We start from the raw sequence: 115,343 nt of genomic DNA on the forward strand, positions 1-115,343 counted from the left end.
CGAACAACCTAAACCGCGTGCATCGCTTAAAGCGTCGCCTTCTAAAGAAAGGACGTCTCCTAAGACGCCCCAACAACAACCTCTGGAATTGAGCGACAGCGCTGAGGTAGAAAAGATTCGACGCGCTAACCTCCACGTTCTCACGCGTCGCAACGGATCGAAAGTAAGACTTGGCGTGGTCATGGAGATGAGTGGATTCAACATAGCCGATCGGCTACATGGCAAGAAGCGCATGGACAGTGTCGAAGCAAACCGGTTCACGGAGCGACTGGGTTTGCCACCTGGCTGGCTGGACACGCCGCGCTCCGAGGCCGAGATTCCAGAGTCGGTGTCGCATATGCTTACGCCTGCTTCGCGTGGTCGCGTATCCGCCCAACAACACGCGCCGCTTGCGACTGCAACAGACGATGGCGCGCCAGTGAAGAAGCTCGCCAAAGCGAAGGCGAACATGACGCGTTCGCCTGCGGGCGACCTGGGCGGATCGGAAAGCCCCTCGCCTGTTTCCGGGGATGCCGCTGGAGAGCAGGAGACATTGGTCGTCAGCCGGCAAGATCATGTCAATGATTTTTCCGACGACCTTGCCGGTCGCTCAATCGAACAAGGTGATGGCGAGACCCCAGTGGTCACACCGGCAGTCCCTGAGTCGCTCCCCGCCGCCGCAATACCGCAGCGAAACCCGGTACCGCCCCCCTTCGCTTCCGTGACCAGCCTGGACAATCTTCACGGTATCGAACCGGTTGCGGAAGCATTGATCAAGACGCTGGCAGGTAAAGCACGCACGGGTCGACTGGACGAATTGAAAGCGCTGGAACTTTTGCAGCAAGCGGTCCTGTTGTGAGTCGGTGGCAGCGTGCCAGCCCCCTTGTGCCATAACGCATAAAGCGCATCGGGGCGGCCCGGGACCGCTGTGCGAAAAATCGCCCCGTTTCGGGTCGACCATCGACCACGGATCCTGTTGCTGACCGGTCGCGAGCTCCGCAGTATGGCGGATAGTACTGAATTGAATCGGTCCCCGTGGCGACAGGAAACGGTTATCACGGCGACTCACGCATCCCCAACAGCCCCCAATGATGCAGCGGCCGTCGGCCAGAATGACCAGCGCCTGACCGGCTCGGACCCCACGGGAAGTGTACCGTGTGCTGTCCGTGGACCTGCTGATTGGCAGGTCTCATCCCGGCGTGGTAAAAGTATCCTTTCTCGGGTGACCGCTTCGTGTCGCGTTCGCGAATGCGCTCTTCAACATCTACAGGTTTAAAAATGGCAACCGGTACAGTGAAATGGTTTAACGATGCGAAAGGCTTTGGTTTCATCACGCCGGACGAAGGCGGCGAGGACCTGTTTGCCCACTTCTCCGAAATCAAGACGGAAGGCTTCAAGTCATTGCAGGAAAACCAGAAAGTCAGCTTCGAAGTGAAGATGGGACCGAAGGGCAAACAGGCCGCCAATATCAAGCCAGTCTAACTGGCGCGCACATCGTCCTGACAAATGACCCGCCTTGTGCGGGTCAAATTTTTTTGGTTTAGCGTGTCAGGCGTCCGTGCATTGGGTGGTGTTACGGTGCGCCGGTTCGAGCAGGACGGACAAGTCCTGCTCATGGCCAGTCACCCCACCGATAGCATCAATCAGGCGACGAGGGGCACCGACGCACTATCACTGGTTGGTGCCGCCGCTACCAGGTTCTGCGGCGCCCGCTTCGCAGGTGCCTTCCTCGCCACCGATTCTTTCGCCGCAGTTTTCCTGACTGCTGTCTTCTTCGCCGGTGTTGACTTCGTTACTGCCTTGGCTTTCTTCGCGGTGACCGTTTTTCCCGCCACTTTTTTCGTCGTGGCTTTCTTTGCGGTCGCCTTGCCGGACGAGATGGTCTTCGAGCCCGAGGCGCCCTCTTCCGCAGCGACAATCAGAAACTTCGAACGGTCTTTGGCGCCAGCCAACCATGCCGGTGCCGGGCCGCGGCCGCTCCATGTCGCCCCACTCTTTGGATCGCGGTATTTCGGCGCCTGGGGGCCCCTCACGTAGTTGCCCGTCGTCGCTGGTTTCTTTGCCGCAGTGGCCGGTTGTGCAGCACTATCGTCGATCAGAAACTTGGTCCGATCACGTGCGCTCGCGATCCACGTCGGTGCGCGGCCGTGCCCGGTCCAGGTGGCACCCGTCTTCGGATGACGGTACTTTGCCGATGCTGCCGGCTTGGCAACCGTCCTGGCGCCTGGCTTGCGGCCACGCTTCTTACCGCCCGTATGTGCCTCGATGTCGGCAACGGTCAAGCTGTGCTTTTCCATGAGGTCACGAATCTTCGCGATGACGCCGACCGACTGCTTCGCGGCAAGCGCTTCGGCCTGGGCCTGCAACCTGGCGATTTTTGCCTGCAAGTTATCGAGTGTGGTCATTCTTTCCTCTTTCTGTATGTCGTAGTGGCCGAACTATGCCAGCAAGTAAGACGCACGTCGATAGTGGCACGCTACAATTGGAGAGGCTCAGACGCCGAACGGATTAACCCGGGTGCTTCGTCGGCCTTTGTTAAGGCAGGACCAAGGGCTGAGCGACGACGATCGCTGCGCTACGAAAGCCGCTATAGCCGGACCGCTCGCAACCGGCCCCACTCAGCCCCGGCGCCAAACCGCGAACTCAGACACGCGACCTGCCGGGATAACCGCTGCTTTAATCCGCTGGAAAGCGGCGACTGCCGCTCCGCGACTCAGCGCGATTGAGCAGATCAAATCCGCTTCAGACAACGGATTTTCCGCAGATCCTGTGGAAGAAATAGTCGGACGGTACTCACGGATGAAAACGAATGGATGAACGTAAGCGGGACAGCATGATCGCTTATCTCCGCCACCGGATGGAAGAATATGGCATTGCGCCGGACGACCTGGCCTCAGCAATAGCGGGCGATCAGGTGACGCAGAAACCAGCCCGGTATCAAAATGCGACGGGGGATACCTGGACGGGCGACGGGGACATGCCCCAGTGGCTGAAGCAGGCGATTAGCGCAGGACAAAGACTCGAGCATTTTGAGATGACTTCGACGCCGCCGGTACAGGATAGCCAGCGAAAGACGATCGACTGGCGCGACGACCCTTTCGCAGGGAGTCCACTCGCGCGGCAGCACGCTGACTGACGAGTTCACCTTCTCGTGCTGGGCGAACGCTGGCTGCGACAGATGAATTCGATAGGGCGGTCCCCGTTGCCTTCCAGGCTGCCGCAAAAAGCGGTGATAGAAAGGCTGCATCGCGGGCATCCCGACCCGCCCGGATCTGGAGCCTGGAAGGGCGCGACTCCTGGAAATCCTCACCTTTTATCGCCCTGTGTACACGGAAGCATGCCGCCCGGCGCAGCGGCTCAGAAAAGAGCAATGCGGCTCGACGTCGCTCCCGCTGAGTAGCCTTCCCTATTCCGACCATCGCTGCGGGCTTCGGCGAATCGCGCCCGACGACCCCCAAAATTCTGTTGACTTTCCCGCACCGGATGCTGCTTCGAGCGACTACATTTATCTTGTAGGAAGGCGATCTTGCGCATGAAGTGCCCCCTGCCTCCGCATTGCGGTCCGCAGCTCCGAAGCGAGAATGACATGAAGAAAGTGATCTGCGCACTGCTGCTTGCGGCCACGTCTCTCTGCGCGCGTGCTGACACCCCGCCGCTCTACTCCCCGAGCGTGATCGTGTACGACGTCACGCGTGGCGAAGTCCTGCTGGAAAAGAATGCCGACGATATCCGACCCATCGCGTCGCTGACCAAACTGATGACCGCGATGGTCGTACTCGACAAGGCACAGGAGATGGGAGATACCCTGACCATTGACGAGGCCGACATCGACCGGCTCAAGCACTCGGGGTCCCGGATACCCATCGGTACGTCGCTCGAACGCGAGGCGATGCTTCGCCTTGCACTGATGTCGTCCGAAAACCGTGCGGCGTCCGCCCTGTCACGCTCGTTCCCCGGGGCCAACCGGCGTTCATCGAGCAGATGAACCTGAAGGCGCGCGGGCTAAACATGTCCGGCACGCATTTCGAGGATCCGACGGGACTCTCGCCGGACAATGTCTCGACGGCTCGCGATGTTGTCAAACTGGCAATCGAAGCGTCGCACTATCCGATGATCAGTTTATTTACCACGCTGACAGCGTACGAACAGACAATTGGCAACCGGACGCGTTTCTATCACAACACGGATCCCGTCGTCCGCTGGACGGATTGGGACGTTCAGCTCGCAAAAACGGGATACACGCGCGAGGCGGGTCGCTGCATCGTCGTCGATGTCGCGATGCCGAGAGGCCCGGTGATCATTGCGCTGCTTGGCGCACGTTCGGCCCGTGCCCGCTCCGCTGATCTGGCCACGATACGCAACTGGGTGAACGGCGATGAAACGCCCGTAGCCGTACCTCGGCTGTACTACGCCTCGGCGCATTCGCATCACAGCCACCCGGGCGTCGCCAGCCAACCGCATCGCGTAAAGGTGCGATTCGCGTCGACCGGCCCGTCACACCGCCATGCGTCGCGCCGCGTGATCGCCAGTCGAGCCGGTGCATAAGCGCGCCTGATCCGGCAAGACACGCATCGCCGTCGACACCAGAACGTGTTTCTCCTCGAAAGGGCCGTATTGCCAGACTGATCGAACCGCAGATCGCGCGCCTGGAGCCGCTATTCGTCGACGCCACAGTCGCGTCCGGCTCCGGCAGATGTTTGAACGATCTATCATAGTGAAGCATGAGGTCGCCATGACTTGTCCGAACTCAAGCATCGAATGAAGCCACCACGCAACACCGACTCCGTCCCAGGGGAGTGGTACATCGACACAGCGTGCATCAATTGCGGTGCATCGCGTCATGTCGCGCCCGAGCTGATTGTCGAAAAAAACGACAAGAGTGTCTTCGTTCGGCAGCCCATCACGCCGGAAGAGCGACTCGCGGCCTGGCGTGCGGTGTTCGTATGTCCTACGGCATCGGTACGCAGCGAAACGAAGCAGCCTCGCCCGAACGCCGCGATCTTTCCGCAGCAGATCACATCGGGTGTGTGGCGCTGCGGATTCAACGCGCGGTCGTCGTTTGGCGCACATTCGTATTTTGCGGCGCGTCCTGACGGCAATCTGCTGATCGACTCACCGCGCTATGCGACGGAGCTGGTGAAATGGTTTGACGACGCCGGTGGTATTGCGCACATACTTCTGTCGCATCGTGACGACGTCGCAGACGCGGACAAATACGCGCGCCAGTTCGGTGCTCGCGTCTGGATCCACCGGGAGGACAGCTCGGCCGCCCCATATGCTACGGATCTGCTCGACGACCGGTCAGCACCAGGCATCGCGGCCGGTGTGCGCGCAATCCCTCTGCCCGGGCACACTCGGGGTAGCGTCGCATACCTGCTCGAAGATCGCGTGCTGTTCTCCGGTGATTCGCTTGCCTGGAGCCCACGCGAGCGGGACCTCATCGCATTCAGGGGTGCGTGCTGGTATTCATGGACGGAGCTCACCGAATCGCTTGGCACGCTGGCCGCATATCGGTTCGAATGGCTGCTTCCTGGTCACGGTTGGCTCGCACACTTGCCGGCCGAGGAAATGAGTGCGCGCTTGCTCGCGTTGGTTACACGCATGCGAAGTGATTGAAGTCGCCGGGATGCCGTCTTCCGGCGTGACGCGGTTATAACCCGTCGGCATCTAGCCCTGCAATCCAAAGGAGCGAGGTGAGATTGCATTCGCTCTAGCCGGGCAGGTCTGCCATTCTCCTGACCTCGCGGCGCAACTCACTGATCGTCAACTGAATTTGCCAGATTCCAGCGTAGGAAGACTCGAGTTCGACCTCAACTGACGTTCACGTCTCACCTTTAGCAAGGCAGATTCAGGTCGCTCCTCTGCCATTCGCGCCGTAGTGACCGCGAATGTCATCTCTCGTCCGTCGGACGCGAACTTCCGACCTGTTGCTGCCCGTCAGCCCGGCGCCGGCTATGGGCCGCTTTCAAGATGCACCGGTCATAGTCGCGCCTTTGGAACCGGTGATATGGCCGCCCCGCGCCCGTCTTTCGCCGTCGTGTTGTCAACGGCTCGCCCCTTGTCCCCGCGTTGAGCCATTGTTAGTTTTGGCCTGGAGTGACGGGCTGCGAGGCAGACTCGAACGCGTCGATTGCTGGTTGCCGCGGCTGCCCGGATGCCATAGCGGCAAGCCTGTCGTTGGATCGGCTCAGCCATCAGTCAATGCGTCCGTGCCCCACCTTCTAATTAAACATTTCCGGCCGCAGATCGCTTACCTCGATGATCACGTCGGCGGGCAAATTCGCCCGGCGAGCAGCGGCGCGGATGGCGTCTGCGTTGGGCGCCTCATACAGACAATAGGTCTTCTTCTTGTCCGCGCTGAGAAACGAAAAGAGCCACTCGACGCCCTCCTCGTCGTTGATTCTCTTAACAGTTGCAGCACTTTCACCCGTGACCTCGAGTTGTTCCGCAAAATTACGTTCAATCATAAAACGCGGCATGTGATTCTCCTTGAGTAGCGACTGCTCGTTGCGCGTCAAACACTGTACTAACTTTTGCGCCGAGCTTCTGTCGGTGCGCCACCGATGCGCTCCACGAGAGCGAACATCTTGAGTCTTCTGGCTGCGGCGGCCGCCATCGAGAGCAGATCTTGCGCTCGTTCTCTATCTTCTCTGCCATTGCGCGCCGCCAGCATGAGCGCGTATTCGTGCCGGCCATGGGCCAGCCACGGCCACGCCCGTAAGCGCTCATCCATGCGCAGCGCGTAGTCGAAATGCTGTTCGGCGGCTGACCAGTCGCCGAGAGCACTGGCCAGCATGCCAAGAAACCGTGCCGCAGATCCGCAGCACAGCGTAAAGACTGGAACCGTGACGACCTGATCCTGGAACGGCAGGAGAAGGGCATAAATCCGTTCGGCATGTTCGACGTCCCGCAAGCGGGCAGCAACCTCCGCCAGATATGTCAACGTGACAAGCCGCCTGCTGTCCATGGGGATGCTGGACTCCGATTCCGCAAGCCGATCAAGATTGTCGCGGGCCTGCGCTTCGAAGCCGAGATCACTACAGATCAACATGAATCCTGGCCGCCACGTAGCGTCCTCAGAATGCTCGTCGACAAACCGCTTGAAGATCGGCGCTACCTCGGCGAGCCGACCCTGTTCGCGGCGTATCGTGAACATCTGCATGCCGTAGACACCCGTTGCGAGATTCGCGTCAGCGTTCTGCGCCATCTGCAACGAGTCCCGCGTCTTGTGCTCCGCCTCAGCAAAGTCACCGACGAGTATGGCCCGCATCGCCTGCGCCCCCGTAACGCACCACTTGTCGACAAAGTGCTGTCCACGGGCGGCAATCTGCCGATACCGCTCCAGCGCGCTCTCGAAACTGTCCACCTCGCCGATCTCCAGGTAGCCGGCAAGACATCGGGCGCATGCATGACCAATGGTGTGCGCATCGCCGAGAACTTCCGCGATCTGTCTGAGTTCCAGCAATACGCTTTCACGCTCCGGAAATCTGTTCGCAGCCAACGGTAGAGCCGCGACATGCATCAATTCGCAAGCCAATGCGTCGAACACGCTCGGCAGATCGTTCAGGCGTCTGGCAAGATCGACGGCCTCCACGGCAAATTCACTATTCTGTTCGCGGGCACCCGTCATATGAACTGTGCGGAGAAGGCGACTCAACAGTCGGCAACGCTCGACTGACTGCTCGGTACCGATCAGGGTGACCGCCTCTGCCAGCAACGAAAGCGATTCATCGCCGGAGCCTTCGAGGAACGTCTCTGCGGTGTCAAACTCCAACGCTGCCTGCACGAGATACGACGTGAGCTTCTGTTCGCGGGCAATTCGGGCCGCCTCGCGAAAGGTCGCGATCGCCTCGCGCCGCGCCAGTCTGAGCTCTGCCCTGCCCCTCGTCAGCAGCAGACTCAGCAGGTGCATGGCCCGATCCGCCTCACTGCAGGAGCATCGGCTGATCAGTTCAAGTCCGCGCTGGGCATGGGCGATAGCCTCGTCGTAGGCGGCGCCCGCGAGTGCCCGCTCCCCGGCACGCTGCCAATAGCCGAGCGCGCGATCCGGCAGATCGGCCGCAGCGAAGTTCTGAGCGATCAATTCGGGTTGCCGCTCGACGATGTCCGGATAGTGTTCTTCAAGCGCGGCGGCAATTAGCGCGTGGTAGTGGCGGCGGCGCGCCAGCAGCAGGGATTGATATGCAATTTCCTGGATCAATGCATGCCGGAACAGATAGGCGTCGCCACCAGCAGGTTTTCCTGAAGCAGGAGTAATGATTTCGGCCGCGATCAGGCGAACGAGCTTTCGTTGCAGTTCATCCTCCGACCTGGACGCAATCAACCCAAGCAGCTTCGTGTCGAACTCACGTCCCACCGTGGCTGCGATCTGCGCGGTTTCCTTGACGGTTGGCTCCAGCCGGTCGAGCCGCGACAGCAGCGAGCCCTGCAGCGTGTCCGGAATCGCGATCGTCTGCGGCGTGCCTTTCAACTCGTAGCTGCCGCCCGCATCCTCCAACAGATCGCTCTGGAGAACGGTCTTGGTCAGTTCCTCGACGAAGAGCGGCACACCGTCCGTCTTCGAGACGATCTGATCGAGTACGAGATCCGGAAGCCGCTTGCCCCCCGTCAGCCGCTCGACCATCGCAACGCAATCGCGGCGCGATAACCGGTCGAGATTGCGTTGTACGAGATGAGGGTAAGTCCATCCCGGTTCAAACTCAGGCCGCGCCGTGACAAGTACCAGCAGCCGGGACGACACCAGTCGCTCAACCACGAGCCGAACAAACTCGAGAGATGACGGATCGATCCAGTGCGCGTCTTCGACAACGAAAAGTACCGGCTGAACGCGCGTCGACGTTTCGAGTATCGCCACCAGCACGTCCAGCGTCCGACGCTTGAAGGAAGGCGACGATGTCTCAACTGTCGGATGACGCGCTCCTGTGGGAATCCCAAGGAAATTTGTAAGAACCATTAGCGTCTCGTCGGCATCGACTCCGAGTCTCGCGATCCCAGCCTCTAGCCGCTCCATATCCGACGCATCCGAAGCGTCGGGGCCGACGCCGAAAGTGCGCTGTACCCAGCGTTGTACCGGCCAAAAAGGGCTGTTGCGATAGTACGCGGAACAGTGAAGCGAAACGACCACATGTGTATCGTCACTAATGCCGTCGCAGAGCGCCCGCAGTATGCGAGATTTTCCGATTCCCGGCTCGCCGGTCAACAGCACGCAGCGCATTTCCCCATCCACACTCTGCCTCCAGTGCCGCCGGAGCATCTCGAGTTCCGCAGCCCGGCCGATGAGTGGCGTGATCCCTTGGGCGGCCCTGATTTCGAAGCGGTCGATCGTATCCGCTTGCGCCAGCACACGTTGAACCCGGACCGGATCAGCGACCCCTTTCAGCTCACGCCAGCCAAGGTTTTCAAGCTTGAACGATCCTTGGATCAGGCGTTGGGCGGTCGGTCCCACGACTATCGCGTCCGGAGGAGCAAGCGACTGCAGCCTTGCGGCGATGATTGGCGCCTCTCCGACGATCGCGCGGTGATCCAGCGAAGATCCAGCGCCAATCGCTCCGGCTACGACAAGTCCCGTTTCGATCCCGATTCGCGCCTGCAGCCGCACTCCGTACTCTGTTTCGATGACCCCGTTGGCCTCGCGAAGCGCAGCTACGGCGGCAAGGGCGGCGAGTACCGCACGTATGGCATCGTCTTCGTGCGCATTCGGATAGCCGAAATAGACGAGCAGGCCGTCACCGATATAAAGCGCGATATGGCCTTCATGAGCTTCGATCGCGCGTGCACAAGCTTGATGGTAGACCCCTAGCAGACGTCGCATATCCTCTGGATCGAATCGCTCAGCTAGCGCTGTCGAATCGATGAGGTCGATGAACATCACTGTGATTTGCCGCCTCTCGGCCTCGATGGATCCGGTTGCAGGCGGCGAAGACAAGGCTCCGCGTTCCTCCGCCGGTCCAAGCGGATGTGCGTGAGTTTCGGCCAGCGCCGCCAGTCCTTTTGCGAGCCGCTTGCGGTCGCCAAGCGTAAGGCCGAGTTCCTTCAGGTCACCCTCGGAAAGATCGCCGAGCACATCCCAGTCGATCCCTTGCAACGTGAACTTCGCAGCGTGCGCGCCGAGGCCAATCTGCGCTAACCATGTCGTCAGATCATCGGTCATTGCTGCGTCTCTGGAGTACCCATCCAACGTTATCATCGGCGACGTGGCCCAACTTGTCCACGCGGCTTCGCACTCTTTTCGGCGGGTGGCTGGAGAGCCGCGTACGATCGGACTTGTTAAGTAGTTACCGCGAACATTGCCCCGCCTGATCACTGGGTTTTGAGCGCGGTCACCGCCCACCCGATCGCTATGGGAGCGTTCCGGAAAACGATTCCCATCGAAGTCTCGTGGATCGGGCTCGGCGTCTTCCTGTTGCCGACGCTCGTGCTGAGCATGCTCGCTCGCTGGCAGTTGGCCGCATCCATCCGCGAGACCTCCGCGTTGTTGCTCGGCGTCGCAGTGTATTTCGCGTAGATGCTGCTGGGCCACTTCCTCAACCTGCGATTCACCTACCCCGAAGTGACGCCGTACCTTGGCCGGGTGAACAGCGCGCTTCTCACAATGACGCGGGGCGCATCCGGTATCGTCCTCGCGGCATGTGCGGCGCGTTGGCTCCGGCCGGCTACCGTCTAAGGTTTCATCCGGCTCGGACGGCACGTCCAGGCGTGCCCGAGGCGGCGGGAGCACCGGATTACGCTGAGGTGGAGCAGATCGTGCTGCCCACGCCTCTCTGACGGCAGCCCAAGACTGAGTCAAGAGTCCGAAGCAATCCCAGGCATCCTGAAAACACTCACCTTTCGCCGGTAGCTATCCGTCGTCTACAAGGGGGGGCATCCCCCACTTTTGGGTCCATCGAGCGGAACTGTGTTGCGGGAATTTCATTTCAGTGCCTGTTTTAAGGCTTTTTCTTGACATATAGCGCACCTGACGTCATAGAATGCCTGTGCTTACTGCATGAACTGTGGCGAGCACCTCCTAATTCGAAAGTGAGTCATCCACGACTATGGCAAAGACTGCAACGAAGACGGCAACCAAGACCGCAACGAAGGCTGCTCCGAAAGCTGCCAAACCGGCTACCAAGGCTGCACCGGCAAAGGCTGCAAACGGGACGGCGAAAAAGCTGGTCGCTGGCGCACCTGTGAAAGAGACGTTCACAAAGGCTTCCCTCGCCAATCACGTTGCACAATCGGCTAATGTTGAACCAAAGGCCGCGAAGGCGATTCTCGCCGCGCTGGAAGACACCATCCTCGGCTCGGTTCACAAGAAGGGTGCTGGCGAATTCACGCTGTCGGGTCTTCTGAAGATCACGGTTCAGCAAGTGCCCGCGAAGAAGAAGCGCTTCGGCAAGGATCCGTTCACGGGCGAAGAACGCTGGTTCGACGCGAAACCGGCAACGGTTCGCATCAAGGCGCGCGCTTTGAAGAAACTCAAGGACGCGGCTGCATAAACGCGATGGCGTTGGCCTGCCGCTGCACAGGCGGCAACGTGTGCGGGCGCCGATGTCGGCGCCCGTGTTCATTTCCGCCCTCGTATCCCTCACCACGCACGGCGGCAGCTCTACATGTTCGCTACGTCTGGCTCCCGAAGCATCTCATCTATCCGTTCTGACTCAACTGACCATGTGCTCACCGGCCGGTGTGACCAAGGCGCTTTTCGTTGGGCAGCGCATCCAGAAAGCAGATTCTGTCAGTTACTTGCTGGCGGCCGCTTACCGGGTTCTGCAGAACGGCGTTCCACCGTCTCCGCAACAGGCTCGCCGCACTGGTTGCAGAAAGGAAAAAAGGCGAAGTTACGGCCGCCGCAGGCGCAGACTTTGAAAAGATTCAGCCCGCAATGGATGCAGTACGAGGCCTGCTCGCCGCCAAGATGCCACGGCTTGTCGCAGGACGGGCACAGCTTCTTCTGGAACGTACTGAGTGCCTTTTCGTAATCGACGCCGCGTGCGCGTTCGGTCCGACTCTGTTCCAGGTCGGCGCGCTTTCGCTCGACGTACTTCTGGAACGCACGAAGCATGTAGATCCCGGCGAACACGACGAGCGCGATACCCACCAGCACGCGTACATATCCCCCGAAACTGGGCAGGTACGGTACAAGCTCGACGAAGAACGCCGTCAGCGCGAAGAGGCCAAAGCCGTACACGAACGACCAGTATCGGCTTTTGCGAAAGCGAATGAACAGCCATACGCCAACGAGGAGAAGCGGAAGCGTCAACGCAAGGCGCCACCCGAATACGATGAGCTCGTAACGACGGCTCGCCGCCTCGTAGCGCGTGTCGGCTGCCTGCCTGGCAGCCGCGATCTCGATGCGCAACTGCTTCAGGTGCGCGTCGATCGGCCGGGCCTCGTCGGCGAGCGCATTCTGCTGGCGTTGCCAGCCCGCGACACTCGCCTGAAGTTCGTCGAGCTTCTGCGTCCGTGCAAGCAATTCCGGGTCATTGCGGCTATCCCCCGTGACCTGTCTGGTCGCGATCCAGTTCCTGAAACTCTCACGCGCCTCCACGTACAGCTTGCCTGCGCGGTCGTAAGCGATGCGAGTGTTCTGCATCTTGTCATTCAGTGCCTCCCGCTGAAGCTGCAAATCACGCATCTGCGCATCGAGCTGTGAGGTCGCTGCATCGCTGAACTGCGCGGCTTCCGGCGGCCCGCCACGCGGGACGTACATCAGATCGCGGATCACGAGCGAGCCCAACATGTTCAGGAAGATCGCGAAGGCGATCGCGATGATCCAGGAAGCGATTTTCAGCAGACGTGCCGGCCGCGAATATGCCTGGCTGTTGCCCATGTTGAACTCTTTTCTCATCAATGGTGACCCCTACGTCTGTTGTTGAACTCCGGCTTCGGCCGCCCCGACGACTAGCAGCGGGAGGATGGTGCCGTTCTATCGTGGCAGTGTCGCCGGGCTAGGCTCCCGCGAGAGTTTCCCGGTCGTGCAGTGTCGCGGGAAAACCTTCCCCGCCCGCAGTGCCGACCGAGAATATTCGGGATTGCCATCCCGGACATTCTCACCTAACGTGCCGGTGTCGGCGTAAGGCAATATGCCCGAACAGCTACCTGCGATCTCGCGTTTTCATACCACAAGGTTTTCAGGATGCCTCGCTCCAAACACAGTGGACGTTCTAGCAAGCGCCGGGTTATCCCCTCGAAGAATGCCCTCCTCCCGCTCCCACAAGCCAGGATCACCGAAATTTCATTGGGATACCATCTCGCACTCGCAGCGTGTGGCGGGGTCCACGGTAGCTCTGATCTTTTTAACGAGTTGACCCGCGCGACCTACCTGAGCTTCTATCTTGGCGAAATGGGCTACATGCCCGTCGCGCCTGATCTGTACCGCATGGCCGAGGCGGGTCTCGAAGCTGGGATCCGGCGCGGCAACGAAAAAGGGGCGTGGCAACTCGATCCATCGGCGGTGGCGACGCTGGAAGTAGTTCTCCAGGTTCACGATTCGCAGCTTGCGAGCGCCCGTGCAGGAGATCTGATCAAGGCAGAGCAGCGGCTGACTCATTTCATCATGAGCGGCAAGACAGCTTCTCCGTTCGACTAGGCAGGCGACAGGCGCGTCAGGCAATGGTGTCCATCGATGCGATAACAGGCCACATCGTTGGTTATGTCACACATCGGTGTTGTTCGGGTGCGTCCCGGCTTTTGGGCCGATCATGGAATATCAAGCTCCGGGACCTCCCGCGCAGTATCTAACGACTCCGTGAGCACCTTGTTTCGTCCGGCGTGCTTTGCCGCGTACAGCAGATGATCGGCGCGTGCCAGCAACGCCGCGACCCCTTCGCCGGGTCGATACGCAGCTATGCCAGCGCTCGTTGTGACGCGCAGCGTGGCGTCGATCTCATCGAAGCGCGAGGACTCAAGCACGATGCGAGATCGCTCTGCGATCTCGTACGCAAATTTTCCGTCGGTGGCCGGCAACAAAAGCACAAACTCCTCGCCGCCGATCCGTCCCACTACGTCGTTCTCGCGCACCGCGGCGCGCAGGATCGCGCCGAACTGGCGGAGCACCGCATCGCCAGCCGCATGCCCGTAGCGATCGTTGATGGATTTGAAGTTGTCGATATCGAAAGCGATGAGAGCGAGCGGATAGCTTTTCTTATCCGCAATGCTGCGGCCCGCAAGGCGTTCAAACGCACGCCGGTTCAGGGTTTCGGTGAGCGAGTCCAGATCCCGTTCGAGAACGAGCCGGTCTACCACGTCTGACATCGCGGCGGCCAGCAGAACAAGCCCCAGCACAGAGCCCATCAACGCGAGCGATATCTGGAGTAACACCCAGAAAATGGTCTGTGCAAACGGGACGGTTTTATGAGGTAGTGGCTGGATGACCGTGAGCGGCGTCCTGACGAGAAAGCTGGCACCGAAGATCAGCAGCACCCAGAGCAGAACGTGATTAATGGTGCGGCCATTGCAGCGGTTCCGGAAACGGGCGGCGGTGAATAACATCAACAGCCCAGCGCTGAGATTAAGAATGTAGATGCGCACCAGCAGATTCGACGCCACGAAGGAGAAGTAATACATGCCGCCCAGTACGAGCGTGAACATCGTCGCATGCGTCGCGAGCCGGAAGTGAAGCCCTGCCCTGCGCAAGACGCCTTCCGCCAGCAGTTGAATGCTGAGTACATAAAACGTTGCCGATACGAGCGCGTTCAGTTTCCATTCATCCGGCAGGTGACAGATCTGCACTGCTGAGCCGAGTGCAAAAGCGCCAAATGAAGCGGCGAGAAAGCGTAGATAGCGCAGCCGTTTGTCATAGACCCACGCACAGGCAAAACCGAGTGAAAAGACGGTCGTAATACCTGGAATGATCAGCTGGACGAGTTGATTGGGCGTTATGTGAGCGGGCATGTCGCTCCCCTTCTTCACAGCGCTGCCTGGCGTTAAATGGTCGGCCCCGCGAGCAGTAGACTTGCAGAGTACGTTAGTCAGCCGGCGTTACCGCCCCGGCCAGAAACGGTACGGCACCCCGTGTACCGCGAACGCGATTGTACGCCAGGAGCACCAGATGCCCTTCGAGCCAAGCCTGCTCGATGGCATGAGATCCGGGCCGTGTTCGGGCCCCTTGGGAAGCGGCGCGAGTCTTCGTCAACGTCAACCATTACCGGGACCGATCCGTAGCGAGCAGCGTTGGAAATGATTGTCGACTGCCCGATACGACTACCATCCCATCTGCCGCGGAGAGACGCCACACACCTGTAGCGCGAAAATGATCACGTGAAAGGCAAACCATGTTATCGATTCTGCTCGATTGATGGCGACTACCTGGTCACTTGTCAGCATGCACAGGTTGTAGTAAGCGAGGGGCTGGCTGCTTCGGGCCGCGCGTCTGCGCTTCGTTCAGCTCTTTCGGCTTCAATCCGGTCGGCCTCGCGAGCAGGACTTCGTGCAGTCGGTCCCAGACGCCGGCGGCCTGCCGGTCGCGCAGACGGCGCCAGCAATTCATGCCGCTGCCGCAGCCCATCTCGCGCGGCAGCAGGTCCCAGCGCAGAACCGTCTGCAGGATGAACAGGATGCCCGTGAGCAGCGCACGATCGTCGAGCGGCTTGCGCCCCGGATAACGGCTTCGCCTTGGTTTGGGAGGGGGCAGCAACGGTTCGATGAGTGCCCAAAGTTCGTCGTCGAGTTTGGGTTTAGCCATGGCCTTTTCGTCGTCGAAACAATGAAAAGGTTAACAGGATTCATCGAGAGTAAACAGCCGCTTCATTCATTTTGTTAAGGCCTCTAACACTACAGCCGTAGTTATTTTTTCCTATACTAAGTTAGTACTACTACCGTGTATAGGGCTATGAAAGAGATCGCTAAAGCATGGGAACGTGAACTGGATAAATTGCATGAGAGACTGGCTGGCCTGTTCAGGCGCTCCGAACCGCGACAGCGTTCACTAGCCTATCTAAAAGGTTTGCTGGGCACAGTCGAGCGCAAGAACGGATGGCAGCTCGCAGAATGGATCGGCGAAGCCACACCCGACGGGGTGCAGCACCTTCTCGAGCGTGCACAGTGGGATTCTGACGCAGCTCGCAACATCCTTCGTGACTACGTCGTTGAACAACTCGGCGAGCGCGATGCCGTGCTGATGGTGGATGAGACGGGTTTCCTCAAGAAGGGCGAGTATTCTGCTGGTGTGCAGCGCCAGTACAGCGGAACAGCTGGCCGTATCGAGAACAGCCAGATTGGTGTATTCCTGTGCTACGCAGGAGACGGGGGCAGCGCATTTATCGACCGGGAGTTGTACGTCCCGCAAGGCTGGATAGATGATCGCAATCGCTGCCAGGCGGCGGGCGTGCCTGATAACGTGAAATTCGCAACCAAGCCCCAACTCGCGCGCTTGATGCTGGAACGGGCGCTGGATGCTGGAGTGCCCTGCGGCTGGGTTACAGGTGATGAGGTGTATGGCGGTGACCGGCTCTTGCGGTTGTGGTTCGAATCACGCGGGCAAGCGTTCGTGTTGGCAGTCGCGAAGAATGAACCGCTGTGGTGGCAAGGCCCGACCTCGGTGCGTGCCGACAGGATCGCACAAGCGTTGCCGCCACGTGCCTGGCGCCGCCTCTCGGCCGGAATCGGCGCAAAAGGCGAGCGTCTGTATGACTGGGCGGTCACACCGTTATGGCGCCTGCAATTTAGCGCTGAGGAACGTCGGTTTGGCCATTACCTGCTGGTGCGGCGCAGTCTCGACGAGAGCCGCGAACACGCATATTACGTCGTCTACGCACCCCGCACCAAAGTTACCCGTCAGACGCTGGTCAACGTCGCCGGCAGGCGATGGGAAATCGAGGTCGGATTCGAGGCCGCCAAGGGCGAATGCGGCCTCGATCAATATGACGTGCGTCGCTGGCAGGGTTGGTACCGTCACATCACGCTGGCATTGTTAGCGCATGCGGCGCTTGCTGCCCTGAGGGCACAGGCCAAAAAAAACAGTTGAAGGCTCACTGCCATTCAGCGTTCAGGAGATCCGCCGGCTACTCTGTCGACTGATATGGCGAACGCTCCACTCCATCGACCATATGATGTCGTGGTCAATGTGGCGGCGCGGACATCAGTACCGCGCCCAGCAGTGTCATTACCGACGACGCGGTGGCGTGCCTCCGCCATATCTACGGCTGTAGTACTAAGGCCGCGCTCAAAGCTAAGTTACCGGCAATCCTGAATAGAACGTCTTATCAAACAATTGCAGCGCACTTTACTTGAGCGTGTTCCCAGCCACGCAACTGTTCTGTTCGCTGAATTGTTCGTCGCATCTGGTTAGGGTTCCGTAGCAATTAACGTAAGTGCTAGATCAAACACCTCGCTTCGCACCATGTCGAAATCCTCGGTTCCCGGAATGAGCGTATAACGACCAGTCGTCGACTCGTAGGCAGCGGGAGCGTAGTCGTTAAATGAGCCCATTCCGCCATAGACATGGCGAATGGACGATGACAAGTCTGCGAGGCCCCTCGCGGCAACTGGTCCAGCCCGCAACTGGCGAGCCCACACTAAGTCCGACTTGAATTTTCGTGTCCATTGGCATCCTGGATCCAGGACGAGCAAAGCTACAAGCTTTTCCAAGGCTTCAATCAACTGATCGAGCGCGGTGAGTTTGTTCAATTCAACGACTTTATGGGCGTAAATGTTCCGATCGCTCTGGCGTTCGGTATGAATATTTGGATACTGTTTTCGCCACCAGCGCAAACGCCGCCTTGGGTGCCAACTGGACCGTAATAGTAAGTCGTCCCGGCCGGAAACTGTGCAGCGATTACACTGTCGATAGGCGAGGCAGCAGTCTTCGCCCCCGTTACGGGGTCGATCCAATACGGCTTTACCGCATTGTCAATGCGTGCTTGAGCCACGCTCTGGGGCATTTCGAAGTTAAAGAATGAACCACCCGGATTACTTGCGTCGCCTACCTTGAAAAGAACCTGATCTGAAGACTGGATCGTCCCGACGCTATAGCGACCTCCTGCAAAAGTGCCTGCAGCCGAATCCCGTAGCGGTCCCGGATTCATGGCGTCATATGTGTACGCAACGCCCGCCGCGCGCCTTCGACCGCGACAGCGGCTTGGCCAGCGTTTCCAATGTGGTCCAATGCTACGCCCAAAACCACGTTTCCTGCAATCGAGCCTATCGTTGTCGGATTGCCCGTCTGCTGCAATGCTGCCTGCTGAAGCATCAGATCTTCAGCCTGCGGGTTGAAATCGAACAGCGTCGAACCCGGCTGAAGGTTCGCCGGCAGGTTATCGAGCAATGCCTGTGGGCCAAGCGGGTCGAGCGCCGACCCACCCAGCGAACCCGACACATACGATGCCTGGCCGGCTACGGGCGTCGGCAACGGTGCACCGACCGAATGCGGCGTCGTCAGATTCAAGCCGGGCAGATCGTGATGTTTCTACTAACGCGAATCTTTTTCAGGTCGCCATCCTTCCTCGATACGCTGAACAAGCAAAGTGTCGTTCCACGACCCACGTATCGGGAGCATACGTTGTTCCTCATTCAATGCACCAATCATCCAGGATTTGCTTCCATCCCATAGCCACCAAGTCTCAACCTTTCCTGTTGATGGGTCGACGACTCCGGTCCGAAAAATAGGAATTTCTGTCGCATGATCCGGGAGAGGACGATTGGCAACTTTATGCACAATCCCTTGCTTGGCAGCCGCAGCCACCGGGAAAAAAATCCAAAAATTGGTTTTCTGTTCAACCAACATTTCCCAAGCGGGGGATTCATTCAAATATATACCGGGAAGAACCCTGATCAGCGATCCCATCGGAGCAATGTTCCGAGAAAACTGAAAATATGCCTGTCCTTTCGACGTTTCTATCGAAAAAATATCACCGCGCTTCATATCACTTGAACCCTGGATAGTTAACTGACTTCAGTATGGCTGCGCCCCGAGTCAATGATGCAGCATAGACCGGATTTGAGGTGGCAATACTATTAATTTTATTGAGCAAAGACCCACCATTCTTACCTAGGCCATTGTATTCGATCAGCACCTGCTCCACCGCCCTCGAATCGGAACGCGAAATATTTTCGAGCCCCGGAATTGCATCGATTTGAATCCCCTTCTGCGAAAAATGGGCCGCTGACCTAGCATTCAGGTTGTCGGTAATGCCTACGTATTGAGTCGATCCATCTGCAGCAGTTGAGGTGTAGACAGTTGTTCGGCCAGGGTTGGCAACTATATTGCCGCCCACGCCATATAGTGCTCCGCCGGCGGCGACTTCGGCCACACCTTGGAACTGAGCAGGATCTGAGCCGAAAGTCTTCAGATACGTCGCCATCAGCTGACTCTGATTGTCACGCGTTACCGAAGCAAATTGAGCTCCATATTGGAAGTACGCGTTGTCGACAATGTTCTGCGCAACGTCTTCTGCTCCAGCTGGCACCTTCCATTGCTCAACGTAAAGGCCATTTGCATTTCGGTAGTAAGTCGTGCCGTCTTTCGCCGCTGCAGCTTGTGCATCCGCCGCGCTGGTAAAGACACCCATGCCTCCGTTGCCGCCGTATACGTTGTCGGCAGCCTTCATCAGCGTATCCGCACTGTATTTCGCGGCTAATGCAGGGTTAGCAGAGAGCGTCTTCTGAATAGCAGTTAGTACAAGGTCGCGATGCTGCAACGTATTGTTTAGTGCCTCGTTTTGCGCCCAAGTGGCACCCGCCTCCGCGTTTCCTCCCGCTAGTCCAGCAGCCAAACCGCCGCTCAGCGTGGCGATCGCTGCGACCAGTGCGCTTTGCAACGACAATGAACCATCAGTCTGCGAGAAGGCATAGGTAGACCACGGGGACACAACCGCACTTGTCGCCGCTCCGATCGCTCCTCCGGCGCATCCTGTGCCCTCTATCGACGACGCCGCGCACCCAAGCACAGCATGCTCGAGGATATTCTGGAGAGAGAGCGGATCGGTCATATCGCCAATGGCGAAAGCACTAGACGCAGCCAGCTCCCCCGTCAACGCACTTTCGAAAGAATTGACGAAACTTCCCCCTTCGATTGTGGTTCCCACGCCGGCTGTGATTCCGGCTTCGGCAAGCATCGCGAGCCCTCGCTCCGTCAGCGACGAAGCCGTAGACACACTCGCCTGGTTCGCATTGGTCCCAATTGCAGGGTTAACGCCTGCAAGACTCGCGATAGAGGTGGTAGCACCTCCGATGGGTAGAGGCTGAGTCGTGACGCCGAGTCCCGAGTCAGCGTTGTAGGTAATCCCATTCGTCAGGCCCGCTGTGATTCCCGCGACAGCAGCCGCCTCGAACGCGTTTGCCCAACTCAGCTGTCCCGTCATGGTCAGCTGTGAGGCGATGCTCGATGTGAACCCGGCGGCTGCAGCCGACAGGGCAATGTTCCCGAGCCCCGCCGTCATGGTGGCTGTGCCCGCTGCAAACGTGCTGCCGGCGGTCGCTCCTAGCGTCGCGCCAATGGCGGCACTCGCCGCCCCAGCCGTCATGATCGATACGACCACAGCGAAGGCCAATCCGACAATCTGAGATGCACCAAAACCGCCTTGCGCCACAAAGTCTGTGTGCAGGTTGTCGTAAACTGTAGTCTGCGTAAAACTGGTACCGAGCTGTTGCTGCAACTGCGCGAGCATTTGCTGGGTGCCTGACTGATCCACCGTGCCATCGGCATTGAGCTGCCGCAGCGCGCCGCCTATCTGAGTCAGCGTCTGGACGTTCAGGTCCATGTTCGCCGCGCTCATGAAGCCGCCCGGCTGGACTGTCGTACCCGTCGTCTCGGAGTATCCGACCTCGTTGATGTAACTCCAGATCTGGCCTACGTTGACCTGATTCGCCTGGTTGGTCAGCGTCCCGGTATTGACCGTGAGCGTATTGGACGCGGTGATGTCGCCCGTATTGAGGATGCTTCCGTTACCATCCTGGTTGAAGTTGAGCGTGACGTCCTTGCCAGTGATCGTCCCGTCAGCGGACATCGCGCTCCAGTTCTGCGGCAGATACACCTGTGGCATCAGTGCCGTAACAGTCGGACATGCCACCGGCCCCGTCGACACGCAACCCGGGTCCGGCACCGACTGCTCCACGTACCAGAGCATCGGGGCGCTCAGTGTATTGAGCTGCGCTTGGGTCAATGCGTCACCAAGCTGCAGATTGTTGGCCTTCGCGTAATCGACGGCGTTCTGATACAGGATCTCCTTTTCCTGCGCAGTAACAGACAGGTTGTGTTCGCTGTCGTATGTAAGACCATCGATAAAGCTGGCCTTGCCCGTCTGCTGCAATGCCGCCTGTTGAAGCATCAGGTCTTCAGCCTGCGGGTTGTAATAGAACAGCGTCGAACCCGGTTGAAGATTCGCCGGAAGGTTATCGAGCAATGTTTGTGGACCAAGCGGGTCGAGCGCCGACCCACCCAGCGAACCCGACACATACGATGCCTGCCCCGCCACGGGTGTCGGCAAGGGTGCACCGACCGAATGCGGCGTCGTCAAGTTCAATCCAGGCAGATTCACGCCGCTCAGCGAAATCACCTGCGACGGTCCATTCACACGGGGCGTATACGTGTTCGCTGTCGTGATGCCGTTGATCAGCTTCTGCCCCGTCAGCGTCACCGACGTGCCGATCACGTTACCGACATTCTGAATTTCTCCACCCGATGTAATGGAGAGATTCGGCGCCTGGATCGTCGCGGCAATGTTGCCTACTGGGGTCGGCGGATCGATAGCGCCGCCCGCTTTCGTGTATGCATCGCCGTAGAGTGCCGTACATTGTTCGGGCGAACCGCACGCCCAGATGTCATGCCGCTTGTCGGGGCTGAAATCCCCCGTCTCCTGAACCCAATGCGAGTGCCAGTATGCGTTCAGCGTTTGCGCTTCGTTAACGACCGGACCCGCGACAGAAATCGTCGCGCTGTTGCCAGCCGCGATCAGGCTCCCAATGTTCGTCAGACTGCCTGCGTTGAGTTGCAGGTTATTACCGGCGCTGATAACCGATGAGTTGCCGGTCTGCTGGTCGACATAACCTTCGCAATAGCTTTCCTTGTAGCCACCTACCGTCATACAGCCCGAGTACTGCTCCTTCGACCCGTAGTCCTCGTGGACCGGAACAGGCGGCGGCAGCGTGTTGGTAATCGCGCCCGATACATTGAGCGTGATGTTGTTGCCCGCAACGATATTGCCGGACGTATTGTTCAGGCTCTGTGCCGGCGTCGTCGACGTTGCCGTCGTTCCAACCCCGCCAATGACGATGTCATGACCGGCAAGCAGGTTGCCGTACGTATTGTTGATCTGCCCCGCAGCAATGACGAGGTCATTTCCGGCGAAGACCGTGGCGTTCTGCTGCGCATAAGAGAACGTGGTCGAATTGGGATTGCCGCCACGCATGCCGCCGGCACCGCCGCACTCCGCGCCGCTCACACCGGATGCGCACCCCGGTTGCGTCGAGGTGGCCGAGTTGTACTGCCCCTGATTCGAGAATGACTGCGCGGCGCTTGCGTTGAAATTGTTGCCGGCATAGAGCAATCCGCCGTTCACCAGATTACCGCCGGACAGATTCATGTTGCGTCCGGCGATGATCTGCCCTTGCGCCCCGAACGTCGTAGTCGTACTGGTGGAGCTGGGCGGTATATTCGCGCTCGGATTGAACGAAACAGTCGACTGCGGCACGACTGTTCCGGAGATGCCCAGGCCGCCGCTTCCGTAAATTCCGACGGAGCCCAGCGCGTTCATCTGCGCCATGAATGCGTCGAGCTGCGCCTTATCGACGGTATCGACGATCGTCGCAACGGCATTGCCCACGGGCGCGTTGTTGAGCGACTGCAGGTTCAGGTCGACATCGAGCCCAGCCGAAATCGTGCTGCCCGCGTTCGACAGCGTGCCTGCCGTGATATTGACGCTGCCTCCCGCAGCGATGACACCAGGTGAGACCGAACCCGGTGCCGTGATGGTGCGGTCGATTCCCGGCAACGCGATGTACTGATGGTCTCCCGCTTGCGAGTTACCGACCTGCAGATACGCACACGCGCTGGAATCGCCGTAGCACGTGCTGCCGCCGCTCCGGACATCGATGTAGCCGCCGTCCATGTTGGGCAGCAGGGTCGCGATCGTAGCCGTCTGCGAATACGAATAAAGGTAACAGTCACCCTGGCTGTTCTGGCAATACCAGCCCGATAACATCCCGATCACGATCTGGCTCAACAGATCCGGGTTCGCTGAAGCGCCGACCAACTGTGTGGATGTTTGCGTCGCGCCCTGCAGCGCATCGTTGATCACAGCGCCGGCATTGATATTGATGTTGCCACCGGCAAGAATCGTCCCGACGGTGTTGTACACGGTCGCGCCAGTGTTGAGACTGATGTTGCCGTTGGCTTGCGTCGTACCGTACTGGTTGTCGTAGTTGCCGCTGCCGTTGAAGGTCAGATTGTTCGCGCTTTCGATGGTCCCGCGATTCGTCACGCTTCCGTTCAGCGTGATTGAGCTGCCGCTATGTACAACAGCATTCGCTGCATTGCTCAGCGATCCGTTAAAGGTGACGTCATTCCCGGACAGCTGGCCGAAATTGTTGAAAGTGCCGTAGGTCGTGAGCGTCAGGGGAGCCGATCCTGTGACGGTTCCGTAGTTGTTGATTCCACTCAGGGCGACGACCGTCGCACCCTGTCCACCGAAATTCCACGTCCCGCCAACATTGATAAAGCCCGCAGTCAGCGAAAGCTGCCCACCGTAGCTGATGGTCCCTTGAGACGGATCGATCGTCGCATTGACAGCACTGACGCCCATATTCCGCTGTGCGAGCAGCTGGCCACCGACGTTGTAAAACGCGCCCCCGCCTCCGTTAATCGTCAACGACACATCACCTGTGACGGGCCCAGTTGGCGTATTCGGATTACCAGCGAAGATTAATCCGTTCTGGTTGTTCAACGTCCCTGTATTGATGTTCAGGCTGTTGACGGCCATCAACGAGCCACCGACGTTGTTCAGCGCACCAGCAACATTGATGTTCGTCGTCGCGCCGTTCACCAGCCCGGCATTCGTGAAGTTCGTCGCCGTGATGTTCGCCGTACCGGTCGATGCAAGCGAGCCAGTCGCGGCGTTCGTCAGAGACGGCGCGGTAACGGTAAGCGTGCCGCCCGACAGCACATTGCTCGCGTTATAGAACGCGTTCTGCGATACGAACGTCGCCGCGCCCACGACATCGACATTGCTGCCCACAAGTGACAGCTGGTTCGACGCACGGGCATCGAGCGCCCCACCGACAATTGCGCTACCCAGCGTGACATTCGCGGCAGCAACCTGCAGATTGCTGGTCGAAACGATGGTCGACTGACTTGCATCGACCGTACCTGTTGCGTTGATCGTGATGTCTTTCGAGCCGCTTGCCGAGCCGCTCATCGTCACATTGCTGCCAGACAGCGCCAATTCCCCCGCGACGACACTAGTGCCCGACAACGTCAACGTCTGTCCGGCATGCAGGTTCGCATCGCCATTGGACGACACGCCGCCCACGGTGACGTTGCCGCTTGTCCCTGTCACATTGACGGTGCCCATCGACGAAATACCGCCAGTCGCCGACGCATTGCTGGCGGCGTTGAGCGTCGCGTTTCCGCCCGTCTGCACCTGCCCATTAAACGCGACGCTACCGGCATACGACGTCGCGGAGACATCGCCCACAACGGTTGCCGCACCGAACGACATGTCGCCGTTCGAGGTCGCAGTGAATTTGCCCGCGCCCTGAATTTCGCCGAGCGTGACGCCGCCACCCGCGTTAACGACAATGTCCTTGCCGAAGCTCAGCCCGCCGCCGCCATTGATTGAACCGGTCGCATCGATGTTCGCAAGCCCCAACCCGAAAAGGCCGCCACCGAGCGTCATCGTGCCGCCCGACGTGATATTCGTGTCACCGTTGATCAGGCCGCCGGAAAGAAGCGCAAGATTGCCGCCTGCACTGGCAGCAAGGTTGCCCTGAGTCGTGATCGCACCGCCGACTCCCAGCGCGCCTCCGGTCGCCGTCAGTGTGATGTTGCCGTTCGAGCCGACCCCGCCGCCGATCAGCAGGTTATGTGCAGCGGAAACATTCAACACATCCGCCGACGAGACCGAACCAGCGACCTGCACGTCGCGAGTACCGGTGATCGAAGTGGTCGAGCCCGACGCGACGTTCCCCGTCACCACGACATCGCCCGCCCCGTTATGCCCTTGCGCCTGCAACTGGACCGTGCCGCCCGCCTGCGCCGAGCCCAACGACATATCGTTGCCCGCCGTCACGACGAGATTGCCATTCGTGCCGACCACACCTGTCACATTCACGCTGCCGTCCGCGCTCACGGTCGCCTGCTGGCCGAATGCGACCGACCCTGCCTTGATGTTTCCAGCTGCCGTCAGCGTGCCTGTGTTCTGCGCGCCGATGCCGCCCGTCAGCGTCATGTCGCCGCCGGACGTCAGATGCGCGTCGCCACCTACTGTCGTGACGCCCGAGAAAGTCAGCGCCTGCGCGGTGTTTGTATTGAGTTGCGCCTGCGTGGTGACATTGGCCGCCGAGCCATTGCCGCTCGTCGCCGTGAGCGTGAGATCTCCCGCCGAATTCACATCGGCCAGCGAGAAGTTGCGCGCCGCGTTGACCGTTGTCGTTCCGCCGGTGTTGATCGCACCAATGGCCGTCACATCACGCGCACCCGTCAGCTGCATGGTGCCGAGTGCCGTCGCGCTGCCGCCGAACGTCACATCGCCGCCGCCCGCGTTGCCGTTGGCCGTCACGGTCAGATCACCTGTTACCGCCTGAACGCTGCCAAGGCCGGCGTTATTGGCGCCAACGACCGACACGGTCGAACCCTGCAACGCGCCCGTCAGCGCAAGATCGTGCGACGCCGTCAGCGTCGCTGCCTGCGCGAATGCCGCCGAACCGGCACCGCTAATGTCGCGGCCTGCACTGAGCACGCCGTCCATCTGCCCCGCGACAGTGCCGGTCAATGCAATATCGCGCCCCGCCTGTACATTGATCTGCTTCGCGGCTGCAATTTGACCGCCGAGTTGCGTATCGAGCGCCGATGCGATATTGAATGCGCCCGCTGTCGCCGCCGTTCCCGTGAACGATGCGCTGCCTGTTACCGCCGTCGCATCGAGGTCATTGGTCGATTCGATGCTGCCCGTCACCGTGACGTTGCGTTGGCCTGTCAGCGTCAACGCGTCGCCGGTTGCGAGCGCGCCGCTCACCAGCGCATCGCGGGCCCCCGTCAGGTGGATTGCGCCCGGCGCCGTCGCCGTACCCGTGATCGCTGCATCGCCTGCACCTGCGTTGCCGTTGGCCGTGACATCGAGCGTCGTCGCTGATATCACGTCATGCAGCGCGGCGTTGTTCTGGCCCACAGCCGTGACGACATTCGCCTGCACGCCTCCCGTCAGCGCGATATCGTGCAGTGCGGTGTAGTTCGCCGTCTCCGTGATCTTCTGCGTGCCGCCACCTGTGATATCGCGCGCCGCCGTGACCGTCGCATTCGATCCGCCAACCATCGTGCCATTCAGCACCGCATCGCGGCCCGCCGTCAGCGTGATGTCGTTGACGGCACTCGTGCCGGTGCCGAGCGACAGGTCGAGCCCCGTCGTGATATCGAGCTTGCCGCCGCTATTGATGCCGCCTGTCGCGAGCAGGCTGCCTGTCCGCGCATTGAGCGTCGCGTCGCCGACCGATTCGACCGCGCCGTCGATGGTGATATTGCGTTGCGCCGTGACAGACGTGGTCGTGCCGCTGGCGATCTTGCCAGTCGACGTCACCGAGACGTCGTTGTTCGCATTGACCGTGACCGCGCCCGCCGCTGCCGCAGCGCCGGTCACCGTAACGTTGCCCGCCCCATTCGCGCTGTTCGTGCCGTTCGCGCGTACTGCGATCGTGCTCGCGGATTCGATATTGTTGACGGTCGCATTGCCCGCCGCCGTGATGTCGACCGACTGTCCCTGCACGAGCCCGCCCTGCACGATGTCGCGGCCCGCCGCGAGCGTTGCTACCTGCGTGAAGGTCAACGTGCCGGCACCACCGATATCGCGACCCGCCGTGACCACGCCCTGCCCCAGACCCGCGAGCATGCCGCTGACATTCACGTCGCGCGCGGCGTTGAGCATCGCATCCGATGCAGCCGTCGTCGTTCCGCCCAGATTGATGTCCGTGCCAGCAAGCGCCGTGAATGCGCCGTTGCTGTTGATGACACCCGTCGATCCGATGCTCCCTGCCGTCGCGTTCAGCAGCATGTCGCCGGACGACTGCACCGAACCGCTGACGCCGAAATTCTGGCCGGCATTGAGCACGACCGTCGAACCACCGACGACGGCGCCCGTGATTTCGAGATCGTGCGTTGCGTTGAGCGAGAGCGTCGATGCTGCCTGCACATCATGCAGTGATGCGGAGCCGCCAGCACTAGTTTGCACCGTGCCTGCACGCAGAGAACCCGTCAGGTTCGTATCGCCGCCCGACGTCACGTTCGCGTTCAGGCCAAGCGCGATGGTTGCGCTGCCGCCGATCGCATTGCCCGCGTTGAACGTCCCGTTGCCCTGTGCGACGACGGCGCCGTTCATCGTCAGGTTCTGCCCGGCCGTCACGTTGATATCGCCGAGCGACGACGTACCCTGCGCGCCGAGGTCGACCGATTGCGCGGCACTGATGTTGAGATTGCCGCCCGACTGGATGTTGCCCGTGCTCGTCAGGTTGCCCGACGCATTCGTCAGCGTAACGTCGCCATTCGACTGCACGGTGCCCGCGTTGGTCGTATCGCGGCCGCTCGTGACGTTCAGCGCGTTCGCGCTTTGCAGCGTTCCGCTCGCGCTCACGCTGACGTCGCGCGCGGCATTGAGCGTCGCCGTCGAGAGCGACGTTACCGTGCCGCCGATCGCGATATCGCCCGCATTCGTAATGACCTGCAGGGCCGCGTTCGACACGACGTTGTTCAGCGAGATCGAGTTCGCCGCCGTGAAATTGACCGCGTTGCCCTGAAGCGTGCCCGTCACCGACAGGTTGTTGCCCGCCGTGGCCGTCACATCGCTCGCGAAGCCGCTGTTGCCGCCCGCAACCATGTCATGACCTGCCGTCAAGGCCGCTTTCGCCTGTCCGGCAAGCGACCCGCCGATCGTCAGATCGTGGCCCGCATTGACGGTGACGTCGTTGACCGCGCTCGTGTCGCCCGTCAGCGAGACGTCCTGCGCCGCGTTCACCGTCAGCGCGGACGCGCCGTTGATCGTTCCCGTCGACGTCACGCTTCCTGTCGTCGCCGTCAGCAGCAGATCGCCGACGGACTGCACCGTCGCCGCGCTCGCGACGTTCACATCGCGCTGCGCAGTGAGCGTGGTTTGTGCGCCGCCCGCCAGCGTGCCGTTGACCGCGACATCGCGCGCCGCCTGCACATTGGTCGCGCCAACGCTCGCTGCATTGCCGTTGAACGTGACGTCGCCGCCGCCCGCGTTGCCGTTCGCGGTGACGGCAAACGCGCCGCCCGCCTGCACCCCTGCAAGACTGACATTGTTCGCGCCGGTGACCGTCAGATCGTTCGCGAGCAGTTTGCCCGTCAGCGAGACATCGTGTGCGGCGTTCAGCGTGCCGCTCTGGCCGAACGCGATCGATCCGCTGCCGGTGATATCGCCCTGCGCATCGAACGCGCCGTTGTGCTGGACAATCGATACACCCGACACATCGAGATTGCGTCCCGTCACAACCTGCGCATCGGCGCCGACCAGCAATGAACCCGAAACCGACGTATCGCGGCCCGCAGTCGAATTGAACGTCGTGCCGCTCGCGAGCGAGCCGCTGATGGAAAGATCGCGCCCGGCCGCTGCCGTCACCGCCTGTTGTGCCGTCGCCTGAGCTGCGACGACCGTGTCCTGGCCCGACGAGAGCGCCAGGTTGCCGCCGCTCGCGATGTTCGCGGTCGCGTCGATATGGCCTTGCGTGGCCGTCACCGTCGCGTCGCTGGCGGTTTGTACCGCTGCCGCCACATTGACGTTGCGCTGCGCCGTCGCCTGCAAGGTACCGCTGTTGGTCTGTCCGGCGACGTTAATGTCGCGCGCGGCCTGCAATGTCGTCGCGCCGCTAACAACCGACGTGCCGTTCAGATTGATATCGCCCGCACCATCATTGCCCGCCGCCGATACGCTCGCCGTGCCGCCGCCCTGCACATCGCCCAGCGTGACGTTCGAACCCGCCGACATGGCGATATCGCCATTCGCCTGCGTGCTCGCAAGGTTGATATTGCCGCCCGCTGTCACATCGAGTTTCGCGCCGGACTGCAAGGTGCCCGTCGATGTGACGTCGCCGTTGGCACTGATCGAGTAACCGCCGACGCCGATATGCGCGCCCGTCATCGATACATTGCCGGCTGACTGAAGCGTCGCCTGTTTCTGCGCGGCCGTGCCCGCAACCGACACGTCGCCGTTCGCGGACAGCAGCAGATCGCCCGCATTGGCGGCCAGCTGTGCATCGCTGCGCACGCCCATGCCCGCTGCCGTGCTGATCACCTGAATCTGTCCCGCTGTCATCGCGCCGAAAGCGGTGGCGTCGATGGCAAGACCATTGTTCGCGTTGCCGTTCGCGCCATTGATGGCCGCCGCCGTGTTCACGCTGCCATTCGACGACGTGCCGTACGACGTGCCCGCGTCCGACACGGCATTCGGCGCAACGAACTGACGCCCCGCAATCGCATTGATACGGTTGCCCGCATACAGCGGCGCATTGACGCCGATGGTCTCCGCAATCAGATCGATGGTGCCGACGGTGCCTTCAATGCCCGCACCAGGCCCGCTCGCACCCGCATTGCCTTCGATCTGGATGTGCCCGCCCGTGACGTTGTAGCCGACGGCTGTCGCGTGACTGAAGTCGGTGGACGTGCCGTTCAGGTCGCTGAGGAACTGCGGCGTGCCCGTCGACAGCGTCACACCGATCGTGTTCGTGAAGCCCGTGCCGCGCGTCGTAATGCCGTTCGGGTTGGCAATGACGACGGTAGCGGGTGCACCGAACACTTCCAGCGGACCGTTGAGCAAGCTTGCATAGGCCGCGCCCGTCGACGTCACCTGGTTGACGATGATGCTCGCCGTGCGTCCTGAAAGATTCGGATTTGCGCTAACGTTGCCGCCCGTGAGCGAGGTACCCGACATCAGGCTGTTGTTCAGAATCAGCCCGACAGGATCGATATTGAAGGTCTGATACTGGTTCAGCGAAATCCCGGCTGCGTTCGGCGCGGTGATGTTGACGACTGGCACGCCGCCATTCGCGCCTGTGCTTTGCGTGATCTTCGGCTGGAAGCTGATGGGCGCATTCGGGTCGACGATAGGCGTCGCGAACGCCTGCTGCATCATGAAGCGCACGCGCAACCCGGCCAGGTCGCGTATCTGTCGCCACGCGTCATCGTCGAGGCGCCTGCTGCCCGCCGCGAGCACGCCGGCCGCAGACTGGCTCTGCTCGAACGTGACCGTCAAGGGCCCGACGAACAGCGTCGCGGCCACCACGGCGGATACGCCGCGTTGCCACCAGCTGTACGTTTTTGCGTTCGAGGCAACCGTCCGGATATAGCCGGACGTGTCGCGCAGGCGCGCGCGCAGTTCATCCCGAATGGTCCTGACGTGGTCAAGTCGCCGCAAAGCATGGCGCGTCGAAACTCTCATGATGTTCTCGTTCTTCGTCTTTTCTTGTTGGTCGCAAGGCGGGCTGGCCGGTCCGCCTTGCGCTTGCAGCAGAGTTTTCCCCGTCTGCTGCGCTCCGCGATCCAGATATATCTGTCACGCGTAGCTTTGCCGCCCTCTGTTCGTGAGAGCGGCCGCCCATTCCTCGAGTCAGGTGCCCGCAGCCACGTCCTTCTTGGGCGCAGTTGGCAACAGGTCCTGTGCGCGCACCTTGGGCTTGCCTGGCTCGAAGACCCATGCCTTCGGAATGTCCGCCGCCGTCTGCCCGCTGCTGTGAACGAACGGTCCAAGCTGATCGAGCACCTCGGCCGCATCCCATCCGGCGACCTTCATGGTCAACACGGCGTCGTCGTTAAACATGCGGATATCTGCAGATTCCTCATGCCGGTTAGTCCCACCACCGCCGCTGGGGATGATGATTGGCACGTAGTAGGCGGTCTTTCGCATCATGTTGTGGTCGAACCCCGCACTGCGGACGAGATTGCCGGTCGGTTCGAGCGCGCCCGACATTGCAGGCGGAACAACCATGAAGTATTTGAAGCCGTGCTGTTGGGTTAGCTCAGCGCAACGGAACAGGAAGTACTTGTGCACCGTCGGTTGTGTCGAGTACCCATTGCCCCAGAACTGAACATGCAACGTCTGGTCATCGATCTGCCTGTCCTTATATCCGCCAGTCAAACCCTCCGACTGATACGGCGTGGCACAACCTGTCAGGACTGCCGTCGCTGCCACAACTGTGACAGCAAGTACCATTCTCTTCATGTTTGACTTCATTTCCCCGATTCCTTCTTTATGGTTTTCCAGGTCGAAACGCTCACCGGCGCTGTGCGGCACAGGTGCCGGTCACGCGCCCTTCATTGCTGGATCGACGCGTTCTTCATCAGATCGACCACCACTTGCGCCGTCGCCTTCTGCAGCGCGACCTGTTCGAGCTGCTGGCGCAGCGCTGCCTTGGTGGTGTCGAAGTCCGGAATCTGCGTCGCGCGCGACTGGTCCATCTTCACGATCCAGAAGGCGTCGCCCACCTGAACCGGCGTCGTGGTCACGCCGCCTTGCGGCAGCTTCACCATCGCTTCGGCGACGGGCTGCGGCCAGCCTTGTGTCGCGCCCGGCTGGATCGGCGTCTTGAACGACACCCAATTCATCGCGCCGCCTTGCGCGGCGGCCGGTCCCTGGCTGACCTGCTTCGCCAGCTGCGCGAAATCGGTGCCCTTCTTTAGTTGCGCGAGCACGTCCTTCGCGGTCGCTTCGTCCTTCACCGCGATCACGCTCGGCTTGTACTCCTTGTCGCCGAGCGTCGCGACGATGGCGTCGTAGCGCGCCTTTACGTCGGCGTCGGTGACGGGCGTGGGCTTCACCTGATCGCGTAGATACGCCTGCGTCATCGCCAGCGACTTCGCCTGTTCGACCGCTTCGAGCACCTGCGCGCGCGTGTCGTAATGCTGCTTTTCGGCGGCCTGCCGGAAGAGCTCGCGCGCGATCAACTGGTTCTTGATGGCCGTGCGCGTTTGCGGCGTATCCGGTGTATTGGTCGCTTTCAGCATCGCATCGACCTGCTCCTGCGTGATGAGCACGTTGTTCACGCGCGCGACGGCATTGGCGGGCAGCGGCCCCGACGCCGCGCCGCTCGCGGCTGCAGGAGCCGCCGTCTTCGCATGCGACGAGGACGGCTTGTTTGCCGCCATCGAAGGCGCCGCAACACCGGACAGCCCGACAGCCAGCGCAAGCGTTGCCGTCAGGCGCGTGAACGTGATGTGATTGAGATGCCGCTTCATGTTGAACTCCTTCATTCCGACCAGTTGAGAGTGGCCAGCAGCACAGTGGCCTTGTGACCAAGCGCTGCGGGCTGAATCAATGCCTGTCCGAGCAGGACTTCGCCCGTGACGGTTTGCGCGTTGTGCCGCCATTCGGCACGCGCGCCGATACCGGTGCCGACCAGCGTCGGCCAGCCGCCTTGTGCAACGAGATGCGATTTGCCGCCGTCGAGAAACACGTAAGGTTCGACACGCGCGTCATGCCACGCGGGCACGTTCTGCCAGGCCGCTTCGTTGCGCATATACGCGCCGCTATCGCCCGCGATGCCGCCTTCCGTAAAGCCGCGCACCGAGTCCATGCCGCCGAGATAGATCTGCTGTGTGCCGAACAGCGCCACGCGGCTGAACTGTCCGCGCAGCGTGCCGCGATACGCCCATTGCGTACCGAGCAGTGAGCCGAGCGTCATCTGCAAGGTGGCTGTGCCGTCGAGCTTCGTGAACTGGCTGTGCGCGTCCGACTTGCCGATATCGCCATCGTCGTGACTTGCTGCAAGCCACGGCAACCCCTGTGAGATGCCGAAGTCCCACGTCGCGGCCGCGCCCTGATCGTTCGCCACGAAGCGGCGCAGGCCGTTCAGCGCGACACGCGCCACGGTCAGGTCTTGCGGCGACAGGTCGATGCCGTTCACGCTACGCTCGGTGCGCATCTTGTTCAGCGTGACGTCGACGCTCATCCGCCCGGACTTCGAACGCGTGAGCACATCGTTCCAGCCGAGAATCTGGCTGAACGTGCGTCCTTGCAGCAACGCCGTATCGCCGATGGTCTGCTGATACTCGGAGTACGAAGTCGTATAGCTGAACGTCTGATAGCCGAACGGCACGGCGGCGGAAAACACAAGTGCATTGCTGTCTTCCGTGCCGACGTAATTCAGCGACAGCGATTCCTGCAAGCCGATGACGTTGTCTGCCTCGACGCCGCCGCGATAGCGCAGCGTGCCCGTTTGTGAACTGCCGTAGTTGTCGATGCCGAGGTTGTAGAACGTGCGGTCGCCGTAACGGTTCGAGATCGCGACGATCGAGTCGCCCGGTGCTTCGCCCGGCATGATCTGGATTTCGGCCTGATTGCGCCGCAGCCGGTTGATCTGGTCGACGCCCTGTTCCAGATCCGGCAGGCGCAGCACGTCGCCGACGCTATCGCCGAATGCCCACGCCGTGCCGGCATCGGTGAGGAGGCCACCGCCGTGCGTGTCGTACCACGGCTCGTTCGGATCGCGCGGGCGCATCGGCTTGCCGTTGAGCGTGAAGCCCGCGACCTTGCCCGCGACGACGTTGACCTTTAGCGTGCCCGACGCAAGGTTCTGTGCACCGAGATAAGCGCGCGTCGTGATGTAGCCGCGTTCGATGAACGCTTCCGTCACGCGTCGCAGCAGCAGATTGATGCGGTTGCGCCCCAGCCGCTTGCCGACGAACGGCGCGGCGATGTGGTCCAGTTCTGTCTGTCCCAACACGCGATCGCCGATAAATTCAATGCGGCTGATCTCGAACATCGGTTCGACATCGGGCAGCGTATCGACGTCCGCGCCTTCGGGCAGGTTCGGCAAGGCGGGCACTTCAGGCGCGGCGATCTGCGCGGGCGCCTGCTGGATTTCGTTGCGCCGCTGCCTGTCCTGCTGTTCCTGTAACAGCCGTTGGCCCGGGTCCTGCTCCGCGCGGCCAGGCAGCGCATTGAACCCGCCCGGCGGCAATGGCGCAAGCGCCTGCGCGCTCGCGGCCGCGTGCGCGCCGATGGCGAGCACGGCAAGACAACTGCGCAAGACCAGGGGACGACGCTTCATAGACCGAACCACGAAACGAGGCCGAGGTGATTGTGCGTGCCGATCGTCACGGGTGCGCGGTACGGCACGCGCATCGTGTTCAAGCCGCCTGCCGCGTGAATGCCGCCCGGCGCGTTGAACGATCCGCCGTCGATGTCCGCTTCGCCCGTCAGTTCGACCTGGCCGTTTCCGCCGGTGAAGACGCCGCCCGTATCGGCTGCGTAGATGGCCGCCCAGGTGTTGCCGAACCACGTCTTCAGATCGTTGCGGCGGTTGATGACCGTATAGCCGAGCACGCCTTGTGCGAGCGTCTTCGGGGCATCGAGCTTCAGGTTGCCGATGGCGATCACCGTGCCGCCCGTGTTGGTGATCTGCGTGCCCGCCTTGAGCGTGATGTCCTTGCCCGCCTCCATGACGCCGCCGAACGCCTGCACCGTGCTCGACGCGCTCGCGCTGCAGAAGATGAAGCACGACTGATGATACGAAGCCTCTCCGACGAACACGCCTTGCGTCAGCAGGTTCTGCGCGGCCGACACGAAGATACTGCCGTCGTTCGACAGAATCGAGCCGCCGACATTGTTGACGTTCCGCGCGTTGATCGTCACATTGCCGCTGTCAGCTGTGATGTAGGCGAGCTTGTCGGGATCGTTCAGCGCGCCGTAGTCGACGGTGAAGCCGTTCTCGTGGTGCTCCACGAATATCAGCCGCCAGCTTCGGTTCGAGTAGCCGACGGCGTTGCCCCCGTTCACGCCGCTCGAATGGTCGATGATGTTGTCGACGTCGCCGCCCGCCGTGAGCGTGACGTTGCTGTTCGACAGGATGCGTGCGTCTTCGTTGGTGATGGTGCCGCCGGCGTTGATCACGACGTCCCCTTTCACGCCGAACAGCACGCCGAGCTTCGAGGTCGTGGTCGACTGGTTCAGCACGTTGTCTGAGGCGTTCAACGTGACCGCGCCTTTGGAGTCGCTGTCGCCGGTGGTTTGCGTTTGTCCTTGCACCAGCGATCCGACGTTCACGATGTCCTGGCTGCTCTTGACAACAACGCCCGCATTCGACGACGCGATCACCGTCTGCGTGCCACTGTCGTTGTACAGCTTCACGCCGCCGCCACTGAGATGGATGCCGCCGCTTGCCAGGAGCGACGTGCTGTTCAATCCAAGCAGACCCGTCGATGCAATCGACGCAGCGCTGCCGGCCTGCATCTGCATTGAAGTCGCAGTCAGTGTGTCCTGCACCTGCATGTCCACGTTGCCGTTTGCAGTGAGCGTCGTGGTCGAGAACTCGACGGCGCCATTGGATGCAAGCGTGAAATCACCGAGTGTCGCGTTCATCGGGCCTGCACTGCGCACGCCCGGCCCCTTGTCGGTGACGATCAGCTGCACGCGGCCGCTCGTGAGCGAGCCCGCTGCCGTGATGTCGACGGCGAAAGAACTGGCCGTGTCGTGCGTCGCCGATGCGTTGACCGAGAGCCAGTCGTTGGCATTGTCATTGGGCGACACGCCCGTGTTCAGCGTTACGTTGCTGGTGCCGCCAAGCAGTCTGACGGTGGCTGTCGGCGATGTGAACGTGTTGGTCAGCGGCCCGTTGACGAGGATGTTCTTCGCGATGAGGTCCAATGCAACGAGCGCGCTCGACAAGCCTTGCGGTCCGACGATAATCGTTCCCGTCTCCGTGTCGAGCACGACGTTACGCTGCAGCACCGACCCGGTCCGCACATCGTTGAAGCTGACCTGTCCGGTCGAGAGCGCGACATGGCCCGTATTGACGAACGATCCACCGTTGATCGTGATGCCGTTCGGATTCGCCAGCACCACATTCGCGCGTGATCCGAGCACGGCGAGCTGGCCCGAGATCACGCTCGGGTCCGTGCTCGTTACCTGATTGACGATGGTTCGTGCGTTGATGCCGACGTTGTTGAGATCGACGCCCGCACTGCCCACGTTGAAGTGGCTATACGTGTTGTGCGATACACCACCGACGGATGGCGCAATGTTCACGGTCTGATGACCGTTCGCAGCCGTCGATACGGAAGTGGCCGTACCGCCGTCCGCGACGACGCCTGCTGCGTGCGCACGCACCGACATCAGCGTCAGGGAAAACAAACAGAACTGCATGATCCGGCGGACTGTGCCGCCGACGCCACCGTTGACAGATTGCCTCGACATACCGCTGCCTAGCCGCTCTCAGTCGGCCAGTTCCCCGTTTGGTCTTTAATTTATGCAGGTCGCATGACAACCTGCTCGTATTCATGGGACCGTTGTCGGCAGCGCTTACTAAAACTTTAGGAATATTTCTTTTAACGGTAATTTGGAAACGAATCGTCAATTGTTAAACGGTCGTAATTGCGCAAATTGTTAAATCTAACGCAATTTATTGGCGTCATATAGAAAGGTTACTGAAATAAATCCAGGAGGCCCTAAAACCGTGATTCACAGTCGACCATTACACGATGCAGTTGGCTGCACCGATCGGAAGCGTGTGAACGCGCGGCGCGCATGAAGCCTTCTCGAATGTCGCATCTTAGGTTCGCTTCGCAAAGCATGATGGTGACTCAGAGAGAACAAAGGTGACCGTGTACCGGATGCATGTCCTCAAGTGGGCGGTTGCGCCAAGGAGCGGCGCAGGTGCCGGCAAGCACGGCTGGCGAGCCAACCGGCCAGGACTCAACGCCCTTTGCCTTGCGCTTGATGCCAACACGTAGGTGCGGGAATATCAGCACCTCTCCGTTGATGCCGCCGGGCACGCTTTTTTTGAGTTATCAACTGACCATCGATCCAGTGGTCGACTTCACGAGCGGGTATCACGCTGAAAAGTGGCTCCCCATCTTGGAAGACTTCTCTTGCGACTGGCGTGGTTGCTGGTTCAACCAACGCGTTGAGCCGCCAAGGCGGATTATCGGCGACGAGGTGGTTGCGGCTGGTGCGAAAGGCATTCTGTTCAGGGTCACACATGTCGCCAGACGCGGTCAACATTGACCTCTATGTTGATGAGCTCGAGCCGGCAGACCGGCTGGAGGTATACGATCCGCAACGTGCACTTCCGCGAAACCAGTCGTCGTGGACATAGGCGTCGTGCAGCCAACGTCCTTGGCGGCAACGTGCAAGTCAGCCCAGTCCGTGTGCCCTCTCTGCTCGCCTTCTTGCACCGGGTCGGCGGGCCGGAGCAAGGCCCAGTGCTGCCCGATTCCGCTCCCATCCGCATTCTGTCGATCACGGTCTGCCTGATATCGGCATCGGGCGGCCGCATTGTTGAATTACAAACGACAGGATGTCGGAGCGGTCGTCTATCGGGCGCTTTCCGCGTTTTCAATACGCGATTGGGCTAAGCAGTGCAGGTGCGCCAAACTCCTGCAGCTTGGCATTCGACTGCTGGAAATACAACGTCCAGAACTGCTTCAATGCCGTGAGCGTCTGCGGATCACGATACGCATTTTTTGCTTTCGCATCACCCGCAAGCAAACCAGCCCCAAGCACGTACACCCTCGCCCCCCCAAAGTCGCCAATCAAACCAGCCGCGTTCGCTTTCTTTATTTCCACGGCTGCATCGATGCGCCGGACCGTATTGCGCGCATAGAAGCTCGAAACCGAGCTGTTCTCGAGCATATCCGAGGCCAGAAACACAACGCGATCAGAAGCAGGCGACGCGCGCACCTTGTCGCTGATGTCCTTCAGCGCAGCGAGTATGTCGGATCTCGCCAGATCGTTGGTCGCCGCCGACTGGACTTGCGTAACAGCGGTCAACAGCGACTTCCGTGCAAACGCAGACTGGCCCGTCATGCATGCATCGAAAGTGCGCAGCGCACGTTCGCTGATGTCGTCGCGCAGCTTCTCCGGGATTGGCGATTCGATCACACCGCGTGTCACGACCTCGGTATAACGGCCTTGGGAAAACGCCGAAAAGTCGAGCAACGTATAAGCACTACCCGGTCTGATCGCTGCCGATGCCGTTGCCGCAATCTGTGCCTGCAGCTTTTCATCGAACACGGTCGTCTGGTCCACTGCAATGAAGAGTTCGCGATCAACGCCGCTCGCTACGGGTTTGATGTGGTTCGCTGCGTAGCAGCTCGGCACGTCGTTACTGATGCCCGCGAGAACGCTTCCCGCGCCAAAGCTCAACACGGCAGCGGCGAATGAATACCTGAGATGTCGGACCATGATGAACTATCAAACCTTGAAGAGATCATCGAGTTGCGATTCAAGCGCGTTTTTCGCCTGCTCGGCCCGCTCCTTACGTGCCTTGATCTCATCGATCACCTGGGTCCGCACGGGCTCCGCGAGACCGTAAATCAGCGCTTTCTTGCGGGTGACATCCGACGTTCCCTCGATTTCCAGCACGATGCGGTCGATGCTGGCGTTCGCGACCTCTTCCGCCGCGGCAGGGGCTGCCACAAGGTTCGTCGCGATCGGTGCGGTTTCTGCCCGAACCTCCTTCGTCACAGCCGCTTCAGAGACCACGCCTGTCGATGCTTTGGCTGACGGCGTGCGAACCGGGTCCGCCTCCAGGTCGGACAGTGCACGTTGCTCGAGCACGTAATCACGGAAGGTCTTCGAAAACGTCTTACCCGAGATGTCGGCATTCTCAGCCATCCGCTTCTGCAGGTTTTCCAGTTGCGACTGCGCGATGGACCGCAACGGCGCATAGTAGTTGTTGTAGTCCTCGAATGTTGTGAAACCCTTCGTGGTCTTCCAGGCCGCGCGGCTTTCCCGGCCGCCAAAGCCCCAGGCGAACCCGCCAAAAATGCCGACGACCTGCGTCACGACGAAAATGATCGCAAGCGTGATAAACGCAGCGGCACCTTCACTGCGCGTGGACGACGATTCTTCGGCGCGCGCGCGGTCATCCGCCGCCTTCTGACTGGACACCAGTTCAGCGGGCACCGCGTTGCCGTTGGCGAACGGATTGCCGGCGTCCGCGCTCTGGCTCACGCCCATCGCTTCCCGGGTCTGTTCCGCATTCAGATTGCTCCATCGCATGTACGTCGACGTCACAGCGATCGCCAGAATCACGGCGACTGTCAGGCCAACCATGAAGTAGCTGTGGCTCGTACCCACGCGGTTCGCTACCTGCGTATAGTCAGGCTCGCCGTCATCCACCGACTGATCTTCATCGAGCTTGACCTTGCGGCTCGAAAAGCGCTCCTGCGTCTTGTCCTGCCGCCATTGCTTCCGGCAACGCGCGACGAGATTAGAGCGATACAGTTGATGCCCGGCGACGTGCGTGAGAAACACCATGATCACACACAGCACCAGCACGATCGCCACCATGAGCAACGTGTGCGTATTCGCGCTGCCGTCGCGGTCCATCCAGCTACCGAGCAGGTACGAAAAGCCAAGACCTTCGGCAATGACGAGTACCGTCAGCAGCACCATCAGCCACAGCGGTGTCGGCGAACGCCCGCTGTCATCAGCCTTGGCCAGATACTCGTTGCGCTTGCTGAACTCAGCCTTCGTAAGATAGGAAATGAACTTGTTGTAGTCGCCGCAGAGCGTGCGTTCGGAGTCGGTCCATCCGCCCTGACCGTGAATGCCGTGACGGGATAGACGCGCAGTCTTGCCGAGCACGGGGAAGGTATATTTCCAGTGGTTCAGCCAGAATTCGAGCGTCGACCGATACGAAAAAGCACCAACCGCGAGGAGTGCGGCTACCACCCACCATATGATCGTGCTGAGATTGGCCTGAATGAAGTCCATCATGATCGTCTTTCCTGTTCTTATGTTCGTGCGATGACGGGCACGTATTCAACGGTGAAATACTGATTGCTCTTGCGGCGTACGAGTTCGCCGGCGGTCGCCTTGCCGTTCGCAAAGATGATGTCGGCGCAGTCGAATACGCCGGCATTGTTGACGAACACCCGGTACAGCACACCGCCCTTCACGGCATAGGCATTGACGTCCGGTGACAGTCTCACCTGCGCGGGACCGCTCAGCCCGCCGTTGTGTTCGTAGTCTTTCCACACCAGCAGGGTTGGCTTCGTACCAGCCGTAGAGCCATTGCGAAGCACGGAGACATCCTTCAGCGCAAGATACTGTCCATTGAGCGGCGCGCCCCAGCTGCTTCCATACAGGTTCTGCACGTGATCACGCACAGGCACAGCGCGGTCGTCTGCCACCGACTTCATCGCGTGCGACACGCGTGGCCGATCATTCACGCAACTCTTCGAGACAGGCGCCTCGTCGGCGACCGCCGTTGACAGGAACGAGAATGACGACGACTGCGCGGGAGCGGCTGCGAACTGAAGTCCGATCCCCGCCGGCGCAGCCTCGCGCCAGCCGAAATCGATGCTGTCGGGCGTGCCACGGGTTGTAACCGTCGGCGGCGGTGATGCTTGCGCTGTAGCAGGCGCTTTCGTTGAGGCCGGGCCTGCAGACGCCGTTGTTGAAACATGGTTGTTTACGCGCTGCGAATCTACTCCACGTGTCTTTTTTGCCTGTTTCTGCACTACCTTTGTGCTCGCCGTTCGCGTCGGCTGCTCATCCGGTTGCGGTGACGCGGCCCGGTAGTATTGGTATTTCGGAACGCGGCTGCCTACGTAGCTTTGGAGAATGTCCGGCCGCATACCCGTGAGGTCGACGATTTCGACCCGGCGATTCTTCGCGCGGCCCTCTTCCGTCCGGTTGTCGGCGATTGGCAACGTCTCGCCGGCACCCTGATAGAAGACGTTTTCCGCCGCAATACCGTGGTCCGCAAACAGCCGTGCCACTGCGCGGGCGCGTCGCTCCGACAGATCGGCATTGAGTTCGGAGTTGCCTGTATCGTCGGTATGGCCGATCAGCAGGATCTTCGTCTGTGCCGCGGCCGCCTTCTCCGCATCCGAGGAAGCCTCCGCGACACGGGTCGATGTCCGGTACTGTTCAGCGATCTCGCCGAAGTAGATCTTCGCTTCGGGCGTGAGCTCAGCCGAGCCCGTCGTAAACTGGGTATGGCGCGCCGTATCGACAACGGTGAACGAGCTTCCGACCTGCTCGGTCTTTCCCGTGTCTGCCGTCTTGACTTCGAGCGGCGCCGACGTGTACGTCAGATCGTGCTTTGCGGCGATCTTCGATAACGCGCAACGCCGGCTGTCGACGGCGTGACCAATCATCCCTCCCGCAAGCGCCCCTGCGGCGCCGCCGATTGCCGCTGCCGCCGCCTTGTTCTTGTTGGCGATCACCGCGCCCAGAATCGCCCCGACGCCGACACCCACGGCGATGCCAATGTTCCGGTTACTGTTTGCGCAAGGATCGGGGTTGGCGAACGTGCTTTCGAAGACATTGAGATCGCCCTGATCAGTCGAAGCGCTTCGGGTCCCGTCTGCTTGCTGGACACCGCCAGGATTTGCGCACCCGGTAACGGCAAAAATGGTAATCGCGGCAAGCCATATTGGCCTTGCCTTGCGCAATTCTCTCAATGGAAACCCCTCGGAGGTTCGGTTTTTCGTCGCGCCTGCATGGGCGCTGATTTTTTGATCCGCCTGTCCAATTCAATGGGACAGGCTCACTTCTATCGATTACGGCATCCGGTCGGCTAACTTTAGAGTGGTCTCAACTTTCGCGATGAGTCGTCGATAAATGGGGCTGGTACCTGAACTATCGGCAGAATCCGATGCAGAGAACAATAACCACCGCATACTTCGTTGTGGTCACCGCGCTCGCGGGATGCGCAACCAAGGTGGCCCAGGTCGAAAAACCGGAGCCGCCCTATCAAGGACCCATCGTGCGGTTACGGTATGCGCCCGGCCCCTCGAACACCATCCGGGTTGGTGAACCCACAGCGCTCGATTACGTGAATGCCCGTCGCGAAGAAGCCGGGTTGCCGCTCATCGCAGTCGACGACAAGCTCGCCGAGGCCGCGGCAGATCATGCCCGCTACCTCGACATTAACCGGGTCGGCACGCATGATGAAATCGAAGGTAGACCCGGTTTCACCGGTGTGGACGTGATCACGAGGGTGAGGCTGCATACGCCAGCGTATGGCGCGAGTGAAGTCCTCGCGGTGTTTGGCGGCCCGCGTCCCGTCGACACACCGATCGAGGATATTTTTGCGTCGCCCTATCATCGCGGCGCAATCCTGTTTGACTGGGCACGCGCCGGCGAAGCGTCGATAGTAGGATCCAGTTCCGTGACCGTCGTCGATTTTGCGGACATCGCGCCCACACTTTCTGAAACGGAACTCGTGGCGTGGCCATACGATGGCCAGCGCGGGGTGCCCACCGCGTGGGTCAACAACGAGCAACCCGATCCGATGGGCACCGACGCGCGCTATCGCGGGCAGGTGCTCGGTTTTCCGATCACGCTGTCGGGCGGACCTAACGCCCACATCGAGTTACGCAGTGTCGAACTGCGTGACCAGCGGGGCAAAAAAGTGGCTTGCAAGATTGCCCCGCTGACGGCGGCAGACGCTGCGCGTAACACCGCAATCTGTACGCCTTATGAGCCGCTTCGCACCGGTACGCGCTATACCGTGCATGCCCTCGGACGGGTTACGCAACTGGGCAAAGTCGCACCCTTCGATCTCGCATGGGCATTCACGACGCTCGACGACAACCGGAAAGCGCGGTCGTTGGTCGCGCAGTCCGATAAATGAGAAATCGTCCGATGTCATGGACGTGAACTCGCTGCAGTTGTCGACGGGTTTTATGTCAAATGCGTGGGTGATCTTGTCCTTCGGATCATCTGCTTACACCCCGGGAATCAGCCAATGCCGCTCACTTCTCCGTCTTTGCGGACGCTCATCGCTAACGAGCGCGCGGCGGCTTCGGGTTGGTTCGCTGCTGTCCCGAAACGGGTTTTCGGGTACGGCCCAGCGACTGCTCGCTTTGACCGGGACCGAAGGCGGTCCTCGCCGCGGATCGAGGGTGGGGTTTGTACTAAAGGGATGCATTCGACACGTCTTATCAACCTTCCCTGGCGTGCTTGTGCCGAATTTCACGCAGTACCGCACGCCGTCTGAAGACTGCCAAGCTCGTCGCCCAACCTTAGCCAGCGTCACCCTGATCGGCGCGACGCTGCGCTTGCCCCACAAAGTCTTGTGCTCAGCGCGAAGCCGTGACCTATCTGCTTTGCAAGAAACTGTAGCGGTTTAGACCGCTTCGCATTGCCAGTCCCCAGTTGGCACAGGCCACGCCGTGCAATAAAATTGGGGACACATGGATCCGACTTTCCTTCCCGTGATTTACCTCTGCTTACTGCCGCTAAGGGTCAGATTTTGATTTGCTTTCGTCCTTGCGAAACTTTGCGGATTTGGACGTGTGCGGTGCGGAGCAAAGGGCAACTTCAAGAGGGCTTCGCCTCCTGATGGGCGCCAGATCATTGACAGCAGTAGCTTTCGTTATCGCTTCACTGTCCGGCCTCGCGTGCTTGGAACAGATAGCGATACGGTACAATCGTAAGATATCCAGCGCCACCGGCAACTACCTCGCTCAACGCGATCCAGATACGGCGCAACTCGATTGTTTTTGGAAGAAAGTACATGAAGATCGAGAAACTCGAGCTTAAAAATGTCTCACAATTCGAGTCGCTGGACGTCGACTTCGCCCCCCAAGACGGCCCGCTATCAAATGTCACGATCCTCATCGGCATCAACGGCGCTGGCAAAACAACGATTTTGCGGTCGCTTGCTACCGCGCTAAGTTGGTACGTGGCCCGCGTGCGCAGTGACAGAGGTAGTGGGCAACCGATCCCTGAAGCGGTTATCCGCAACGGTGCCAACGCGGCCTCGACAACGGTTACGCTCATCGATGATTCAGAACGGATGTCGTGGACCGTGGCCAAGGTTCGTCCTGGTCGTAAAGCAGAGCTTGCCTCTCGAATGGAAGCAGCGAACAAGCTAGCGGACAGATACAGACATGCTCTCTCCAGCGACAAAGCCGAAAGCCTGCCGCTGATCGCTTTCTACTCCGTCGAACGGGTTGTGCTCGACGTACCATTGCGCATCAGAGGAAAACGCACTTTTAGACAGCTCGATGGCTATGATAACTCTCTCAGTCAGGGTGTAGATTTCCGTCGATTTTTTGAGTGGTTCCGCGAGAGAGAAGATTTTGAAAACGAGTCAGGCATTACGAAAGCAATCGATGCTATCGCGACAAACAAACCTGAAGATCTTGGGAAGCTTTCAGAGTTTATTAAGAACGGAAACCATCAACTGGATACTTTGCAGACCCTCGATTGGAAGGGTTTGCAAGAGTTATTGAAGCAGGCGCAGGATGCATTTTCGCTCGTCAATACCATTAGAAAAGGCGGGCTCGACTCCCAGCTTGCGGCTGTCCGGACAGCAATAGAAGCATTCATGCCTGGATTCAGTAATCTGCGGGTGCGCCGAAAGCCCAGTCTGCACATGTCAGTTGAGAAAGATGGGCGTTCGTTCAACATTCTGCAACTATCTCAAGGTGAGAAATCACTGATGGCGCTAGTTGGCGATATAGCTCGCAGGCTGGCCATGATGAATCCAACGATGGACAATCCGCTGCTCGGGGATGGTGTGGTACTGATCGATGAAGTTGATATGCACCTGCATCCGCAGTGGGCTCGCAGCATCGTCGAGCGTCTCACGACAACGTTCCCGAACTGTCAGTTCATTGTCTCTACGCACTCCCCGCTTGTGATAAGTGACTGCAAAGATGTTCTTGTGTACGGGCTGAACAACGGATCACTCACCACCATTCCTTCGCAATATGGGCAGGATGCGAACACCGTCTTACTGGACGTAATGGACACACACATTCGCAACGCCGAAGTCGCAAGGCAGCTGAATGACCTTCTCGACCTCATACAGGATAACAAGTTGGCCGATGCAAAAGCGTTGCTGAATAAGTTGAGAGCGGAGCTTCCTCAGAGTAATCTTGAACTGACCAAGGCAAGTCTGCTGCTGCGAAAACGGGAGCAACGTGCGGAAAATTGACAAAGGTCGAGAGCCAGAAAGCCTTCGACTGTTCAAGCGTAACAATCCTAACCTCTACTACAAGGACCTAACCGAGGTCGAGCGCATTGATATCCGGAACGCATGCACGAGAGAGCAATTTTATCTTTGCGCGTACTGCTGCCAGACTATCTCAGGGCAGTCGACCGACACGATGAACGAACACGTTGAGCCTCAAAGTCTAGCGAACACACGAACTGTCGATTTCTCCAACATTGTCGCGAGTTGTAGGAATCAGAATCAGTGTGACGCTGCACACAAGAATGAGTTGCTCACACTGACTCCTTTCATGCCAGAGTGCGAGACTGAGCTTCGATTCAAGTTTAGCGGCAGGGTGGAGGGCCTCACTGACCGGGCGAAAAAGACGATCAAAGTCCTGAATCTTGGGGATGATGAGAGCAACAACAAAGCGCTAATCGAAAAACGGAAACAGATCATCGACGGACTTATCTGGCAAGAATATGGAGATCCTCAACATCTTCAACTTGAAGATGATCAAGATGTTTTGGAAATCCTCCTCGACACTTTGAACGAACCTAAGGATGGTCGCCTTGAGTCGTTCTCTCCCGTGCTGCACGGTATTCTTCGCGAATTTCTGTCCGGCTTTTACGGGCGTTAAAGGGGGATGAACAAGGTTCGTAACTATGCTCTGCATTATGCTCTGCAGCGCATAATTGCGAATCCCGGCCGACCCTCTTAATCGCGACGACGCTGGCGTCGTAGTGCGGGACACCGTCCGGTGTCGCGGTGCACCCGCTGAACGCCTCCAGTCGGCAAGTCGACACGAAGACTCCCTGTCCGGATTGTCCAAGGACGAGATCGAACGGATCTTTTCTTTTATTGTCTCGTCTGCGTGCAGTACACCCTGTTGCAGGATTTCCTGATGGAGCGCGTCGACCAGCGGTTGCAGTTGCACGCCGCACATGCCGACCCAGGCGCCCAGTGTCGATCGCGGTATCGCCAGACCCGCGCGCGCAAAGATCTGTTCCTGTCGATACAGGGGTAAGTGATCCGCGTATTTGTTGACCAGCACCGACGCCAGCAGTCCCGTGGTGGGGATGCCCTTGTCGATGTCGTCTGCGGGCACCGGCGCCTGAATCAGCGTTTCGCAGTTGTTGCATACCCTGTCTGGCGTCAACTAGAACTACCGTCGGTAGTTCTAGTTGACGCCAGACAAGCGCCAGTTCCTGGCGCCATGGTGGTGTGCGGCGGCTCGCCGAGCCGTAATCGCGCGCCGCGCAATGCAGCACCTACCGGTTGTCCCAGATCGCGACATCGCCGGCATGCCACTCGAAACGCGCCTGCACTTCGGGCGTCTTTGACCAAGTCATACAGGTAGTTGAGCACGCTCTGGCTCGCCGTCTTCGACACGCCGAGCGGATGAGCTTGAAGACCTCGCAGCCGCGATTGCCGAAGACCAGTTTAAACAGAAGACTGCCCGGTACCGCTGTGCGACAGGAGAAATCTGGTCGGGCGACGGGGAGATACCTCAATGGCTCAAGCAAGCCATCAGCGCAAGACAATCAGTTGCAGCACTTGGCTGCCGAGTGCCCAGCGCCGGCGATGACCGAGACGCGTACGAAGGTAGATTGGAGTCAAGACCCATTTGCAGGCAGCAGACTTGCGGCTGTGCAGCCGTCACATCGCGAAACTTAACGATACGCTCCCGGTGATCAAAATCGCCCAGTACGCATCCGGCGCATCATACGTTCATGCCACGCATGCTTCCGTAATAAAGCCTCAGCGATTGACCCGATTAGGATAAGCGCAGCGCCGAAATTCATCGCGGTCACGTACCCGAAAGAGAGACCCGGGCCGATGAGCATTGCAGCACCCGTGAGTGACCATGAAAGCGTCGACCATTTTTTCCGAGATCGGGCAAGCCATGCGAGCGCGGTTAAATTTACGATCAGAAGCAGCAGGATTGCCGGCCACGCCTTCTCCCAGCCTGGCAAATACGGCAAGGCAACCAGCCCCGTGCCGCTCAGGTACGTCGCCCCACAGATCGGGCATTTAGGCAACATAGCCAGTAAAAGCGCCCAAAGACTCGGCGCCATGCCAGCGATCGCAGTTCCTCCGCTGCCGTCCGTCCCCTTGACGATTTGCCCCGCCTCTTTCGGCATCGAACGTATTTCGTTCACGAGATCATTCGGATTCCAACTTAGCCGCACATATGTCACACGTATTCTGCCCAATGCATCGAGTACAAAAACCTCAATGCGATGACGATTGACAATCGGACCGACGAAGTTCACACCTGAACCAAAATAGTCTCGTAGAATCTCCCTGCCCTGCATTGTCCTTAGCAACCTACAGTTGTCCTTCGGTACAAGACTTCGGCTTTCAGCATAGCCTCGCAACCTGTCAGGTAAATCGAATTCCGGATCATAGGTAATAGCCGCGAGGTGGACCGACTTCCTCTCGTCGACCGATTCAAGTAAGCGCTGGACCTGAGCCAGCTTGTTCACTGTGAGAGAGCATTTTTCCTCGTTGTCGCAACGTGTATAAAAAAATGCGACAATGCTTGGCTGACCCACAAAATAATCTTCCCATGAGACGCTCAGGCCATGCTGGTCTTCGAAACGTACGGTGGATATAAGCGTTTCTGGGCGCCCAAGAACGGTGCGTTTGCGCCAAGTCAGCGGTAGATCGCAGCAACGCGTACCATTTGCAGAGCCTCGGACCTCCATCTCACGCAGAACCTCCCGTATGGTCTGCCGGTGGTCGTCGGTTAGAGGACAAGCGCTACCATCCGCTAGCTCTTGCAAACGCGTACGGATGCCATGCGCATGAGGTGCGAGCCACCGAAGCGTGAAGAGTGCCTCGGTCAGCGCCGAACCGGAATTCTCGAATTGCGCTGCACCTCCCCACGTCGACAGATCGACCAAATCGTCCCGTCGAGCGAGCGTCTCGATTGATCGTAGCAGGATCGGCGCGAACGCCGGGCTCCGCGTCTTCGCGCGCCTTAGCGCGCGAGCAGCCGCTGCAAGAAGGTAGGGCTGCTGCCCAGTCTCGAGTTCCTCCAGCACGAAAGGTATCGCGTCCTCGTCCAAGTCCGCCTTCCCAAGCTCGACCATTACCCAGCCTCGCCTGCCTACGACCTCTGCCGCGCCACACTCGGAGTATCCCGGGTGCTCCTCCCTCAATAAAGCAAGCAACTCCCGTGTTCGAGCGCCGTGATCCTCCAGCGCAGCGGCGGCGGCCACATCCGCTTTGAATTGCTCCTGCGGCCATCGGGAGGGACCAAGCGTCACGATGATCCCTCAATCGTACCGGTTCTTAAACTTTACGGCAGCGGCCCGGAGTCCTGTATTGGTCTCGCCACTCGCAATCTTCTGAACTGCGTCTCGCAGCGCGGCATCCGCAGTCACGACACCTGGATTTCCGAAGTGTTCCAAGGCGGTTAGACTGACCGTTCGAATCTCATCGCTTTCACTATCGTCGAGCGCCATTTCTCGGGCGATCTTCTGCATTCGCTGAGGCTCCAGATGATTGAGGGCACCCGCCGCAATTTGACGAATGTCCGTTGCCTCCTTCTTGTCTCGAAGAACTCGCTCAAAAAGATTCACAGATTTACCATCAGCTGCCAGAATGCGGAGTGCTTCTCGTCGCGCCAGTTCATTCGGAGGAGCGCTCTCTATCTTCCTAGCCACTTCGTACGCCCCCGCGTGAGGATCATAGCTGAGCAGTTGTAAGGCTTTTTCCGGCGGCAACAGCGCGTCTTTACTGCCGTCCAAGCCTGCCAACAATATCGCCTGCGTGTCGGTGTCGTGTTCACGAGCTAAGAAACCAAACGCGCGCTGACGGATCTCCATGTCCGGATCGTTTCGCAAGCCGCGCAGGACCGCTATGTAGGCAGCACGGTATGGCGCAAACGCTGATGGATCAAAGGTCGCTGCTTGCAATTGGGACAATGCATTGCTGCGTAAGACGGAATCCGCGGTTTTGTCCTTCAAAAGAGCAGCGACCTGGTTGAAAGTCTGACGATCTCCTACCACGTTGTTGCCAATCTGGCTCAAGGCCTGAGTCCGATCCTTGAGCCGTGCCGACGTATCGAGCACTGTGGACAGAAGCTTAGCGACACTTGTGACCGTTCGTCCGGCTACGACGGTCGAACTCTTCGTGGCGACCTTGCGCGCGGCGAAATTGGAAGATTTGTACTTGACCTTATTTGCAGGCATGGTAGTGCGCTCCATGTAAGATGGAATCACGGCAAGGGCACGTCGTCATATGCAAATCCTAGCTTTGCCGAGCCATTCACCACCCCCTGAAAATCAAGCATATCCCTAACGAGCGGACTTGGGCCGGGTGCCGAAACGCTGGATGAGCCAGCCATAGGACCGCCAGGGGCAGTCGACGGCCGTGGTGGTGTCACGATGCCATTCCATGGCCACAGCGTATCATTAAGGTTGTGTCCCGCAAGCAGGCTCGTCGGCGTCGGTCCGGAGTCGTAAGCAGCGTTCAACTTCGCATCATATCTTCCCGCCTGCGACTGCCATTTGGCCCACAACCTGTCGACATTGCAATGCAGCAAAAAGAACAGCGGATCTTTTGCCGCTGTCGGGATCGACGAAATGCTGCCTCCAAAATAATTTACATGGGCGGACCCGTGAGGGTTGCCCTGCATGATCCTGAATTTTTGGTACGAACTCCCAAGCGCCAGCGTCTGCGTTTCTGACAAGATGTTCGGGTCGGCTCGTGCGCCCGGACTCGCGCCCAGCTGGCGCCGAAGAATTCCTTGCACGCCGTCGGTAGCCCAAAACTGCAATGGGTTCGCGGGACCGAAGCGTACCGTTCCCAGAACATCCGGAACGCCAATGAAGTCTGTGGTGAAAAGATTCGGTGCACGCCGATCGAAACGCCAGTACGGAATCGTCACTGCTGGATCGATTGCTTGAAGTTCGCGCTCAAGATCCAGCAGATAAGCGCGGTGCCAAGGCAGGAAGCCGGGACCGCCGTGTGCCTGCGCATCAGCCAAACCGGCGACGTGCATATTGCGAAAGTCAACGAATCGTCCCGTACCTCTGTTATTGAGTTGAGCCATGGCTGAGACGAAACGGTCGCGCTCAGCCACGGTAAGTTGATTCGCGTCCTTGCGAATTCGTACCATAACGGGTAATCGACCAAGCTCTAAATCTGAGTCGCTCACCACGATACTCACGTCACCATCGGCCTCACTAGGAACGCCAAATTTTCCTTGGACATAAAGGATGACAGAGGTGCCGTTCGTGGGCATCGCAAGTTTCAGAGTGGCCGTGTAACGGCCGTTCTGTGTCGCGCAAAACCGTACTGAGCCACCATTTGGCCCGCGGTCTTCGGAAATCGTTACGGGAATGTCAGGCCCCTGTGTGGCATCGAGAAGTCTAAGCCGCAAAGGTGCTGCGGCCCACGTGAGATAACGGGCGGAGACGTCACCGCCGTTGTTGATGGAAATGTCGATTCGCATCCCAATACCTCACTCTCTTTTAGTGGTCGAACGTCGCGAACACTGCTTGTCCCGCATCGGCAAATCCGACGATACGACTACGAATTCACAGATCGAATTCAAAGTTCTGCCGTTACCTTACCCGCGTCCTGTCCAAGGCTGGATAGTGATGGCGATTAACCCACAGACCGGTAGCCACTGACTCCCATCCATATTGGTATACGACATCGCTTCCAATATGTGGTGTAACACACACGGAATCTCTGAACAGTTAAGTGTTCGGAATTGTGTCAGGACTCTCGCGCTGACACTTCCGGGGGTCTATTAATAGTAGCAATAACGTAATGGGAAGTCGGCCATTACTAAGATCAACAGATTCAGCTTCTCGAAATCCAAGGCCAGTGCCCATTCTGTCTCGCTTCCGAACTGCCACCGCTCTCTGGTCGCTTGACTTTGCTTTCTTCATCACCTAGAAAACCACGAGGAGAGCATTCGTTTAGTGGAAGCATTCTTCTCACAGCGTGGAGGTCAACATGGCATACGTGATCATCGCTTCAAAGGATATTCAAGACATCAGAGACCGTCTGAGCGCAAGCCAGCTGACCGAGGACGATGTGAAATTCCTGGATCTGCTTCTGCAAAGAGCTCATCGCGCTGCTGAACTCCAAGTCGCGGCAGGGCGACTCACCGTCGACCGCCTTCCGATCGGGCTCGACCTCGTTAAATAGGCGAGCGGATCGTGGATAAGACGGTGATTAAGGGCATTCCGAGTTCGCTCGACGTCTTTCAGAAAGCAGTCGAAGAGACTTTAATGGAGGAGGTACTTCGCTTTTTTTCCGAAGTTCCTCGCGCAGGGCAATTGGTCGATCCAGCACTTGAGTTCGACACAGGTTACTATCTCGCCCATCGGATCGAGACCATTCATCGCATCCGTATGACAGCTCACACGGATGCGCTAGCTTTGGCAAAGATGATCAACGAGGACTACGATCTCGCTTGTCGATGGGGCGATTACATCGTAGAAGAGATGAAACACGATCGCTTGTTCCTCGAAGATATCGCCATGCATGGCTATTCCACGCAGGAAATCATTGAAAGCGATCCGCTACCATCGACGCTTGCGCTCATCGAGTATCTCGTAGATCGAATAAAGACACTCGGCTCATTACCCGCCGTTGCGTATTCGATCTTTGTCGAATGGAACTCCGCGCGGACCTCTCGCGCTGCGGTTCAACGCGCGGCCTCGGTATTCGGGGAGCAATATGTGCGCGGCGCGAATGCTCATCAGGAAATCGACGAGCGTGAGAACCATTACGAAGAGATGATCTTGATCGCTCACCGACTAACGTTGCAGCGCGGAGGCGTCACTCTCGTCATTCAGCTTTTACGAGAGATAACGAGCTTGCTGCAGTCTACCTTCAAGGAGCTTGATCAACTGAAGATTACACCGCGCCGCGCATCAACCGCATTATGAGAGTCGCTATTTGCGGTGGTGGCAGCGTCGCGATCACTGCAGCGGCCGTTCTGGCGGCACGTCCCGACTTCGATGTCACCGTGTTGACGCGCCAATCGGCGAACTGGGCGGATGTCTTAACCATTCATTTCGGCGACGATCTCCGTCTCATCGGCAAGGTCCGGGTGACGAACGATCCCACTTGCGCTGTCGAAACAAGCGAATGGGTTCTGCTCGCAGTACCCGCCTATGCGCGTGGCGACATTCTTGAAAAGATACGCCCTCATCTCGCTACGGGCGCATGGGTAGGGTGCATTGGTTCCGCTATCGGATTCGATTGGCTGGCGTCACGCATGCTCCCTCGTGACGCACGCTATTTTGCACTAAGGCGCACACCATGGATTGCACGCACGGTCGAACGCGGAAGCCTCGTTCACGTCACCGCAGTGCGTCCCCACGTCGATGTCGCCGCACATCCATCATCGGAACTTACCGCGCTGGCGCCTGCACTCTCGGATGCATTCGGAATCGACTTTCGCCAGGGAAAAAATTTTCTTGCGTTGACCCTCGGCTTCGACAACGCAACTTTGCATCCACCGCGACTTTACACATTGTTTTCCACTGCCGACTCGGTCACCGCTTCCGACCGATTCTATGGATCGTGGGATGATGCCGCTAGCGATTGTCTTCTCAGCCTCGACGATGAACTATCCCGCATTCGGACTGCCTTCGACATTTCAAACGATATCAGCGCTCGGACTCACTTCAGTGTCAAGTCTTCTGCGGAACTCACGGCATTAGTCCGCTCGATGTCGGCCTTGGAACACATCACCGTTCCAGCCCTTGCAAGCGGCTATCCAGATCTCGAATCCCGTTTTTTTCAGGAGGATTTTCGATTCGGTCTCGCTATTCATGGGGAAATCGGCCGACTAGCCGGTGTGAACACACCTACGTTGAACAAGATCATCAGTTGGGCTGAGTCGCTGCTGGGCATATCATTGAGCTATGGAAGATCGCATTCCTTCGATCCTCGTTCCCATCCGCCGTTTCCGCAATCATTCGGACTCTGCAGTGCCGATGCGCTGAGAGCGAGTACGACATGCTAAGCTTCCCGCCGCCTTCCGCGCTGACACCCGCACAATCGGCACTTCTGCCTACACGCGCCGATTGCGAGTCATATGCACGAAACGGATGGTACGTAAGTCGAACTATCTTACCATCGGCTCTGCTCGACGCCGCCGAAAGCGATATAACGCGATATCGACAAGGCGAACGCGACTCGTTCATTGCCGAGCAGGCGACTTTGTGTGATTGGCACGAAGGCCTATCCTTGGCTATTCGTATCAACGGCTACCTGTCATTGCAGATGCGCGCGATACGCGATGTGGTCGGCTACCCGTTGCTTGCCGCCGTGGCAGGATCGTTAGCAAGTACCACCGAAATCCGTCTGTTTCACGATCGGCTGATAGAGAAACGTGGAGGACTCGCGCCCCAAGCCACCGCGACGGGTTGGCACACCGATACAGCTTACTGGGGAAACGCTAGCTCTACGGAGCTTCTCACAGCGTGGATCCCCCTTGCAGACTGCGGTCTTGCCGAAGGTACTTTGGCAGTTGTGGACGGCAGCCATCGCTGGCCGACGATCTCGTTGCAAAGACGCTTTCTGACACCCGATGGTGAGGGGCGAGTACCACTCGAACTAGTCCCGCCAGGCGTCAACCCTCACGTCCGCGTGCTGCCCGTCGCACGAGGCCAAGTAATCTTTCATCACAGCCGAGTCCTACATCGAAGCGTGCCAAACCTAGGGGCAAAGGCTCGGAAGGCGCTTGCTGTACATCTGCAGGATCGTACCAATCGCTATCGGCAATGGATGCAGGACAACGGCAGGCGCGCTGCGCATTCGAATGAACTGTTATGCAGGTCAACGCCGCACGGCGAGCCAGATTTTTGCGATCCAGCTGTGTTTCCGATTCTCTGGCGCGCATGAATCCACTTAAAGTTGCGCTGCGCTTCACAAGGCTCGAATCTTCACCTTAGGACTTCGACGAGGTCCTTTGCATCGCGCACTCCGAGCCGTTGCGGGACCGGCAAACTTAGGGCATCGACCGCGATGTTTCCGCCGGCGTCAAGCCAAGTCTTCTTCATCCAGCTTTGTGCCCAAGAGATCACCTCGTCGAGCATGGGTGTCGAAACCTTTACTATTTCGGCGAGTGCACGCTGAATGACGATACCGTAGGGAATATCCTCAGTAAAGTAGTAAGTGTGCAGATCGGGGGTCCACCCACCATCGACTTCTCGCATCGGAACGGGTCGGTCACGTAGTGCTGCGATGCGCCTGATTGTTTCCGTTACTTCACTTGATGTTTTCACACCGTAGTGCTCAAGCAGCGTCTGCCTGTCTGACAGGTCCGTTGGACAACTTGCGGCTATCGCCTGAAGGTCCGATTCGCATGCTAGATACACCCTAGAGGCAGGTTCATCCCACTCCTCATAGAATTGAGGACGATGCCTCCAGACTAAGTCGGATGTCTCGCGAGTCCACAGCGAATACAAGCGGGACGGATGAAAAATCGGATTGGAGTTGCTCAAGCAGACGTCAAGGAAGTGGTTGAGCGGCTTCGTTGGAATGTTGAGCATGGCTTGTAGCAATATCGCAGCTTTCGGTGCTTCGGCGCTTGGGACAGTAGCCACGAACAATTGCGGACGGATGCCGGACACCCAAACCACTTCGCCATAGGAAACGACTTTGCGGACATACGGTACGCGCTGCAAACCCAACACGCGCTGATCAGGTCCCAAGACAAGGCGCGCGGTCCAAATAAGACCGCCGAAGCCGGGAACGCCCGCAAGCCACGTCCCGCTATCGAGAAAAGGCGCGATTCGCCTAAGCGTAGATTCCCGCGCCATATGGGGAATTGCGAGAATGACCATTTCGGCGTCGGTCACTACATCCGCAGGATCGTCGGACACTCGGTACAGTTTCCCGAGCAGTTCAGCCTTGTTGAGATAGATCAGCCGGACGACGCGGGACCAGCGAGCAGGCTGACGTGTCAGTACCCGCACTTGGACCCAAGACTGGGACCCCAGAACCGCAGCCAATGAATGAGCGAGGCTTCCCCCTCCGCATATGCAGACCCTAAATTGCTCAGCATGTGAGCGATTGGGATGAAAGTCTAACCCCATGTGTATCAGTCGCGATGTGCTATCCAGAGTGACCGGTCGAAGCCTCTAACATCTATCTGACGACAATTCAGTCCACACGTTGTCAACGCCCGCTCTATTTCGCGATGTTCAAAGAGCCGTAGAACATGCCGGTCCAGGTAATGCGTCACCCCAGTCTCCGGCTTCGCGACGAGCCAATGAAAGTCGAGAATGGAATCCCTGTCGTGCCGCCTCAACACAGCTTGCCTACATAACTTTATCTCTTCGCCTTCAAAGTAATCCATCCACATCATGCCCTCGACGACCTGATCGGGTTCAAGCCACGGTCGGATCACTAACAATCCGCCTCGATTGAGCGCACACGCACAACTTGAGAATGCATCACGCAGTTCGTCATATGAACGTAAATAGGCGACACTCGAACACAAGCAAAGAATCGCGCTCACCGGGCTCGTACATTTAAAGCTCTTTATGTCGGCTTCGAACAACGACATGCCCGTTAGCTTGCGACGCGCTTGCCGGAGCATTTCTTCGCTCAGGTCGAATCCGCTGACAGTGTAATGCCGTTGCAATTCGATAAGATAGTTCCCCGTTCCACAGGCTGCCTCCAATATCTTCGATCCATCAGGGACACCGTTCTCTGACAGCACGTCGTGTATCGCAGAGGCTTGGCTACGATAATCGTGGCGCGCATGAATGAGGTCATAATATTGAGCAAGTTCGCCATATAGCAGCGGTCTGCTCTTCGAATCACTATGGAGATTCATGATTGCAATGGTGCATTCTACAAAGTGTGCAACAGTTTGTTGCCATCCCGGCTGCGAAACCCCGCGAACGCGTCCCAACCGACACCCTCCTTGTATAGATCACTATCGCCTACGGTAACGTCGTTCAATACTCTGCTAGCACAGACAGCTTCGCCAGGATCACGAAATCCAACGTATCACAGATGAATACATGCGCTTTCTGCTATGAGGTCAACCTGCAAACCTACAGTCAATGGATTTTTCGATGACCGCTCTAACAGGCTTGTGCCTATGTAAAGTGCTTTTTGAACCCGAATATGTGATATGGCGCACACCCAAACACGAACAGTCGAGTGTTCGGAATGTGTTCTGGATTACGACAGTGACAGCTTTCCACGTGTAGAAGCGGTAGGGATGGCGCGTAGCCTCTCCCCAGCAAAATTCGCCGGATACCAAGGACACGTGGGTCGCATTGGGCACGCGTGCGAACTGCTACCGAACACCGAGCATCGGTATCAGCCGAGATCTTCTTCATTATCTGCCGCAGTGCAGCCTGCAAAATCTTGACGAAGGTTCCAGAAATCTGCTCCTGGCCAGCGGCGCTCAATATGGTAGAACTGTTCACGAAGTTTCCCATGGTGTTCAGCGGCGTCCTCAAGAATTCGCGCATACGTGGACAGATCATAAGCGTTGTTGGCCACCCGCGAAGCGATTGCCATTCCGCCGTGCGATCCCGAAAGCATCGCAAAGGTGACACCGGAGGACGACAACGGATCGAGGCTAAGCGCCGCGTCTCCGACGGCCACCCAAGCATCTCCCGTGACCTGATCAAGTTTGCCGACGGAAGCATTGCGTAGAGTCGGATTGCCTGCCTGCCGGAGATGGAAGCAGCCCAGCCACCGGGAAATTTCCTTCGAGGCTCGTAAAGCACGATTGTGAACATTCTGCTGGGCCACCAAGGCAGGATCACATATGAGCCACACGACAGCCCGCCGCAGTTGGACTGGGACGGCAAAAAGCCAGCCCCACTCGATTGCTTCGACAATTGCCGTCATTGGAAGGGCCTCGCTTTTCGACGGTGCATCGAAGCAAAATCCGAGTGCGACTTGCCTGGTTTGGGTTATTCGCCGGGCTCCCAACCGCCTAGCCACATGCGCTGCAATTCCTGTGGCGTCGACTAGAGCCCTCGCCTTGAGTTGCGCACCGCCCTGCCGCCCGCGAAGCGTGACGATGTGCTCCGCGCCATCGAGCCGGACATTCTGTATCCGCCCTTCGACGACAACGCCGCCCTCATCGTGGAACAGCGTCTCCAACCGTCGATCGAATCGCGCGCGATCGAGAATCACGCTTTTGCCATAGGGGTGGAACATGCTGCTGTGCTCTCGCGCCGCGCTAGACCCCCACGCTGACCGCACGCCGTCCAGAGACAGATGATGCGCGCTATGCAGTTCATCCCCAATCCCCAGCTTCGAAAGCAACGGCAGGCACGAGGCAGATAGAGTCTCGCCACAACGGGGCATCGCATCAGCTACGCCAGCGATAGCGACTGATAATCCGGCCCTGCGCGACGTGATGCCCGCAGCGAGCCCAGCCGGTCCACGGCCGACGATCAGAACATCCCACACATCGGCGTCAGTGCGCCACACCGTTGCCCCTGAGACGAGCCCGCGGATAGACCTCTGGGTTCGAGTGGACATCGGCCGTGATTCGTCTGCCACGGTCAGTGTTGAGTTGCGGTAACGGACAACCTGCCGTGATCCACTCGATGGTGAGCTGGCGATGCGTTACGCCACCCGAATGCGGAGCAACCTCGTCGAACGCTTGACCCATTGCGCCATTCGGCGCAAGAAGACTGGTGACAAATGGGCTTGCCGACGGATCTCCCTTGGTGATGAGCTCATTGACGGGGTCTGAAATCGCCTTCATGAGTTCTATGACCGCCGCCGGTCCATCGTCGTGGACGTGTTCAAACCACTCAGCAACCGTCCACGTTACGCGGTGCCCGCTCACATCGCTGCCTGTTACTGTCTGGGTTTTATGAGAAGGGGCGTTGACCTGGCGAGACTGCAGAGTTTCAATGGTCTCCGCCATCAGAACCTGAACTGGCACTCTCGTTCGGGGAGGCGTCGACTTTTCGGGCAGGGGGCAACCCTCCTGAGTCCAGAGACGCCATGTAGCCAATTCGTCATCGGTGAACACCTTGAACATGGGGCCTTCGAAGGAAGTCCGCCGGAAGAACGAACTCTGCTCCGGATGCCCCGGAACGAAAAATCCGCCGTCAACCAACGCCTTCATGAAGTCCGACGGCTGCTCAAACCAGTCGTTGATGTAATTGTCACCCAATTTGCGCGATACATGATTTTGTGAAACGTAGGGCTTTTTCTGAACGATGATGTCGTAGATCTTGTCTGCGGTCGACTTCGGTGCCTTGAGTTGCGCCGTCATGTCGCGACCCAGATTGCCAGTCATGTCAAATGCAATATAACCCGTCCAGATCCGTTTCCACGCCTCCTGCATTGCAACTGGACCGCCAAGCTGAAGAACCTTGTCCAGGTACATTTTCACCGCTTGCCTGGCTTTTGCGCCGTGCCCGGACGCCGCATTGTCAATACCGACATGAAGCACATAGAAATGTGGATCGATTCCGAAGTAGCGCAACCTCTTGATCCCTGGTTTGAGACTGACTACCGTCCACTCGAGCTGGAGAGTGAAGCCAAGCAGTTCGGGATAATACAGGCGCGGGAACTGTGCAAGCGCAAGCTCCATGAGAGGTACTGTAAATGCCGAGTCGAGAAAACGCGGATCCTGCGAATATTCGAGCGACCGTGGATCTGGAAGGTAAATGCCTTCCTGACGCATTAGGTCGGTATAGAGATTGCAATGGCTGTGCGCCACGTTACCGTTGCCGACTTCATCGCTCCAGATTTCGAATAGGCACGCATCTACCTCATCGAGTGGACCGGGCGGAGTGATCGAGTGAATCCACGCCCCGTCGTTCTGGTTGAACGGAGCCATTTGCAGGATCCTGTATCGGACATCTTCTCGTGTCCGGTACACCTCATCCGTTGCCGGATCATAGGCATCATTTGCCTCCACCAGCTCAGTATAGATCTCGTTGAGCCTTGCCTCGAAGGCTTCCTCGGAATACTCGAAAAACCTGGACGTGTCGGGGAAGTCCGGAGAATCTTGCATCCTCCATGCACGGTCCAGAAACTCTTGCGCGATCTCTTGAGCCTTCGGCAAGAAATCAGGGTACCTGTCAATGTTCGAGAGGTAGTAATAGAAGGCCCGGTAGTCCATCCCCAGGTATGGCGCGCGCTCGGTTTCAACGAATACGCGTTCGTGTGTCGAGGTCGGAGTTGGCCTACTCACGACGAAGCCAAGGCCGCTCCAAAGCTCGACCATTCCCGCGTCACCTTCGTAGCCAGGTGCCGCAGCGGCCGGGTAGTCGACAAGGCCACGCTCCCACCGCTCTCGAATCGATAGCCGATCGGCCATCAGTTCTTGCGGGTCCATGGACCAATCGCCCTTTTCAGGATGAAGACTCGCATGATCAGGGCGCGGCGCATCGCGAATGACGCGGTTGAATTCAGCTTCCGTAACAACGTCGTCGGGTCGCGCGATTGGCCACCAGGCTGTATTGCACTCGTAAAAATCAGCCTGCCAGGGGCATGCCATGTAGCAGGTAATGCCACCAGCCGCAATGTCCGAGCGTAAGCGAAACGGCTCGCCGTACATCGTCTTGTCCTCCGCGATGTAGGTCATCTCGATGCCTGGGTAGAAGGCGCCTCCGACGCAGGGCTCTAGTGCTGCCCGCGTGAGCGCAGCTGGCCGGTCCGGAAGGTTCATCTCTTTCAAGGCCGGTGCGAGTGGCGGTCCTTGCCAGTCAGCCAGGAAGTCGCCCGTCGCCCACGCCTTGAGTATCGCGTACTGCGATGGTCGCAAGCGCAACCACTGCGTTGGGTCACCATCAGTGGGCCCATTGTTGTCACCCGCGAGTCCGGGCATAAACCGAAAGTTTGCCTGATCTTTTGCAGCTTGGCTCTCGAGCGGAAGATTGGGGTCACGAACACGTTGGAAGATGGACTGTCGAAGCGCCTCGGAGGCTGCGGTATTAGTCGACAAGGTTGCAAGACTCTCGGTGCTGAAAAAATCTCCGCCTTTGCCCGGGCCGTGTCCGCGATTGGCGAGGCCGTTCACCCACGGGTAGCCGCTCAGGCGCTTGAGGATCGGGTAGACGTGATCGGTGAACGAAACCTTCACGGGAACCGCAGCCGCCTCATACCACGCGTATTCCATCACGTCGTATAGTGTGACGATGTTCTCCAATTCAGGCGTGTACTTCGGGGGAACGCAGAGCACGCGCGCCGGCTCGGCTATGAGCTCACGTCCGTCAGGAAATCGCACTCTCGCCGACACGGGGCCATCAGACGTGTCGTCGTGCCAGCCTGTATTGTTTGCGTAGTTCTTGATGAATTTTCCTTCCGGAACCGAGGCGGAGTGGCCGAAGCCTCCGAGAACGACTAAGCGACCGTCCTCGTCCGTAAGCAATTCACCAAGTGGGACTCGATCTCCGCAAAACTGGCCGGAATCAAAGCAATAGGCAGGGCCTCGCACACTTCGCCCGGTAATCGAGCGAGGGCCGGGCTTGATTTCCAGTGACGCACGATCCTTGACATGCTGGTTGCGCGGCAGATCGCGGCGGCCGAAGCGGCCATGAAACTCGAAGAAGGACGCTTTTGTGTTTGCGAGTTCGACGGTCCACTCGATTTTGGCCTGATCCGCGGTCAGTTCGGCAACTACAGAGCCCTGTTCATCGAGGCCGAAGATGCGAAATCGAGCACCTTGGCGCTTGATTCTGCCTTGCTTATCCTTGAAACCACCTGCCGGCTTCGGTGCATGGCCAACTGCTTCCGGGCCAAGGAAATATTCTTCAGAGCTGTTGCCCAGTCTCGCGATACCGATAGACGGTGCGATGATAACCTTGCAGACTTGCGATATTGTGTCCATGCTCTTTCCTTGATTTTTCTTGGTCTTGGGCATGCAATAGTCCTTCCGCCGCGATCCGCCGGCGTAGCGTAACGTCGAAAGTTCGCCGCGCTCAGGACGGCGCCGGTGCCGACTTTAGTGCGTGAAGCAACTTGTTGCCGGACGGCGTCCCCAGACCGGTGCAAGCATCCCAGCCCGTGCCTGCTGCGTAGGCGCCGTTGTTACCCACCGTAATGTCGTTGAGGACGCCGGTCGCACAGTAAGCGTAAAGCGTCGGGTTGAGGAAACCGACCTTTGTGCCGAGCGCCTGGTTAATCCGGACGATCAAGCTTGCCCAAAGCGGTGCGGATGCGCTCGTGCCACCGATCGGCTCCACGTGGCGGCCATCGACGTGCATCACCACGATTCCGGTATAGGGATCGGCAACAGCCGCCACGTCCGGTATGCCGCGACCGATTTTGTGAGGCGGATTTGCCGAGACGGGCACGCCCGCACCCTCTTGATACGGCGGTAGCCCGAAAATCGCGCTTACTCCGCCACCTCCCGCGCCGCCTGACGGCACGCGGTCGTACTCGTTCCAGACGACTTCGTTTGCGATGCGCGGCACGGGCCCGTTCGTCGCTTTTAAGGTAGTTCCGCCGACACCTAACACCCAAGGGCTCGATGCGGGAAAGTCGGCATGCGCACCCGATGACGCATCGTCCCTGGAGCCATCATCGCCCGACGCCACGCAGACGGTGATGCCCTTGCCGCGTGCCGCCTCGAGCGCCTGATTCACGATATTGATGCTGGCGTCAGTCCACCGGCCCACCGGCTCCCGCTCGGGGTTTCCGTAGCTAATGGAGATCACTGAAATCTTGTTCTCGTCCGTGATCGCCTGATAGATTGCCTCCGACCAACCTTGCGCGCTGAACTCTGTGAAGTAGACGAAAATCTTGGCGGCCGGCACCAGTGCACCGATGACGCACAGGTCCAACATCACTTCGCCAGTGGAATCGCCTCGCTTTGACGATTGCGGTGTGTCTGGGCCCGGGGCGTTGCCGGGTCCCTGCACGACGACGGCGGTGATGGAAGGCATCTGCCCTCCGAGCGCATCTTCGAAGTAGGTTTTCAGCGCGGCGTCGCTATAGCCGCCGCGAGGGTCAGGGCTGTCACCACCATTAAACGCGAAGACTGCTACGTTCTGGCCTTGGCCAACGTACTCGCTCGGGAAGTCGTACAAGCTCGCGACTTGCCCCGGGAAGAAGGTTCCTGGCCACAGGTTGGTCAGCGCCGCGGCAGCGTCCCTAGTCGGCAAACGGCCAGCGAAGTGCGTGGAAGCACGCCGCGGGCGGCCAATAGGACGCGTGTCCAGTCCTTCCACCGAAGCGATTATCGGGTACAAGTCGTCGGGGACGTAGACTTGGCCTTCCCGACCCCGGAAGCGACCAAGCTCAGGATGTTCGAATTCGCCCAACTCGACACCAAAAGCCTTTTCGACGTCGGCGATTGAGCCTTCGACGAGCACACGTCGCTTGGGGATGCTGGCGTCGATGACGCTCAACCCGGCCTTCTGGGCGAACTTCTCGATCGCTTCCAAGTCGTCTGGCGATGCGCCGTAGACCTGATTGAACTCGTCGTCCGACAGGTAGGTACGCGTCGCGACAGCCGAGCTTTCCAACGCGTTGACCTTCTTCATTGCCTTAGGTGAGGGGTTAGGGTTTCGTCGGGCGAAGACGCTGAGCCGAATCTTTGTATCGGGATCTGGACTCTTAAGCCTCGTGGCGCCAGGAACAGCGACGCGACTGCTTCCACGAATGGCAATCCGTCCAGAAGGTTGTTCGGCAGGCTTGTCCATGATCTTCCCTTCGTGCCATTTTGGCAGTTAGTACAACAAGTTCACTTCAGACTGGCTTGGGTATGCAAACCGGACGTTGCCAAAAGTATGGTAGTAATGCGATGCACTTCTTCAACCGTTTAACAGGGCCGGAGATTGCCGTAGAATATTTGCACCGGCCGCTCCTGGAGAATTCACCGGCTTTAGATGTAATCCACATTTGCGTTAATCAAAACAGTCATTGAGACAAGTGCAGTAGCAGAAAAGCCGCGAGGCCCGCAATCACGGCACCCGCTGACGAGACAGCAACCAGAAATGGCAACTTAAAGAGCTGATATGGGGAGTAAAGGTCCCTTCCTGGTTAGAAGAGTGGATGACCGACTTTCACGATAGACGAAGGTGAGGTAGTAGCAAGGGGCAAAGGTGCAGAACGTGCGAGAACGCACGTTACCGAATTTTTGCTAGCTAACGGCTGTGTTGTCCTGCTCGCTTGATCGTCCGGCTCTTTGGTCGGTCGAGCAAGAAGCGCTTTCTCAGAGTGTGTGTCGAGTGAAGGGAATGTAAGGGAAGGTCTACAAAAGTCCTGGCGTTGCCGTGAGCTTGGACTATCCTCGGAACAGGATAGTCGGGGAGTGGCGCGATCACACAGGTCGGTCTTGCTCTGGATCTGTCAACGAAGCGCACCCGCAAGCGCGAATTTCTCGATGAGATGACCCGCGTCGTGGCGTGGCAGAAACTGATTGCGTTCATCGAGCCGCACTACCCTAAAGGCAAGCCGGGCCGCCCGCCGTTTCCAGTCGCGACGATGCTGCGTATTCACTTCTTGCATGTATGGACCCGACGCGTTTTGTAGGCTTCTTTTGTGACGTAAAACGGTCTGCAAACATGTATCAGGCCGCCTGGTGGGCTTGCCTGCACGCCCGCGGCGTTGATGAGATTCGCGCGCCCCGTCCTTGGCAGCAGTTCGGCCTTTTTAGTCGGCCGACAGAAAGTACAGGATCGTGGGACGCTGGTCTAACCGGTTTTGTCATCACAATCAGGAAGCTTCGCAAACCAGTGGTGGTATATGCGACGGTTCCTGACACGAACTCCTTATCGGTTCAGTGCCTTTATGAATCAGCCTGTGCTACAGACTTGTATGTGGCTTCAGTGCTCAGAAGTGCGTGAACGATAGCCACATTGGCACCCCCTGAGTCGTTGCCCGCCTCCGAGACGCCGCGGCAGAATCCGGCTCCGCTCCCCTTCACGTCCGCGACCAGTCTGGAAAATCTGCACGGTATCGCACGGATAGCAGAAGCATTGATCAAGACGCTGGCAGGTAAGGCACGCACGGGTCGACTTGACGATCTGAAAGCCCTGGAACTTCTGCAGCAAGCGGTATTGTTGTAGTTGTTGCAGGGCGTGGCGATGTCGATCAAGCAACGACGACGACGCCGATCATTGTGAGCGCCAAGCTCTCGATAGATCGGCGTCGAGGTTCATGATGGTCGCATGCAACTGCAACGACACCTTTACAGGTGACCCGTTCCGTTGTCTGTTGTCACGCATCTCGGTTTTTATGTCAACTCTCTTCGCAGTCGCCCTCGCGGTGTCGTCGACTATGCCCGCCGACCGGTCTCCGGTCAAAATGACGCTCGGCGATACGAGCCGTGAGCCTGCTTCAGGGCTTCAGGTCAGGTTGCCGCCATTCGCAAACTAGTATCGGCGAATGACGCTTCCCACTGTCAACCAACGAGTCTTCCCGACCCAGCTCGGACGTTCGAAATGCCTCATTCCAAATGGCAGGTTCGCGGGACAACGGCCGCTCAGGTGACTGACCAGTTCGACGCATATTCGGCCGCCCCGGCCATTCGACAGTAATGGGGCCGCAGGCACTTCCTCGCGCGAAAATTCCATCTTGGAAGCTTAACGTTTGGAAAATGCAATCCTGAACAGATGGAAAGGATGCGGACTCAACACCTGCGCTGGAAATCACCGTTTTAGGTTACCGAACGTCGGACGTTTGCACTATAAAGTGAGGAAGCTCCATCGCTTCCCGTTGAATTGGAGGCATTATGCCTCTCCAGTGTTACCGATTTCGGCATTTCGTGAAGCGCCGATTCCAAGCGTACCGAACACTTATTATCGTCCATTTACCCATTGGCATGCCGCGTCGTTTGCTCCTGGGCGGACTAACGTTGTTCGAAAAATGGATACGAAAATATGCGGTGTTCTGGCTGCGTCATTGCCGAAAGATCGCTGTCGCTGTTTGCATTCTTGTTACCTTATCTGCATTCCACCTGCTGTTTCGCGCTCCGAATCTCGATCCATATGTCACATATGAACGGCAGCCGGACGGGACTTGGAAGATATACGAGGAGTATCGCGTCGTGGAAAGCCCGTATGTTTATTACCGCTCCGCAGCGACCAGTTCGGCGGATCCACACGACCGGGACAATATCCCGGGATGCAGACCCGATCCCACGATGGCGGGGGAAGCATGGATAATCATGCGCGCAACTATCGAAATTCCTTCCGTCGGCCCCGCTTTATCAACTTTGAAGTCGTTAGAGGTTTCGCAACTATTGTTTTCGTACTATCTGCACGGATGGCCCGGAAAACTATTTTTCTCCGATCGCAAGAACGATGTTGCGTCCTGTCGCGACATCGAAGCACGGCTTCCGCAAGGTGCAGAGATAACCAGCGGTGACGTGCTTGCGCTCACTAAAATTGAAACAACGGAATCTTATCCGTCTACCGTGGCATGTAACGCGTACGAATGGCATCCGTTACCATTTGAGAAAACTGATCCCCCGTGTGGGGACGAGTATGTCGAGCGCCCGGTTTTGCTCAAGTCAAACGGACACGTCGTCGGGGCAAAAACCGTGTTCAGGAACTGGTTACAGGATGAAGGCGTGGATCGATGTGCCCGGATCAGCGTGCCGTTCATTCCGCCTCCCGGCTGGGTGCCCCCCGTGCCATCCGGTACAATCTGTCATCCCTTCCAGACGGAAGGTAGTCCGAATCTGCCTGTCGGAATTATCTAAATCGAATCTCCGGGGCCGATCCACGCTGCGGCACGCCGGCTCTGAATGAGCAAACTAATGGATCGGTATCGGAGCTCGGCGGCAGTCGATATGGGCGAACGATGAACTGATCAAGGTGTGAGTTTCCTGAAGGCGGCGTAGCCCGGTACTCGAGCAACCCGCGTGAAAACTTCGCAACGGGCAGAACCCGACCTGCGTCCTAAGATAGCGGCAGGCTCATGAGACGGAACTCTGTAATGCGTTACCCAATCCGCGCATGTCAGTGTGATCCACCGTCGGTTTTACTGCTACGTCGCCCTCAGGAAATTCGAATACCTAATCGAGAAAATTCGAAAACCGATCGTGCTTGACAAGGAAAGTCATATCAGTTTTCTTATTTCCAGCCGTAGTTTTTCGCATCAAACTTGACCGCCACGAGACGCATCACAGCTCCGTCCCAGTTGCTATTCGACGAAGAACCGGGCAAGGAACTGTCGAACGGCTCTGACTGTCCGGACGTCGCCCATATCGTCCAGTAGATCTCGTGGTGACAGCGAATCTGGTGATAGCGCCGCGCTGAGCGCCTCGACGACGTTTGCCGGAATCAGCCGCTCAAGCGAAGACGCGATTTCCCTATCGAGCGTACTTGCGCCAATCCATGCCGGCACAAGCAATGCCCGCTTCTGAGTGTTGCCTGCGATCTCCTTCGCAAGAGCAGCCAACTCTTCGTCGGGAGTTGCGATTCCTGCCAGCAACGAGAGTCTCGCTGCAATCGACGGCGGCGCCTCCTCAATCAGCCGCGCACTGATTGGAAATTCGAGGCTAGCGTCAGCAACACCGATTAGCGCAACAAGAGCATTGCAGACGGCTAACGCCATCACACGGTCAGTTAAATCTACAGCGAGGCGAGTTACTTCGCGACGCACATCGTGCGATCCATTTGTTAGCAGACTGTTCAGCAGCCCTCGCCGAACATCGGGGTCAGACGTAGCCTTTGCTATCTCAATGATTCTTTCGGCGATGTCGATTTCCAGGCATGGATATGTTCCGAAGACGCTGGCTGCTTCAACTGCGATCGGAAACGACGAATCTTCGCCATACCGTTCGTAGTGCGTGCTCCACGTATCCGCCGCAAGTTTCAACAGCGCCCCCTCATGTCGTCGGTCTTTGCGGACAGCGAGTAGCGCAAGAAGTTGTTTGCGGACTCGATTTCCCGGGTCTTCGGCAAAAGCCAGAAGTCCGTCCGGTAGCACGTTTGGAAAATGACGCGCTTCCAGCTCAAGCGCAATTCGCCGCACATCGGCGAAGCGATGTGTCAATGCATATTCGACAATCGGGTCAATATCCAAACGCCCCGCGAGACCGACCGCCTTCGTGATGGCTTCGACCTCATCCTCCGTGTTTTCCGTGCCAACGCGCAAGGCAGTCTGCAGCAGGTCTGCTATATTGGAATCGCCGCTTTTCGCCAATATCTCGGCTTGTGCCACGCGAAGGACATTGTTGTTCCCTGCATCGATCCTTTCGAGTATGGCGCGAGCGTCGCCGTCCAAGGCGGTCGCACTGGCGGGATCCAGAATCGCGCGCACTACCGCTTCTGTGCTAGGGGCGGCCGCATCGCAGATTTTGGCAACCGCGTCTCTCCCCTCATCCATCCATGCATGTGTGGTGGCGTTTTTAATGTCTAACGCAAGCTCGCAAATACGCGAGTACGCTTTTCTTTGCTCCAGACTTTCAATCAACCCCGGAATTCCTTCGGAATTTAAACGCGCAAGAACGAGCTCAGCCTCTTGCCGAATTGAATGCTTGTCAGCTCCTTGCTCGATCCTCTTCTCGAGAAAAGGCAGCAAACACGCCGGAAGTTGATCACCAATTGCGTCCCACAAATCATCTTCTTCGGCTGTGTCAAACAATCTTGATGCCAGTGCCAGCCACTCCTCGTCAGTCGGAGGTACCTCCGTAGCAAGACGAATCGCGCGCGCCCAGAAAAATCGCAAATGTTCAGCGTGTCTATGCTGGTCGAGCGCTTCCCAGCCCTTGATGCTTCTGACCCGGTCAGCATACGCCTCGAGGAAGCTGCGTGCAGTGTGAGCATCTTCGCTGCGATTCTCTAAATGATGCTCGGCTGCTTCTTCGTCAAACTCACCATTAAGCTTACGCAGATAAAAATCGTCCTCATCGCCTTGCGAGACCTTGGCGTCATATTTCACCGATGCATCTACAACCCGCTCGAAGGCTTCAAGATTTGCGATCGCGCCAGCAACTATGACGTTAGCGTTTGAATTGAAACCGTCCTGAACGATGTCCAAGGCTGCATCGATAAAGGCCTCATTAAGCCCATCGGTCAGGCGGAGCAAGTCATCAGCAAAACCGTCTGAATAGAATCCGTTGACTCGCGGAAGTTTGTTGCGGATGAAACCCGCGCAAATAGGCCGTGTGGCCGGATCGGCGACCAGAAGGGCGAAGTCGTTCTCGTCTAGTGCCCGTGGAATCCAGTCGTCCATAAAATATCTGCGCGCGTCGGACTTGTCATTAAGCCAATTCGCCAGCAGGGTGACCGGAGACTGAGGAGAACCAGTAACCGCCGCCAGATCCAGGTCATCGTCAAAGTCGGGCCCCACACTCGTCAGGCGGTCCCGGAGCCATGCATCAATCGCGCTCTGGCTATCCGGATCGATTTGCAGACGGAAGTCGTCGAGTCGCCGCGCAGCACGTAGCACTCTCGACGCGCCTTCGGCGTCATAGGAAGCCAGCGCTTGAACAACCAGTCTCAACGTTTTCGCTGCCAAGCGCTTTTGGCCAAGAACTACGTTGCGCAGCCCCAGATCCACTCGCGGGTGACGAAAGGTAAAAACGTCGCTTCGCTCGCGAAGGTAATGACCCGCAGTAAGTAGTTCAATCAGATTAAAGAATCCATCCTCGAGCGAGTCATCTCGCTCGAATAGCGCATCCTCAAGATCCCGCAGCTGCTTGCTGCTCTGATTCGCTTGGACCTTAAATGCGGCCCATAGAACCATCGCCCATCTATGCTCTTTGGAGTCATCGACCTTCCTCACCAGCGAAACTTCAATCGACTCCTCTTCCGCCTGTTTGAGACATCGGTTGACAAACGAGCGATCGCTTTCTTTCGCTGCTGGGCCCTCCGCAACCGCATCGAAGTACAACTGCATGAACAAGGGCGTGGTTAACTCGTCAACAGCGTCCTTTCGATATGGGAGAATCCGCTCCTGGAGATGGCGAGGCAGTTTGTTGGCAAATCGCTCAAACAGCTCGATTCTCTTCGGCGAACTGTAGCTTGTCTCGTCGAGAGTGACGAACCACTTTTTGTGAGGTTGCGCTTTGCTCTCGACCAACATGTCGCCTCGGGTCGTAATGACAATTTTGCGATCGACGCTTGCGCTCCGGAGTACTTCGGTGATTCCATGTCGCCATGCCTTCGCTTTCGGCTCCAGTTCGAACCGCCCCCAAGGATCCTCCACCTCGAAAACAACCGGGAGCGGGCCCCGGTACTCCCTTACCTTTTCTGGTCCGCCTTCCACATACTCGACGTTAAGGCCGGGCAACTCGTCCCGCAAGTCGGCAACCAGTGCTTTTCCCGCGCTGGTCTTTCCGCTCCCGGAAGGCCCTGCGATGATGACGGCATGCTTTTCATCGAGCGAACTTTTGAGTTCCGCCCAGTTGCTGGGGCGAACAAAGTCTTCTAGATCCGGCGATTGACCTACGTAACCTTTGTATTTAATGACTATGCGTATCGCATCTTCGCGAGATAGAACACCACCAGCCTCGCCGCGCATCCGCCCTAGCACGGTTCGGCGAAACTCTTCGCGGCAATCGTGAACGAGCCCCGACGGTATATGGCATGTGCGGGCCAAGAGCGCCTCGGTCCGGTAGTTGAGCCGCTCAGTGTCAAGAGAGGACAGGATGGCAAATCGTCCATCAGCGTCAGCCGGCAGCTTATCTTTCAGGGTCTTAGGCAACTTCCCAGCAGCCGGCCAACGGTGCAGACTATCAGTCTCGATGTCGATGAGAACGCCCTCAACGGCCGCATTAGTCACCAAAACGTATCGAATATTGGCGTCTAGGAGCCGGTCTTTCACTTTCTCGCGTCGAACGCCCGCGTCGACCAGGTTGGACACGTCGGTACGCTTCCACGGCCCCGTAGACCGAGTTTTGCACTGGATAACGAGACGATATGACGCGACATATGCGACTTCCGTCGCGACGGGCGGCTCATCTTCGACGTCCGATTCCAGGTCCTCCTCGCTTGCCGGCTCAATTTCCAGACAGGCTGTCGCATTCTGCTCAAGCATCAGCACCAAGGCAGACCATACTGAAACGTCCAGTTGATAGAGGTAGCCCAGCAATGAGGTGGTCCCGCTGGAGGGTTCGTAGTCTTTGTCAGTCATAGCGAGGAAAAGGCAACCAGATAGCAATATTCCCTTCAGTTCCAACCGGTCGTAAGACCTGTCTCAGAACGGGAATCAAAGGTTAATCATCGTTCGTTCGACGCGTCAGGCTCAGGGATGACAGGTTGACCATCTCAATCTCGGCGCTAGCCTCTTGCCGCAGACTAGGCTAGGAACTGCATTCAGAAGATAATCAAGCGTCGCCCGTCTCATAAGCCAGTCTGATCTCACCGATGTGATTGACGCAAGCTTCGAGCATCGTCATCGAAGCTTGAATCAGGTTCAAATCGCGATTGGCATCATCGTGGTCGAAATACTTTCCGCCGTGAAACAGGTTGTTGCGGACCCGGCGCATGAGCACCAGAGCGCACTCGATTTCGGTTCGTCGGCCGGCCGGAGATGGGATATCTTCGAAACGTGCCCGCTCGCCACGCACAATCTGCTTGCGCGGTGGATTGTCCAGCAGATATCTAATTGCGTTGGCTAACTCGGGATGCTCGCAAGGATCGAGCGCAGCTGCGACCTCGCTGCCGAATTTGTTCCACGCGGGATTCGCGGATTCACCTTCATTGCCAGCAGCAAATCTGGTGGCCTTGAGGGCAAATTCCGCACGGGCGAATTGTGCCAAAAATGAGATGGCAGTCCCGCGGGAGATTCTGAGTTCCTCCCACTTTTCATCCAGCACTGGAGTCCTCCTGTCGAGGAAATTGAGATTCTGATCAAGTCACGCTCCCCAGACATGCTACTGCCACGACGCCGGTGATGAAGGTGCGTCTGGGCGCCCACTCACCTGTAGAGACACCGGGGTCTATCAATAGCGGAAACCAGCCTTCACACTTGATGTAGTTGCGTAGCGCACTCGAAACCTGTGAGGATTGCCTGAAGACGTGACGCCCGGCTTTTGGGAACAGCGATAGCAAGGAGTCGTTCCGCACGAGACGCTGCGACATAAATCTTTCGAGCTTCCTCGTCAGAATCCGGAGAAGCCTTCCCTTCAAGAAGGTCGAGAATTCCGCCTGCAGTCTTGGTCGTCATTACGACGCAGACGGCGGGAAATTCGAGACCTTTAACAGAGTGAATAGTGCGCGCCGGCGGTAGGTCGAATGGGGCACCAGCCAAAGCATCACCCAAGCCTTGATGAGCTTTGAGTCGCATTTTGATAGTTGACTGGCCAGTGCATCTGGGTGCCAATAGCTCCCTTGCTTTCTCTAACCATTGGTCAACGGTCTGCGGTGGTTCGAAGCTCAAACCGTTTGCGAGCGCTATAACATCGGGACGCCATCTCCCATCCTCAATCCCCTCGCTTGAGAGGTAAGCATGGTAGTCACCTAAAGAACTGATATGCCCTTGAACTAGTAGGATGACACGGTGCAATCTAATCAGAGTATCCCGTCGGGCCCCGACAGCGAAGGCAAAATGATAATTCATCGCGGCTTCGGCGAGCAGAAGCGTCATATGCGTCGTCGGCCCAACTGTCGGCTGCCCGATTGCTCTGCATGCACTAGCGCGTGTAGAGGCCAGCACTGGTGAGCTATTCAGGGGCATACCTTGTCCATTTACGATTCTCTGAAACGCAAGACCGATTTTCTCGGAGACTCCAGCACCGTTATAAGAAATGATGTGCACGGGCGTTAAATCGTCCCGATAACGACCCAGCGGTCGGTCAGGATTAGCGCGTGAAGACGGCGGTCGGAGCGCTACGTTGGCGAGGCAGATTGCGGGAGTGGAGCGGAAATTTCCGCTCATGTGGAGGCAATTTTCAGTACCGAACGTGTTCGAAAATTTTTCCAATTCGTCTGTAACGCCGCCTCGAAACTCGTAGATTGATTGGTTGGGGTCGCAGATAACCTTCACGACGATCCCGGATTTTCGTAACCAATCAACGACCTGAAGATCAGCGGGATTGCAGTCTTGAGCCTCATCGACCACGATCTCGGAAAATCGTGCGGCAAGTGCTCTCCCAACACGCTCCGCGAATGCTCCGTCGTCCAGGCGTTTCCGCACGAAGACACGCACATCATCGAAATCTATCTGACCATTGCCTCTCGCAGTTTTGAGTATCGAGAGCGCCCGCGTTTCATGTGCCTTAATCGAACGGGCTTGGACATCAAAGCCTTCCTTCTTGGCGGATGCTGGATCGACCTTCCCCGTCGCTCTGTCGAAGCATCGCAGGCTAAGTGCATGGGCACCAGGGAACGGTACAACCTGCCAATCGTCCTTGTCTGGGACTAGTTTAGGCTCCGCGTCGCAGTCTGGGATTCCGAACGGTGAGATAAGGAACTGCCACAGGAATCGATCGAAGGTCCCAATGAAGCTCGGGAATAGCGGGGACGGAAGCACACCAAAGGCATTTAGACGGATCTGCAACTCGTCAACTGCTGCGTTGGTAAACGAGAGAAATGCGACGCCACGCCGATCGGATACTTGACTCAATATTTTCCGGGCTCGCTCCACCATGGTCCTTGTTTTTCCAGCACCCGGGCACGCTGTCACAAAAATGGTTCCATCGTGCTCAATAATTTTCTGTTGCTGTTCGGTCGGCGAGTAGGTCGAAGCGCTCATATTGCGACCACCTCTTCAATCGCTTGCGCAATGTATCCGGGCACCGTGAACGCCTCTCCGTCCTCGATCATTCGTGCAAGAATCTGCGCAAAGTCGCCTTTGCGCGTCTTTTTGAAGATCTTATGAATCTTTTTGGCACGTTCATCACCACTCAGTGCTACCGCACTATCCCACTTCTTCTTCGATTTGGGATGAAGCGCGAGATACGCTTCGCGCAAGGTATCGGCGTTACCGGCTTCGATGAGCTCAGTCTCAAGTGAGTAGACGCTTGTGATTGCCACAAGATGTTCACTCGCATCCAATGTCTGTGCGAGCTTGGTTAACTTTGCCTTGCGCAACTCTCCCGGGATCGGCCCCTCTCCCAAGTCGCTCGCGTCATCGGCGGCTTCGGCCGGCGTATCTTCGTCTTCGTCATCATCCTCGTCGTCGCCGGCTCCCTTATCGCCGTCGGTGAGTATGACCACACGGTCCGCAATACGCGCGCCATTCACGCCGGTTAGTAGCAGCGTCGCATATGGGCTGAAATCAACTCCATCGATCGGGACAAAAACCGCAGATCTGAATAGGCGAAGTTTGTCTGGATGGTCCTTCAAGGTGTACTTCTTCGCGATGACCGGTAGCAGAAGTGCTTCGGCTATTCCCTCAACAAGCAGGACCCGGCCACCAAAGAGAAGCGCAGCCTTCGTGACATCGAGATAGCGATCAACTTTCCGGCGTTCCAATGGATCGAGGGGCATCTGAGATAGCGGAATGCAGCAAGTTGAGCGACGTAGTGCAGCCGCAGTCATCGTCGCGGCAAGCACGTCTGCATCGGCGTCAGTACCTTCGGCCTTGTGGATGGCAACGCTACTCTCGATAACTGCAGCGTCTGCGACAACTGGCTCGATTGTCGAATCCGTTGAGGCCTGCGACGTTGGCGCAACGACTGACTTGAACACGACCAGCCGATCACTGCTAACCCATGCGGACAGATTCGGAGAATGAGTCGCGACGATGACCTGAAGCTCGCCCGCTGGTGCATAGTTAGCAGGTGGATTCTTACGTGACTGTTCCGCCTGATCACCCAAGAACGAAAGAACGGCCGCCTGAAGTTGGGGGTGGAGATGCGCCTCGGGCTCTTCGACGAGGAATAGCGTCAAGTCGGCCGACCGGACCTTCTCCAGTTCAACAGCGATAATCGCCATGAACAGCAGATTGGCATATCCATGCCCTGAGTAGCGGAGATCCTCAGGGTCGACTCCGTGGTCTGCCAGTTTGAATCGGAGGTCGCGGGCGATGTCCACCAAAGCTTCATCGCTTGAAAACCCAAGCGAAGCAGTCTGCCGGCGCACGCCCGAGGTAAGCGCTGTCAGACTCTTGGCGACTGCACCTTCCACCTTGACCAGCACATCGTGCGAGCGAGTTCTCGCGAGCTCCTTCGCGAGTTGTGCTGGCGTTGTCCCTTCAAGGAAGTGGTTCAAAAGCGCCATGATGCGCGTGGGATTTCCCGACGCCAGCGAGCGCTGTGCGTCGCGTAGAGTGGGCAAATATACATGCCGAACCATCTCATGGCAGCCAGGTTCCGGCGCATTTCCCTCCCTACCGGCCCAGAGGACCGGCTTTGCGCCTACCCGCGCAGCATCGAAGCGCAGTCCAAAAGAGGCCTGCCTCAGAGAGGGATCCGTGGCAGCAGAGAGGAATCGTCCTTGCTGGCCGGTTGAGAGTTCTGCGAAACGCCCTTCGAGCTCAAAACAACTGTTAGCACTCTGGAAACGCACATCTGTGGGCTCGCAATAAATCTCCCGTCGACCGCCTAGCGGCGTAGTAAGCAAACGAATCGCATCAATAGCATTACTTTTTCCGCCATTGTTTTCGCCGACGAAGACCGTCAGCTCTTTCTGGAGTTCGATTTCTGCCTGATCGAACGACCGGAAGCTATTTATCGTTAAATTCTTGAGATACATTGATTCCTCTACAACGCAACGCGGAACAGGGGCGCAGCACACGATGACTGCACCACAGCACTTTGACCATATCGTCGTCGCGCATCGACAAAATACGACGGCGTGACGCAGAACGGATCCCGTTCAAGCGCGACCTGCACCTCGCCGACAATCATCCCGCTCGACCGGCCAAGATGATTGTCGGCAAACCGGCTGTGCTTCTTGACGCTATCTACCGATTGGAATTGCGGATCGGTATCGGGTTTGCCGACTGCCGAAAAGCGCGTCGAGGCACTGTACAGCGTGAGCACTTTCGTTGCCATCTGCGGCTGCTTGCAGCCAGGGTTCCGTGGACCATTGCTCGCGGCGAGCCCCAGACACGCATGGCGAAACAATACTTGTCGCTAACCCTGTGGGGGACGCAGTTGAAGCAGGAATGCCTTCAGAGGTGCTGCGTCGTTGGCGCGCAGCGACTCGCGTGCCGTCGCGTATCCATGTTCTGCGCGCACAAAAAACTCTGAAGGGCTGCCGAGGGTCTTGATCCGTCCAAATGCGGCTAGTAGCGCCGTTAAGACCGACTTAAGATAGGCCTCCAGATTTGCACACAACAACGCGATGTTCACCATCCGTCCGGCACTATGGACAATATCGCAACGGGCGCGGTAGATTCTTTGCAAATGCCAGCGAAGCCCCTGTTCAACCTTGCCGAGAAACCCGTGCAATGCCACGGGCGAAGCGAGGTAACTCATGAACTGCTTGAAACGCATTTGCGTCAGCGGGATGTCTGTCAGATGCTCTCTGATCGTGTCGCGGTGCGTGGGATTCGCGAGGACATCGTAGAGCTGCGCCATGTCGAGATCCTTCAGAACGACGGGCTGGCCAGATTCGGAGTCAACGAGCTCGACGGATTGTTCCAGAAGCACTTCTCGATAGGTCGCAAGGTGGTTGGCCACTGAGACGCCCATCAGCACAGGCGTCACACTGTTCTCAACGGCATCACCTATCGGGCCGGAACCACTCATGCCCTTCGCAAGAAATTCCAGCCCTGTCCACCAGTTGACGAGCTTGTTTTCGAAGCTCGTCGTATCTGCGCCCATGCGGTAGAGCCGGAAGGCCGCAAGCACGCGGTCCCTGCCTTCGCTTGAGAAACGCTCGCCAGTCACGAGACGACCGACGTTTTCGGCAAATACGTCGAGTTCGGCCGGACTGACCGACGACTGAGGATTTGGTACGACTTTCGGGATGGGTAGCAAACGCCAGGCGCCACCATCGAGGCGTGGGACAGCAAACTGGTCCGATACGACAAGGTTGGCGCGATCATATTCAAATCGCACCAGGTCAAGCACGCGGTTTATCCGATCGTGCACGATCTGGCCCGCGGTACGGGCATCGATCGCCTCAGCCTCTGCGGAAGCGAACAGTCGATGGCCCTGCTCCTTCATACCCCCAAGTCCCGCCAACTCTGCCGGCGCTTTCGAGGTGAAATCAATATCACCGATTCTTACCGGAAACGTCTCGGTATCGGTTACACCGTCGACAGCAAAACACGCTTGCCATGCGCGTCGCTCCGACGTCACGAGTTTCTTGAGCAGGTCAAAGCGCTGCGCGAAAACGTAGGCCTTTTTCTGCGCTTTGATAGGCACAAGTACTTGGCGATAGAGCTGAAACAGTCCCTCGATACTCTGCCCGCGTGCGATAAGAAAGCTGATCAGACTTCCGGTCAGCGAACGGATTTCCTCGAACCGTTCGTGCTCCTCGCGTGCGTCCGGCGCAAGCACTGCATCCTGCAAACCGTGTATCACCTCGTCGACGTAACATGCCTGCAGCAGATGGAGATACTCGCGCATATGCGATTCGAGCAGCGCGCGCCCTTTCTCAATGGCGATTTTCTCGAACTTCTCGCCAAACGACTTCTTGAGCAAGTCACGGATTGCTGCCGTGGCACCGTTCAACGCAGACCGCCGCAGGACCGCCTCCCGCTCAAGAATACCAATCGCCTCTCGCGCCACCATCCATCGGTCCTCGTTGCTGGCGTGCTGAAGACCCATCAGGCGCGTCAGTTCCTCAAGGATGTTGACCGCATGCATCACTCGCACACGATGCGAATCCAGCGAGTAGGCATAAGTCATGTTGTACCAGACGCTCGCAAACACGGCCTGTTCGCGAGAAAGAGGGTATTGTGCTAGTCTGTGATCGTGCTTCATCGCCTAGTTTTTTGATGCGTTTTTATGGTGCGCAGTTTTTGATGCGTTATCCGGGTGACATTTTGCAGCGGTTTTTTGTTGACCGGGGAACTTTAGCCACCTATAGTACGTCGTAATTCAGCAAGTCCGTTTGAGTTGCATTGACGGCACGATTATTAAGGGGTCAGGGGTGTGGGTCTGGGCGGTGTCCCGCTACATTTTCTGTTCCCCAACCCTTCTGACGGGCCCGCCTTTCGGCGGGCCCGTTGCGTTTCAGGAGGCTGCAACGCCTTCCTGCTGATCCGCGGGCCGATGATGGATGACGTCCGGTCGTTACACAGGTAGCCTATCGCCCGAACGGGCATGCCACCGTTTGCCTCCCTTGTCAGTCCCATCGTCAGCCCCATCATCAGCCATTCCGGCCCTCAAAAAATCGGGCCGAGCCCCCACCACCAACCTTACGGCACGGGTAGCCACGTCATAATTCCCTGTCCGAGATAAAAAGCAACCGACAGCGAAGATCCAAAACAGCAAAGCGCGGCGCCTCTCTAACGCACGACATCTCGACCGTAAGTTCGCTCATGCTTTCAGATTCAGGTGTGTTTGCCGCGTTAAAACCATCCAGGAGAGAATCCCCTCGCGTCCCCCGATATATTAGCGAGGCATAGGTTCGACTGGCGGTCGGCCTTGATTGTCTCCGCGCTGCGGAGACAATCTCAATACCCACTCGTGCTCGCCCGATCCATTCTCTGCGGGGGAGCGCCCGCTATCTTCCATTATATCTGGCCCCGTTTTTTGCGCCGTGCCGCGGAAGTGCTGGATGGCGCGGTGGCGGCTGCTATCTTGCGCGACGGCGCTGGTTTTCGTATCGCACGGAGCGAAGGCGGCCTTGCTGTGGGTGACTCGGCGCGAACGGGTCGCGCCTCACGGGTATCGGCCTCGCGCCGTGCCGCCAGCTGTTGCTGTAGCGTTGCGTTCGCCGTCTCAGCGGCTTCGAGCCGCCCCTCCAGCACCCCCGCGCGATGGCGAACGTCACCGAGCTGCACCTGCAGTGCCTCGGCCGCGCGGCGAAGTTCGGACTCGCGCCGGTCGGCCCGCTTTGTGGCCTCGTCGACTTCCTTCTGCAGCTTCACGGAGGCGCCACGTTCGCGGTCGATCTCGAGCAGCGCGTGCTTTTCCGTGGCGCGCAGACGTTCCTCGGCCCGCTCCGCTGTTCCGCGTAGCTTCTCCAGGTCCCGCGAAAACCCCTCTCTTACGTTCTCAAGTTCCCGATCGCGCGCCGCCGCTTCGGCCTTCAGCCGGCTGATCTCGGCGTCGAGCGCCTGCCGCGCCGCGTGCCCCTCCGCCTGCGCCTTTTCCAGTTCCCGGACCTCGACCTGGGCGGCCAGCAGCGCGGTCGTGCGCTGCTCGAGCGCCGTTTCCGTGCGTTCCAGTTCAGCGCGCGCGGCCGTGACGCGCTGGTCGGACTCGGCGCGCTGTGCTTCCACTTCCGCCCGCAACGCAGCCAGCTCCGCCTGCGCCGACGCCGTCGCCCGCGTCCACAGCGTCGCGACGAGCTCGCCGGCTGCGGCACCGAGATCAGCCGGCATGTCCGGGTGCTCGATGCGCACGCGGCTCTTCTCGCGCAGTTCCGCCCAGAACTCACCGAGCACGGCCGCCGGCGTGCCCATGCTGCCGCGCTTCACCAGCTGATAGAGGCGATTCGCCGTCGGCGTCTGGCCGAAGCGGAAGAACAGCAGCGCGCAGACCTCGCGGTACAGCTCGCGCGTTTTCGGGAAGTCGGCCTTCAGCCGGTCGATCTCGGCCGCGAGGCGGGTGTCATCGGGGAGAACGTCGCTCATGGGTGCAGACAGATGGTTTTCTCCACCAATAATACAACGTAATACGATAAATATATAACATCAAAGCGCACTAATTTGACATTAACCCCATAATGTCGAAAATAACGACATAATTGTCCGGCAGCCCGTTGCACCATTTATAAGGGACGGATCAACGCCTAGCTGGCTCCCGCAAACACTCACCTTTCCCGGAAAGGCTCACCTTCCATGTCTACACCACCCGCAAACGACCTCGTCCTGGCGCACCCCGCCCCGCTCGAACGGCTCGTGATTCCGGCCACGCTCGACGGCCGCGCGGGCACCAACCGCGCCACTGGCGGTGTGGCGCAGATCGCCGCCGCGAACGATCTGGATGCGATCCGCGCATGGCTCGCTCGTTTCACCGACAGGCACACGACCTTCGACAGCTACCGGAAAGAGGCCGAACGGCTGCTGCTGTGGTCGCTGGTGCACCTGGGCAAACCGCTCTCCTCGCTCACGCACGAGGACTGCCTGCGCTACCAGCGCTTCCTCGCCGATCCGCAGCCCGCCGCCACGTGGATCGCCAACGCCGGCGCGGGCGGCGGCCGCAAGCATGCGAGGGGCGATGCGCGCTGGCGTCCGTTTCACGGCCCGCTGTCCCCCGCCAGCATCCGCCAGGCGATGGTGATCCTGAATGTGCTGTTTTCGTGGCTGGTGCAGGCGGGGTACCTCGCCGGGAGCCCGCTCGCGCTGTCGCGCCAGCGCACGCGCAAGGTGGCGCCACGCATCACCCGCTATCTGGAGCCGGCCCTGTGGCAGGAGGTCAAGGACGCGATCGCCTCGATGCCGCAGGACACCGCACGTGAGCGTGCGCGCTACCACCGCGCGCGGTGGCTCTTTACGCTGCTGTATCTGGGCGGGCTGCGCATCGCCGAAGTGAGCGGCAACACGATGGGGCAGTTTTTCGTGCGACGCGATGCCGACGGCGCGATGCGCTGGTGGCTGACTGTGCACGGCAAGGGTGACAAGGAACGGCTGGTTCCCGCGACCCGTGAACTGATGAGCGAACTGTCGCGCTACCGGCAGTCGCTGGGGATGACGGCGCTGCCCTCGCCCCACGAAGCGACGCCGTTGCTGCTGCCAATCGGCAGCACGGCGGACGGGAGTGCGAAGAAGGCGGCGAGAGGCGCAGGCGGACGGACCTCAGACGGCAACCATACGGCACCGACCCGGCCGCTGACGCGGGCGGCCGTGCACACGATCGTCAAGGAGGTGTTTGCTCGCGCCGCCGGGCGGCTACGCGATCGTGGCCTCGAACACGCTGCTCGCGCTGACCTGCTGGAAAAGGCGTCGGCACACTGGCTGAGGCACACGGCCGGCTCGCACATGGCCGACCGTCAGGTGGATCTGCGGCACGTGCGCGACAACTTCGGGCATGCCTCGCTGACGACGACGAGCATCTACCTGCACGTCGACGAAGATCGCCGGCATCAGGAAACCGACGAGAAACACCGCATCGACTGGTGACCGATGGACGGTCAGTTGAACCGTGATCGAGGTCCCGGCCGGAAGGCCTTCGGCGCAATCCGCAAGTCACAGCGCGTATGCCAGAATTCGGATGACATATCTGAACAACGCAGTCTCTTCAGCCATGGAAACGATCGAATCTGAACCGCAGGTCACCGCGAATCGCCGCGGTGTAGCGTTCACCCTTGTGCACCAGGGACGTCCTGTCGAATGCGTCGTCACGACCGCTGCGCTCGAGGCCTGGTTCTGGCTCGAGCCACGGGCCACCGAGGCGCGGATGCTGAAAACGTTCAGCGACGGCTACCGGCGCATCCGCGCCATCGCCGAACGCAGGCTGCTGGCCCATCCAGCCACGACGCTCGAACTGACGCCGGAGGACTTCGCACGGCCCTGAAGCCGGCAGGTGCAATCCGCTACCCCGTCGACACTCACAGCCACAGAATCGTCAGTACCCCGCGCATCGCGTCGCGCAGGAGGCCGCGCCCTTCGTGCTTTCCTCCGCTGCCGCGCGCGGCGTCACACTACGCGGCGTTGACGGCGTCCTTGAACGAGTTGCCGGCCGTAAACTTGACGGTCTTGGCCGCCGGGATGGTGATCGTCTCGCCCGTCGAGGGATTGCGTCCGGTGCGCTCCGAACGGGCGCCCGTCGAAAACGATCCGAAGGCGATCAGTTGCACGGCCTCGCCACGTGTGACGGCGGATGTAACCGCCTCGAGAATCGCGTCAAGGGCTTCGCCTTCGCCTTCGCCTGTGCTGGCTTTGCTTTCGCCCGTGCTGGCAGCGACTGCGTCGATGAGTTCCTGCCGACGGGCGGGAGCGATGGCCCTTCCCTGCTCGCTGGGGTCTTGGCGGAGCTGGGTTCGAGGCCGATTCGTGCCAGACAGTTAGTTGCGCATTGCTTTGACCAACATGGCCGGTGCCGCTGTATGATCCGGCTGCACCGGTGCCCTTCTGGCCCGGGCGCCTACCAGAGGAAACGACACCATGCGCCGAGCCCGACGCATCTCGGCGCGACATTCGCCCGTGCACGGCACAGGGCTGTTCGCCCTCCAACCTATCGAGGCAGGCGAGCGCCTCATTGAACACAAGGGAGAAATCACCAGCTGGCGACGTGCGGCCGCGCGTCAGCGGTGGGAGGCCGGGGCACACGTTTGTTTTCGGCCTCTCAAACGGACGCGTCATTGACGGCAGCCGGGGCGGCAACAGCGCACGGTTTCTGAATCACGCGTGCGAAGCCAACTGCGAGGCCATCGAGGTGGGCGATCGCGTGTTCATTCACGCGCTCACTGCGATCAATCCCGGCGAGGAGCTGTTTATCGACTATGGCCTTGTCATTGATGGCGAAATCAGCGACGAGATCCGGGCGCAGTACGCATGTCATTGCGCCGCGCTCGCCTGCCGGCGGTCAATGATCGGCGGTGGCGTCCTTTCCACGTAAGCAGAGTAGCGAACTCAGGCGCGAGCGTGCCGACGGACGGATGCTCGCTTCCCGCCAGGTCGACCGGGTCACCATGGTGTTAGCGACTCGTCAGTGGATGCCTCATGTCGACCCTGAGCCGACCTTCGGAATTCTCCCCCCTCAATGACTGCTTCGAGAGTGCAACCAGACACTGAGTTGGTGATGAGGGCCGCCTGACTCAGGGATTTTCGGATCAAGGCGCGCCGCTTGAGTCGATCAGCAAGCAATGGGCGGACTCGTGCGGGAACCATGCCGAAGACACTATCAATGTCTCAGGTGCAGTCAAGAGTGGGTCCAATTATCCAACGCTCTGACGAACACCGCCTGATGAACGCTTTCGGCGCGTTTTTTACGCGCGCCTGATTTCCTGTGTGGCTTTCGCAAGGTCTTTTGAGGGCGGCAGACCGAACAGGCGAGCATATTCCCGGCTGAACTGGTTTGGACTTTCGTACCCGACGCCAAATGCGATCGACGTTGCGCTTCCCTGCCCCGAGATCAGTTGCGACCGCGCGTGCAGCAACCGGATACGCTTCTGGTACTGCAACGGGCTCAGCGCCGTCACCGCCTTGAAATGGCGATGAAACGCCGACACGCTCAACGCTGCCATGTCGGCCAGTGACTCCACTCTGATCTGTTCGGTAAAGTTGCGTCGTATCCAGTCGATTGCGACACCGATCCGCGCTAGCGCCGTATCCGGCGATGCAATATCCCGCAGCATCCATCCAAGCGGTCCCTGAAGCACCCGGAACAGAATCTCCCGCTCGTAGGCGGGAGCGAGCACCGCGATCTCGTCCGGCCGCTCCATCAGCCGGAGCATTCGAATCCAGGCATCGAGAAGTTCCTCGTTGACCGGCGCAACCGAAAACCCCGAACCGAAAAGTGTGCTGCAGACCTGCACCGGCAAATCGCGGATGAGCGCGGCGACGATAGCGGAGTCGAGCGTCAGGCTGACCGCCAGATACGGTTCGCCGGTCGCGGCCGGGTGGACCGATCCAACGGCCGGCAGGTCGACCGACATGACGAAGTAAGTCGCCGGGTCATAACGAAAGGTCCGGTCGCCGACCGTCATCGTTTTGGACCCGGTCAGGATCAGGTTGACCATGGGATCGTAGACGGCGGCGAGTTGATGCTCCGGGATTTCACCCTGGACCATGGCAACACGCGGAATGCCCGTTTCCGTGCGCCTGTTCTCTGCCCTCGCGGCCAATGCTCTGAGTTCCTGCAGTTGTTTTTCCATCGTCCGACGCTAACAGAGGCCGTCGGAGCATGCAATGTAAAAGCAGAAATAGGCAAGTTTCAAGGAGTATCGGGTGAGTGTGCGATGACTCATACCCGTAGTCTCTTCACATCTGAAACAAACCGGAGAGACGCATGAAAATTGCCATCGTGACGGGAGGCAGCCGCGGCCTCGGGGCCAGTACCGCAGTCGAATGCGCGAAGCGCGGCATCGGCGTGATCGTCACTTACAACCGCAACCGGGAGAAAGCGGAAGACGCGGTGAGGGCCATCGCCGCGATTGGCGGGAAGGCCGCCGCCCTCAAGCTCGATGTCGGCAATAGCCGCTCGTTTCCAGAATTCCGCAAGGCGGTTGCCACGCAACTAAAAGCCATCTGGAGCCGGGAGACTTTCGACTTCCTCGTCAACAACGCCGGGTATGGGCTCTATGCGCCGATTCCCGATGTCACCGAGGAGCAGTTCGACAGCCTGTTCGACGTTCATCTCAAGGGGCCGTTCTTCCTGACCCAGGCTCTCCTGCCGCTGATCGAAGACGGCGGTCACGTCGTCAACGTCACCAGCGCGACCAGCCGCGTCGCCACCGCCGGCGTGGCGCCGTATGCCGCCTTCAAAGGCGGCCTGCAGGTCCTGACGCGCTACATGGCCAAGGAATTCGGTGAGCGCCGGATCAGGGCGAACTCCATCGCTCCGGGCGCGATCCGCACGGAGCTGGGCGGCGGACTGAGCGACGAATTCGAGGCCATGCTTGCGGGTCAGACCGCGCTGGGCCGCGTCGGTGAGCCGGACGACGTAGGCGGGGTCATCGCCAGCCTGCTGTCCGACGAGAATCGCTGGATCAACGCGCAGAACATCGAAGTAGCAGGCGGCTACATCATCTGATCGAGGAGAGAGCGCCATGCTCGACCATGTTTTCCTATCCGTGAGCGCTATCGACCGCTCGATTGCCTTCTACGAGAAGGCGCTGGCACCGCTCGGCATCGCCCATGCGATCGATTATGACGGCCGGCAAGGCCCTGCCGGCCACCCTGATCTCAAGGGCTTCGGCGCGAACGGCCGCGTGTTCTTCTGGCTGCGTGAAGGGACGGTCGAAGGCCGTGCCGCCCATGTCGGCTTCATCGCCAACGGCAGGAGTGAAGTCGATGCGGCCTTCGCGGCAGCGATGGCTGCGGGCGCCGCCGTAATCCATCCGCCCGGCCCGCAGCTTCACTACGACCCTCGCTACTACGCGGCTCAGGTTCGCGACCCCGACGGCTACAGCCTCGAATTCGTCTACAAGGAATGGCAGCACTGACATGAAGAAGCTCATGATTTACGGCGCGACGGGATACACCGGCCGCATGGCCGCTGAATGCGCTTCGGCAGCGGGCACACCGCTAATCCTCGCAGGACGTACGGAGGCGGCACTCGTATCGCTCGCGGCTAGCCTCGGTGTCGAGTACCGGGTCTTTGCACTGGACGACAGCGCCTTGATCGATCGGTCGCTCGGCGACGTTGGCGTCCTTCTGAACTGCGCGGGTCCGTTCGCGAGCACCGCCGATGCCCTGATGAAAGCCAGCATCCGCCATGGCATCCACTATCTCGATGTCGCAGCCGAACTCGACGGTTGCCGTCGGGCCGAAGTGCTCGACGTCGACGCCAGGGCTGCCAGCGTCATGCTCCTGCCGGGCAGCGGAGGCAGCGTCGCCATGCTCGGCTGCCTCGCCGGGCACGCCGTTGCGAGAACGAAGAATCCCGTAGCCATCCGGGTGGCCATGCATGTGTCAGGTGGCCTGTCGCGCGGCTCGGCCGTCAGCGCCATGAGCAGCGTAACCGTCGGCACTCTTGCGCGGGCCGCCGGGGAACTCGTTGCCCGGTCGACTGGCGTCATCCGCAAGCTCGACTTCGGCAGCGATGCGGTCGACTGCTTTCAGGTGACGCTTCCCGATCTGATCACCATCTGGCGATCGACGAAGATTCCGGAGATTGAGACTTTCGTGCACGTAACGGGCGATGGCTTTCCGCAAGGCGATCTTTCGACACTTCCAGACGGACCGGACGAGCAGGAACGATTGGCCAACCGGTATCGGGCCGTCGTCGAGGTCGTCACTTCCGATGGCGAGGTCGTCCGATCGATCCCCGATACGGTCAACGGCTACACGTTCACCGCTATCGCTGCCGCCGAGGCAGGCCGGCGCGTTCTGGCCGGCGAGGCCGGTCCGGGTTTCCAGACGCCTGCGATGCTCTTCGGCAACGGCTTCGCCGAATCAATCGCCGACACCATCATCATCGACCTGTAAGGACCAGCCCATGCAGAAGCTCGTCGATACATTCATCCTCGCCACGAATGCCTTCGATATCGAAGGTGCGCTGGCCCTCTTCACGTCCGATGCCGTCATCGACGACGTTTCGGTTGGCGACGCCTTCGTCGGCACCGAAGGAATTCGCCTTTACCTCGAACAGTTCTTCGTTGGTTATCAAACCGCCAGCAAGCTTCTGTCGATCGACCAGCGGGGCAACTCCGAAGCGCTCGTTCGCCTCGATTTCACCGGCGACTTTGGTCACGAAACCGGCTGGCTCAAGATCACGACCAACTCCAACGGCCTCATCGAGCGCATCGATGCGGATCTCGTATAACCGTCGTACAGCACAGTTCACACGTGCAGGTGCGCCGATGCCGGGGACGGCTTCACGTCGAAGCCTCCGGAGCAACCAGAGACAAACACCATGACCATGTCACCATCGCTGACCAACGAGGCTGCAGACAAGCTTGCAGTCGTCGATGCTCTCTATCGTTTTACCGCCGGCATCGATCTGCGCGACGAAAGTCTTCTATCGTCCTCTCTCGCAGAAAGCGCCGTGTCGGATTTTCGCCCGGCCGCCACTAAAGCCGGATTCGAATATCCGGTCATCGAGGGCAGAGACGTTATCGTCGCGGCCCTGACGATGTCTCTCGCAACGCTGGATACCACGCACTCCGTTGCGAACCCGCGCGTCACGATCGATGGCGATAACGCGCGCATGGACGCACTCGTGGAAGCGCAGCACGTTCCGCGTGACGATCCCACCCGGCATTATCTGATGAAGAACCGCTACGACGTCGAGCTGGCAAGAAGCGGCGACATCTGGGTCATCACGCGGAACACCGTCGACAACGTCTGGCGCTCCGGAGACCCAGCGGTTCTTTCTGTCGTATAGAAAGCTTCTGCAACTCTATCTTGCCGGGACATACGAACACACCTCTTACGGCTGGAAATTTTGCTGGCGAATTCGGCGTGAAGCTACTCACCGGTACACCGCTCGGGCGGTTCGGTGAGCCCGAAGACATTGCACCGGTCGCGGTTTTCCTAGCCTCCCAGGCTTCGCACTGGGTAACGTGTGAATCGATCCGGGCCGCAGGTGGCGTGCGCGGAGTCGGATATTAAGTGGTCGCGTTTATCGCCTTCGCGTGGCTCACCCTAATTCTTATTCGCAAGCCGATGGCCGGTTATGGAGTAAAGCTGACTTCCGAACGTCCGGCCGGCGAAGCAGATGAACGGCTGGTAATGGCCGATCAGCGCCTGACCGGTGCTTCGGACCGCTCGTCGTGCCGCCGGGCACTAATCCGTACCGCCGATAACTTTCGTTGTAAGCCAGCGCCTGGCTATGTCTGTGCACTCAGATGGCCGCTCCAGCGTTGGGAAATGTCCGCATCCCTCCAGTGGCTCAAACTGGGCCTGTGGCATTGACGCGGCAATTCGACGGCCAACTTCGGCAGGGACGAAGCGATCGGAGTTTCCCCATATGAGCAGCGTTGGAACCGTGCTCGCGGCAAGTGTCGACCATCGGTCCGAGCGGGTTAGCGTTGCGTCGGACTGCCGTGCGAACACATCCGCCCCGGTCTCGCGAGCCATCTGAATAAACGCTGCCTTTGCATCAGCATCCCCAGAGGGGATAGCGTTCTCCGCGAATTCCGCGATGACGGCTTCATGCTCGCCAGCCCGAATTCTCCAACTGGTTGACCGGACTGCATCCGGAAATGGGTGTACTCCCGGGTGACAATTCATCAGCCAGAGCCCCCGTAGACGCTCAGGTGCGGACCCCAACACTTCCATGGCAAGGCAACCACCGTAGGCCGTGCCCGCAAGCACAAAGGGGCCATCGATTGAGGCAAGAAGGCTCTGGGCGCTTTCCGCGAACGTTGAACCGGACAGCACCGATACAGACGGTGAGACGAGATCGGCCAAACCCTCAAGCTGATGGGCATACATGCGCCCATCACACGGCATTGCGGGCAAGAAGACAAGCGGTAGTGGCATAACAGATATGCGAGAAGGTTTGAACGACCGCGGAGACGTGCCTGCATTGGCAACCCAAGCTGCAAATTGTCACCGATTCAGGTCATTCGGTCGAATGTCCCTTCATGGCCGCGTAGAGGCAAGGCCATCTGCGATCTGCTCGCCGAAAACCGGACGTTGAGCGTGGGCGGACAAGACCTCGGATATCCGAATTGGATGAAGCTGCTGTCCAGTGACATGGTGGCCATTGATGGTAGCAAGTTCAAGGCGTCAAACAGCCGCGACAGGAACTACACGGCTAGCAAGATCGGCAAGCGTCAGCAGAAGATCGAAGAAAGCGTGCAGCGGTATCTCGACCTGATTGCAACCGCAGACCGGACCAGTCCAACAGGTTTCGATGTGAAGACCGTTCGCCTATACGAGAAGATCGCCCGCTTGCGTCAGCAAATGCGTGAGCTCGCACAGATCAGGAAGCAATTAGAGAAGCAACCGGACAAACAGCTGTCGATGACGGATCCCGATGCACGCTCCATGGCAACAAGCGGAAAAGGCTCCGGCATAGTGGGCTACAACGTTCAGGCAGCCGTAGACACGAAACATCATCTGATCGTTGAGCACGAGGTAACCAATGTCGGAAACGATCACGGACAACTGAGCAGAATGGCGATAGCTGCGAAGGACGCGATGGGCAGATCGAAGCTGAAGGTGGTGGCTGATCGGGGTTACTTCAGCGGGTCAGAGATACGTGCATGCGATCTGAACGACATCAGTGCGTATGTTCCCAAGCCACTCACCTCTGCATCCCGGAAGAAAGGCCTCTTCACCAAGGCCGACTTCGTCTACGTGGCAAAAAGCGACGTGTATCGATGCCCTGCGGGCGAGCGAGCCATTCATCGATTTACGACCGTTGAGCATGACATGAATCTGCGGGTTTATTGGCCAAGTGCCTGCCCGCGTTGTCCTATGAAGGAGCGATGTTCACCCAGCGACTATCGCCGCATCCGACGCTGGGAACACGAGAACACATTGGAAGCCATGCAGCGCCGGCTTGACCGGAAACCCGACGCAATGACCATCCGCCGAAGTACCGTCGAGCATGTCTTCGGTACGCTGAAGCACTGGATGGGTCCTGCACACTTCCTGACCAGGACGCTCAGGCGAGTGAGTACGGAGATGAGCCTTCAGGTGTTGACCTACAACCTGAAGCGGGTCATGAACATACTTGGCATTGCGGGGACGTTGAAGGCCATGAAGATGGCCGGAAGCTAAAGCCCCGAGGGGCTTTGTTGGGCTCGTGATGTTCGATTCGTGCAAACTCGTCGTATCAACCTCGATCAACCTGACCGGCAATCACCCGCTTAGCTGTAGAAATGGAGTTTCCACACACTCTGGACCCGCTTCGGCCAGTCAGCACTACTACCATGGGCGTCCCTTGATGGAGTGCAACAGTCGTTCGCTGGGGATATAGAAGAGCCACCCCATTGCTGGAGCGGCGTAGAAGTTCGTCATTGTGCCGAGAGCGGTTGACGAACCGGAGAGAAAGTTGTTCTTGCCACTAACGCGCTAGCGGCTGTCGCGAAGTCGTTTCGGGCGTATCAGCGAAGCGCGGTAATGCGCCCCGCCTACTTCGAGCACGATGATAGGTGGGCGATCAGAACGCCGCCTTTCCCACCGACGCGCCACCGTCAACGAATAACGTTTGTCCAGTGATAAAGCCCGCATCGTCGGACAGAAAGAATGCTAAAGCCGCGGCCAATTCCTCAGGCTTGCCAAACCGCTTCATCGGTACGAGCGAAAGAAACCGCTGCTCCGCTTCGCTGCCCATGGGCGTGTTCTGCCGGAACAGTTCGGTTTCGGTGGGCCCAGGCGCGACGGAGTTGACAGTGATGCCCGTCTGCGCAAGCTCGAGCGCCCACGTGCGCGTAAAGCTCATCATCGCGGCTTTCGCCGCAGCGTAGGCCGTGCGGTTGGCCACGCCAAGAACGACAAGGCTGGAGAGATTGACGATTCGCCCCCACCCTCGATTCCGCATGCCGGGCAGCAGGGCTTGTACTGTCTGCACGGCAGAAGTGAGGTTATGACGGAAGGACGCTTCGAGATCGTCGAGATCGATCGCTTCAACGCCGGCGAGCCGGACAAACCCCGCGTTATTGACGACGCCATCGAAGGCGTAGCGCTCGGCCAGCCCCGCGAGCGCACGCGCGGTCGCATTTCGATCCGTCAGATCGACTGAAACCAGTGTGCCGGGAAAACTTGAATCGTCGGCGCCGCGTGCGAGACCGACGACCTGGTGGCCGTCGGCGGCGAGCCGGTTCGACAACGCCCGCCCGATACCCTTGCTGGCGCCCGTTACCAAGAATGTACGTTTGAACATCGGAAAATCCTGAAAGGCATAAGAGAGCTGGGCTGTATCGTCCGCAAGGACGTTAGCCCCAACGGGAATTCAAGATGATGCTGCACAAGTTCACACGCTCGAAGCCTAGGTCCTTGTACGCCAGAAAGTCGTCATTGAAGGTGCCGAATGTAGTGCCCGGGCGATGCTTCATGCCGTCGTAGAAGGCATCGATCATCCTGTCGGCGAAATTAGCGCCGCGCGGAAAGCCTGCAATCACCGCCGCGCGCTGTTCCTCAGTAAAGTCATCGAAGCCTCGTCCCGCTACGTCCATCCCCGCTCCGGCTTGCACCAGCGCGATTTCACCGTGCATGTGCTCGGGAATGCCCGGCGTCGTATGGAGCGCGACAGCGGTCCACAGTTTCGCTATGTCAGCCTCGTCAACATGATGGCTGCGCAGAAAATCGCGCGCGGCGTTGGCGCCGTCTACCTCGAAACGCAGTTCGCTTTCGCGATAGGCCGACGTCAAACCGATATCGTGGAACATAGACGCAACGTAGAGCAGTTCCGGGTCGAAGGAGACGCCGTTCCGTTTTCCCAGCAGTGCACCCCATAGGTAGACGCGCGTCGAGTGATTGAACAGCAGTTCGCTCTCGGTGTCGCGAATGAGTTGCGCGACCTCCCGCGCGAGCTGGCTGTCGGGAATGACGACGCCGGGCATGTCGTTCGCCGGCGTTGTTTTATCGTGCTTCATTGGGTTCCTCAAGCTGGAGATAGCGTGCGGTTTCCGCGACACGCCTGACTTCCGGACCGTGCCGCGTGGTCCGCTGATCCCGCATGGCATTGTCTGGCGGCGCTACTCCGGGAAAGTTACGCTTCCCTTGAGTCATGCAAAAGACCCAAGATCGAACAATCCGAATGTACTATCGCGTCCATGACAAAGCTTTCTATCGGCCTCGATCGCGCCGGACGCATCTCTCTATCAGCGCAAATTTACGGCTCGATTCGAGATGCGATCGAGTCGGGCCAGCTTGCCGCCGGCGCGCGGCTGCCCTCCTGGTCGGATCTGGCCGCCCAGCTCGGCGTGGCCCGGGGCACCGTGCGGGCCGCCTATGAACGTCTGATCGACGAGCAGTTCGCGATCGGCCTGGGTGCGGCCGGCACCCGGGTAACCGAGCGGCCGTCGCCAACGACGACCGGATGGTCTCCCGAGACGCCGCCGCTGCCCGATCTCTTCTACGACTTCAACGCAGCGCCTTTGGCGTTTCAAATGGGTGTGCCCTCCCAGGACGCCTTTCCGTTCAAGCTCTGGTCACGCATTCAGGCGCGCGCGGCGCGCCGGGCGGCAGCGGCTGCTGTAGGCTACCCCGATCCACGCGGCGAACCGGACTTGCGACAGGAGATCGCGGCGTATCTTGGTGTCTCACGCGGACTTCGATGCAGTCCGTCCCAGGTCTTCGTCACGGCAGGTTTCTCCGGCGCGCTCAATCTCGCGATTCGTGCCCTGCGCGTGGAGGGTAGACAAGCCTGGATGGAAGACCCCGGCTTTCCGCTCACGCGTACGGCGCTTGAGCTGGCGGGAATGACCGTGGCAGGCGTGCCGGTGGACGCGGATGGGCTCGATATCGACGCAGGCATCCGGATCGCACCCAAAGCGGTCCTCGCGGTGGTGACACCGGGCCAGCAGGCCCCGCTTGGGATGACGATGTCTCTCGCTCGACGGATATCACTACTCGGCTGGGCCAGACAACACGAAGCCTGGATCGTTGAAGACGATTACCTCGGCGAGTTGCAGCTGAAAGGACGGGCCGCACCGGCACTGGCCTCGCTAGATCAGGATGGACGGGTGCTGCACATCGGGACCTTCAGCAAGACGATCAGCCCGGCACTGCGCCTAGGGTTCCTCGTTGTCCCGACGGGCATGGCGCGGCACTTCGGCGACGTCGCGGCGTGCCTTTCGCCTGCCCCGGCCGCAGCCGTGCAGCACGCCGTGACCGAGTTCATGCACGAGGGACACTATCTTCGCCATCTGCGGCGAATGAAACGTCTCTACGCTGCGCGGCAGGAAGCTCTCGTTCGTTGTCTCAAGGAGCAGGCCTCGGAATCGCTCAGAGTGCAGGCCGCCGCCGGCATGACCGTCGTGGCCGCGCTTTCCCAATCCGTATCGGATGTCGACGTCGCTTTGCGGGCGCGAGCTTTCGGGCTGGCCCCAGTTCCTCTCTCTCCTTGGTACACAGGCGATCCGGGGCAGCAGGGGCTGCTGCTCGGCGTGACGAATCTGAATGAAAAAACGCTGCCGGCCAACTGTTCCCGCCTGCTGGAACTCGCTCGCGGGCGCCACTGACGGACCAACGACACCTACTTTGCCATCGCTTCTTGGTACAGCAAAAATGTTCATTCCTGGTGCTTTTGCGTGCCCGCATGCCACACGACAATGCGAAAGCACAAAGGAGCCCGACATCCATGAACATTCAAACCATCGCAAGAGCCGCCTGCACAGCCATGGCCTTCGCCATCGCCGTGCCCGCCGCGGCGCACGGTGCGGCTGAAACGGTCACACCAAACTTTCAGCATGCCATTCCCAACATTCCGGGCAAGTCGTTGACCGCCGTCGTCGTCGATTACGCACCGGGTGCCGCGTCTTCAGCGCACCGGCATGCGAACTCGGCCTTCATATATGCCTATGTCGTATCGGGCGAGATCGAGTCACAGGTCGATGACGGTCCGAAGCGTGTCTACCATGCTGGCGAAAGCTTCTTCGAGGAGCCCGGCGCCGTTCACCGCATAAGCCGCAACGCGAGCGAAACAGAGCCTGCAAAGCTACTCGCCGTGTTCGTCGCGGACGCCAACGACAAAGTGCTGACCACCCCCATCAAGTAATCCACCACGTTAAGGAGTCACCTCATGAGCAAGCGTCTCGACTACGCTCAGATTGCGCCTGCGGGCGTCAAAGCCCTTGGCGGCGTCTACGGCTACGTCATGCAGAGCGACCTGTCGCCGGTTCTCGTCGACCTGGTCTACCTGCGCGTCTCGCAGATCAACAACTGCGCCTATTGCCTGGACATGCATACACGCGACCTGCTGAAAAAAGGTGTAAAGATCGAAAAACTGGCCTTGGTGCAGGCATGGCGCGAAGGGGGCGATCTCTTCGACCTCCGCGAGCGCGCCGCACTCGCGTGGGCCGAATCGGTCACGCTGGTGGCGCAGACCGGCGTGCCGGACGCGGCCTACGAGGTTGTCCGCGCCGTGTTCAATGAACGCGAACTGGTTGACCTGACCATCGCCATCAGTCTAATGAACACGTATAACCGTATGGCAATCAGCTTCCGGAACACGCCGCAGGCCGTGATGGAAACGTAAAGACATTCCGGGCTTTCACACCGAAAGCGCCTGGACTTCGACATAAGCACGCACGATTCTGTTACGTAATAATGCAGCCGCTTTGGATAGGCGCGGCGCGATTGCATGTCTAAAAATAATCACAGTCGTTCAACTGGTTGACCAGAGGCGTCGAGGTTGAAGTGCTCGGACGTGCATAAAGCGAGTTCACCGAAGACCAGCGCATGCTGGTGGAAGTGCTCCGCGTTCCTGAAGGGGATCCCCAAGGAACAAATCGCCGATGCGTTCAACGATGGGAATGAGCATCGACTCCAGTCGACCTTCAGCACGGTGAACGACCACTCACGATGACCTTGTAGTTGTCAGGATCCCATGCATCAACGCGTGTGCTGTCCACTCGACGGTCATCCGCAATGGTCTTGGCGGAAGTCGAATAGTTGTGGGGAAATGTCATAGCTATCTCTCGCCGGACGGGACGGCGGCAGAAGTCTGCATGTTGAAAAGGAATTGGACTATGAAGATCGCTCGCTTTGTGAGTATGGCTTGCGGCGTGCTTCTAATTTTGGTGCTCGGTTTCGTTCAAACGTCGAGCTTGCGTGCCGCTGGACGAGCGCCTGCGCCGCACCATCAAAGTTCGGACACGGCCGATAGAACGCCCAACATAGCAATCCCTGACAGCAAATTGGCACGCGACGCTGCCCGATACATACGTGATTCGGAGGGGGAGTTCCTTTTCGAGCATTCGACGCGGGTTTATTGTTGGGCAGCCTTAACTGCGCAACGAAATGGCCTTCCCTACGACCCGGAACTTTTGTACGTCGCGGCAATGTTCCATGATTATGGCTTGACTGAGAATTACGCTCAGAGCCATCTGCGATACGAGGTCGATGGTGCGAACGCCGCTCGCCAATTCCTGCGAAGCCACGGCGTGTCGGAAGCCGCGAGCGAGCAAGTCTGGCTTGCGATTGCGCTGCATACAACGAACGGTATCCCTGCTCAGGTTTCACCGCTGGCAGCACTCGTTGCTCAGGGAGCGAACATGGATCTGGTTGGCGTCGGCTACGACGATTTCACCGCCGAGCAGCGAGACGCCATTGAGATGGCATACCCTCACCCGCAAGACTTTGCCGAAGTCTTCATGCGTACCCTTTACGACAGCCTCAAACATCGGCCTGAAACCACTCAGGGCACCGGCTTGGCGGATGTAATGGCCTATGAGGATCCCCACTTCGTCCGTAGAGACTTCAGCGCTCTGATGCGCAACTCTCCTTGGGCTGCAAGAAGATGAGCATTCAACTCGGGGATACCGGCTCGGCTGCATCTCACCCATGGCCCGACGCTTTCGCTCTTCGTTGTCCTAAGGCGCCGTTGACCGCTGGACGCTAAAACCGATGTCTCAGGCCCGGATGGCGACGCCTATGCGTCGCTTCCGCTGGTGAGCAACGACCGACGCGGCGAGCAGCTCAGAACGCAGGCCCTGACAGAAGCCTTGGGGAGCAGCGACGCGTAGGCGCTTTCACGATCGGATGTAGGGGACATGGGAACATACTACGGTAAGCCGACCACACACAAAGGTAGCGTGCAGTTGTCGGGAATCTGGAATACAACGGCCGTTGGGGTGTCAACTCCGGAGCATCGCTGACTGTCTGAAATTGGCCGCATACGGTCCGACGGTGAGCCGACCACAGATGCTGCCGTCGGCCCGACTGCATCCGACAGAAGTCCCCACTTCGGTCAATCAAATTTCTTCAAAGCGGTCATTCACTTGCGGTGGTGTGAGATGAGCTTACCGTCCGAGCGAGAACGAGCCGAAGCCGCGACTGTCAACGACTACACCAATCGCAGACTCCACAGGACGTCCAGTACGTGTTGGGTGGAGCGTTCAACATACCCCGCACGATGTGCGATGCCGAGCCTACGCCATAACGCCGGGCGCAGCGGACGCATGACGATGCGCTTGTCCGGCAATGGCGTGGTGGCCTCGTGGGGCAGCAGCGCCGCGCCGTAACCCGCCGCGACCAGACTCTTGATCGCGTCGTTGTAGTTGAGTTGAATGCGTGGGGCGGGATGGTGTCCGCCGGCCGCGAACCACTCCGCAGTCTGACGCGAGAGGCGCGTGGTCGCGTCATTGAGAATCAGAGGCTGGGCGGCTAGCCATTCCGGCGTGACGCGGGCCGGGCTTTTCCAATGCGCCGGCACGAACGCCATCACGGGGTCGCGGCGCCAGGGCTTTATCACCAGTCCGGCCACCGCCGGCTGAGGCAGTGCAACCAGCCCGATGTCCACCGTTCCGTCCGTCAATCGGGACAGCGTTTCCTGCGAAGTGAGGACCGCAATCTGAATGTCGATTGCGGGATGCTGCTGGCGCAGCACCTCGAGCGCCTGCGGCAGCAGGTGCGCGATCGCTCCAGTAGACGCACCGAGCCGGGCGCGGCCTTCGAGGCCCTCCACCTGTCGTTGAATATCGTCCAGCGCCCGCCCCGCATCGGCCAGCAGTCGACGTCCACGCTCGACCAGTAGCTCTCCGATCGCCGACGGCCTTATCTGTCCGCGTTTTCGCGACAGTAGGGGTGCCCCAATGCGGTGTTCCAGTTCAGCAATGTGGAGACTGACGGTGGGTGGCGCAAGGTGCAATGCGCGCGCCGCTTCGGCGAACGAGCCATGGTCGGCAATGGCGACCAGCGTGCGCAGACGGTCCAAGCTGATTTCTCGCATTCCGGATTGGGTTCAGCGAAACTGAATGTCAAGGTTGTGAAATTCAACTTTCTCTATTCTACTGATCGATGGAAGATTGGGGCTCCTTCGACGTGTTACCGCATTTAGTCATCGGAGTTTTTCTCGCATGAGCTCCCCCCTGATTTTCATCGACGGCGACCAAGGCACTACCGGGTTGCAAATCCACGAACGGCTGCGCGGCCGGGCTGACCTCAACGTGTTCGCGCTCGCCGCGTCGGAACGCAAAGACCCACGGCGTCGTGCGCAAGCCATCAATGACTGCGACATCGCCATCCTCTGTTTGCCCGATGCCGCCGCACGCGAGGCGGTGAGCGCAATCGTCAATCCCTCCGTCAGGGTCATCGACGCAAGTTCCGCCTACCGCACACATCCGGAATGGACATATGGCTTCCCGGAAATGGCACCGGGCCAAGCCGCGCGCATCGCGAACGCGCGACGGGTCACCAATCCCGGATGCTATCCCACCGGCGCGATTGGTCTGTTGCGTCCCCTGGTGCAAGCCGGGCTGGTCCCAGCCAGCTACCCAATCAGCATTCATGCGGTTTCCGGCTACTCCGGACGCGGGCGTGCCGGCGTTGAAGCGTATGAGGGGGCGGATGCCGTCAACGCGCCGGCATTACAGGTCTATGGCCTGGAGCTCGCGCACAAGCACCCCCCGGAAATCCAGCAGCATGTTGGGCTTGCGCAGCGTCCCATCTTCGTTCCGGCGTATGGCGCGTTCCGCCAGGGTATCGTATTGACGGTGCCGCTCGCGTTGAGGCTGCTAGCCCCCGGCGCGGAGGGCGCCACGCTCCACGCATGCCTGGCCCGCCACTACGCCGGGGCGGCTCATGTACACGTGCTGCCTTTGCACGAATCGCGCGTTTTAACGCATCTGGATCCGCAACTACTGAACGGTACGAGCGACATGCAATTAAGCGTATTTCCTAACTTGGAGCACGGGCACGTCCTGCTATCCGCGGTTTTCGACAATCTCGGCAAAGGCGCGTCCGGCGCCGCGGTTCAGAATCTGAACCTGATGCTCAAAAAGCAATAGTGGCCGATGGCGCGAACTAACGGTTGTCCGCACCTATATGCCATGTGAGCAATCTGGTCGTGGTCGCCCAATGTCCCATGGTGGCCGTACACGGCCCGACGCCGAGTCTTAGGCGCCGCCGGTCGCCGACTCGCCTGCATTCGTCAGTAGTCGACCCGGAGCTGTCTTAGAATTTTCTCGAAAACAGTCGTTCAAAACCTCTGGTTCGTCGGGATGTGAGTGGCTCCGTGGCCAGCACACGTCTTGCGACCGGATCATGCCACCCGGTCGCAAGACGCTGCTCAGAGCGTCACTTCGACGCAAGGCGGCGCCGAGGCGGTCATCATCAACTCGCCAATATGTCCAGCGTCGCGCAGATCGTCTGACGCTTCCCGCAGTGCTGCGAGACGCGTTGCCGTATCGCTGACTCGCACGATTGAAACCCCCGCTTTCATCGACACTTTTGCCTCTGACTTCGCCCGGCGGACTTCGCGGAGCACGTCCGAAATGATGATGCAAAGCTCGCTGTTCGCGCTCTTCCCCGCCAGCGCCTGGAGCGAGGCGGCGTCGGGCCATGCTGCACGATGTATCGATCCCGACTGCCACCATGACCAGCACTCTTCGGCGGCGAACGGAAGGAACGGTGCGAGCAGCCGCTGCAATACCGACAGGGCGGAGGCCAGCGCATGATGTGCTGATCGGGACCGCGGATTGTCTTCGCGTGCGCGGTTCTTGACCAACTCGACGTAATCATCGCAAAACCACCAGAAATATGCCTCGATGTATTCGAGCGCCTTGCTGTGGTCGAACGTCTGCAACGCCTCGGTTGCCTGTGTCACGACCTCGGTCAGACGCGCAATCATTGCCCGATCAAGCGCCTCCGTGACCGGCAAATCTGGGGACTCGTCGAAGCCGAGCACGAATCTTGAGACGTGCAGAAGTTTCAGCGCGAGGCGGCGCCCGTTTCGCATCTGCCTTTCGTCAAAGGCTGCGTCCATGCCCGGGCGTCCAAGCGCAGCCCAGTAACGAACGCCATCCGAGCCGTGCGCGTCCAGCAACGCAACTGGCGTTACCACGTTGCCCTTCGATTTCGACATCTTCTTGCGGTCCGGATCAAGAATCCAACCGGACAGCGTCGCGTGCATCCATGGCAAACGTGTGCTCTCCAGATGCGAGCGCACAACGGTCGAGAACAGCCATGTCCGGATGATGTCGTGTGCCTGCGGACGTAGGTCCATGGGATACACAAGTTCGAAGCATCCATCCGGTTCGCCCCAACCGGTGGCAATCTGCGGCGTAAGTGAACTTGTCGCCCATGTATCCATGATGTCCCTCTCGCCAATGAAGCCACCGGGTTGGTCGCGCTGATCTGCGCGGTAGCCGGGTGGAACTTCCGATTGCGGGTCAACGGGTAGCGTCGCTTCATCGGGTTGAATCGGTGCACCGTAATCGGGCTGGCACTCTGCATCCAGTGGATACCACAGTGGAATCGGCACGCCGAACACTCGCTGACGGCTGATGAGCCAGTCGCCATTGAGGCCGCTCACCCAGTTGGCGTAGCGGCTACCCATGAACGGGGGATGCCAGCGAAGTTCGGCTCCACGCGCGAGCAACGCCTCGCGCAGCATTGGGTCGCGGCCGCCGTTACGCAGATACCATTGGCGCGTTGCGACGATCTCCAAAGGTCTGTCGCCCTTCTCGAAGAATTTGACGGCATGACGGATCGGGCGTGCTGAGCCGATCAAGCAGCCAGCCAAGGCAAGCTGACTTGCGATCTCTCGACGCGCTTCGGGCACCGGCCTGCCCGCAATCTGCGCATACGCCCGGGTGGCTTCGCCGGAGGTAATCCATTCGGGCGTATCAGCGCGCAGACGGCCATCCTCGCAGATGATGCTACGCGTCGGCAGTGCCAGTTCGCGCCACCAGATCACGTCGGTCAGGTCGCCGAACGTACAGACCATCGCGATTCCCGAACCCTTTTCGGGGGTAGCGAGTCCGTGGGTCATCACTGGGACGTCGAACCCGAACAACGGGCAGTGCACGCGAGTCCCGATGATCGGGTAATACCGCTCGTCATCCGGATGCACGACAAGCGCGACGCATGCGGCAAGCAGTTCGGGCCTGGTGGTGGACACGATCACGTCTTTACCCGCCGCATCAATGAAACGCAGGTCGTGCCATGCGCCATCGATCTCGCGGTCTTCGAGTTCCGCCTGAGCCACAGCCGTCTGAAACGTGATGTCCCATAAGCAAGGTGCTTCCTGCTGATAGAGCTCCCCGCGTCGCAAATTGCGCAGAAGCGCGCGCTGACTGATGCGCTGCGCCCGCGTACCGATTGTCGTGTAGCTGAAATCCCTGTCGACCGAGAGACCAAGCCGCATGAACAATTCACGAAACGCGGCTTCGTCGATGGCGGTCAGCTGGTGGCATAGCTCAATGAAATTGCGGCGACTGATCCTTTTGAAGAATGCGCGCTGCGCTGGCACCTTATCCGGTGCACGAAAGTCGGGTTGATAGGCGAGCTGAGAGTCGCAGACGACACCATAAAAATTCTCCACGCGGCGTTCGGTCGGCAGACCATTGTCGTCCCATCCCATCGGATAGAACACCATCTTGCCGGTCATGCGCTGGAAGCGCGCGATGATGTCGGTATGCGTGTAGCTGAACACGTGGCCGACGTGCAACGAGCCGGACACCGTCGGCGGAGGTGTGTCGATCGAAAACACCGATTCGCGTGTGGCAGTGCGGTCGAAAGCATAAGTACGCTTTGCTTCCCAGTATGACGACCACTTAGCTTCAAGTCCTTCCAGTTCCGGCTTCTCCGGAATGGCGCGATCCATGCGCCGATTTGTTTGAATCATGGTGAACACTTCCCTTTTGTGAGCATGGTGTGCAACCGGATCGAGCGGTATGGGCGCGAACGCACCCCGCCGCGATCCATGCGGTCACACAAACAGCACAGCCTTATTCAACGTCGTAGTCAGAAGCGCAGTGAAGCGTCGACGCACACGGCCCTGTTCCGACTACTGCGCGATAGGCACGAGCTTTCTTGCGTCTAGTGAGTGCCTTGCGGCGCTGGCACGCGCAAGTTCGGCGGTCTGACTACGGCACGAAGGGAAGTGCTTTGAGGTGGAGCGCGAAGAAGTTGCGCGCAGCGGCGCAGGCGCACTGGAAGAGATGGGAAGATTTGAGATGTGGTGGCGGTGATCAGCGCGGCATTACGTTTAACGGTGACATAGCATCCTCCAAGGGTAAGGGGAATTGAGTACCAGGCGGATAGCCCGGAAACCAATTTATAGACGATTAAGGGAAATATCGCAACTGATCTAATTGGGCGCTTACCTCCGTTGACTAAAGGCGCCTGACACGTCGGTGGGATGGGAACTGGTTGACCCTCAGCGGTACCAGTCACGATAGGCAGGAATGAATCGCCCCGGGGCGGTTCAGGACCATCTACTTATGCTTGTCTTAGCGATACCATCCCGCGAGCTGTCCGGCATTCGAGCGCTACACGTCGCATCACCGACGCAATGTCCGTCATCGGTCGAGCCACTGTTCGCTTCGGTTGAGGCGACATCCTCAGGCGGAGCTGCTAGCGAAGGCAGCAACCTGGAATCTGGATTTCAGACGTGCCTTTGGTCCCTCAAACGCGTCGTATATCGCCTCGTGCGCGCCATATGAACTCGATCCTGAACGAGAGCGTTACGACTTGGCCCAATCCAGCAATTCTGCGAACGACTGCGCATCCGCGCCGCGTCGCATTCCACGTTGGCGGATGTTCGCGACACATTCAGCTTCGTCCACATCTATCCAGACAAGTGCAGACGCGGCCGGCAGAATCTCTGAAACGATCCAGCCGTAGATGCCTTCAATTACCCAACGCTCTTCGGCGGCCGCGACCCGTGCCATTGCGATTACTTTCTCTCGCTTCCTGGCCAAATTGTAGCCGCCTGGCTCCCAGTTGAGCAGGTCAAGGTCGACCCAGGTGCCGCCGAGCGAGATTGCAAGCTGCTCCGAAAACCAGCTTTTCCCGGAGCCCGAATTTCCAATTACCACAGTCCTGGCCAAGTTCATACGCGACCGCTCACCATGTGAATGGATGACGATTGTCGCCAATTCATGTCGATTCGTCGACCGGCTGCTTTCCGGCTGCCGCCCCATGCCCGAGTGCGGCGATCGCCTCAGGAGCGGCCCCTTATGCAAAAGGCATAACCCGACCCTTCCGGTCGCTCGACGGCCAGTGGGTTTAACGTCTCTTTCTCAGGTACAAGAGACGTTGAGAAAACCCGGTTGTCGCGACATTAGCATGGCTGCCAGAAGTCACTTCGTAACGCGTCCCACGTTGAGAATGCCCGCAGGATCCAGCAATGTCTTGAGCCTCTGCATGAGGTCGAGCTCGGTTGAAGAACGGCTGTAATGCAAAAACGGCTGCTTGATTACGCCGATGCCATGTTCCGCAGAAATGCAACCTTGCGCTTCACTGACGGCTGCATAGATCAGTTCTTCGACTTTCAGTAAGTCGCCGGCGTGCGCGTATGGACCGGACAGCAGATGCAAATTCCCATCGCCGAGATGACCGAAGAACAGATGCGTCTGCTGCGGAAAGCGTGCGCTCAAAGACATGCGTGCGGTTTCGACAAAACCATCCATCCGATCCATCGGAATGCCGATATCGAATGCCGCGTGAGGCTTGAGTTTCGACAGCAATTCACCAATCGTCTCGCGATAGGCCCATAGCTGTTTCGCGTGTTCGATGGATTGCGCAATGATCACGTCCTGAACAATGCCGTCGTCGAGCATACGTTCGAGCGTCTGTTCGAGCGTGCGCCGGTCGTCCTCATCGGACTCACCCAAAGTTTCGATCAGCAAATACACCGGATAGGCGTCGCCGAATGGCGCCTTCAGATGCGCGATATCCATCGCCGCGCTCATGAAGTCCTGCCACATCAGTTCGAACGAAGAGAGATTTGCCAGCCGCCCGCGCAGGTACTTCAGAAGGCGCGTTGCATCGTCGAACGATGCGACCGCGCACAGTGCCGTATTCGCCGCCGAAGGCTTCGGTTCCAGCTTCAGCACGATCCGCGTAATGACGCCCAGCGTGCCTTCAGAGCCGATAAAAAGCTGCTTGAGATCGATGCCCGTCGTATTCTTCGTGACGCGGTTCATCATCGACAGCATCGTGCCGTCGGGCAGCGCGACTTCGAGCCCGAGAATCAGATCGCGCATCGTGCCGAAGCGGATCACGCGGTTGCCGCCCGCGTTCGTCGCCGCATTGCCTCCGATCTGGCAGGTGCCGCGCGCGCCGAGATCGAGCGGAAAGAACCAGCCTTCCGCCTCGACGAAGGTCTGCAACTGTTCTAGCAGTACACCGGCCTGCACGGTAACCGTTCCGCCGATCCTGTCGAACGATTCGATCGCATTGACACGCGCAAGCGACAACGCTACTTCACCCGCCTTCGGCGTCGCGCCGCCTGCCAGTCCCGTCAACCCGCCCTGTACGACGACAGTCTGTTGATGCTTACCCACCACGCGCAACGCGCCCGCAACATCTTCCGGCGTGCGCGGCAGCAAGGTCATTCGTGGCCGCATACGCGGCGCATCGCTCCAGTCGCCCGCGTGCGCTTCGGCAACGGCCGCGTCCAGTGAAACGCAATCCGCACCCAGTGCTTCTACGAGCGCGATATACAGCGCGTCGGTATCGTGTTGAGGCATGTGGTTCTTATCTCCCGATTTCACTGCGTCACGCGTTCTATCTGTCCGCCAAAGCGTCCAACGAACACACCCGCAATCAACGCGATCAGCGCAACACCCGTCAGGAAGATGCCAGGCGCCGTCAATGCGCCCGTGTGATGCAGCAATTGCGTGACGACCAGCGGCGTGATACCCGTGAAGACCACAGTCGCAAGGTTGAGCGATAGCGCGATGCCACTGAAACGCACGTTAGTCGGAAAGAGATCCGCAAGCAGATACGCATACGCGCCGTTCACAAAGCCACCGACAACGCCAATCACCACGAACGCAAGCAACGGATCGATCTCATGCGCGGCCACCAGCCTATAAAACGGATAGCTGCCGAGCAGCATCACCAGCGATCCGATGCGATGCCAATGACGCGAAGGCACTGAATCGCCGAGCCATCCAAAGAACAGCAGCGAAGCTGACATCGTCGCGATGCCGAGGTTCTGCCCGGCGCTGACTGCCGTGGGTGCGTAGTGCAGAACCGTCGTCAGATATGACGGCAGCACGACGAAAAGCAGACTGTTCGATGCATTCACGATCCCAGCTACACCGACACCGATCGCCACTTGTTTCGGGAAATCGGTCAGCACTTTCCGGAATGGACGTTTGACCTTGTGGCTCTTGAGCCGCTGATATTCATTCGACTCTTCTAGCGACGTGCGCAGCCAGTACGACACGAGCCCAATCACGCCGCCGAAAATAAACGCTATACGCCAGCCATAGGCCAGCACATCGGCGGCACTCAGCAGCGCATGCAGAGCGAGGCTGATCAGCGTCGCTGTCAGCACGCCAGAATTCAGGCAGAAGATAACAAGGCCGCTCACGAGACTCGCGCGTACCGGAATCTCTTCGACAACATAGGTAATCGAACACGGCAATTCGCCTGCCAGAAAGAAGCCTTGCGCGAGACGCAGCAGCACCAGCAGCACAGGCGCCAGTACGCCGATCGATGCGTAACCCGGAATCAGCCCGATACCGATCGTCGCCGCCGACATCGCGAGTACCGACACGAGAAAGATCACCCGCCGCCCGTAGCGATCGCCGAGACTGCTGAGCACGATGCCGCCGAGCGGACGCGATACATAACCGATCGCGAACACGCTAAACGTGCTGATCAGCGACGCGAGCGGATCCGTAGCGGGAAAAAACTGGCGGGCAATTTCACGCGCGAATATGCCGTAGATGATGAAGTCGTAAATCTCCAGCGAGCCACCGAGGCTCGCGAGAATCACCGTCTTCCACTTCTGTCTGATCGCTGGCTGGCGCGGAACCGCCGCGAGGTCTGCTGAGGCCATCGAATTGTCTCCGTCATCGGTTTTTGTCTGTGTGTCTATGCGACGCGACGCGCGCTATTCAACCGGCACGGGCGTCGCCGCAGGTGTGCCCGTTCGCAGCGCCGCTTCCCTGCCGCCGAATGCTTCGACCAGTCTGTCCTGATCGGCTTTCGCGGCGGCATCGGCGGCCTCGGGATCAAGCAGTGCGCGAAGCTGTCGTTCGAAATACGCCAGCAAGTCGGCGTATTCGGGAAACGACGCAAGATCGCGCAGTTCTTCCGGATCATTCTTCACATCGAACAATTCCGGCTTCATGCCGAGATAATGGTGATACTTGTAGCGGCTATCCGCGAGCATATACGCTGCGCTTTCCGATCCGACCGCGTGATATTCGCTGAACGCGAGACGCCCGGTATCGTCTTCCGCGCACGCGAGTTCGACCAGAGACTCGCCCGGACCATCGATCACCGCCGCATCGCAGCCCGTGCATTCGAGCAGTGTGTTCTGGATATCCACCAGCGACACAGGCGTTTCGCTCACCTTCCCCGCCGGAATGGCAGGACCCGCGACGACCATCGGCACACCCGTCGATTCGCGGTACATCAGGCATTTGTTCCACATGCCGCGCTTGCCGAGATTGTCGCCGTGATCGCTGCTATAGATGATCGTCGTCGAATCGTCGAGTCCGCTTTCGCACAGTGCCGCGAGCACCTTGCCGACCTGCGCGTCGAGGAACGACACCAGCGCGTAATAGCACGCAACGGCAAGACGGCGGCGCTCATCGCTGCCGATCGCCGCGTCGTGATCCATATGCCGTGCCTGACGCTCGACCCACGGATGCCGCACGTATCCCGTCGATGGATGCAACAGAGGCAGACCGATCTCGCGCGGATCGTAGAGATCGAGAAATTCCTGCGGCACGACGAGCGGAAAGTGCGGCGCGACGAGCCCGACGAACAGCACCCAGGGCTTGTCGTCGTCGGCGTGCTCATTGAGCCAGCCACATGCTGTATCGGCGACGCGCATGTCGAAGCGGTTGTAGTCGGACATGCCAGGGCCCATCTTGTCGTACAGCGGCGAGCGGCCCATCGTTTCGGGCATCGGATTGCGCACCGAACCCCACACCTGGCCGATGCCATCGAGGATATGCACCGCGTGATGCTGCCGGCGAAATCCGACGGGCGACGCGTCCGACTTGTAGTGTAGCTTGCCGATCGATTCCGTCAGCACGCCATTCGCCGACAGATGCTGCGCCCAGCCCGGCGAACTGCCGTCGTAGGCAATCGCGTTGTCCCAGCAGCGGATCTCGTGGACATAGCGCCCCGTCGCGAGACTCGCGCGAGCGGGCACGCAGATTGGCGATGGCGTGTACGCGTTGCTGAAGCGCGTGCCGCGCTGCGCGAGCGCATCGAGCGAGGGCGTCTTGATGACCGGGTGTCCGGCGCAGCCCATCAGGTTGTGCTGATGCTCGTCGGACAGGATGAAGAGGACGTTTGTGGGTTTCATCGCGTTGTCTGTGCGGCCCGTGCTTGCGATGCCGCGTCTCCTGCAAACCATGGTGGTCGAAGGACGCATGACTTGCAATTGACATTTTTTGTAAAGCGTATAACCATTGGTTATTCGCCTGTTTTGCGTCACTTACGTCATGGATCCCATCGAGCGCTTTTTTCAGGCCGGGCTCAAGCTCAGCCACCTGCGCCTGCTCACGATGTTCGACAGCCTCGGGCAAATCCGGCTGGTCGCCGAAAAGCTCAACGTCACGCAGCCCGCCATATCGAAGCAGCTCGCGGAACTGGAAGCGGGGCTAGGCGTCCCTGTGTTGGCGCGCGTCGGCAATCGCCTGTTCTTCACGCCTGTCGGCGAGACGCTGATGAAGCGCGCTCGCGAAGTGTTCCATCAACTCGAACAGGCGCGCTTCGAAGTCGATGCGCTGACGAGCGGCATCTCCGGCAAGGTGTCCGTCGGCGCGGTGGCGACGGTCATGCCCGTGTTTGCGCCGGAACTCGTGGTCGAGTTGAAAAAACGCGCGCCGCATGTGAACGTGAGCTTCTTCGAGGCCACTAGCGACCGACTCTTTCCGATGCTCGCCGCCGGCGCGCTCGACTTCGTGCTGAGCCGTACCGGTCCGCCCCGTGCGGAAGCGGCGGCGTTCGCGTCGCGTGCTGTTCTGGATGATCCAATCGTGGTGGTGTGCGGACGCGATCATCCGCTCGCTGCGCGCCGCACTATCAGCGCCGTCGATCTCATGGGACTCCCGTGGATCCTGCCGCCGCGCGAAGCGCCCACGTTCCTCGCATTGCAGGAATGGATGCATGAGCACGCCCTCGAGTTTCCCGATGGATGCGTGCAGTCCATCTCGTTGCAGGCAAACGAGGCGATGATCGCCGCCTATCCCTTCCTCGCGCTGATGCCGCTTGCAGTCGCGCGACAGGGCGTGAACCGCGAGAAACTCGCGATCCTTCCGCTAGAAGGCACACGCTTTCTGGAGACTGTGCAGCTCTTTTATAACCACACGTCGGCGAATCCTGTCTTGCAGGTCGTGCTGAGTTGCATAGAGACAGCTGAAAAGCGAATCTCGACCGCGCTACTCATCTAAGTTGTTGTGAGCCTGGTGTGCGATCGCGTGTCTGGCAACCAGATGATCCGACCTGTAGTAACAAGCGTGACGTCATCAACTGGCGCAGGCTGAGTCCCAACGGTCCATTTGCGGGGTACAAGAGACGCCGGAATGTCCGAGCCGGCGGATATCGAGTGGCTTCTCTTGGCCCGGCAAGCGTCCGCTCGCCGGCCATGTTGCCGTCAGGCCTCGGTTTGCTCCGCCATCTCGAGGGCATCGTCGACTTCAATGCCGAGGTAGCGCACTGTACTTTCCAGCTTGGTATGTCCGAGCAGTAGTTGCACCGCCCGAAGGTTCTTCGTTCGCGGGTAGATCAACGAAGCCTCGGTGCGGCGCATGGTATGGCTGCCGTACGCCGTATCGTCGAGTCCGACCGATGCGATCCATCGATGCACTACTCGGGCATATTGTCGTGTCGACAGATGCGGCGACGCATGCAATCGGCTTGGGAATAGATAGTCGGTAGACTTCAATCCCCGCGCCCTAATCCACGCGTCAAGGCTCTGACGAGTCTGCTCCGTGATCTCGAACTGAACCGGTCGTTGCGTCTTCTGCTGCTTACCATTGCCCGCGATCCGACGTGGGCACCTTGGCAGACGTCTTGCACCTGCAGCCGCGTCAGATCGCATGCCCGAAGTTTGCTATCAATCGCGAGATTGAACATAGCTAGCTCGCGAATGTTCGAAGACATCTGGAGCCGGGTGCGAATCGCCCAGATTTCCGGAAGCTTCAACGGTGGCTTCTGGCCGGTGAGTTTACCCTTGTTCCACGGCACAAGATTGGCTGCGCGACCACTCTGCGTTTCCATGATGACCTCCTTCCAGTTGAAGGGAGATCCAGTGTGCCGCCTCGCAGTGGAAGCAGTGGTCGCGGCCCGACCCACACCTGCCAATCGCCTCGGGCGGATGAACGACCGCTTTGACAGAGCGATCCGCCATCTGTGTGTGCATCAAATCAGTCAGGACAGGTCAGGTTGGTCGCGATCCGGTATATGTATTCCAGACACGCAGCGGCCTTGCCGTGCGAATACTCAGTCAGTATGCGTTCTTCACGTCGAGAACCTCCTGCGAATATGCCTCTGCGCCCGTATCTTCTCGCATTCTGTCCGCCCGGATCATCTCGCTGGCGCGTTCGGCGATCATTAACGTCGGCGAGTTGGTGTTGCCCGACGTGATGACCGGCATGATTGAAGCATCGACCACCCGTAAGCCAAACACACCATGCACGCGCAGACGGGAATCTACCACCGAGTCCGGATCATCTCCTTTTCCCATTCGGCAGGTTCCCACCGGATGAAAGATGGTGGTTCCGACATTGCCAGCCGCATGCCGCAATTCTTCTTCGGTCTGAAATTGGATCCCGGGAAGGACCTCCCGAGGACGAAACCGTTCAAGGGCCGACGCCGCAACAATACGCCTCGTCAATCGCAGTGCGTTGGCCGCGACATGAAGATCGCGCTCCGTGGAAAGATAGTTGGGTGCAATTCTGGGTGCCGTCGCGGGATCACTCGACGTGATGTGTACGCTGCCCCGTGACGACGGCCGCAAATGACAAACGGACGCCGTAAACGCGTCGAACGAATGCAGCGGCTCGCCGAACCGTTCGAGCGAGAGCGGCTGGACATGGTACTGCACATCGGGGCGCCTCAGCGTCTTGTCGTCCGGATCCGACTTCGCAAAGACGCCAAGCTGCGACGGTGCCATCGCCATCGGCCCGCTTCTGAAGAGCCCATATTCGAAGCCGATCTTCAATTTGCCCCACCAGTGAGCGCTGAGGGTGTTCAAGGTCCGCACACCGTCCACCCTGAAGGCTGTGCGCAATTGCAGATGATCCTGCAAGTTCTCACCCACACCGCGCAGATCTTTTATCACTTCGATACCAAGCTTTGCCAGACGATTGATGTCCCCAATCCCTGACAACTCAAGCAATTGAGGCGAATTGACGGCACCGGCGCACAAGATCACTTCATGCCGCGCCCTGGCCACACGGTACTCGTCACCAACGCGGAACTCAATGCCGGAACAGCGCTGGTTCTTGAACACGAGTCGCTGCGTCTGCGCATTCGTGAGGATAGTCAGATTCTTCCGATTTGCGGCAGGGCGCAGGTATGCCTTCGACGCATTCCACCGGATGCCATGCCTCTGATTGACATCGAAATACCCGACGCCGGTATTGTCTCCACAATTGAAATCGTCCGTTGCGGGTATGCCGGTCTGTTGTGCGGCTTGTGCAAACGATTCGAGAATGTCCCATTTCAATCGTTGCTTTTCCACGCGCCACGGGCCGCCTGCACCATGAGCGTCGCTTGCGCCCCCGTGATAGTCCTCGCTCTTCTTGAATGCGTCGAGAACCGAATCCCATCCCCATGAGTGGTCGCCCGTTATACGCGCCCAATCGTCGTAGTCCTCCCGTTGACCGCGCATGTAGATCATGCCGTTGATCGACGAGCAGCCGCCCAGCACCCGGCCTCGCGGATAAGCCAGCGCCCTGCCGTTGAGCCCCGGCTCCTCGGATGTCTTGTAACGCCAGTCGGTCCGTGGATTCCCGATGCAGTAGAGATAACCCACCGGTATATGAATCCAGTGATAGTTATCCTTTCCGCCCGCCTCTACCAGCAGCACAGACACGTCATTATCTTCGCTCAGGCGACTGGCGACCACGCAGCCGGCCGTACCTGCTCCGATCACGATGTAGTCGAACTCGCCGGACGATTGCTTCGATCGGGTTCCGTCGATCTTTTCTGCTGACATCACGCCTCCTGCTTGTTGTGCATATCGATTTCACTCTGTTGCGCAACGCCTGCGGCCTCGAAAGCCGGTTCGACGATCGCAATCCCCGACATCGTCAACTCGCCGTCTGCCTCGCGACAGATCTGGAACGCAGCCATTCCATCGTAATGAGCAGCAGACTCGAAAAGACGATCAAAATTGACGCAAGCGCGGCGATCGTCGGCGTGATGCTTTCGCGAATCCCGATGAACATCTGAAGCGGGAGTGTTCCCTGTGTCGGGCCGGCAATGAACATGGTGATCACGACGTCGTCCAGCGAGGTCGCGAACGCGAACAACGCTCCAGAAATCACACCAGGGGCGATGATTGGCAATGTGACCGAGAAGAACGTCCGCACGGGCGACGCGCCCAGGCTCAGGCTAGCCCGTACATAGTTGTGGTTGAAGCCGGCAAGCGTGGCGTTGACCGTGACCACGACAAACGGCGCGGCGATCACCGTGTGCCCGAAAATCAGCCCGGCATAGGTGCCAGACAATCCCCATCGCGCAAACTGCAGATACATTCCGACGCCGGTAACGATCACCGGCACGATCATCGGCGAGATCAGAACGGCGACCAGCACGCCTTTGCCCTTGAACGACGCCTTGTTCAGTCCCAATGCCGCCAGCGTGCCCAGGACCGTCGCGAGCACCGTCGCGATCGGCGTCACAATCAAGCTATTGGCGCCGGCGCGAGTCCATTCCACAGCCGTGAAGAGGTTGTGATACCACCTTAATGAAAACTGGTGTATCGGATAAACGAGGAATGAGTTCTCGTTAAACGAAAGTGGCATGATCGCCAGTATCGGCAAGATCAGAAACAGGAGAACCATGACATTGGCCGATCGCAAAACGTAGTGCCACACGATTTCCGGCGTCGACATGTAGGGTGCGAAACGTGGGACGTTGGTTTTCATGATGCTAGGCCACCTTCAGTTCTGTACCGACGACCTTTCGATAGACGCTGAACAGGATCAACGTCACTAGCAGGAGAACCGCGCCAAGCGCACACGCCATGCCCCAGTTCAGGGCCATGTTGGTGAAATACGCGATGTAGTAGCTGACCATCTGATCGCCTGCACCGCCTAGCAACGCTGGCGTGATGTAATAGCCCAGCGCGGTGATGAACACCAGCAGGGCGCCCGCCCCGACACCGGGAAGCGTCTGCGGCACATAGACCTTGCAGAATGCCCCGAAGGGATGACTTCCAAGAGAGATCGCGGCTTTCGTATAGCTCGACGGGATGGACTTCATGACGCTGTAGAGTGGCAGAATCATGAACGGCAGCAGGATGTGGGTCATGGAAATCAGCACCCCCGTCCTGTTGAACAGGAGTGGCAGCGGCGTCGAAATCACATGCAGCGCCATCAACGCCTTGTTGACAAGACCCGCTCCCTGGAGAATCACGATCCACGCCGAAATCCGAACGAGAATCGACGTCCAGAACGGAAGCAGCACGAGGATCATTACGAGATTCGCCTTTCGTGCCGGCAGAATCGAGATCCAGTAGGCGAGCGGAAAACCCAGTAACAGCGCCGCGAGCGTCACCAGTCCGCTAATCACGAAGGTACGCATGAACACTGCGCGGTATGCGGATGCACCGTTCTCTACCGGCATGATGCGACCATCAGGCGTTTCTCGAAAGTCGATCGTGGCGAGGAGATACTGGCTCGTATAACGTGATGATTCGTTGGCGATCGCTCGCCAGTAACTCGCGTCTGCCCAGCGGGAGTCGATATCGATCAGGCGTTTCTTTACCCCCTGTGCGGAAAGCTCCGCATCGTTATCCCCAAAAGGAAGCGCACTGGTCGTCTTGTAAAACAACGAGCGAAAACCATCCTTTTGGCCATTCAGTCTGCCCGCCGCGCTACCCGCCTCGTTATTTCCTCCGTTGCCTTCCACGTCAAGCATCAGCGCACGGTAAGCCTCATCGGGAACGGTCGACTTGCGATCCCAATGTCTCAAGGCCGAGGTTGTCTTCGGTAACGCGTCAACAACCTCGGGACTTTGAATCGAACGCGAGATCATCGACGCGACCGGCATCACAAACACCAGCAAGATAAAGAGGGCAAGCGGCGCCAGCAATGGGACCGCAGCGGCTTCCTTACGCAACTGCACGGCTCGCAGTGATTTCTTGAGCTGGCGCGTGTGCCAGCTCTGTTGCTGTGAAGTAATAGCGCTCATGCTTTTTCCCCTTACCTTGCGGCCCAAGCGGTAAAGCGCTGTTCGAGGCCGTCTCCGTGGTCGGTCCAGAACTCGACGTTGCCCGCAATGGCGTTCTTACCGTTCGTGGGAGAATTGGGAAGCGCGGCCAGGATCGTCCCATTGAGCAGCTTGAAAGTCGCCTCGTTTACCGGGCCATACGGGATCTTTTGCGCGAACGTGGCCTGAGACTGCGGTTTAAGTACATACGAAATGTACTTTTCGGCTGCTTCCTTGTTCTTCGAGCCCTTCGGAATCGCGAAGAAATCCAGGTCGTAGATGCTTTGATCCCACGCGATGGCGAGCGCACGGTTACCTTCGCGAACCGCGGCGTCGATACGGCCGTTATAGGCAGTCGACATTGCAACGTCACCCGCGATCAGGAACTGCGGTGGTTGCGCACCCGCCTCCCACCACTGGATGTAGGGCTTGAGTTCATCCATTTTCTTAAACGCGCGCTCGACGCCCGCAGACGTGCCGAGCACGGTGTAGACATCCTTCGGCGCCACACCGTCCGCCATCAGCGCGAACTCCAGGTTGTAGCGGGCCTCCTTTTTCATCCCGCGCTTGCCCGGAAATTTCTTGACGTCCCAGAAATCCTTCCAGCCTTGCGGCGTACCCTTGGTCAGCGTCGGGTTGTACGCCAGGACCGTTGACCACACAAATGTTCCAGCCGCACAAGGTGTGACCGATCCGCTCACCAGGTCGCTTTTTTTCGCGATGCTGGACCAGTTCAGCTTCTCGAAGAGGCCATCCTGGCAGCCACGACCGACGTCTGCGGACTCGACCTCCACGACATCCCACGTGACGTTCCTGGCCTCGACCATCGCTTTCACCTTAGCCATGTCGCCGGTGTACTCGATGGCATTCGTCGCGATACCCGTGTCCCTGGCGAACGGTTCTACCCAGGCGGCCTTTTGCGCGTTGCCAACCGCGCCGCCGTAGTTGACGGTCGTTAGTCCGCCGGCAGACGCCGTCGCCGACGAACATGCCAGCAACGCGGCGCAAATCATTTTCAAGTGCGATTTCATGATTCTCTCCTGCTGTGTGGTGCAAACGGAGGATGTCAGTTCAAGATCTTCAGATGGTCTTCTCGGAACGACAGCGCGATCCTAGCGCCCGGATGAGCGCGCGAATGCCCATCGTGGTCGAGCGCAACCTTGACGAAACACTCTGTGTCGCCTGGGCCGCGACAACGCAGTCGCACGTGGTCGCCAAAATAGATGGCATCGAGCGTTTCGGCGTGGATGACATTCGCAGTGACTGCCGGGCGAGGTTCGACCGAGAGCCGTTCAGGACGGATGACGGCCATCGCCTGCGTGCCGACTCCGGCGTTTGCGACGTTCAATGCACGCACCGTCGTCCCGTCGGCGAGCCGCAGGCCGCAATATTCGCCGTCCTTTGCGACGACCATGCCCTTCAGCCGGTTGTTATCGCCGATGAAGTTTGCAACGAAAAGATTTCTTGGCGATTCGTACAGGCGATCCACCGTATCGAGCTGCTGGATCTCGCCCTGATCGAACACCGCGACACGATCGGACATCGTTAGCGCTTCGCTCTGGTCGTGCGTGACATAGACGAACGTCAGTCCGAGCGCTTCATGCAAGGCCTTCAACTCGAGCTGCATGTGTTCGCGCAACTGCTTGTCGAGCGCGCCGAGCGGCTCGTCCATCAGCACGAGCTGCGGATTGAAGACCAGTGCGCGTGCAAGGGCGACGCGCTGCTGCTGGCCGCCCGACAGTTGGCTCGGCATCCGCTTGCCCAGCTTCCCCATGCTGACCATTTCGAGCGCTCGCTTGACCCTCGAAGCCTGTTCGTCCGGCGGCACTTTCCGAACCTTGAGCGGATATTCCAGGTTCTGCGCAACCGTGAGATGAGGGAAAAGCGCGTAGTTCTGAAACACCATCCCGATGTTGCGTTTGTGAGGCGGGATCCGGTTGAGCAACTGCCCATCGAGCCAGATCTCTCCATCGGTCGGATACTCGAATCCCGCAAGCATCATCAGGCAGGTGGTTTTTCCCGAGCCGGACGGACCGAGCAAGGTCAGAAACTCGCCTTTCTGAATATCGAGATTTAGATCTTTAACAACTAACGTTTCTCCGTCATATGTCTTCTTGACATGCCGAAAGCTAACCAGAGGTTTAGTCTGACCTTGCATGGTTGTCTCCAATATTGAAATTGCCGCATCTCGCCAGTGCGTTCACACTTTGGATGCGTTTCTCATTGATTGGCCCGTCGAAGCGCCCGCGCAAGCTTTTCGTCGTCTGCTGCCACGTTCGGCTTGCACCACGCTTCGCTGGGGAATGCTTGACTTGTAGCCGCTGCGAAACGGAGAAATGCGTCTAGCTGGGCAGATACTCTTCGGACCAGCTATCGCCAACGGCATGCCGCGCCATCAGCATTTCGATCTCGGCATCGCTATATCCGAACTCGCGCAACACGGCGTGCGTCGACGCACCGAATTTCTCAGCCGACTGCAGCGCGCGAATCCGGGCGTGACGCGGGCGGATCGCAAAGGGATCGAGTTGCGTGACGCATCGACCGCTCGGATGGTCCGCATAGACGCTGAATGAATAGCTACCGTTGTCGATCCCGGGACGATCATCGCAAGGCCGGCTGTTGTGCCGGCGCAGATTGACGATGTTGTCCGGCACCGCCGCGGCGATGTTGGCGGCCTGTAATCGGCTCTGCCAGGTTCCAGCGGAGGCTGTGTCGAGCGCGGACGCGAGAAAGGCAGCCGGATCCTCGGCGGCAGCGATCCCTTTCAGACCGTCCACCCGATCGAGCTTGCCCAGTTCGCGCTCGCTGGTATCCACGTAGATCCAGTTGTCAGCAGCACGGTAGAAGCGGGACATCGCCGTAAAGCCTTGTGCGTCGCGACCGGACGGCTCATCGAACGGGCGGCGGTTTGCGTAGTCGTACGAGAACGGAACCTGCACCAGATTGCCGAGCGCCGCGAGGGAAGTTCTGGCCCGCCCGGATTCGCCCGTTCTGGCCTTGCGGTACAGGGCGGCGGCAACGCCCAGCGCTGCCGCGAATCCGCACATGACATCGATCGTCCCGACGTGCGCGTGCTCCTCCGGCGTCTGCATGCCACCACCGAAGCGCGCCATGATACCGGTACACGCCTGGATCAGATCGTCGTAGCCGAGATAGTCGGTCCGCGGTCCGCGCCGTGGACCGCCAAAGCAGTCCAGTTGGCAGAAAATCACGCCCGGATTGACAGAACGTAGACTCGCTTCGTCCAGCCCCAGCGGTGCCAGTTGCCGATCCGGCGCGTTCATTACGATCACGTCGACGGACCGTGCAAGCCGGTTGAACACCTCACGTCCATCCGGGTGATTCAGGTCGACGAGCACGCTCCGCTTGCCGCGGGCGGAAGACATCCCGAAGACCACCGTATTCCACGGGTCATAATTCGGTCTGACAGGGTCGAGTTTGATGACGTCGGCACCGAACCGGCCGAGAAACGAGGTTGAGTGCGGCCCGGCAATCACGTTGGTCAAGTCGAGGACGCGTACCCCTTCGAGCCACCCCTTCGAGCAGTTTTCAGACGGGGGAGGCACTCCAGCGCTCCCCTGCTCGTCCAGAATGGCCACGGCTTCCTGGAAGGTCACTATGCGGCGTGACGCCGGTGAGAGCATCAGTTCGGCGCAGTCCTCGAGCCATGAGACCGGACCGGGCTGTTTCATCGCGCCATACTCGAAGTCTTCGACGTCAAGGACCAGACCAGCGGCATTCGCATGATCGTCGTGCAGCCACTCCCGCGTGGTGCGGTGTGCAGCGCCCGGGAATCCCCCTTCACCGAAAATCTTCTCCCACTCCGCTGCCGTTTTCGTCAGGAAGACTTCCTTCATGCGCGCGGAAATGCGCTTGGCCCAATGCTCGGGCAACGGATAGACTCCTAGCGAAGCGTCCCCCTCCCATTCGGAAATCGGCAGATATGGGTCGTCTACAAGCGGCAATCCGGCCGCCAGCATTTCCTCGTACAGCCCCATCGCCTGCAGGCAGCGCCGCGCGTGCGAGCGGTGCGACGGACACACCGCGTAAAATTTGCGACCATCGGCGCACTCGTAGGTGCGATAGAAGGGATCCAGATAATCTTGCAGGGCCTCATACGACAGATTCATCGGCAGACTATTCGACCGGCGCCGCTCAATCTCCTTTTCACGAAGGGTCTTGTATCGCTCGGGATAGCCTTCAATATGGATTGAGTTGTACGAAAGCCCCTCCATCACGGCTGACGCCAGGGGGACTTCAATTTCATCTCCGAGGCCGGTGCGCTGCCGCGCCTGCAAGGCCAGAGCGACGGCGGATACACCCAGCATCGTGCCGTAGGCAGAGGCGAG

General features: G+C 59.1%; 78 protein-coding genes and 8 pseudogenes (2 of these 86 only partly in view). 35 read left to right on the top strand and 51 right to left on the bottom strand.

Annotated elements, in window-relative coordinates; all coding sequences use genetic code 11:
- Together C2L66_RS39665 and C2L66_RS39670 are read left to right on the top strand one after the other, a co-directional pair.
- Positions 1–838: the 3' portion of a hypothetical protein gene (locus C2L66_RS39665; protein WP_060611345.1), read on the top strand. The gene continues 551 nt to the left of window position 1, outside the view; only the last 838 of its 1,389 coding nucleotides appear in the window; the start codon falls outside the window, past its left edge; it ends in the stop codon at positions 836–838.
- Positions 839–1,257: 419 nt separating this feature from the next.
- Complete coding sequence (locus C2L66_RS39670; protein WP_007577962.1) at positions 1,258–1,461, top strand: cold-shock protein; 204 nt, start codon at positions 1,258–1,260, stop codon at positions 1,459–1,461.
- 161 nt (positions 1,462–1,622) lie between these two features.
- On the opposite strand, the gene C2L66_RS39675 is transcribed toward C2L66_RS39670, so the two are convergent.
- A complete protein-coding gene (locus C2L66_RS39675) occupies positions 1,623–2,384 on the bottom strand; it encodes an H-NS family nucleoid-associated regulatory protein (RefSeq protein WP_060611085.1) in 762 nt (253 codons plus the stop codon).
- Between the two features lie 404 nt (positions 2,385–2,788).
- Here C2L66_RS39675 and C2L66_RS39680 point away from each other — a divergent pair, with 404 nt between their 5' ends.
- The 3 genes and pseudogenes from C2L66_RS39680 to C2L66_RS39690 all read left to right on the top strand — a co-directional run bounded on the left by C2L66_RS39680 (position 2,789) and on the right by C2L66_RS39690 (position 5,595).
- Entirely contained in the window at positions 2,789–3,115 is a 327-nt protein-coding gene (locus tag C2L66_RS39680; RefSeq protein ID WP_060611086.1) for an H-NS histone family protein, read from the top strand.
- 450 nt (positions 3,116–3,565) lie between these two features.
- A pseudogene (locus tag C2L66_RS39685) lies at positions 3,566–4,524 on the top strand (D-alanyl-D-alanine carboxypeptidase family protein).
- 213 nt (positions 4,525–4,737) lie between these two features.
- Positions 4,738–5,595 carry an MBL fold metallo-hydrolase gene (locus C2L66_RS39690; RefSeq protein ID WP_060611088.1) on the top strand — a complete coding sequence of 286 codons (858 nt, stop codon included), beginning with the start codon at positions 4,738–4,740 and terminating at the stop codon, positions 5,593–5,595.
- Between the two features lie 605 nt (positions 5,596–6,200).
- Here C2L66_RS39690 and C2L66_RS39695 read toward each other — a convergent pair.
- Both C2L66_RS39695 and C2L66_RS39700 read right to left on the bottom strand, forming a co-directional pair.
- The gene (locus tag C2L66_RS39695) at positions 6,201–6,458 is read right to left on the bottom strand and encodes a DUF4242 domain-containing protein (protein WP_012404431.1); all 258 of its coding nucleotides are present in this window, start codon (positions 6,456–6,458) and stop codon (positions 6,201–6,203) included.
- 47 nt (positions 6,459–6,505) lie between these two features.
- Complete coding sequence (locus C2L66_RS39700; RefSeq protein WP_060611346.1) at positions 6,506–10,129, bottom strand: AAA family ATPase; 3,624 nt, start codon at positions 10,127–10,129, stop codon at positions 6,506–6,508.
- A gap of 189 nt (positions 10,130–10,318) precedes the next feature.
- Between C2L66_RS39700 and C2L66_RS41120 the strand changes: the two genes are divergently transcribed.
- On the top strand, positions 10,319–10,483 hold the full coding sequence (locus C2L66_RS41120) for a hypothetical protein (protein ID WP_158512211.1): 165 nt from the start codon (positions 10,319–10,321) through the stop codon (positions 10,481–10,483).
- Positions 10,484–11,012: 529 nt separating this feature from the next.
- On the top strand, positions 11,013–11,456 hold the full coding sequence (locus tag C2L66_RS39705) for an HU family DNA-binding protein (RefSeq protein ID WP_060611090.1): 444 nt from the start codon (positions 11,013–11,015) through the stop codon (positions 11,454–11,456).
- A gap of 239 nt (positions 11,457–11,695) precedes the next feature.
- Here C2L66_RS39705 and C2L66_RS39710 read toward each other — a convergent pair whose 3' ends face one another.
- Positions 11,696–12,790, bottom strand: coding sequence for a zinc ribbon domain-containing protein (locus C2L66_RS39710; protein ID WP_233445123.1), 1,095 nt, complete (start codon positions 12,788–12,790; stop codon positions 11,696–11,698).
- A gap of 408 nt (positions 12,791–13,198) precedes the next feature.
- Here C2L66_RS39710 and C2L66_RS39715 point away from each other — a divergent pair, with 408 nt between their 5' ends.
- On the top strand, positions 13,199–13,549 hold the full coding sequence (locus C2L66_RS39715; RefSeq protein WP_148654678.1) for a hypothetical protein: 351 nt from the start codon (positions 13,199–13,201) through the stop codon (positions 13,547–13,549).
- A gap of 110 nt (positions 13,550–13,659) precedes the next feature.
- Here C2L66_RS39715 and C2L66_RS39720 read toward each other — a convergent pair whose 3' ends face one another.
- Both C2L66_RS39720 and C2L66_RS39725 read right to left on the bottom strand, forming a co-directional pair.
- Entirely contained in the window at positions 13,660–14,853 is a 1,194-nt protein-coding gene (locus tag C2L66_RS39720; protein WP_060611096.1) for a GGDEF domain-containing protein, read from the bottom strand.
- A gap of 517 nt (positions 14,854–15,370) precedes the next feature.
- Positions 15,371–15,643 (bottom strand): annotated as a pseudogene (locus tag C2L66_RS39725) (transposase); the annotation flags it as partial.
- Between the two features lie 147 nt (positions 15,644–15,790).
- Here C2L66_RS39725 and C2L66_RS39730 point away from each other — a divergent pair.
- Complete coding sequence (locus tag C2L66_RS39730) at positions 15,791–16,924, top strand: IS701 family transposase (protein WP_060611100.1); 1,134 nt, start codon at positions 15,791–15,793, stop codon at positions 16,922–16,924.
- 320 nt (positions 16,925–17,244) lie between these two features.
- On the opposite strand, the gene C2L66_RS39735 is transcribed toward C2L66_RS39730, so the two are convergent.
- The 8 genes from C2L66_RS39735 to C2L66_RS39770 form a co-directional block, all read right to left on the bottom strand.
- Entirely contained in the window at positions 17,245–17,586 is a 342-nt protein-coding gene (locus tag C2L66_RS39735; protein ID WP_060611102.1) for a DUF6966 domain-containing protein, read from the bottom strand.
- 394 nt (positions 17,587–17,980) lie between these two features.
- Complete coding sequence (locus C2L66_RS39740) at positions 17,981–18,343, bottom strand: hypothetical protein (RefSeq protein WP_060611104.1); 363 nt, start codon at positions 18,341–18,343, stop codon at positions 17,981–17,983.
- 24 nt (positions 18,344–18,367) lie between these two features.
- The gene (locus C2L66_RS39745; RefSeq protein ID WP_082670598.1) at positions 18,368–18,820 is read right to left on the bottom strand and encodes a hypothetical protein; all 453 of its coding nucleotides are present in this window, start codon (positions 18,818–18,820) and stop codon (positions 18,368–18,370) included.
- Position 18,821: 1 nt separating this feature from the next.
- Entirely contained in the window at positions 18,822–30,551 is an 11,730-nt protein-coding gene (locus C2L66_RS39750) for a filamentous hemagglutinin N-terminal domain-containing protein (RefSeq protein WP_233445124.1), read from the bottom strand.
- Positions 30,552–30,719: 168 nt separating this feature from the next.
- Positions 30,720–31,343 carry a CC0125/CC1285 family lipoprotein gene (locus tag C2L66_RS39755; protein WP_060611106.1) on the bottom strand — a complete coding sequence of 208 codons (624 nt, stop codon included), beginning with the start codon at positions 31,341–31,343 and terminating at the stop codon, positions 30,720–30,722.
- An 80-nt stretch (positions 31,344–31,423) separates the two neighbouring features.
- Positions 31,424–32,344, bottom strand: coding sequence for a peptidylprolyl isomerase (locus C2L66_RS39760; protein WP_098021753.1), 921 nt, complete (start codon positions 32,342–32,344; stop codon positions 31,424–31,426).
- A gap of 11 nt (positions 32,345–32,355) precedes the next feature.
- Positions 32,356–34,158, bottom strand: a complete 1,803-nt coding sequence (locus tag C2L66_RS39765) for a ShlB/FhaC/HecB family hemolysin secretion/activation protein (RefSeq protein WP_082670599.1) — start codon at positions 34,156–34,158, stop codon at positions 32,356–32,358.
- Positions 34,155–36,302: a two-partner secretion domain-containing protein gene (locus C2L66_RS39770; protein ID WP_060611108.1), complete on the bottom strand. Its 2,148-nt coding sequence runs from the start codon at positions 36,300–36,302 to the stop codon at positions 34,155–34,157. The genes C2L66_RS39765 and C2L66_RS39770 overlap by 4 nt, the downstream gene beginning before the upstream one ends.
- A 459-nt stretch (positions 36,303–36,761) precedes the next feature.
- On the opposite strand from C2L66_RS39770, the gene C2L66_RS41535 reads away from it, so the two are divergent.
- Entirely contained in the window at positions 36,762–37,112 is a 351-nt protein-coding gene (locus C2L66_RS41535) for a hypothetical protein (protein WP_233445125.1), read from the top strand.
- Positions 37,113–37,442: 330 nt separating this feature from the next.
- Here the strand turns inward: C2L66_RS41535 and C2L66_RS39780 are convergent, their stop codons facing one another.
- From C2L66_RS39780 to C2L66_RS39790, 3 genes are read right to left on the bottom strand one after another with little or no spacing between them, the layout of a single operon-like run.
- Entirely contained in the window at positions 37,443–38,291 is an 849-nt protein-coding gene (locus C2L66_RS39780) for a hypothetical protein (RefSeq protein WP_063803422.1), read from the bottom strand.
- 9 nt (positions 38,292–38,300) lie between these two features.
- Positions 38,301–39,830 carry a hypothetical protein gene (locus C2L66_RS39785; RefSeq protein WP_063803423.1) on the bottom strand — a complete coding sequence of 510 codons (1,530 nt, stop codon included), beginning with the start codon at positions 39,828–39,830 and terminating at the stop codon, positions 38,301–38,303.
- A 17-nt stretch (positions 39,831–39,847) separates the two neighbouring features.
- On the bottom strand, positions 39,848–41,320 hold the full coding sequence (locus C2L66_RS39790; RefSeq protein WP_060611112.1) for an OmpA family protein: 1,473 nt from the start codon (positions 41,318–41,320) through the stop codon (positions 39,848–39,850).
- A gap of 398 nt (positions 41,321–41,718) precedes the next feature.
- On the opposite strand from C2L66_RS39790, the gene C2L66_RS39795 reads away from it, so the two are divergent.
- Positions 41,719–42,699: a CAP domain-containing protein gene (locus tag C2L66_RS39795; RefSeq protein WP_060611114.1), complete on the top strand. Its 981-nt coding sequence runs from the start codon at positions 41,719–41,721 to the stop codon at positions 42,697–42,699.
- An 885-nt stretch (positions 42,700–43,584) separates the two neighbouring features.
- Positions 43,585–45,012 (top strand): AAA family ATPase, encoded by a 1,428-nt coding sequence (locus C2L66_RS39800; protein ID WP_060611116.1) that lies wholly within the window; start codon positions 43,585–43,587, stop codon positions 45,010–45,012.
- 859 nt (positions 45,013–45,871) lie between these two features.
- On the opposite strand, the pseudogene C2L66_RS39810 reads toward C2L66_RS39800, so the two are convergent.
- From C2L66_RS39810 to C2L66_RS39835, 4 genes and pseudogenes are all read right to left on the bottom strand, one after another.
- Positions 45,872–46,153, bottom strand: a pseudogene (locus tag C2L66_RS39810) (IS66 family transposase); the annotation flags it as partial.
- 550 nt (positions 46,154–46,703) lie between these two features.
- Positions 46,704–48,284 (bottom strand): SCO family protein, encoded by a 1,581-nt coding sequence (locus tag C2L66_RS39825; protein WP_060611119.1) that lies wholly within the window; start codon positions 48,282–48,284, stop codon positions 46,704–46,706.
- Positions 48,285–48,293: 9 nt separating this feature from the next.
- The gene (locus tag C2L66_RS39830) at positions 48,294–49,211 is read right to left on the bottom strand and encodes a hypothetical protein (RefSeq protein ID WP_060611350.1); all 918 of its coding nucleotides are present in this window, start codon (positions 49,209–49,211) and stop codon (positions 48,294–48,296) included.
- 26 nt (positions 49,212–49,237) lie between these two features.
- Positions 49,238–50,476, bottom strand: coding sequence for a tyrosinase family protein (locus C2L66_RS39835; protein WP_060611121.1), 1,239 nt, complete (start codon positions 50,474–50,476; stop codon positions 49,238–49,240).
- A gap of 512 nt (positions 50,477–50,988) precedes the next feature.
- Here C2L66_RS39835 and C2L66_RS39840 point away from each other — a divergent pair.
- The 4 genes from C2L66_RS39840 to C2L66_RS39855 all read left to right on the top strand — a co-directional run bounded on the left by C2L66_RS39840 (position 50,989) and on the right by C2L66_RS39855 (position 53,895).
- Positions 50,989–51,183, top strand: a complete 195-nt coding sequence (locus tag C2L66_RS39840; RefSeq protein WP_060611351.1) for a hypothetical protein — start codon at positions 50,989–50,991, stop codon at positions 51,181–51,183.
- An 11-nt stretch (positions 51,184–51,194) separates the two neighbouring features.
- Positions 51,195–51,929, top strand: coding sequence for a hypothetical protein (locus C2L66_RS39845; protein ID WP_233445126.1), 735 nt, complete (start codon positions 51,195–51,197; stop codon positions 51,927–51,929).
- Positions 51,926–53,014 (top strand): NAD/NADP octopine/nopaline dehydrogenase family protein, encoded by a 1,089-nt coding sequence (locus C2L66_RS39850; protein WP_082670601.1) that lies wholly within the window; start codon positions 51,926–51,928, stop codon positions 53,012–53,014. Before C2L66_RS39845 ends, C2L66_RS39850 begins: the two co-directional genes overlap by 4 nt.
- Before the next feature lie 260 nt (positions 53,015–53,274).
- Complete coding sequence (locus C2L66_RS39855; RefSeq protein WP_233445153.1) at positions 53,275–53,895, top strand: phytanoyl-CoA dioxygenase family protein; 621 nt, start codon at positions 53,275–53,277, stop codon at positions 53,893–53,895.
- A gap of 41 nt (positions 53,896–53,936) precedes the next feature.
- On the opposite strand, the gene C2L66_RS39860 is transcribed toward C2L66_RS39855, so the two are convergent.
- The 5 genes from C2L66_RS39860 to C2L66_RS39880 all read right to left on the bottom strand — a co-directional run bounded on the left by C2L66_RS39860 (position 53,937) and on the right by C2L66_RS39880 (position 62,642).
- Entirely contained in the window at positions 53,937–54,878 is a 942-nt protein-coding gene (locus tag C2L66_RS39860) for an NAD/NADP octopine/nopaline dehydrogenase family protein (protein WP_233445127.1), read from the bottom strand.
- 218 nt (positions 54,879–55,096) lie between these two features.
- The gene (locus C2L66_RS39865) at positions 55,097–55,915 is read right to left on the bottom strand and encodes a class I SAM-dependent DNA methyltransferase (protein ID WP_233445128.1); all 819 of its coding nucleotides are present in this window, start codon (positions 55,913–55,915) and stop codon (positions 55,097–55,099) included.
- A 416-nt stretch (positions 55,916–56,331) separates the two neighbouring features.
- On the bottom strand, positions 56,332–57,513 hold the full coding sequence (locus C2L66_RS39870; protein ID WP_082670603.1) for an NAD(P)/FAD-dependent oxidoreductase: 1,182 nt from the start codon (positions 57,511–57,513) through the stop codon (positions 56,332–56,334).
- The gene (locus tag C2L66_RS39875; RefSeq protein WP_082670604.1) at positions 57,449–60,859 is read right to left on the bottom strand and encodes a LodA/GoxA family CTQ-dependent oxidase; all 3,411 of its coding nucleotides are present in this window, start codon (positions 60,857–60,859) and stop codon (positions 57,449–57,451) included. Before C2L66_RS39875 ends, C2L66_RS39870 begins: the two co-directional genes overlap by 65 nt.
- Positions 60,860–60,917: 58 nt before the next feature.
- The gene (locus C2L66_RS39880) at positions 60,918–62,642 is read right to left on the bottom strand and encodes a S53 family peptidase (protein WP_060611133.1); all 1,725 of its coding nucleotides are present in this window, start codon (positions 62,640–62,642) and stop codon (positions 60,918–60,920) included.
- A gap of 619 nt (positions 62,643–63,261) precedes the next feature.
- On the opposite strand from C2L66_RS39880, the pseudogene C2L66_RS41540 reads away from it, so the two are divergent.
- From C2L66_RS41540 to C2L66_RS41125, 3 genes and pseudogenes are all read left to right on the top strand, one after another.
- A pseudogene (locus C2L66_RS41540) lies at positions 63,262–63,456 on the top strand (IS5/IS1182 family transposase); the annotation flags it as partial.
- Positions 63,457–63,794: 338 nt separating this feature from the next.
- Positions 63,795–64,010, top strand: a pseudogene (locus C2L66_RS42105) (hypothetical protein); the annotation flags it as partial.
- Between the two features lie 788 nt (positions 64,011–64,798).
- Entirely contained in the window at positions 64,799–65,647 is an 849-nt protein-coding gene (locus C2L66_RS41125; RefSeq protein WP_148654679.1) for a hypothetical protein, read from the top strand.
- 443 nt (positions 65,648–66,090) lie between these two features.
- Here the strand turns inward: C2L66_RS41125 and C2L66_RS39895 are convergent, their stop codons facing one another.
- From C2L66_RS39895 to C2L66_RS39925, 7 genes are all read right to left on the bottom strand, one after another.
- Entirely contained in the window at positions 66,091–70,074 is a 3,984-nt protein-coding gene (locus C2L66_RS39895) for an nSTAND3 domain-containing NTPase (RefSeq protein ID WP_148654680.1), read from the bottom strand.
- Between the two features lie 148 nt (positions 70,075–70,222).
- The gene (locus C2L66_RS39900) at positions 70,223–70,714 is read right to left on the bottom strand and encodes a hypothetical protein (protein ID WP_148654681.1); all 492 of its coding nucleotides are present in this window, start codon (positions 70,712–70,714) and stop codon (positions 70,223–70,225) included.
- 146 nt (positions 70,715–70,860) lie between these two features.
- Entirely contained in the window at positions 70,861–72,591 is a 1,731-nt protein-coding gene (locus C2L66_RS39905; protein ID WP_082670605.1) for an ATP-dependent helicase, read from the bottom strand.
- Positions 72,588–74,534 carry an ATP-dependent nuclease gene (locus tag C2L66_RS39910; RefSeq protein WP_060611142.1) on the bottom strand — a complete coding sequence of 649 codons (1,947 nt, stop codon included), beginning with the start codon at positions 74,532–74,534 and terminating at the stop codon, positions 72,588–72,590. Before C2L66_RS39910 ends, C2L66_RS39905 begins: the two co-directional genes overlap by 4 nt.
- Before the next feature lie 8 nt (positions 74,535–74,542).
- On the bottom strand, positions 74,543–74,836 hold the full coding sequence (locus C2L66_RS39915) for a hypothetical protein (RefSeq protein ID WP_103323764.1): 294 nt from the start codon (positions 74,834–74,836) through the stop codon (positions 74,543–74,545).
- A gap of 81 nt (positions 74,837–74,917) precedes the next feature.
- The gene (locus C2L66_RS39920) at positions 74,918–76,717 is read right to left on the bottom strand and encodes a hypothetical protein (protein ID WP_060611146.1); all 1,800 of its coding nucleotides are present in this window, start codon (positions 76,715–76,717) and stop codon (positions 74,918–74,920) included.
- Between the two features lie 755 nt (positions 76,718–77,472).
- Entirely contained in the window at positions 77,473–78,537 is a 1,065-nt protein-coding gene (locus C2L66_RS39925) for a DNA-binding protein (protein WP_060611148.1), read from the bottom strand.
- A gap of 207 nt (positions 78,538–78,744) precedes the next feature.
- Between C2L66_RS39925 and C2L66_RS39930 the strand changes: the two genes are divergently transcribed.
- Together C2L66_RS39930 and C2L66_RS39935 are read left to right on the top strand one after the other, a co-directional pair.
- Positions 78,745–80,025 (top strand): tyrosine-type recombinase/integrase, encoded by a 1,281-nt coding sequence (locus tag C2L66_RS39930; RefSeq protein ID WP_060611149.1) that lies wholly within the window; start codon positions 78,745–78,747, stop codon positions 80,023–80,025.
- A gap of 124 nt (positions 80,026–80,149) precedes the next feature.
- A complete protein-coding gene (locus C2L66_RS39935; RefSeq protein WP_060611151.1) occupies positions 80,150–80,419 on the top strand; it encodes a DUF1488 family protein in 270 nt (89 codons plus the stop codon).
- A gap of 127 nt (positions 80,420–80,546) precedes the next feature.
- On the opposite strand, the gene C2L66_RS39940 is transcribed toward C2L66_RS39935, so the two are convergent.
- Positions 80,547–80,846 (bottom strand): HU family DNA-binding protein, encoded by a 300-nt coding sequence (locus tag C2L66_RS39940; protein WP_060611154.1) that lies wholly within the window; start codon positions 80,844–80,846, stop codon positions 80,547–80,549.
- A 163-nt stretch (positions 80,847–81,009) separates the two neighbouring features.
- On the opposite strand from C2L66_RS39940, the pseudogene C2L66_RS39945 reads away from it, so the two are divergent.
- Positions 81,010–81,463: pseudogene (locus tag C2L66_RS39945) on the top strand (SET domain-containing protein).
- A 370-nt stretch (positions 81,464–81,833) separates the two neighbouring features.
- On the opposite strand, the gene C2L66_RS39950 reads toward C2L66_RS39945, so the two are convergent.
- On the bottom strand, positions 81,834–82,721 hold the full coding sequence (locus C2L66_RS39950) for an AraC family transcriptional regulator (protein ID WP_060611156.1): 888 nt from the start codon (positions 82,719–82,721) through the stop codon (positions 81,834–81,836).
- Positions 82,722–82,855: 134 nt separating this feature from the next.
- On the opposite strand from C2L66_RS39950, the gene C2L66_RS39955 reads away from it, so the two are divergent.
- The 6 genes from C2L66_RS39955 (at position 82,856) to C2L66_RS39980 (ending at position 86,121) form a co-directional block, all read left to right on the top strand.
- The gene (locus C2L66_RS39955; protein WP_060611158.1) at positions 82,856–83,599 is read left to right on the top strand and encodes an SDR family NAD(P)-dependent oxidoreductase; all 744 of its coding nucleotides are present in this window, start codon (positions 82,856–82,858) and stop codon (positions 83,597–83,599) included.
- Between the two features lie 16 nt (positions 83,600–83,615).
- Positions 83,616–84,011 (top strand): VOC family protein, encoded by a 396-nt coding sequence (locus C2L66_RS39960; protein WP_060611160.1) that lies wholly within the window; start codon positions 83,616–83,618, stop codon positions 84,009–84,011.
- 1 nt (position 84,012) lies between these two features.
- Positions 84,013–84,996 (top strand): saccharopine dehydrogenase family protein, encoded by a 984-nt coding sequence (locus tag C2L66_RS39965; RefSeq protein ID WP_060611163.1) that lies wholly within the window; start codon positions 84,013–84,015, stop codon positions 84,994–84,996.
- 10 nt (positions 84,997–85,006) lie between these two features.
- The gene (locus C2L66_RS39970; protein ID WP_060611165.1) at positions 85,007–85,333 is read left to right on the top strand and encodes a nuclear transport factor 2 family protein; all 327 of its coding nucleotides are present in this window, start codon (positions 85,007–85,009) and stop codon (positions 85,331–85,333) included.
- A 90-nt stretch (positions 85,334–85,423) separates the two neighbouring features.
- On the top strand, positions 85,424–85,894 hold the full coding sequence (locus C2L66_RS39975) for a nuclear transport factor 2 family protein (RefSeq protein WP_098021745.1): 471 nt from the start codon (positions 85,424–85,426) through the stop codon (positions 85,892–85,894).
- A 20-nt stretch (positions 85,895–85,914) separates the two neighbouring features.
- A complete protein-coding gene (locus C2L66_RS39980; RefSeq protein WP_233445129.1) occupies positions 85,915–86,121 on the top strand; it encodes an SDR family oxidoreductase in 207 nt (68 codons plus the stop codon).
- Between the two features lie 174 nt (positions 86,122–86,295).
- Here the strand turns inward: C2L66_RS39980 and C2L66_RS39985 are convergent, their stop codons facing one another.
- Complete coding sequence (locus tag C2L66_RS39985) at positions 86,296–86,994, bottom strand: alpha/beta fold hydrolase (protein WP_060611167.1); 699 nt, start codon at positions 86,992–86,994, stop codon at positions 86,296–86,298.
- 195 nt (positions 86,995–87,189) lie between these two features.
- Between C2L66_RS39985 and C2L66_RS39990 the strand changes: the two are divergent.
- A pseudogene (locus C2L66_RS39990) lies at positions 87,190–88,242 on the top strand (IS1182 family transposase); the annotation flags it as partial.
- A 382-nt stretch (positions 88,243–88,624) separates the two neighbouring features.
- Here C2L66_RS39990 and C2L66_RS39995 read toward each other — a convergent pair.
- Both C2L66_RS39995 and C2L66_RS40000 read right to left on the bottom strand, forming a co-directional pair.
- The gene (locus tag C2L66_RS39995; RefSeq protein ID WP_060611168.1) at positions 88,625–89,347 is read right to left on the bottom strand and encodes an SDR family oxidoreductase; all 723 of its coding nucleotides are present in this window, start codon (positions 89,345–89,347) and stop codon (positions 88,625–88,627) included.
- A gap of 52 nt (positions 89,348–89,399) precedes the next feature.
- Positions 89,400–90,059 carry an HD domain-containing protein gene (locus tag C2L66_RS40000; protein ID WP_082670606.1) on the bottom strand — a complete coding sequence of 220 codons (660 nt, stop codon included), beginning with the start codon at positions 90,057–90,059 and terminating at the stop codon, positions 89,400–89,402.
- A 180-nt stretch (positions 90,060–90,239) separates the two neighbouring features.
- On the opposite strand from C2L66_RS40000, the gene pdxR reads away from it, so the two are divergent.
- From pdxR to C2L66_RS40020, 4 genes are all read left to right on the top strand, one after another.
- On the top strand, positions 90,240–91,649 hold the full coding sequence (gene pdxR / locus C2L66_RS40005; protein ID WP_060611170.1) for a MocR-like pyridoxine biosynthesis transcription factor PdxR: 1,410 nt from the start codon (positions 90,240–90,242) through the stop codon (positions 91,647–91,649).
- 119 nt (positions 91,650–91,768) lie between these two features.
- Positions 91,769–92,185, top strand: coding sequence for a cupin domain-containing protein (locus tag C2L66_RS40010; protein ID WP_060611173.1), 417 nt, complete (start codon positions 91,769–91,771; stop codon positions 92,183–92,185).
- A 24-nt stretch (positions 92,186–92,209) separates the two neighbouring features.
- Entirely contained in the window at positions 92,210–92,665 is a 456-nt protein-coding gene (locus C2L66_RS40015; RefSeq protein WP_060611175.1) for a carboxymuconolactone decarboxylase family protein, read from the top strand.
- Positions 92,666–93,158: 493 nt separating this feature from the next.
- On the top strand, positions 93,159–93,932 hold the full coding sequence (locus C2L66_RS40020; RefSeq protein ID WP_082670626.1) for an HD domain-containing protein: 774 nt from the start codon (positions 93,159–93,161) through the stop codon (positions 93,930–93,932).
- A 542-nt stretch (positions 93,933–94,474) separates the two neighbouring features.
- Here the strand turns inward: C2L66_RS40020 and C2L66_RS40025 are convergent.
- Positions 94,475–95,359: a LysR family transcriptional regulator gene (locus C2L66_RS40025; RefSeq protein ID WP_060611177.1), complete on the bottom strand. Its 885-nt coding sequence runs from the start codon at positions 95,357–95,359 to the stop codon at positions 94,475–94,477.
- Between the two features lie 127 nt (positions 95,360–95,486).
- On the opposite strand from C2L66_RS40025, the gene argC reads away from it, so the two are divergent.
- On the top strand, positions 95,487–96,416 hold the full coding sequence (argC, locus tag C2L66_RS40030) for an N-acetyl-gamma-glutamyl-phosphate reductase (protein ID WP_060611182.1): 930 nt from the start codon (positions 95,487–95,489) through the stop codon (positions 96,414–96,416).
- 281 nt (positions 96,417–96,697) lie between these two features.
- On the opposite strand, the gene valS is transcribed toward argC, so the two are convergent.
- From valS to C2L66_RS40055, 5 genes are all read right to left on the bottom strand, one after another.
- Positions 96,698–99,256: a valine--tRNA ligase gene (gene valS, locus C2L66_RS40035; protein ID WP_060611184.1), complete on the bottom strand. Its 2,559-nt coding sequence runs from the start codon at positions 99,254–99,256 to the stop codon at positions 96,698–96,700.
- A gap of 841 nt (positions 99,257–100,097) precedes the next feature.
- Positions 100,098–100,469, bottom strand: a complete 372-nt coding sequence (locus C2L66_RS40040; protein ID WP_233445131.1) for a P-loop NTPase family protein — start codon at positions 100,467–100,469, stop codon at positions 100,098–100,100.
- A gap of 246 nt (positions 100,470–100,715) precedes the next feature.
- Positions 100,716–102,107: an FAD-binding oxidoreductase gene (locus C2L66_RS40045; RefSeq protein ID WP_060611186.1), complete on the bottom strand. Its 1,392-nt coding sequence runs from the start codon at positions 102,105–102,107 to the stop codon at positions 100,716–100,718.
- A 20-nt stretch (positions 102,108–102,127) separates the two neighbouring features.
- A complete protein-coding gene (locus tag C2L66_RS40050; protein ID WP_060611188.1) occupies positions 102,128–103,429 on the bottom strand; it encodes an MFS transporter in 1,302 nt (433 codons plus the stop codon).
- 54 nt (positions 103,430–103,483) lie between these two features.
- Positions 103,484–104,914 carry a sulfatase-like hydrolase/transferase gene (locus tag C2L66_RS40055; protein WP_060611356.1) on the bottom strand — a complete coding sequence of 477 codons (1,431 nt, stop codon included), beginning with the start codon at positions 104,912–104,914 and terminating at the stop codon, positions 103,484–103,486.
- Positions 104,915–105,053: 139 nt separating this feature from the next.
- Here C2L66_RS40055 and C2L66_RS40060 point away from each other — a divergent pair, with 139 nt between their 5' ends.
- Positions 105,054–106,004, top strand: a complete 951-nt coding sequence (locus C2L66_RS40060; protein ID WP_060611190.1) for a LysR family transcriptional regulator — start codon at positions 105,054–105,056, stop codon at positions 106,002–106,004.
- Between the two features lie 203 nt (positions 106,005–106,207).
- On the opposite strand, the pseudogene C2L66_RS40065 reads toward C2L66_RS40060, so the two are convergent.
- The 7 genes and pseudogenes from C2L66_RS40065 to C2L66_RS40095 all read right to left on the bottom strand — a co-directional run.
- Positions 106,208–106,833, bottom strand: a pseudogene (locus tag C2L66_RS40065) (tyrosine-type recombinase/integrase).
- 226 nt (positions 106,834–107,059) lie between these two features.
- Complete coding sequence (locus C2L66_RS40070; protein WP_060611192.1) at positions 107,060–108,775, bottom strand: GMC family oxidoreductase; 1,716 nt, start codon at positions 108,773–108,775, stop codon at positions 107,060–107,062.
- A 94-nt stretch (positions 108,776–108,869) separates the two neighbouring features.
- Positions 108,870–109,709, bottom strand: a complete 840-nt coding sequence (locus C2L66_RS40075) for an ABC transporter permease (RefSeq protein WP_060611194.1) — start codon at positions 109,707–109,709, stop codon at positions 108,870–108,872.
- Positions 109,710–109,713: 4 nt separating this feature from the next.
- Positions 109,714–110,976, bottom strand: coding sequence for an ABC transporter permease (locus tag C2L66_RS40080; protein ID WP_060611197.1), 1,263 nt, complete (start codon positions 110,974–110,976; stop codon positions 109,714–109,716).
- A gap of 11 nt (positions 110,977–110,987) precedes the next feature.
- Positions 110,988–112,025, bottom strand: coding sequence for an ABC transporter substrate-binding protein (locus C2L66_RS40085; RefSeq protein ID WP_103323765.1), 1,038 nt, complete (start codon positions 112,023–112,025; stop codon positions 110,988–110,990).
- 35 nt (positions 112,026–112,060) lie between these two features.
- Positions 112,061–113,152, bottom strand: a complete 1,092-nt coding sequence (locus tag C2L66_RS40090) for an ABC transporter ATP-binding protein (protein WP_060611199.1) — start codon at positions 113,150–113,152, stop codon at positions 112,061–112,063.
- Positions 113,153–113,336: 184 nt separating this feature from the next.
- A protein-coding gene (locus C2L66_RS40095; RefSeq protein WP_060611201.1) for a CoA transferase crosses the window boundary here: on the bottom strand, positions 113,337–115,343 show its 3' portion. Its footprint extends 492 nt past the window's final position; the window shows 2,007 of its 2,499 coding nt (coding positions 493–2,499); the start codon falls outside the window, past its right edge — the gene reads right to left on this strand; it ends in the stop codon at positions 113,337–113,339.

This window comes from Paraburkholderia caribensis (assembly GCF_002902945.1).
GTDB lineage: Bacteria > Pseudomonadota > Gammaproteobacteria > Burkholderiales > Burkholderiaceae > Paraburkholderia > Paraburkholderia caribensis.

Excerpts from the sequence above, each read along its gene's own strand:
- C2L66_RS40055 (WP_060611356.1), bottom strand. The coding sequence starts at position 104,914 with ATGAAACCCACAAACGTCCTCTTCATCCTGTCCGACGAGCATCAGCAC.
- C2L66_RS39930 (WP_060611149.1), top strand. The coding sequence starts at position 78,745 with ATGTCTACACCACCCGCAAACGACCTCGTCCTGGCGCACCCCGCCCCG.
- C2L66_RS39850 (WP_082670601.1), top strand. The coding sequence starts at position 51,926 with ATGAGAGTCGCTATTTGCGGTGGTGGCAGCGTCGCGATCACTGCAGCG.
- C2L66_RS39760 (WP_098021753.1), bottom strand. The coding sequence starts at position 32,344 with ATGAAGCGGCATCTCAATCACATCACGTTCACGCGCCTGACGGCAACG.
- C2L66_RS39910 (WP_060611142.1), bottom strand. The coding sequence starts at position 74,534 with ATGTATCTCAAGAATTTAACGATAAATAGCTTCCGGTCGTTCGATCAG.
- C2L66_RS39840 (WP_060611351.1), top strand. The coding sequence starts at position 50,989 with ATGGCATACGTGATCATCGCTTCAAAGGATATTCAAGACATCAGAGAC.
- C2L66_RS39795 (WP_060611114.1), top strand. The coding sequence starts at position 41,719 with ATGCAGAGAACAATAACCACCGCATACTTCGTTGTGGTCACCGCGCTC.
- C2L66_RS39830 (WP_060611350.1), bottom strand. The coding sequence starts at position 49,211 with ATGCCTGCAAATAAGGTCAAGTACAAATCTTCCAATTTCGCCGCGCGC.
- C2L66_RS40025 (WP_060611177.1), bottom strand. The coding sequence starts at position 95,359 with ATGCGAGAAATCAGCTTGGACCGTCTGCGCACGCTGGTCGCCATTGCC.
- C2L66_RS40040 (WP_233445131.1), bottom strand. The coding sequence starts at position 100,469 with ATGAACTTGGCCAGGACTGTGGTAATTGGAAATTCGGGCTCCGGGAAA.
- C2L66_RS39720 (WP_060611096.1), bottom strand. The coding sequence starts at position 14,853 with ATGCCCGCTCACATAACGCCCAATCAACTCGTCCAGCTGATCATTCCA.
- C2L66_RS40000 (WP_082670606.1), bottom strand. The coding sequence starts at position 90,059 with ATGAAGCACGATAAAACAACGCCGGCGAACGACATGCCCGGCGTCGTC.
- C2L66_RS39690 (WP_060611088.1), top strand. The coding sequence starts at position 4,738 with ATGAAGCCACCACGCAACACCGACTCCGTCCCAGGGGAGTGGTACATC.
- C2L66_RS40015 (WP_060611175.1), top strand. The coding sequence starts at position 92,210 with ATGAGCAAGCGTCTCGACTACGCTCAGATTGCGCCTGCGGGCGTCAAA.
- C2L66_RS39765 (WP_082670599.1), bottom strand. The coding sequence starts at position 34,158 with ATGAAGCGTCGTCCCCTGGTCTTGCGCAGTTGTCTTGCCGTGCTCGCC.
- C2L66_RS39800 (WP_060611116.1), top strand. The coding sequence starts at position 43,585 with ATGAAGATCGAGAAACTCGAGCTTAAAAATGTCTCACAATTCGAGTCG.
- C2L66_RS40050 (WP_060611188.1), bottom strand. The coding sequence starts at position 103,429 with ATGGCCTCAGCAGACCTCGCGGCGGTTCCGCGCCAGCCAGCGATCAGA.
- C2L66_RS39745 (WP_082670598.1), bottom strand. The coding sequence starts at position 18,820 with ATGAAGCGCGGTGATATTTTTTCGATAGAAACGTCGAAAGGACAGGCA.
- C2L66_RS41120 (WP_158512211.1), top strand. The coding sequence starts at position 10,319 with ATGGGAGCGTTCCGGAAAACGATTCCCATCGAAGTCTCGTGGATCGGG.
- C2L66_RS39835 (WP_060611121.1), bottom strand. The coding sequence starts at position 50,476 with ATGCGAATCGACATTTCCATCAACAACGGCGGTGACGTCTCCGCCCGT.
- C2L66_RS39880 (WP_060611133.1), bottom strand. The coding sequence starts at position 62,642 with ATGGACAAGCCTGCCGAACAACCTTCTGGACGGATTGCCATTCGTGGA.
- C2L66_RS39920 (WP_060611146.1), bottom strand. The coding sequence starts at position 76,717 with ATGAAGCACGATCACAGACTAGCACAATACCCTCTTTCTCGCGAACAG.
- C2L66_RS39970 (WP_060611165.1), top strand. The coding sequence starts at position 85,007 with ATGCAGAAGCTCGTCGATACATTCATCCTCGCCACGAATGCCTTCGAT.
- C2L66_RS39915 (WP_103323764.1), bottom strand. The coding sequence starts at position 74,836 with ATGGCAACGAAAGTGCTCACGCTGTACAGTGCCTCGACGCGCTTTTCG.
- C2L66_RS39710 (WP_233445123.1), bottom strand. The coding sequence starts at position 12,790 with ATGGGCAACAGCCAGGCATATTCGCGGCCGGCACGTCTGCTGAAAATC.
- C2L66_RS39995 (WP_060611168.1), bottom strand. The coding sequence starts at position 89,347 with ATGTTCAAACGTACATTCTTGGTAACGGGCGCCAGCAAGGGTATCGGG.
- C2L66_RS40075 (WP_060611194.1), bottom strand. The coding sequence starts at position 109,709 with ATGAAAACCAACGTCCCACGTTTCGCACCCTACATGTCGACGCCGGAA.
- C2L66_RS39705 (WP_060611090.1), top strand. The coding sequence starts at position 11,013 with ATGGCAAAGACTGCAACGAAGACGGCAACCAAGACCGCAACGAAGGCT.
- C2L66_RS39965 (WP_060611163.1), top strand. The coding sequence starts at position 84,013 with ATGAAGAAGCTCATGATTTACGGCGCGACGGGATACACCGGCCGCATG.
- C2L66_RS40080 (WP_060611197.1), bottom strand. The coding sequence starts at position 110,976 with ATGAGCGCTATTACTTCACAGCAACAGAGCTGGCACACGCGCCAGCTC.
- C2L66_RS39670 (WP_007577962.1), top strand. The coding sequence starts at position 1,258 with ATGGCAACCGGTACAGTGAAATGGTTTAACGATGCGAAAGGCTTTGGT.
- C2L66_RS40045 (WP_060611186.1), bottom strand. The coding sequence starts at position 102,107 with ATGCCTCAACACGATACCGACGCGCTGTATATCGCGCTCGTAGAAGCA.
- pdxR (WP_060611170.1), top strand. The coding sequence starts at position 90,240 with ATGACAAAGCTTTCTATCGGCCTCGATCGCGCCGGACGCATCTCTCTA.
- C2L66_RS39780 (WP_063803422.1), bottom strand. The coding sequence starts at position 38,291 with ATGGTCCGACATCTCAGGTATTCATTCGCCGCTGCCGTGTTGAGCTTT.
- C2L66_RS39875 (WP_082670604.1), bottom strand. The coding sequence starts at position 60,859 with ATGCCCAAGACCAAGAAAAATCAAGGAAAGAGCATGGACACAATATCG.
- C2L66_RS39680 (WP_060611086.1), top strand. The coding sequence starts at position 2,789 with ATGGATGAACGTAAGCGGGACAGCATGATCGCTTATCTCCGCCACCGG.
- C2L66_RS40010 (WP_060611173.1), top strand. The coding sequence starts at position 91,769 with ATGAACATTCAAACCATCGCAAGAGCCGCCTGCACAGCCATGGCCTTC.
- C2L66_RS39870 (WP_082670603.1), bottom strand. The coding sequence starts at position 57,513 with ATGTCCACTCGAACCCAGAGGTCTATCCGCGGGCTCGTCTCAGGGGCA.
- C2L66_RS39955 (WP_060611158.1), top strand. The coding sequence starts at position 82,856 with ATGAAAATTGCCATCGTGACGGGAGGCAGCCGCGGCCTCGGGGCCAGT.
- valS (WP_060611184.1), bottom strand. The coding sequence starts at position 99,256 with ATGATTCAAACAAATCGGCGCATGGATCGCGCCATTCCGGAGAAGCCG.
- C2L66_RS39905 (WP_082670605.1), bottom strand. The coding sequence starts at position 72,591 with ATGAGCGCTTCGACCTACTCGCCGACCGAACAGCAACAGAAAATTATT.
- C2L66_RS40060 (WP_060611190.1), top strand. The coding sequence starts at position 105,054 with ATGGATCCCATCGAGCGCTTTTTTCAGGCCGGGCTCAAGCTCAGCCAC.
- C2L66_RS39950 (WP_060611156.1), bottom strand. The coding sequence starts at position 82,721 with ATGGAAAAACAACTGCAGGAACTCAGAGCATTGGCCGCGAGGGCAGAG.
- C2L66_RS39975 (WP_098021745.1), top strand. The coding sequence starts at position 85,424 with ATGACCATGTCACCATCGCTGACCAACGAGGCTGCAGACAAGCTTGCA.
- C2L66_RS39695 (WP_012404431.1), bottom strand. The coding sequence starts at position 6,458 with ATGCCGCGTTTTATGATTGAACGTAATTTTGCGGAACAACTCGAGGTC.
- C2L66_RS39730 (WP_060611100.1), top strand. The coding sequence starts at position 15,791 with ATGAAAGAGATCGCTAAAGCATGGGAACGTGAACTGGATAAATTGCAT.
- C2L66_RS40090 (WP_060611199.1), bottom strand. The coding sequence starts at position 113,152 with ATGCAAGGTCAGACTAAACCTCTGGTTAGCTTTCGGCATGTCAAGAAG.
- C2L66_RS39755 (WP_060611106.1), bottom strand. The coding sequence starts at position 31,343 with ATGAAGTCAAACATGAAGAGAATGGTACTTGCTGTCACAGTTGTGGCA.
- C2L66_RS40020 (WP_082670626.1), top strand. The coding sequence starts at position 93,159 with ATGAAGATCGCTCGCTTTGTGAGTATGGCTTGCGGCGTGCTTCTAATT.
- C2L66_RS39770 (WP_060611108.1), bottom strand. The coding sequence starts at position 36,302 with ATGTCGAGGCAATCTGTCAACGGTGGCGTCGGCGGCACAGTCCGCCGG.
- C2L66_RS39855 (WP_233445153.1), top strand. The coding sequence starts at position 53,275 with ATGCGCGCGATACGCGATGTGGTCGGCTACCCGTTGCTTGCCGCCGTG.
- C2L66_RS39675 (WP_060611085.1), bottom strand. The coding sequence starts at position 2,384 with ATGACCACACTCGATAACTTGCAGGCAAAAATCGCCAGGTTGCAGGCC.
- C2L66_RS39750 (WP_233445124.1), bottom strand. The coding sequence starts at position 30,551 with ATGAGAGTTTCGACGCGCCATGCTTTGCGGCGACTTGACCACGTCAGG.
- C2L66_RS39960 (WP_060611160.1), top strand. The coding sequence starts at position 83,616 with ATGCTCGACCATGTTTTCCTATCCGTGAGCGCTATCGACCGCTCGATT.
- C2L66_RS39785 (WP_063803423.1), bottom strand. The coding sequence starts at position 39,830 with ATGATGGACTTCATTCAGGCCAATCTCAGCACGATCATATGGTGGGTG.
- C2L66_RS39925 (WP_060611148.1), bottom strand. The coding sequence starts at position 78,537 with ATGAGCGACGTTCTCCCCGATGACACCCGCCTCGCGGCCGAGATCGAC.
- C2L66_RS39935 (WP_060611151.1), top strand. The coding sequence starts at position 80,150 with ATGGAAACGATCGAATCTGAACCGCAGGTCACCGCGAATCGCCGCGGT.
- C2L66_RS39700 (WP_060611346.1), bottom strand. The coding sequence starts at position 10,129 with ATGACCGATGATCTGACGACATGGTTAGCGCAGATTGGCCTCGGCGCG.
- C2L66_RS40085 (WP_103323765.1), bottom strand. The coding sequence starts at position 112,025 with ATGAAATCGCACTTGAAAATGATTTGCGCCGCGTTGCTGGCATGTTCG.
- C2L66_RS39985 (WP_060611167.1), bottom strand. The coding sequence starts at position 86,994 with ATGCCACTACCGCTTGTCTTCTTGCCCGCAATGCCGTGTGATGGGCGC.
- C2L66_RS40070 (WP_060611192.1), bottom strand. The coding sequence starts at position 108,775 with ATGTCAGCAGAAAAGATCGACGGAACCCGATCGAAGCAATCGTCCGGC.
- argC (WP_060611182.1), top strand. The coding sequence starts at position 95,487 with ATGAGCTCCCCCCTGATTTTCATCGACGGCGACCAAGGCACTACCGGG.